This is a genomic window from Methylotenera sp., from assembly GCF_036401095.1.
Taxonomy (GTDB): Bacteria; Pseudomonadota; Gammaproteobacteria; order Burkholderiales; family Methylophilaceae; genus Methylotenera.
Genome location: NZ_DASWWA010000003.1, coordinates 403,700 through 519,042, shown reverse-complemented (window position 1 = coordinate 519,042; position 115,343 = coordinate 403,700). Strand labels below are relative to the sequence as shown.

Genomic DNA, 115,343 nt, shown 5'->3' with positions numbered 1-115,343 from the left:
TCAATGTAGGTGAGGGGAGTGCGCTAAAGATTGAGCATTTCGCCATTATTCCGTCTTTAACTACAATGTTTTCTGCAACCAAAGTGGTTGATATTAGTATTACTAAGCCTATCGTTAAAAAATCTGCACTAAATATTATGTTGGCATTAGCTGACAAAAAGCCTAACTCGAACAATGAGCCTAATATGGTTAATGTCAGGCGCGTTAATGTAAATGCATTGCAGTTTGATTGGCCAAACCTGAAGTTGCCAGCGCTCAATGCTGAAATCAGCTTCTTGCATGATCAACAACTAAGTGCCGCAACCCTTGAGTCTGTCGATGGTGCTTTAAGCGCTAAGGTGACGCCTGAGCAAGGCGAGTATTTGATCTCTATTGATGCTGAAAAGTGGACATTGCCAGTAGGTTTGCCGTTGTTGATTGATAAAGCTACCTTAGACGCACGCTTAAAAGCGGATCGGTTAGATGTGTCGCGTATCGAGATGGAGCTATATGGTGGTAAGGTCAATGCTAATCTCAATATGTCGTGGCAAAAAGGTTGGCGTAGTAACGGTAAAGTGAAAGTTGAGGGGCTTGCCGTTAAAGAGCCGAGTAGGTTAATCAGTAAGACTGTTTACTTGAGTGGTCAGTTGTCGGGTAATGGCCTTTTTTCAAGCGCAGCAAAAGATGCCGATAGGTTAATGGATAACATCAATGCAGAATTTACATTTAAAGTGCATGACGGTGTATTGCATGGTCTGGATTTAATTAAGGTAGCGAGCTTATTAACCAAGCAGACGGCTGGTGGTGAAACATCTTTTGATGATTTTTCTGGCATGGCTAATTTGAAAGGTCACCAATATCATTTAAATAACCTTAAACTCAGCTCAGGTTTGCTCTCAGGTAGCGGGCAGGTTGTGATTGCGGAAAATAAAACGCTGGATGGCACAGCTGAGGTGGAGATTAAGCGCAGCGTGAGTTTGGTTGCGGTGCCGCTGGATATATCCGGCACGGTAGATAATCCCGTGGTTTTGCCTTCTAAGGCGGCGCTTGCTGGCGCTGTTGCCGGCACAGCAATTCTAGGTCCCGGACTAGGTACCAGTGTGGGGATTAAAGCTGCTGGTGCTATAGATAAGCTTAAAGGCCTATTTAAGAACGATTAACCGTTTTAAATAAGCCTTTATTTGTATTGGGCAACATGGTGTAAGCCATGTTGCTAATCAATTGCTACCTTATTGCAGTGCCTTTTCAATGCGATCCAACGCATTGCGCAGATTATCCATTGACGTTGCAAACGAAATTCTAAAGTAACCTTCTGCGCCAAATGCTGAGCCTGGCACAACAGCAACATCAAACTCTTCAAGCAGATATTCAGCTAACGCCATATCAGTAGCAGCTTTGATTTTTCCAGCCTTAAATAAGGTGTCAATTGCGCCGCGAGCGTCAGGGAACGCATAGAATGCGCCTCCAGCCATCAGGCAGCTTAATCCCGGCATGCTATTAAAGCGATTAACGACATAAGTATGGCGCTCTTTAAATGCGGTCACCATAGGCACGATACATTCTTGAGAACCCTCAAGTGCAGCTTGCGCCGCTACTTGTGAGATTGAGGCCGGGTTGCTGGTGGATTGTGACTGTAAAATTTCCATCGCTTTAATGATGTAAGCAGGGCCTGCTGCATAACCAATACGCCAGCCGGTCATTGAGTAAGCTTTTGAAACACCATTAAGCACAATGCAGCGGTCTTTTAAAGCTGGTGTAGCGTTTAAAATGTTGTAGAACTTGTTGCCGGTTAGGTTTACGTGCTCATACATATCATCTGTTGCCACTAAAACATGTGGGTGTTTAAGTAAAACTTCACCTAATGCTTGTAGTTCAGCTAGTGTGTACACTGCGCCCGTCGGGTTTGACGGTGAGTTAATCATAAACAATTTGGTTTTAGGAGTGATGGCAGCTTCTAGTTGTGCTGCTGTCAGTTTAAACCCTTGTTCAATACCGCATTCAATAATCACTGGTGTGGCTTCTGCTACCAATGCGATATCTGCATACGATACCCAGTATGGTGCAGGAACAATCACTTCGTCGCCTTTGTTCAGTACAGCCAGGCACAGATTGAAAATAGTTTGTTTACCACCTACGCCTACAATCACTTCATTCAGTGCGTAGTCAAAACCATTTTCATTTTTGAATTTTGCAACAATTGCTTTTTTCAACCCAGGAATACCAGCAACTGGGGTGTATTTTGTAAAGCCGGCGTCAATCGCTGCTTTGGCCGCATCTTTAATATGTTGAGGCGTATCAAAGTCTGGCTCACCAGCCGCTAAGCCGATAATGTCTCGACCTTCAGCTTTGTATTTACCTGCCTTAGCTGTAATGGCTAAAGTTGGCGATTCTTTGATTGATAAAACGCGTTGGGATAATACGGAGTGTGACAAGGTCTGTTCCTTAAGACAAATTTGTATGTAACCGGTTGAATTGCCGCCATTTTACGCACAAATATGTGGATTAGGAATAGCACAGAGTCTAAAAAGTGCAAGAAGACGGCATGCAAATGTATGCCGTCTTGAATTGATTGGTTAGCGTTGAAGTTATGCTAAGTTAGCAGTGGATGTTGCAACCTAGCATTTCACTAAATTCTTTGGCTAGATTTTCATCAATTTTGGCAATCGTGGAGTTGATGGACGACATGCTACTTTTATCACCTTGAGATTGTGCAATAACCCCAAGCCTGAAAAGTGCACTAGTGTTATTGGCATCAATCGCTACAGACTTTAAATATGATTGTTTTGCTTCATCCAGTTTATTAAGTTTCTCTTGCGCTACGCCCAGTTCAAACCATGCCTCGGTGTCTTTAGGATAGGTTTCGGTCCATCTGCTTGCAATTTGTTCTAGCTTAGGCCAGTCTTGGTTGATTTCTGGAATGGCCATTTGCATGAAAAATGGCTTTTTATCGTCATCGTCCTCCCAAAAAGCTTTGCCAGTGATTGGGAATTTAGTTTCCGCCGGCAATTTCTTTAAATTTGCCAGCCACTCAATAGGAAGCGAGTAAAAGTAAGCAGGGCGCCCGGGTGTTTTAAATGTATTGATACCAAGTAAATTGCCATCCGTATCAAATATGCCGCTGCCGCTTGCGCCCATTAAAAACTTTGCGCTACTGCGGATCACTTTACCACCATCAAAGTTGTAGGTTGTTTTAATCACCCCTGAAGATGTGATTGGGACAAGTACACCGTTAGAGTGTCCAATTGATAATATTTCCTGCTCTCTTTTGATATTGTCACTGCTGCCAATAGGCGCTGGTGTAAACGGCATTTTTGCTGTGACCAGACATAAGTCATGCCAGCGGTCTGCCTGTACAGATTCAATTTCATAAGTGTCTTCGCCACGCGTCACCCACGGTGCGCTGGTGCTGCGAAAAATGTGGCAGTTGGTAATTGCTTTGTTTTCTTCCACAACAACACCGGAGCCGTATGCTAAACCTCCGCTGCTGTTATAACCCCGTATCATGACTACTGATTGTAACGATTTAAGTACTTTTGCCTGATCTAAAGCTAAAGACGTTTGTGCAAAACTCATTAATGCGGCAAGCAGGATAAATCCACGCATAAACTACTCCAAAAGTTAATTGCTGCATATTTTTAGATAAACCCAGAGGAGCGGGTAATCAATGGCAGCTTGATGATTGATGGTTGTTGTGAATTTTTACACTTATTATTTTGTTAAATGACCGCCTATTTTTGGCAAAGTTCGCATTAATCCAGTCTGAGGATGTTGGTGGGTGAGATTGTTGAGGGTTGTTGTATAAATTTCTGTTAAAATTTAAGTGTTTATATCTATATAAAGCATAACGTGTTCGTTACATTTCCTAATAGTAAATATCAATTGCATCAGCCTTTTCCTCCTGCTGGTGACCAGCCTCAGGCTATCGAGAAGCTAACACAAGGTGTGAATGACGGGCTGAAGTTTCAAACCTTACTTGGGGTAACGGGGTCGGGCAAAACTTACACCATGGCTAACGTTATTGCACGTACCGGTAGGCCTGCGATTGTGATGGCGCCAAATAAAACATTGGCAGCGCAGCTATATAGTGAGTTTCGAGAGTTTTTCCCCAATAACTCTGTTGAGTATTTCGTAAGTTATTACGATTACTATCAACCAGAAGCGTATGTCCCATCGCGTGATTTGTTTATTGAAAAAGACTCCAGTATCAATGAGCATATTGAGCAGATGCGGCTTTCTGCTACTAAAGCGCTACTTGAGCGTGAAGATAGTATTATCGTTGCAACGGTGTCTGCTATTTATGGTATTGGCGACCCGACTGATTACCATGGCATGGTGCTGCATGTGCAGGTGGGTGAGAAAATAGCGCAGCGCGATATGATTCAGCGCTTGGTAGGCATGCAGTATGACCGCAATGAATTTGATTTTTCACGCGGTACTTTTCGTGTGCGCGGTGATGTGATTGATGTTTTCCCGGCCGAAAATAATGAAACCGCGGTACGCATTTCAATGTTTGATGATGAAATTGAATCAATCACTTTGTTTGACCCGTTGACCGGCCAAGTTTTTAATAAAATTCCGCGCTATACCGTTTATCCATCTAGCCACTACGTTACACCGCGCGAGACCACAATACGCGCGATGGAAAAGATTAAGCATGAGCTTAAAGATCGCGTAAGTGTTTATCTTAAAGATAATAAATTGGTAGAGGCTGCCAGAATTGAACAGCGCACTCGCTTTGACCTTGAGATGCTTAACGAAATTGGTTTTTGTAAAGGCATTGAAAACTATTCGCGTCATTTATCTGGACGTAACCCGGGTGATCCGCCACCAACACTGATTGATTACTTGCCGGATAACGCTTTAATGATTATCGATGAAAGTCACGTGACCGTGCCCCAAATCGGCGCGATGTATAAAGGTGACCGCTCGCGTAAGGAAAACTTGGTGGATTATGGTTGGCGCTTGCCATCTGCGCTGGATAATCGGCCGTTAAAATTTGAAGAGTTTGAGCGCATCATGCGCCAAAGTGTGTTCGTTTCTGCCACCCCAGCGGAGTATGAAAAAAATCATCAGCAGCAAGTGGTGGAGATGATTGCGCGCCCAACCGGTTTGATTGACCCTGAAATCATCGTCAAGCCAGCAGATACACAGGTGGATGATCTGCTTGGTGAAATCAAAAAACGTGTTGATGTTGGTGAGCGGGTATTGGCGACAACCCTTACCAAGCGCATGTCTGAAGACTTAACAGATTATTTAAGTGAACATGGCGTAAAAACACGCTATTTACATAGTGATATTGATACCGTAGAACGTGTGGAAATTATTCGAGACTTGCGCTTGGGTGAGTTTGATGTGCTGGTTGGAATTAACTTGCTGCGAGAAGGTCTGGATATCCCTGAGGTGTCTCTGGTGGCGGTGTTGGATGCAGATAAGGAAGGTTTCCTTCGTTCTGAGCGTAGCTTGATTCAAACAGCAGGGCGTGCCGCACGTAATTTGAATGGGCAGGTCATTTTTTACGCCAATAAAATCACGCGCAGCATGAAGTTGGCGATGGATGAAACCGAGCGCAGGCGTGGCGTGCAAATGGCGTTCAATAAAGCGCATGGTATTACTCCTAAGGGAGTTAGTAAGCACATTAAAGATATTATTGATGGTGTTTATGATAAAGATGAAGCCTTACGTGAGCGTAAGGCGTTGCAAGACCAAGCGAATTACGAATCTTTAAGCGAAAAACAAATCACTAAAGAAATGAAGCGTTTGGAAAAAGCCATGCACGATGCCGCCAAAAACTTGGAGTTTGAAAAGGCCGCGGACTTTAGGGATCAACTTAAAAAGCTCAGAATTAAATTTTATGGTGCAGAAATGCCAGACCTTGTTTAGCAATGTTTTAAGTTTAAATGCTTGAATGCTGGTATTAAAGTGCAAAACGATTGATTTTATTAAATATAATTTGATTAGTCTTGTGCTTTTGTCTATAATCCTGCGCTTGCTTGGTAGTGATATCGAGTAGTTTTTGTTTTTTTACCTTGTCACACTGCATAAAGTAGGTGGCTTTTATCCAAAAGGAGTGTCTATGAGACATTATGAAGTAGTATTTATCGTCCATCCGGACCAAAGCGAGCAAGTGCCAGCGATGATTGAGCGTTACCGCGCACTTATCACTACTAACGGTGGTGCAATTCACCGTTTAGAAGACTGGGGCCGTCGTCAATTGGCTTATCCAATCCAAAAAATTCACAAAGCACACTACGTGTTAATGAACATTGAATGTAACCAAACAGTGTTAGAAGAATTAGAGCATGGGTTTAAATTCAACGATGCAGTATTGCGTCACCTAACAATGGCTACAAAAACTGCTGTTACTGCACCATCACCAATGATGAAAGAAGAGAAATCTAAATCAGTGTTGAGTAAAGATGCGGCTCCAGCTGCACCAACAGAGGCAGCTGCTGCTTAATTGAATAAATTGGTGATACAAGCTGAGGTGGTGCAAATTGAACCGCTTCGCTACACACCAGCAGGCATACCGTTGTTAAGTGTTGTATTGCGCCATGTTTCAGAGCAAATTGAAGCTGGCATGAAGCGTAAAGTAGAGTGTGAAATTAATGCAGTGGTCTTGGGTGACTTGGCATTAACAGGTTTAAAGCAAGGCGTTCAAATAGTGGCGCAAGGCTTTTTAGCTAAACGCAGTCTTAAAAGCACACAATTGGTTATGCATATTAATGACATAAAGACTATGTAAGCAGTGCTTACATAAATTAAAGAATTTAGGAGTTTAAGATGGCAAGAGATATGTACAAACGCCGCCGTTACTGCCGTTTTTCAGCAGAAGGCATCAAAGAAGTAGATTACAAAGATGTTGATCTTTTAAAAGATTTCATCTCTGAAAATGCAAAAATCATCCCAGCACGTATGACGGGCACTAAAGCTCGCTATCAACGTCAATTAACATCAGCGGTTAAACGCGCTCGTTTCTTGGCATTGTTACCATACACTGACAAACACCCAGGCTAAGGAGATATAAGCATGCAAGTAATTTTATTAGAAAAAGTAGCTAACCTTGGTGTGTTAGGTGATGTTGTTAAAGTTAAAGACGGTTTCGGTCGTAACTTTTTGATCCCACAAGGTAAAGCTAAACGTGCAACTGAAGCTAACAAAGCTGAATTTGCGGCACGCCGTGCTGAATTAGAAAAACAACAAGCTGCAATTTTAGCTGGTGCACAAGCACGTGGCGAGAAATTAGCTGGTTTCGTTGTATCAATCACACAAAAAGCTGGTGTTGATGGTCGTCTGTTTGGTTCAGTAACCAACGGTGACATCGCTGAAGCTTTGGTTGCTCAAGGTCATGAAGTTGCTAAATCATTGGTTCGTTTACCAAACGGCCCATTGAAAACAATCGGTGATCACGCAGTAACTGTAGCGTTGCATCATGATGTTGTTGTTGACATTACTGTAACAGTGGTTGCAGAAGCGTAAGCTTTTACTGTTTTAAAAGAAAGCCGACCTCATGGTCGGCTTTTTTGTTATCTAGGCCTCATGCTCATGCAGGGTTTGTCCTCACTCCATATCTTTACTTGCCATAGCACAATATATAAACATTCAACGCGACTGCCGCAGCAGTCCTTAATAATTAATTTTAGATGGCATAAATTCTTAGCGAGTTAATCGTGCACTGATATAATCACGACTATGGCTGACGAACAATTAGATACATTTAAAGTACCTCCACATTCTGTAGAAGCAGAGCAATCCGTTATTGGCGGGCTGCTGCTTGAAAATGAAGCTCTAGATAAGGTTGCGGACATTCTCCGTGCTAAAGACTTTTATCGCTATGACCACAAGCTTATTTTTGAGCACATTTCCAAACTGATTGAACACAATAAACCCGCTGATATCGTGACAGTGGCAGAATCGCTAGAAAATGCGGCTGAGTTATCTGGGGTAGGTGGCATTGCGTACCTAGGTTTGTTGGCGCAAAACACACCAACTGCTGCCAATATCCGCCGCTATGCAGAAATTGTGCATGAGCGTGCGGTGATGCGTCAGCTGGTTGTGGTAGGTTCTGGTATTGCAGAAAGCGCTTATTTACCAAATGGACGTGACGCGCAACAATTATTGGATGAAGCTGAAGCTAAAATCTTTCAAATTGCTGAAGGCGGCAAGCGCAGCAGTGAAGGTTTTATTGATATTAAAGTCTTATTACCGCAAGTGGCTGATCGTATTGATCAACTGTTCTCACGCGACAATCAGTCAGACGTTACTGGTATCCCAACTGGCTTTGCTGACTTGGACTCCATGACATCCGGCCTGCAGGGCGGCGACTTGATTATTGTCGCTGGGCGTCCTTCTATGGGTAAAACGGCTTTCTCACTGAACATCGCAGAGAATGTAGCACTAGATACTGGATTACCAGTCGCAGTGTTCTCAATGGAGATGGGCGGCGCGCAGCTAGCAATGCGTATGATCGGCTCAGTAGGGCGCTTAGATCAACACCGCATGCGTACCGGTAAATTAGAAGATGAAGACTGGGAAAAGCTCACCACTGCATTGGGTAAGCTAAACGAAGCGCCTATCTTTATTGATGAGGGGGCGGGTCTAAGCAGCTTTGATGTACGCGCAAGGGCACGTAGATTACACCGTCAAACCGGTAAGCTAGGCTTAATTGTTATCGACTACTTACAGTTGATGGCTGCACCGGCAGGTAAGCAGGGTGAGAACCGTGCAACGGAAATTTCTGAAATATCACGGTCTTTAAAAGCTTTGGCGAAAGAGCTTGATGTGCCTGTAATTGCATTGTCTCAGCTTAATCGTGGTTTGGAGCAACGCCCAGACAAACGTCCGGTGATGAGTGACTTGCGTGAGTCTGGTGCGATTGAGCAGGATGCGGACGTAATCTTGTTTATTTACCGTGATGAGGTTTACAACCCAGACTCGGCAGATAAAGGCACGGCTGAGATTATTATCGGTAAACAGCGTAACGGCCCAATTGGTCGAGTTCGCTTGACCTTCCTTGGTCAACACACGCGCTTTGAGAACTTTGCAGGTAGCGCACACATGGCAGACGAGTACTAGAGCTGAAGCATGCGTCCTATTCTTGCCACCGTTTCCCTTAATGCGTTACGGCACAATCTAGCTGCTGTAAGTAAGTTCGCACCACATTCAAAAACCATGGCAGTGGTAAAGGCCAATGGCTATGGGCATGGTTTAATCAACGTAGCTCATGGATTAAGTGCGGCGGATGGTTTTGCCGTACTCGGTATCAATGAAGCCATAGATTTGCGCGATGCAGGGTTCCAGCAAACCATTTTGTTGTTAGAGGGTGTGTTTGGCGCGCAAGAGCTTAATGTTGCATCTAATTTAGGCCTGAATGTCGTAATTCATTCGCAGCTGCAATTAGAAATGCTGGAGTTAGCACATCTAGTTAAGCCCATGCATGTGCACCTTAAAATGAACAGCGGTATGAATCGCCTAGGGTTCCAGCCTGACGCCTTTATGCAGGCTCTAGAGCGCTTAAAGGCTTGCAAAAATGTTGCTGACATTACGCTGATGACACATTTTGCAACCGCAGATGATGAGACCGGGATTGAAAAGCCATTAAGCCTATTTAAAACTATTACTCAAGGGCTCAACCTGCCCGTGTCTTTAGCCAACTCCGCTACGATTCTACGCCATCCAAATGCACATACTGATTGGGTGCGCCCCGGCATTATGCTGTATGGCGCCAGCCCAGTCGGTGATGCGGCAGCTGCTGCATATGGGTTGATGCCGGCAATGCAGTTCACCTCTGAAGTTATTGGGGTGCAGGAAGTTAAAGCAGGCGAAACTGTAGGTTATGGTAATCGCTTTACTGCAACGCAGCACACTCGTGTAGGCATTGTGGCTTGCGGTTATGCCGACGGCTACCCAAGACACGCAGGTTTGGTGAGTAACTATCAGGGCGGTGCGCCAATTGCTGTGGCAGGTAAATTAACCACTACATTAGGCCGCGTTTCTATGGATATGTTGTTTTGTGATTTAACCAATATACCCGAGGCTGATATAGGTGCATCTGTAGAGCTTTGGGGTAATCAAGTGCCTGTAGATGCCGTAGCTGCAGCTTCGGATACTGTAGGCTATGAGTTGCTTTGTGCAGTTGCACCACGCGTGCCAATGAAGGTGGTTGACTGATGGCTAAAGCCAAAACCATTTACACCTGCACTGAATGCGGTGCAAGTGAGCCCAAATGGCAGGGGCAATGCCCAAGCTGTCATGCCTGGAACACTCTAGTTGAATCCATCGCTGAAACAACCAGTGCCAGTCGTTTTGCACCGCTAGCAGAAACCGCTGGCTTGCAAAAACTTGCAGAAGTAGAAGCCGCAGAAGTGTCGCGTCAACCTACAGGTGTGAGCGAGTTTGACCGCGTGCTAGGTGGTGGATTGGTACCAGGCGGCGTAGTGTTAATCGGCGGCGACCCTGGTATCGGAAAGTCTACACTGTTGTTGCAAACCCTGTGTCATATCGGCACTGCACGCAAAGCTATTTACGTGAGCGGTGAGGAGTCTCCACAACAAATAGCCATGCGTGCTAAACGGCTGGGGTTGGATGCAAGCCCGATATCATTACTTGCAGAGATTAATCTAGAAAAAATCATCGGCATGCTGCAAAAACATAAGCCTGATATTGCAGTGATAGACTCTATTCAAACTGTCTATTCTGAGGCTTTACAATCAGCGCCAGGCTCTGTGGCACAAGTGCGTGAATGCTCTGCACAATTAACACGCCTAGCAAAGCAGGCCGGTATTACTGTGATATTGGTCGGCCATGTCACTAAAGAAGGCGCCTTGGCCGGCCCGCGTGTGCTTGAGCACATTGTAGATACCGTATTGTATTTCGAAGGTGATCAGAGCTCTAGCTTCCGCTTGATTCGCGCATTTAAAAACAGGTTTGGCGCGGTGAATGAGCTTGGCGTTTTTGCGATGACTGAAAAAGGATTGCGGGAAGTTACCAATCCTTCTGCATTGTTTTTATCGCATCACAGTGAGCAAGTGGCTGGTTCCTGCATCACCGTGACAATGGAGGGTACGCGCCCACTGTTAATTGAAATACAAGCATTGGTGGATGAAGCGCATGCCCCTAATCCTAAGCGTCTGTGCGTGGGCTTAGAGCAGAATCGTCTGGCAATGCTATTAGCGGTATTGCACCGTCATGCCGGCGTAGCTTGTTTTGATCAAGATGTGTTTATTAATGCAGTAGGTGGCGTTAAGATTTCAGAGCCAGCAGTGGATTTGGCTGTGCTGCTATCCATTACTTCCTCTCTGAAAAACAAACCATTGGATAATAAACTTATCGTGTTTGGTGAAGTTGGTTTGGCGGGGGAGGTAAGGCCTGTGCAACGCGGACAAGACCGCTTGAAAGAGGCTGCTAAACTTGGCTTTACAAAAGCAATTGTACCCAAGGCCAATGCGCCTAAGCAGCGTATAGATGGTATTGAAGTAGTTGCAGTGGAGCGTTTGGAGCAAGCGCTTAACTATGTGAAGAACTACTGAGTTAACTGTACTTAGCTTTACGATGCGTTTGTAATCAGATTCGCACAATAAATACCGCTTCTGACTGCGCCTTCAATTGTGGCCGGGTAACTAGCATAGGTGTAGTCTCCTGCCAGATAAAGGTTGCTCTGTGCAGTTCTATTGGTGGGCCGGGTCAGATCAGGCGCGCATGAAAATGTAGCGCGCTTTTCAGCAATAACTTTATGCCATAAGGGTTTTGGCAGTTGCGGAAAAGCCTGCTGTAACTCTTTTGCTACAAGTAAAGCCAGCGCATCTTGTGTCAGCTTTTGGTGCGCTCCTTCAGCACTTACAATAACCGCTAGTAAGCCTTTTTCTCCGCATAACTCGCCTCTATCAAACACCCATTGACTTGTGGTATTAGCCAAACCTGTCATCACTTGTGGTAGTTTAATTTCAGCTGTATATTGTAAGTACACAGTGTAAATGGGCTGGTACTGATAATGCTGCGTTTTATCTTGGCTAGCCTTGAGTTTAGGGAGTTGTGCCAATAGCTTGTCTGTTCTTGCTGGTGAAGTGGCCACAATCACATGGCTAAAGTGTAGCGTGCCTTGTTTCGTTTCCAAATGAAAGCCATTATCCACCTCAACCAATGAGCGTATCCGATGGTTTAATTTGATGGTGCCACCTTTAGCTTGTATGTAGTGCGCTACAGGTTGCGATATTATTTTTGACAACTCCAGTTTAGGGATTAATAAATCGCTATTTTTTTTATGCCCGCTAAATGTATCTCGTAATATGTTTAAAAATATGCGGCTGCTCGCTTTTTTTAGCGGTGTATTCAATGCAGCCAGGCACAAAGGCTCCCATAGCATTTGGATTAAGTTTTTTGTTTGCTTATGTTCTTTTAAATATTTAGCTAACACTAGGTCCGTGTAAAGTTCATAGTTTGAAGCTTGCAGATGTTGCATGAACTTGAGTGCAGCGACTCGCTCACCAAAGGTCAGGCCTTTGCAAAACAAGAATCCAGCTAGCATGTTGAGCGGTGCGGGCAAGAAATTTGCGGACTTTAGTGAAAATACTGACTTACCCGCACTAGACTGCATATTGAGTTGTAATGGTAGTCGTAAAAAAGCTTCATCTTCTTTTACGCCAGCTTTTTCCAGTAGAGATAGCGTTGCGTTGTAAGCACCTAACAGAATATGCTGGCCATTATCTAGCAATTGCAGCAAGTCTTTGTTTTCTACCACCACACTGCGTGCCCGCCCGCCAAGTTGCGAGCTAGCTTCAAACAGGGTGACAGCGTAGCCACGCTCGGTTAAGGCTGCCGCCGCACTTAAGCCTGCACAGCCACCGCCTATGATTGCAATATGCTGATGTGTGTTCACACGTATTCTCTGTAGTTGTTATTAAGTGTTTAAACTAAATGCTTAGCCCAGGTGCTGACGGCAATCCATAGCTTGCGCAGTGTACCCAGTGATATACGCGCATTCAGTACTTTTTCAGCGCCATCTACTTTTATTTCTCGCAGCAATGTGCGGTAAATCGCAGTCATGATTAAGCCTACGCGCTGACTCTTTTTATCTTCAACAGGTAGCTCGTTGAGTGCTTTGTCGTAATAAGTTTCAGCACGTTCAATTTGGCTTTCTAGCAGCTTTTTTACAGCGTCGGATTCACGGCTTCTTAAAATATCTTCTTCCGTGACATTGAACTTTGCTAGCTCGTCTAATGGAAGGTAAATGCGGTTGCGACGTGCATCTTCACCTACATCTCTGATAATGTTAGTGAGTTGGAACGCCATGCCGAGGTCATGGGCGAATTTAAGGGTTTTTCTATTCTTAAAGCCAAAAATTTGGGCAGAAAGTATGCCTACAACGCTGGCAACCCGGTAGCAATAAAGTTGCAGCTGTTTAAAGTCTTCATAGCGATTGAAATTTAAATCCATCTCCATGCCATCAATAATTTCATGAAAGTGTTCTTCATCTAACTGAAATTGCTTGATGACCGGCTGCAGTGCTTTGGTGACTGGATGTATGGGTTTGTTTAGATATAAGTTGCGAACTTCATCTTTCCACCAAGCAAGCTTTACTTGAGCCATTTTTAACTCAGTGCACTCATCGACAACATCATCCACTTCGCGGCAAAAGGCATATAGCGCGGTAATGGCCCCACGCTTATGTTTTGGTAAGAACATAAAACTGTAATAAAAACTGGAGCCGCTTTTTGCTGCTTTTTCTTGGCAATATTGCTTTGGAGTCATTTTGAGATTATTGAAACTAAGTGATTAATATTTATAGCTTAAACAGTGCTTTAAAAAATACGATAGCCCAATCCCAGTAGTTGAGTTTAGGTCTACAGTTAAATACATCGCCATGGACGGCGCTGATTTTATGGATGATGCGCTCACCGCCAGCAATAATCATACGCATTTCAAAACCAATACGCCCCTTTAATATGTTGCCTAGAGGCTTGCCGGCATTAAGCAATGCATGTGTGCGGCGCAGGTTAAAATGCATAAACTGCTGCCAATAGTCATCAATAGGCTGCGTTGCATTTACGTAAGCTCTAATTGTTTGCTCGCTGATGCCAAAAGCCGCTAACTCATCCTGGCATAGGTAAATGCGCTGTTTACCTTCATTTTTCTTAAAGTCGATGGCAATGTCTTGCAGAAAGTTAATTAGCTGCAATGCAGAGCAAATCTGGTTTGAATATGTAATATTTTGCGGGGTTGCTTGTTGATATAAGTGCAACAAAAGGCTGCCAATAGGGTTTGCAGAACGTGTGCAGTAATCGAGTACATCCTCATAATCCGCATAGCGGGTTTTAGTCACATCTTGGCTGAAGGCGTCTAATAAATCATAAAATGGGGCGAAGGGTAATTTTCTCTCGCGAATCATTTGACCTAATGCCATAAAGAAAGCGGACTTTGGCTTGATGTAGGCTTGTAGCAAATCAAGCTCATCACGAAAACTACTAAGTAAATTCAGTCGCTGTTCAATAGTCAGATCACCTTCATCAGCGAAGTCATCAGCCTGCCGTGCAAAGCTGTAAATCAAAGCAATAGGTTGCCGTAAATATTCAGGCAAAAAGCATGAAGCTACAGGGAAGTTTTCATAATGGCGGCTGGCTAAGTCGAGGCTTTGTTGAGCCACTGCTACTGACGAATCGCTAGACGTTGAGCAAATATTTACCATGGCGTGAGTATGCCACAAAATTAAATCATTTTTGGTGGCAAAGCCTGCTATTTGTGATTAACATTTGTTTTTCTAAGATGGTAAAATTTTTAAGGAAATAATTAAAGCTTTGTTAGAATAAAAACGTACTCATTTAGAAAGCGATTATGTTAGCAATTATTGGTGGCACAGGTCTGACACAACTAGACAACTTAAATATTACTAGACGTTTAATTGTAAGAACTCCTTACGGTGAGCCATCGCAACCACTTATTTTTGGTGAGATTTCTGGGCGTGAAGTTATTTTCTTAGCGCGTCATGGTAACGGGCACACGATTCCACCGCATGAAGTTAACTATCGTGCCAATATCGCTGCCTTGCATCTACAAGGTGTGACGGAGATCGCTGCAATTGCGACAGTAGGGGGAATTCATCCGGACTTGTCAGCAGGGAAAATAGTAATTCCGCATCAGATTATTGATTATACCTATGGTAGAAAAACAACTTTTCATGATGGGATTAGCAACCCAGTGAAACATATTGACTTTACAGAACCATACAGCCAAACCTTACGTGAAAAGTGGAAAAGAGCAGCCATCGCGGTAGGTGAAGAGGTTGTTGATCATGGTGTATATGCTGCTACACAAGGCCCTAGGCTGGAGACGGCAGCTGAAATTAATCGCCTGGAGCGTGATGGGGCAACCATAGTAGGTATGACAGGTATGCCAGAAGCTGCGCTTGCACGTGAGTTGGGCATAGCCTATGCAACGATTTGCCCAGTGGCAAATTATGCTGCTGGTCGGGGTGATAATTTACATGAAATTAAATATGAGGAAGTTATCTCTAATTTAAATCTCACCATGGCACGTGTGCGTAACATTATTGCGCAGCTGGTTAAGCAAAATGGACATCACTAAGAACCTCACGCTATCTTAAATTTAGGTAGCGCTTAAATCTGACTAAGGCTTAAGGTAAAAAATGGCAATTAAAGCTGTATTAAGAATGGGCGAGCCATGCTTGCTAGCAAAAGCTGAACCTGTGACGGAGTTCAATACAGCAGCATTGCATGAATTAATCCAAGATTTAGAAGATACCATGCAGCATATGAATGGTGCTGGTATCGCTGCTCCGCAAATTGGCGTTAGCTTGAGAGTTGTTATTTTTGGGCAAAAGGAGTCTACAGCTGTCAATCCTCGTTATCCAGATGCAGATGCGGTACCTTACACCGTGCTAATTAACCCTGAATTGACATTTATTGGCGATAAAGTTGAAAATGATTGGGAAGGGTGCTTGTCAGTTCCCGGAATGCGAGGTATAGTGCCGCGTCATCTGAAATTGCACTACACAGGGTTTGATCAGTACGGCAATAAAGTTGATAGATTGGTCAGTGGCTTTCATGCGCGAGTCGTTCAGCATGAATGTGATCACTTGGATGGTGTTTTATATCCGATGCGGATAACAAATTTAAAAGATTTTGGATATTCTGATGTTTTTTTTCCAAATCAGGATTTTCAAGATGATTAATTTGTTGTTATAATGTTGACCTCGTAACGCAAGTAACGATTTAGATGGAAGAGTGGCAGAGCGGTTTAATGCTACAGTCTTGAAAACTGTCGTGGGTTCACGCCCACCGTGAGTTCGAATCTCACCTCTTCCGCCAAGAATTTTAAGCCGCTTAACTTTACAATTAAGCGGCTTTGTTTTTTAACGTTAGTATCATCAAACATTACCCTAGGAATTAACATGACTCAAATCATCGTAGATCACAACCCATCAGAAGAGAAATTGAAACAATTAGGCGTATCAAGCTGGTCTATCTGGGATTGCGCACCTTCTAAATTCCCACTTAACTTTGATTCAGCAACTGAAAGTGCATACGTACTTGAAGGTGAAATCCATGTGACTCCACAAGGTGGCGAAACTGTTGTAATTAAAGCAGGTGACTTCGTTGTGTTCCCTAAAGGTTTGAAATCTAACTGGGAAGTAACAAAACAATTGAAAAAACACTACAAGCACTCATAATTGCAATTTAGTGAATAAAGCTTAAAATAAAGCCTCGATTCGTCGGGGCTTTTTTTATTGCTAAGGAGTTTGGAATGAGTAAAATCATCGTAGAAAAACCTAGTGCAGAGCAACTGGCTTCCTTAGGAGTAAAAGGCTGGCCAACTTGGTCTAAAGAGGTGTCACAGTTTCCGTGGCGTTTTAGTACGCAGGAAATTGCTTACATTCTGGAAGGTGAAGTGACAGTGCAGCCGGCAGAGGGCGAGGCTGTGAGCTTTACTGTAGGTGATTTAGTGACATTCCCTGCCGGATTGTCTTGTGTTTGGCACGTGAAGAAGCCGCTCAAAAAACATTATCAGCTTGGCTAGAGTTAATCAGCATCTTGCTTTAGATTTCATCCAGCAAGGCCATTTGCAATGCATTCGCCCGGTTAAAATCAAGGCACTCGCCATTTTGATCTGAAATTAAGAACGTATCTTCTGCGCGATTGCCTAGTGTGTTGATTTTTGCATTGTGCAACTTAATGTTGTACTTTAAAAATTGTTGCGCTAGCGTGGCGAGTAGGCCTGGCCTGTCATTGGCAATAATTTCTAATCTGTGATTGTTATTTTCAGCCTCTTTGGTTATGGTAATCTGTGCTTGAATCGGCATGTGTTTCACTTGGCGACTTACCCGACCTTTAAGTGGTGACTCCAACTGATAAAGGTCATCAAGTTGGTTGGCCAGCTCAAGCTCAATAAACTTCAGTAAGCCACTGTAGCTGACTGACTTGCCTGACTGATCTAGAATAATAAAGCTATTTAATGCGTAATCATGTTGCGTAGTAAAGATTTTTGCTTCAACAATGCCATAACCCATGCGGTCGAAAAAGTTGCAAATCCTCGCAAATAAATCACTCTTATCTTTAATGTAAATCATGACCTGGATGCCATCACCGTGCGGGCTAAGTCTTGCGCGGACGATAGGCGTTTCACTATAGAGGTGTGGGGTCAGTAAGCGACTGTGCCAAGCAATTTCATCGCTCTCATGGCGAACGAAATAGTGCTCGCCAAACTGCACCCACAGCGGCTCGTATGCGTGGCTGCTTAAGCCAAACCTGATCAGCTTGTCTGATGCTTCTTTAATGCGCCGCTGTATGGTTTGTTTTGCATGAAAACCTGGGTCTGACAGTGCATGATTGGTGGCTGAGTATAAGTTTTCCAGCAATCTGGCTTTCCATGCGTTCCATACCACAGGACTTGTGCCGCGAATGTCTGCAACAGTGAGTAAATATAATGCGTTTAATCTGCGTTTGTTTTCAACAAAGCCCGCAAATGATTCAATTACGCTAGGGTCAGATAAATCAGTTTTTTGTGCCACAGACGACATTTTTAAATGCGCTTCTACTAGCCATGACACTAACGTGCAGTCTGCTTTAGGTAGGTGATGTAACTTGCAAAATTTAAATGCATCTACAGTGCCTAGGGTAGAGTGATCTCCACCGCGACCTTTGGCTATGTCGTGAAATAGTGCGGCAAGATAGAGTAAATGCGGTGCATCAAACTCCGCAAAAATCTGGCTACATAGGGGGAACTCATGCTTGAGCTCAGGCTTGGCGAAGCGTCGCAAATTCGCCAGCACATTCAAAATATGCTCATCTACAGTATATACATGAAATAAATCATGCTGCATCTGCCCAACAATTTTGCCAAATGCTGGAATATAGCTGCCCAGTATTCCATATCGATTCATTGCGCGTAGCGCACGATTAACGCCACTAGGTTGTGACAGGATATCAATAAAAGTTTTTTTATTGATAGCATTGTGCCTAAAGTCTTTATTCACTAATGGTCTTACGCGCTGCAGTGTGCGTAGCAGTGTAGCTCCCATCCCGGATAATTCAGGATGTTGCTGTAGCAATAAAAACGCTTCAAAAATAGCAGACGGGTTTTGCTGCAGAAGGTTTGCAGTTCTGGCTTCCAGTAAGTCGTTGCGCGCTTCAAACTTATCGTTGATGACGCGAATTGCAGGCGGTGTTGCAACAATAATTTCCTCTAGCAGCTTTAGTACAATTTCGTTCATCAGTTCGATAAATTTAACGCTTCGGTAGTAGCTTTGCATAAGCTGCTCACTTGCGCGTCTGCGTGAGGTGTTGGTGTAACCTAGCGTCGCTGCGAGATCATTCTGAAAGTCAAATAATAAGCGGTCTTCGCGCCGGCTGCTTAAAAAATGCAAATGCGTGCGTAATAGCTGTAGCTTTTTTTCGTGGTGGCGAATGCGCCTGGATTCCGCCACAGAGATAATTTGATCTTTTGCCAGCGCAGTCCAAACATTACTAGTTGCGTATTGCTTATTTTTAACTTGCAGACTACGTGCTATCCAAATAATCATGTGCAAATCGCGCAGGCCACCCGGGCTTTCTTTGAGATTTGGCTCCAGGTTGTATGCGGTATCGTTAAATTTTGAGTGGCGCAGTTCCTGCTCGGTTAGTTTTGCTTTTAAAAAGTCAATTGGGCTTAGGTTCTTGGAAATGTTTGCCAGAAAGTCCTGATACATGGCGACATTGCCAGATAGTAGGCGTGACTCAAGCACATTAGTTTGCACGGTGATATCTTTTTGCGCTTCACTGATGCATTCATCCAAGTTGCGTACGCTATGACCGATATTCAGCCCCAAATCCCACATTAGCCCGATCAGGTTTTCAATACTTTGGTTGAGTGCGCGATTTTCTTGAGGTTTAGTCGGTATTAAAACCAGCAGATCAATGTCAGAGTAGGGGAATAATTCACCGCGACCATATCCGCCAACGGCAATCAGGCAGCAGGCTGGATCAATTTGTAAATCTGACCATAACTCCACGAGCAGTTGGTCAATAAATTTACAATGCTGCTTAAACAGGCGGCTAGTGTTGGGTTGGCGGTTAAAGTCTTCTTTTAATGCTAAGAATTGATTTTTTAAGGTGGTGCGTAAAAAAGCAATTCTATCTTTTGAAATTTCGATGGATTCTGTATTGTTATCTAATTGCATGCTGCACCATCGTTCATTTGTTAATTTGGCATTAAGTGCTTGTTGGGTTGGTAATGAAAGCTGGAGGAGGTGGGGAGCCTGCAGATAGCGTCATTACTTCATAGCCTGTATCTGTCACTAAAATAGTGTGTTCCCATTGTGCAGATAAACTTCGGTCTTTGGTCACAATAGTCCAACCGTCCGGCATTTGCTTGATATCACGCTTTCCTGCATTAATCATTGGTTCGATCGTAAACATCATACCTGCCTGTAGCTTAAGTCCCGCCCCAGGTCGGCCGTAATGCAGCACTTGAGGCTCTTCATGAAACACGGTGCCTATGCCATGACCGCAAAATTCACGTACAACAGTGTAGCCGCTCTTTTCGGCAAACGTTTGTATGGCAAAACCTATATCACCTAATGTTGCGCCAGGTTTTACTTTGTTTATGCCTAACCACATTGCCTGATAGGTGATTTCACACAAACGTTTTGCTTGTATTGATGCTTCACCTACATAAAACATGCGGCTAGTATCGCCGTGGTAACCATCTTTGATCACGGTAATATCAATATTGACGATATCGCCATTTTTTAGGACTTTATCGCTAGGAACACCATGGCAAATCTGCTGATTAATAGAAGTGCAAATGGATTTTGGATATGGTTTGTGACCATCCGGTGCGTAATTTAACGGTGCGGGAATTGCTTTCTGTACATCAACGATATAGTCATGGCAGAGTTTATCCAGCGCCTCAGTTGTTACACCATGCACTACATAAGGTGTAATGAAGTCTAGCACTTCAGATGCTAATCGGCCTGCGATACGCATTTTTTCGATATCGTGTTGGTTTTTAATTGAGATTGCCATGAGTTTTATTGAAGATTACTAATATGTCATTTTATCATAGCATATCCATCTGTTTTTGAGGCGCCACCTACAATTTTGCTTGGTATACCATACTAAGCATAACTCATTGTGTTGATGGATTAATCGATGGTGGATTGATTATAGAGGTCTTTATTTTTATAGATTTTGTTTCAGATTAAAAATGTAAGATGTAATATAGTCAACAAAAAAGGAGATTGGTACATGGTGGCGATACCCGTAGACTTGGCAGCAAGAGATTTAAATGCATGGGTAACTTTCTTGAAAGCTGCAGAAATCCCTGTCCTTAAGCAAACAGCGCGTGAGATTGGACGTCTGCAAGAAGATGAAGACAACCTAAGTGCCCGCGCAATCACCAATGTCGTGCTTAATGATCCGATGATGGTTTTTAAGGTGCTTAGTTACGCTCAAAAGCATAAATCTCGCAGCCAGTTGCAGGACCTAGCTCAAGTAGAGCAAGCTATTATGATGATGGGTACCGGTACTTTTTTTAGAAACATTCCACCAGTGCCGCTGGTCGAAGATGCACTAAAAGCCAACTTAACGGCGTTAATGCAGTTGCTTAAGCTGATTAAGCGAGCGCATCGGGCCGCCAATTTTGCAGTTGAGTGGGCTGCGCACTTAAATGATTTGCATGCGGAAGAGGTGCTGATTGCAGCGCTGCTGCATGACTTATCTGAAATGCTGATGTGGTGTTATGCACCAGAAAAAATGAATCTTATTCATAGCATGCAAGCAGCAGACAAAGCTTTACGTAGCAAAGTAGTGCAGCAGGAAGTGTTGGGTTTTATACTGCATGATTTACAAGTTCAGTTGGTTGAGATCTTTCAGTTGCCACCGCTGCTTGGCAGGCTAATGCAGGATGGCGCATCTGCTGAGCAACGCGTCAGAAATGTTGCGCTTGCAGTAAACTTGGCTAGACACTCGGCCAATGGCTGGGATGATGCAGCGCTGCCAGATGATTATCGAGACATATCTGAACTACTGCGCTTGGATGTAGATAAGGTAATGCGTGTGGTCGGCGTGCCTGATGCACAGCAATCTTAAAATATGTGCAGTAAAGCCTAGCAAACTCAGTCACTTGGTGTTATTATCCCGCCTTTGCATTTTCTTGCAAAAACATTCGTCATTAATTTGGTGAGTGGCTAATTTACATACAACCCATTCTAGGGTGCTTGGATTTGTATCTGGGTGTTTCTGGTGTTGTGTGAATTGATAACCCTTTAGAAGAGAGATTTAACATGTCTGTAACCATGCGTCAAATGCTGGAAGCTGGAGTTCACTTCGGCCATCAAACTCGTTACTGGAACCCAAAAATGGCACCGTTCATTTTCGGTGACCGCAACAAAATTCATATCGTAAACCTTGAAAAAACATTACCAATGTTTGAAGATGCACTTAAACATGTGCGCACATTGGCTGCTAACAAGGGTCGTATTTTATTCGTAGGTACTAAACGCCAAGCTCGTGATATTGTTAAAGAAGAAGCGACACGTGCAGGTTGTGCTTACGTAAATCACCGTTGGTTAGGCGGTATGCTAACTAACTTTAAAACAGTTAAACAATCTATCAAACGCCTGCAAGATTTTGAAGTAATGTTGCAAGACGGTAGCTTGGAAAAATTCGGTAAAAAAGAAGCATTAGGCTACAAACGCGAAGTTGAAAAACTTGAGCGTTCTATCGGCGGCATTAAAGAAATGGGCGGCTTACCTGACGCTATTTTCATTATTGACGTTGGTCACGAAAGTGGTGCGATTACTGAAGCTGCTAAATTAGGCATTCCAGTGATTGGTGTTGTTGATACAAACAACTCACCTGACGGTGTTGCTTACGTAATTCCTGGTAACGATGACTCTAGCCGTGCAATTCGTTTGTACGCTCGCGGTATCGCTGATGCGGTATTGGAAGGTCGTAGCTCAGTAATTACTGAGATTGTTAAATCAGCTAGTGAAGAAGTAGCTGAGTCAGCTGCAGAATAATTAACTCTGCTTAAAAAAGGGGCTTAAGGCCCCTTTTTGATTTTGATAATTTAGATATAAAAATATAATTAAATCAAACTGTTAATTTGCATTTTTAATGCAATATGTGAATATTAAGGAGTTTAAAATGGCTGAAATTACCGCAGGTATGGTAAAAGAATTACGTGAGCGCACAGATGCGCCAATGATGGACTGTAAAAAAGCATTAACTGAAGCTGAAGGCGACATGACACGTGCAGAAGAAATCTTGCGCGTACGTTTTGGTAACAAAGCTAGCAAGGCTGCTGGCCGTGTTGCTGCTGAAGGTACTGTTGGTATTAGCATTAGCGCTGATGGTAAATCTGGCGCGATGGTTGAAGTTAACTCTGAAACAGACTTCTGTGCTAAAAATGAAGACTTCTTGAAATATGTAAATGAATTAGCTGGCGTGATTGCTGCTAGCTCTGCAACTGATATCGCTGAAGTTGGTGCACTGGCTATGGCTGCTTCAACTGCAGAAGAGACTCGCGCACAATTGGTAGGTAAAATTGGTGAGAACATCACGCCACGTCGCTTTGTACGCCCAGCAGTACAAGGTAAACTTACAAGCTACGTGCACGGTAGCCGTATTGGTGTTTTAGTAGACATCGTTGGTGGTGATGATACTTTAGCTAAAGATGTTGCGATGCATATTGCTGCAGCAAAACCAAAATCATTAGACGCTTCTGGCATTGATGCAAGCTTGATTGAAGCTGAGCGTCGTGTTGCTATCGAAAAAGCTAAAGAAGCTGGTAAGCCAGAAGCAATGTTGGAAAAAATTGCAGACGGTACTGTGCAAAAATTCCTGAAAGAAGTAACACTGTTAAGTCAAGTTTTTGTTAAAGATGACAAATTCACGATTGAGCAACTGCTTAAATCTAAAGGTGCAACAATTGCTTCATTCACAATGTACACAGTTGGTGAAGGCATTGAGAAAGCTGTTGTTGATTACGCAGCAGAGGTTGCAGCAGCAGCTAAAGTGTAATTAACGATAAAGGTTAATTGCCTTTAAAAAATAAAATGGATTAAGCAAGCTGCTTAGTCCATTTTTTTTAATAAAAAATAAGCATTCAATTTGCGTTTCCGTGGCTTATTTTTGTGCCTAAGTGCGTTATTTTATGCTTAAATAAGCAAACTTAAAATTTGAGGAGTCCTCGTGTCTGCACCAGCTTATAAGCGCATTTTACTTAAACTTTCTGGCGAGGCCTTAATGGGCGATGATGCTTATGGCATTAACCGCGCAACCATCACCAGAATTGTAAGTGAAGTCAAAGAAGTAGTTGATTTAGGCGTGCAAGTTGCAGTCGTCATTGGTGGTGGTAATATCTTTCGTGGCGTAGCGCCAGCTGCAGAAGGCATGGATAGAGCAACCGCCGATTACATGGGTATGTTAGCAACTGTCATGAACGCGATGGCATTACAAGATGCAATGAAAAATATAGGCCTCAATGCACGCGTGCAATCCGCATTGAGCATTGAGCAAGTAGCTGAGCCGTATATTCGTGGTAAAGCGATTCGCTATCTAGAAGAGGGGCGCGTCGTGATTTTTGGCGCAGGTACCGGCAACCCATTCTTCACTACAGATACAGCGGCGGCACTACGCGGTATGGAGATTAACGCTGAAATCGTAATTAAGGCAACGAAGGTTGATGGCGTCTACACCGACGATCCTAAAACTAATCCAGAAGCGATGCGCTACAAAACCATTAGCTTTGATGAAGCAATTTCCAAAAATCTAAAAGTGATGGATGCAACAGCATTGACTTTATGTCGTGATCAGAAATTACCTATTTCTGTATTTAGCATCTTCAAACAGGGTGCTTTGAAAAAAGTGGTAATGGGTGAAGACGAAGGTACAATGGTCTTACCATAATTGTTTGCCATATGCAGCTGCAGTAAGGCTTTGATGAATGTAGATGATACATTCTGGAGTTAGAGTAAAGTTAACAAATAAATCAGTTTGTAGCGTGAAAACTGAGTTGGAGAAATAAATGTTAGAAGATGTGAAAAAGAATGCCGATTTAAGAATGCAGAAGTCATTAGAGGCATTAAAGAATGACTTAGCTAAAGTTCGTACTGGACGTGCGCATGTTGGTTTATTGGACCACGTGATGGTTGAGTATTACGGCTCAATGGTTGCAGTTAACCAAGTTGCCAACGTTAACTTAGGTGATGCGCGTACTATTAATGTACAGCCATATGAAAAAAACATGATCGCTAAAGTAGAAAAGGCGATTCGTGACAGTGACTTAGGTTTAAATCCAGCAACTAACGGTGATTTAATTCGTGTACCAATGCCAATGCTGACTGAAGAGCGTCGTCGTGATCTAACAAAGATCGTACGTACAGAAGGTGAGGGCGCGAAAGTAGCCATACGTAACGTACGCCGTGATGCAAACGATGCACTTAAGAAGTTGGTGAAAGATAAAGCCATTTCTGAAGATGATGAGCGCCGTGCACAGGATGAAGTGCAAAAATCAACAGATAAAGCGGTTGCCGAAGTCGATAAGATGCTTCAGGTAAAAGAAGCAGATTTAATGGCTGTGTAATTATAAAAATGGTGAATGCGGTGACACATTTTAATTGCAATTTCTTTACGCATTTAGTCTTGGGGTATTAATTGGCTTTATTCTCAAGTGCTACGCAGCGTGTGCCTCCAGTTTCTGAGGTGCCTAAGCACGTCGCAGTCATTATGGATGGTAACGGACGTTGGGCAAGAAAGCGTTTTTTACCACGTATTGCGGGCCATAAGCGTGGTGTAGAAACCGTGCGGGACATCGTGAAGCAATGTATAGAGCTTAAAGTGGGATACCTCACTTTGTTTGCCTTTAGCAGTGAAAATTGGCGTCGCCCACCAGAAGAAGTTTCTTTTCTAATGTCTTTGTTTATGGAGGCGCTTAAACGTGAGGTGAGTAAGCTACACCAAAACAATATTAAGCTCATCATGATCGGAGACCGTAGCCGTTTTGATGCCAGTCTTATTGAAAAAATCGAAGCGTCAGAGCAGTTAACTGCAAACAATACAGGGCTGGTATTAACTATTGCAGCTAATTACGGTGGTCGCTGGGATATATTGCAAGCAGTGACTAAAATGCAAAAGGCCGAGCCTGAACTGGCTGGTGCTTACGATGAGACCCACCTAACGCCTTATCTTTCAATGAGCTATGCGCCTGAGCCGGACTTATTCATACGCACTGGCGGTGAAAAGCGTATTAGCAATTTCCTATTGTGGCAATTGGCTTACACCGAGCTCTACTTCACAGATACATTGTGGCCAGACTTTAATGAATCTGCATTTAACGCAGCAATTCAATCCTATCAGCAGCGTGAGCGTCGCTTTGGGCGCACTAGCGAGCAACTTTCAGAGTCTCCACGTTAAAGCTCGTTCAAACTCTAATTAATATAATGATATAAAAATGCTAAGAACCCGAGTAATTACCGCAATATTGTTGGTTACAGGCCTGTTATTGACTGTATTTTTAGCATCAAAACAGGTATGGGCGATAGTAACGCTTGGGATATCGCTACTTGCTGTCAATGAGTGGGCGCAGCTAATTAAGCTTAGCCGCCCACAGTCTATTGCCTACGTTGTCATTACGGCTATCATTAGTATTTGCTTGCTGTCACTAGAGCATACTGCACTTGCACCATATCAGGCCTATATTGAGCTAAGCTTACTGAGCCTTTCTGCATTGTTTTGGATTGCAATTGCACCTTTATGGCTAGGCCAGCGCAAAGCGTGCCAACAACGCTTCATGATGAGCATTTTAGGGATTTTACTTATTAGCGCTACATGGGTCGCGCTCGAGGGGTTGCATGAAATTAACCCATGGCTGTTAATTGGCGTAATAGCAACTGTAAGCTTGGCAGACAGTGCCGCATACTTTGCTGGAAAGCGCTTTGGCCGTCATAAACTAGCACCTAACATCAGCCCAGGTAAGACATGGGAAGGGGTATTAGGGGCGCTGGCTGCGGTAACTGTTTACGGTGGTTTACTTTGTTACTACCACCAATATAGCCTTTGGCTAGTCTTCGCCTTGTGGCTAGTGGTTTTATTTAGCATTATGGGCGATCTTGTTGAGTCATTAATGAAACGCCAAGCCGGATTAAAAGATAGTGGTCAGTTATTACCAGGTCATGGCGGTATTTTAGACAGGATTGATGGATTTATTCCAACGTTACCAATGATCTTACTTTCTATTTCTCTTTTACATTTCTCAGGGTTTAATCTGCATGGTTAGTGTGTCGTCAGTTGATAATGTGGGTTTAAACACACAAGGCAAGATACAGCAAGTAACGATACTAGGCGCAACTGGCACAATCGGAACACAAACTTTAGATGTGATTAGTCAACATCCTGATCGTTTTGGTGTATTTGCGTTAACAGCCAGCACCAGCGTGCAGGGTCTGTTTGATTTATGTGTTAAGTATAAACCTCTCTATGCTGTCATGTTGTCTCCAACCGCGGCTTCAGCCTTGGAGGCACAGCTTAAAAATGCCGGAATAGCAACAACAGTGCTGCAGGGTGAGGATGCACTCAGTCAGGTTGCATCGCATCCGGATGTTGATGTAGTTATGGCAGCAATTGTTGGCGCAGCTGGCCTGCACCCTGCGATGGCTGCGGCAAAAACCGGTAAACGTATTTTATTGGCCAATAAAGAAACATTGGTGATGGCAGGCAGCTTGTTTATGCAGGCCGTGATAGACGGTGGCGCAACCTTGCTGCCTATTGATAGCGAGCATAATGCGATTTTTCAAGTCATGCCATATCAGCGTACGCGCATATTAGCTGACATGGGCGTGAAGCGCATTTTGCTCACGGCATCAGGTGGCCCATTCCGTAACGCCACTATAGAACAGTTGCGTAACGTAACGCGTGCGCAAGCCTTAAACCACCCAAACTGGGTGATGGGCCCCAAAATCACCATCGACTCTGCCACTATGATGAATAAAGGGCTGGAGGTAATTGAGGCGCATTGGTTGTTCAATGCAACTTCATCACAAATCGAAGTGGTAGTACATCCGCAAAGCGTTATACATTCAATGGTTGAGTACAACGACGGTAGTGTATTAGCGCAGTTAGGTAACCCAGATATGCGCACGCCCATAGCTTATGGCTTAGGCTACCCAGATCGCTTGGTGAGTGGTGTTAGTAGTTTAGATTTGTTAAAAATAGGGCGTTTAGATTTTTGTGCGCCAGACCAGAACATGTTTCCTTGTTTGCGCCTTGCTTATGAAGCCTTGGATGCAGGTGGTACTGCACCTGCCATCCTCAATGCTGCAAATGAGGTTGCAGTTGAGGCATTTCTTGCTGACCAAATTAAATTTATGCAAATACCAGCGCTTATTGAGTCAGTACTAAGCACATCCGATATCGAAGCGGTGACCTCAATACCTCAACTGGTTGATGTGGATGCTGTGGCTAGACGCGTAGCAAGAGACTGGTTAACCGCATCGATAGACACTCATTAAGTACATGCCACATTTCAATCTACATAAACTTACCCCATGCTAACAACATTCGCTTTTATAATAACTATAGGCATAGTGGTCACCGTGCATGAATATGGTCATTTTCAGGTTGCCAGGTGGTGCGGTGTTAAGGTGTTGAAGTTTTCTATTGGCTTTGGTCAGCCGCTCTGGAGTAAAAAATTTGGTAAAGACCAAACTGAATATGTAATTGCAGCGATTCCACTAGGTGGCTACGTGAAAATGCTCGGGGAAGAGCCTCTCTCTGATGCACCGCAGGCTGCTGATCAAGACTTGTCACGCTCACTCAATAGGCAAAGCTTGGGTAAACGGATGGCTATCGTATTAGCGGGGCCATTCGCCAACTTGTTACTTGCCATTTTTCTGTACTGGGTTTTATTCATGGCTGGCGTTGTTGGACTGAAACCAGTCGTCGGTAAACTGGTGGAAAATAGCCCAGCAGCCCAACAAAATCTACAAGCTGGAGAAGTTATTCAAAGCATCAATCATCAAGGCGTAGTGAGTTGGCAAGATGCGCGTTGGCTTTTATTAAAAGAGTCACTCAAAAAGACTGCTATTGATGTACAGACCATTAACCCGCAACAAGAAGTCAAGACTTATCACCTTAATGTATCCAGCATTAACCTAGAAGATGAAAAACAAGACGTATTGGAAAAAATTGGGTTTGTAGTTGCAATGCCTGCTCTCCCAGCTGAGATCGGGGAGGTGATAAAGGGCAGCCCGGCAGAGCAAGGTGGATTGAAAACTAAAGATTTAGTACTAGAGCTCAACCAAGTAAAAGTAAGTGATTGGGATGCTTTTGTTAAGGAAATTAGAGCACACCCTGAAATGCCAATGACATTGCTGGCACAACGTAATGGTCAGACAATTAAACTCAATATCACGCCAGAGGCAGTGGTAGAAAAAGGTGAAAAAATAGGCCGCATCGGCGCTGGCTTTAATATGCCGCAAAACGAGTTAGATAAACTGTTCATTACTACGCATTATTCAGGTGCCGGTGCATTGTTAAAAGCTGTAGAGAAAACATGGGGCACCGCTACATTCAGTTTGAAGATGCTAGGTAACATGGTGTTGGGTAATGTGTCTTGGAAGGGTATGAGTGGCCCGGTGACTATTGCCAGTTATGCGGGGCAGAGTGCAAATATGGGGTTAAAAGCCTTTATCGGCTTCCTTGCGCTAATCAGTATTAGTATTGGCGTGCTCAATCTATTACCGATTCCCATATTAGATGGTGGGCATTTCATGTATTATATGGTTGAATTTTTTACAGGGCGCCCTGTATCTGAAGCCGTTATGAATATAGGGCAAAGAATAGGCGTGCTGATTCTCGCATTTATGATGGTTTTGGCGTTTTATAACGATATAAATAGATTGATAACAGGCTGATTGAATGGCAATTCAAAATTTGAAACACCCTAAATTAAAACTTAAATCTATGTTATTGCTTGTCTCTAGCTTATATGCTGGCTCAGTGATGGCACTTGAACCATTTCAAGTTAAAGATATTAGAGTAGAAGGCATTCAGAGAACAGAAGCTGGTACTGTGTTTAGTCACTTGCCTGTTAAAGTCGGTGAAATTATGGACGATGATCTCGCATCGCAAGCGATTAAGTCTCTATATAGCACTGGTTTTTTCAAGGATGTACGAATTGAAGCCGAAAATAATGTGCTAATTGTCACAGTGCAGGAGCGTGCCGCCATTGCACAAATCGAGTTCAGTGGTAACAAGTCATTTCCAACAGACAAAATGAAAGAAGGCTTAAAACAAGTTGGTATTGCGGAAAGTCAAATTTTTGATAAGTCACAATTGGACCGTGCAGAACAGGAAATTAAGCGCCAATACCTATCTCAAGGTAAATATGGTGCTACGGTAAAAACTGTAGTAACCCCACTAGAGCGCAATCGCGTAGCTGTGCGCTTTGATATCGAAGAAGGTGCTGTTTCTAAGATTCGCGATATTAATATCGTTGGTAACAAGGCATACACAATTGAAGATCTTCGTGCACAGTTTTTGCTGACCACACCTAACTGGATGAGCTGGTGGAATAAAGATGACCAGTATTCCAAGCAAAAATTAAATGCCGATTTAGAAACCTTGCGCTCGTTTTACATGAACCAGGGCTATCTTGAGTTTAATATTGACTCAACACAGGTTTCAATTACCCCAGATAAAAAAGACATCTACATCACCATCAATATTACTGAAGGCGAAAAATATACTATTTCAGAAGTGAAATTGGCTGGTGAAACATTAGTGCCTGAAGATGAACTGCGCCAATTGATTCAAGTGCAGGCTGGCGACACCTTTAGCCGTGAAAAAGTGACACAAACGAGCAAAGCGATTAGTGATAGGCTAAGTAACGATGGTTATGCATTCTCGAATGTGAACCCAGTGCCTGATATCAACAAAGAAAAACACACTGCTGCATTTACCTTTTTTGTGGATCCAGGCAAACGTGTATATGTAAGACGTATCAATGTGGTAGGTAATACACGTACCCGCGATGAAGTAATTCGCCGTGAGGTGCGTCAGCTAGAGTCTGCTTGGTATGCGTCTAATAAAATTAACCGCTCAAAAGAGCGAATTACACGTACTGACTTTTTCTCTGACGTTAATGTGGAAACTCCTGCAGTAGCAGGTACTGCTGATCAGGTTGATTTGAATATCAGCGTGACAGAAAAATCTACAGGTAGCGTACAGTTTGGTGCAGGTTTATCTAGTAACGAGGGCGTGGTTTTCGGTATTACCGTCAATCAAAACAATTTCCTTGGTACCGGTAATCGTGTCAGCGCACAGGTAAATACTGGTAAAGTTAATACCACTTACTCACTGTCTTACACTGATCCTTATTTCACACCTGATGGCGTAAGCCGCGGTATTGATGTGTATCGCCGTGATGTTAATACCAGTTCGCTAAATATTGGTACTTATAACACCTCATCATATGGTGGTGGTGTTAGGTTTGGCATCCCATTAAATGAGCGTGATGGCATTAACTTTGGCCTTGCTGCTGACTTCACCTCAGTGGATTTGACATCTCAAAGCCCGCAACAATATAAAGACTTCTGCGAAAAAGCGAGTGGTTGTACCAGCAACTCTATTGTAGCAAGCGCAGGCTGGACGCATGACTCTAGAGATAGCATCATGTTTACCACCAAAGGTGTGTTGCAAAGATTGTCTGGCGAGGTTTCTATACCTGTACTCGATTTAGAGTACTACAAAATTGACTATAAACATGCATGGTTTAAAGAGCTATTTACTGGCTACACCTTGATGTTAAACGGTGAGATTGGGTATGCTGACTCTTATGGCAATAAAAATTATCCATTCTTTAAAAACTTTTACATGGGTGGCGTAAACTCTGTAAGAGGCTATACCAATGGTTCATTGGGGCCACGTGGTATCGACTCTACAACCGGCAACGATTTTGCTTTAGGCGGTACAAAACGTATGTTGGGTAATGCTGAATTGTATATTCCAATTCCAGGCTTAAAAGACTCTAAACAATTCAGAATGAGTGCATTTGCGGATGCAGGTAATGTCTTTGGTGTTAACGACTCTTATGATTTTGGTGAGTTGCGCTATTCTACTGGTTTAGGTTTAAGCTGGGTATCACCGTTTGGACCATTGAAATTAGTGTTTGCTAAGCCATTAAATAGTAAATCTGGCGATAATACGCAGACAATTCAGTTCCAGCTTGGTCAACAGTTCTAGAGAGATTTATACATAATTGTATCGAATAAGGGCACTAGCCGCTTATTCGATTAGTTGTCTTATGGCATAATGATGCACACATGTGCAGTACAGCGTTAGGAGAAATTAATTGAGTCAGTTTTTAAAAAGTTTATTAGTTGCAAGTTTAATCACATTCGCTGCAAGTGCTCAATCAGCAGAATTAAAAGTTGGTTATGTACAAGTGGATAAAATCTTGCAGGATGCACCTCAAACAGCTGAGAGTGGTAAAAAATTAGAAAAAGAATTTAGCCCACGTTCACAAGAGCTTGAGCGCATGGCCAAGCAAATTAAAGATATTGAAACAGTACTAGATAAAGAAGGTTTAACGCTTTCTGAATCTGAACGCCGCACTAAAGAGCGTGATGCACAAAATATTAAAATTGAATTCCAACGTAAACAACGTGAGTTACGTGAAGATATCAATTTACGTAAAAATGAAGAGCTAGGGTCTTTACAGGATCGTATCAACAAAGCTGTTCAATCAGTATCTGAAGCAGAAGGTTATGATTTAGTAGTGTATAGCGGCGTTGCTTACGCAAGTAAAAAAATTGACATTACAGACAAAGTATTAAAATTGCTTGGTAAGAAATAAGCAGTTTGTTTGATAACGTTACTTTTTCGAGCTAAGTATGGGTCAGCAATATTCACTTAACGATATTGTTAGTGCGCTAGGTGGTCATGTTGTAGGTGATGGCGGTGTTTTAATCAGTAGAGTATCTTCTATTGCCAATGCTCAAGCAGGCTCCATTAGCTTCTTTAATGATAGCAAGTATCAAAAAGCACTGGCTGCAAGTAATGCTAGTGCTTTTATCATGAAAGAAGCGCACGCAAGCCTCACAACACAACCAAAGATTATCGTTGATAATCCTTACGCCTACTTTGCAAAGCTATCAGCCTTTCTAAACCCGTTAGCTGTCGTGCCAACTGGTGTTCATGAAACTGCCGTTATCCACGCGTCAGCTGATATTCCAGCATCTTGTAGCATTGGCCCACTAGTTGTTATTGGGGAAAATGTGTCATTAGGCGAGCATGTGGTTATTACTAGTGGTTGCGTGATTGAAAATGATGTAAAGATTGCCGCAAGAACGCGCTTGGAACCAAATGTCGTCATTAAGCACCATTGTGAAATTGGTGAGAATTGCCATATCTTTTCAGGTGTGATTATAGGCTCAGATGGTTTTGGCTATGCTGAAGAAGCCGGCAAGTGGCTTAAGATACCTCAAGTCGGTCGGGTGGTGATTCATGCCAATGTGGACATTGGTGCCAACACTACGGTTGATCGCGGTGCTATTGATGACACCATTATCGAGGAGGGTGTTAAGCTCGATAACTTAATTCAGATTGGCCACAACTGTGTAATTGGGGCGCATACCGTAATTGCAGGCTGTGTAGGTGTAGCAGGCAGCGCGCGGATTGGCAAACACTGTAAAATAGGCGGTGCAGCGATGATATTGGGGCACTTGGAAATAGCCGATCATGTCACAGTTTCACCAGGTAGTATGATTACGCGATCATTGATGACTGCGGACACCTATACCGCACTCATGCCTTTTCAAACACACAAGGCATGGCTAAACACAGCGGCAAAGATTCGTCATTTGGATGACTTTGCAGCAAAAATTAAACAGCTTGAAAATGAAATTGCTTTGTTAAAAGAAAAGTAATCTTCATATTCAAAGCTTAACGATAAAACTCTTTAAAAGAAGTAAACCGAGATTAATATGACTAATAATGCAACCACTACGACTAGTATGGATATTCATGAAATTTTAGAGCATTTGCCGCATCGTTATCCATTTGTATTGGTTGATCGCGTGCTGTCTTTAGAGCTGGGTAAGGAAATCACTGCAATTAAAAACGTGAGCGTTAATGAGCCGTACTTTCCAGGACACTTTCCATATCACCCAGTAATGCCTGGTGTTTTGATTGTTGAGGCGATGGCACAAGCCGCTGCCATATTGTCTTTCAAGACGATGGACACTAAACCTACGGATGATTCTGTTTATTACTTTGCTGGCATTGATAGTGCTCGCTTTAAAAAACCGGTATCTCCTGGAGATCAGATCGTATTAAATGTAAAAATTGACCGAATTCTAAAGGGTATTTGGAAATACTCTGGCGTCGCTACAGTTGATGGGACCATTGTCGCTGAAGCACAAATGATGTGCATACTAAAAGCCATTGAGAAATAAGATATTAATTAGCGCTACATCGCATACAAAGAATAAGTGAAGTCAAAATGCATACTGCAAAAATTCATCCAACCGCAATCATAGATGCTTCAGCAGAGCTAGACTCCAGCGTTGAAGTAGGCGCATATTCTGTGATAGGGCCGCATGTAAAGATTGATGCAGGCACACGTGTTGCTAGCCATGTTGCGATTAATGGGCCAACGACTATTGGTAAAAACAATCAGATTTTTCAGTACTCATCACTAGGTGAGGCACCGCAGGACAAAAAATACAAAGGCGAGCCGACTTTACTTGAGATTGGCGATAATAATACCATTCGCGAGTTCTGCACTTTTAATCGCGGCACCGTGCAAGATAAAGGCACCACTAAAATAGGTAACGATAACTGGATTATGGCATACGTGCATATTGCACATGACTGCCAAGTTGGTAACCATACCATTTTAGCTAACAATTCATCACTTGCTGGTCACGTCGATATGGATGACTATGCAATTTTAGGTGGATTCACGCTGGTGCATCAGTTCTGCAAAATTGGCTCACATGTGATTACTGCAGTAGGCTCTGTGGTGTTTAAAGACATTCCACCCTATGTGACGGCGGCCGGTTATGATGCCAAGCCACATGGCATTAACTCTGAAGGTTTAAAGCGCCGTGGTTTTTCACCTGAGAGTATCTTGCAAATCAAACGTGCCTATAAAGCACTCTATCGCAAAGGTTTAACTTTAGAAGAAGCTAAAGTTGAACTAGAAGCCATGTTATCAAAAACACCAGAAATCGGGCTGTTAACTGATTTTCTGAACGTATCTACTCGCGGCATCGTCCGTTAATCCCACATTATGGTTAGAATTGGCATTGTGGCTGGAGAAGCCTCAGGTGATTTACTTGGTAGTCACCTGATACAAGCACTTAAACAAAAACGTCCAGATATTGAATTTATCGGTATTGCTGGGCCTAAAATGATTAGCGAAGGCGCTAAATCACTTTACCCAATTGAGCGGCTTTCGGTACGTGGTTACCTTGAGGTAATTAAGCATTTATGGGGCTTACTAAAGCTACGTCGTGAACTACTTAATCATTATTTAAGCGATCCTCCAGACTTATTTATTGGCATCGATGCGCCTGATTTTAATTTTTGGCTAGAGCGAAAACTTAAAAATAAAGGGGTTAAAACGATTCACTATGTGAGCCCATCTATCTGGGCTTGGCGTAAGAATCGCATCAATAAGATTAAGAAAGCCGTCAACTTAGTGTTGGCACTGTTTCCTTTCGAGCCTGCTTTATTTAAAGAAAAGGGCGTGCCTGTCGCTTATGTCGGTCATCCATTAGCGGATATGCTACCAATTGAGCCTGACGTAGCTGGTGCACGCGAGATTTTAAAACTAGATGCCAGTGCATTGATTGTAGCCATGCTGCCGGGTAGCCGTCAAAGTGAAGTGCAACAGCATGCGAACCTGTTTGTGCAGACTGCAAAGCAAATTTACGCGCAGCAACCTAATGCCATATTTTTGGTGCCATTGATTACACGTGAAACACGACGTATTTTTGAGTTGGCTATTTTTAATGAGCCTGAAGCACTGCCGATTCAGTTGCTGTTTGGACATGCACATGATGCAATGGAGGCGTCTAATGTAGTCATCGTTGCCTCTGGTACCGCAACACTTGAGGCTGCATTACTCAAAAAGCCGATGGTGATTACTTATCGAATGTCTAACCTAAGCTGGCAACTACTCAAGCGCATGCGCTTACAGCCATATGTAGGTTTACCTAATATACTGGCAGAGAAGTTTGTCGTACCTGAGTTATTGCAAGATGACGCAACTGCTGAAAAAATTGCTCAAGCAGCGCTGGAATTGGTTAACGATAAAGAAAAACTTGCCACCATTAAAAGTGAATTTACTGACATTCATTATCAATTGAAACAAAATACGGCTGAAAAAGCAGCAATTGCTGTGCTCTCACATTTGAAATGAATCAATTTCAGTTAATTTGTGGCGTTGACGAGGCAGGGCGCGGCCCACTAGCTGGTGCTGTATATGCTGCCGCAGTGATACTTGATCCAGAAAAGCCAATTCAAGGCTTAGCTGACTCAAAAAAACTAAGTGAAAAAATGCGCGATGCGCTGGCGCTCGAAATTAAAGCGCACGCTTTAGCTTGGAGCATTGCATATAGTACGGTAGAGGAAATTGACGAAATCAATATCTTGCAAGCCAGTTTGTTGGCAATGAAGCGTGCTATTGAAGCAATAGAAGCGAGTGAATCTGTACAGGCTAGGTTAGCAGGTATGCAATCAATTCAGTTACTAGTGCAGGTGGATGGCAACCAACGCCCTAAAATCAGCTTACCGTGTGAGGCTATCGTTAAAGGTGATAGCAAAGTACAAGCGATTTCTGCAGCATCCATTTTGGCCAAAACCGCGCGTGATGCTGCATTGTATGAGTTAGATCAGCAATACCCTATGTATGGTTTTGCGCAGCACAAGGGCTATCCCACAGCCGCACATATAGCATTGTTACGCCAACATGGCGTGTCACCTGTACACAGGCGCAGCTATGCACCTGTGCGAGCGCTGATTGAAGCTAACTAAGCCAATAGCAAAAACACAGTCGGTTTTTTATGTAAATCTGGCAGGACTGCTGTTTTCCATTCTTTTACACGTTTTGTGATAATTAGCTCATCACTGCAGCTAATATTGCAGGCAATACATACTCTGGTTTCACCATTACAGGTGTTAAGTATATCTTCAAGCATATGCTGATTACGGTAAGGTGTTTCGATAAATATCTGTGTTTCTTGCAGTTTTGAGCGCTTTTCAATTTCCTTCAATTGAATAACGCGCGCGGCTTTATCGCTAGGTAAGTAACCTAAAAAAGTGAAACGCTGCCCATTCAAGCCGCTTGCCATTAAACTGAGCAGAATAGAGGAGGGACCGACAAGCGGAGTAACGCGAATCCCTTTTTGGTGAGCAAGTGCAGCTAGTTTTGCGCCAGGATCTGCGATACCCGGGCATCCAGCCTCACTCATTAAGCCAACGTCTTTACCTGCTATCAGTGAGCTTAATAATGCCGGTAGTTCTTTATCGCTTGTGTGCTCATTTAATGGTTTAAGCAAAAGCTCACGTATCGGTTTGCTATGCTTAATGGTACTTAAGAAATGACGCGCGGTTTTCTCATTCTCCACAATAAACTCATCTAATTGCTGCGCAATGCTCACCACTTCTGCTGGCAAAACCTTGGTGATATTGTCTTCACCTAAGGTGACCGGAATAAAGTAGAGGGTTCCTGTTTTTTGATTAATCATTAATATTTCACTTGTACTCGATAACTTAATGTAGCCTTACCTTCTGCAGGCACATCAATTTTCCACATTGCAGTATTGCTAGTGACTTTTTGACTAGGATGACTTTCTTTTGTTATTTTCCAATCGGCTGGAATCGGTTCTTGCACGCTAACAGTAACACGTTCTTTTTTTGCATTTTTGATAACAATCTCATATGCGCTCTCAAACATACTGGTGCCCTTGGTCGGGCGTGGTAATGTTTTGAAGTCAGATTGCTTTTTGTCTGCGGTTACATCAAATGCCTCGCCAAGCTTAAGCCGTACTGTTTCATTTTTAGGTGTATGGTCGATACGGTCTTCACCTACAAATTGAGCATTACCTAAGCTATCCTTTTTATAGACGCGCATCACCCCTTTAGGTAATGGCACCCCTAATTTTGCAGCTTCTTTGTTATCAAAATCTACAAATACACCAACTTTTAACTTTTGACCCAAATCGCCATAGCTTGCGTTGTAATAATAGTCAGCACCACGCAACACTAGCTCTTTACGTGCCGGCACCTGTGCCGCTGAGAGCAGGGCAACTTGCTTGGTTTGATTTTCCGCAATCGTGGTTGGGCGATCCAAGCTGTATAAATGGTACTCGAGCAACGACTCTTCAGCCATAGGTGCTGCAGCATCAGCCGCCATCTCCAGACTTTTTCTCATGCTCATCGCACGAGGGTGGTTCTCTTGTACGCGGTTAACATCACCGGCCACTAATTGCAATTTCGCATTTTGATAACTGGTGCCACTGGTGTTGGTCAAAGTAACCCAGCCAGACAAATCGAGGCTGTCTTCTTTAGCACTTAGCTCTGCAACGTAATCAGCTTTCCAGTCTAAACCGCCAGTTAAATAGCTTAGCTCAACAGATTGCTCGCCAGCTGTTTTATTATTTAGCTTGGTAATCAGGGTAGGACGATCACGTAAATTGACAGGTACATTGTCATACACAATGCGGCCCGGCATGCCGGTTTCAATACGATTGCCGATTTTCATCACGACGCCGTTGTTTGCTGATAATACAGAAGCTTGCTCGCTGTTTTCTACACCTGTAGCAGGGTTCGTGCTAATGACTCGTACTATTTTCCCTACATACTTTTCTAGTAGTTTTTGTGGTGTAAGTAAGTCAAAATCAAAATTCTGCTCTAACGTATCTAAGCTGCCCTTATGGCTAATACTGCGCAATAAGGCGGTTTCCGGCCTGATTTGTGCACTTACGTCACGTAGTGCCAGATTGTTTAAGCCGCTGTTTAATTTAACTTTGCGTTGATCTTTAACTAACGCCAGATTGCCATTGTAGATAGTGACTGCAACAGACTGCTGATCATTTAAGCTACTGGTGACCTCATCTGCATCAGTAGCCATAACATTGCTTGATAAAACGGAAAGTACGCAAAGTACGATCAATTTATATTGATTGGGCATTACAAACTCCTTCTTGGTGAGAGTGGGTAAATGTGGCAATAATTAATAGCATTTAGTTCATTTATATCACGGACACTTGTTCATGATTCAGCATGTTAATCAAAGCAATCAGTGGTAAGCCAATCAGTGCGTTAGGGTCTTCACCAGTCATTCTTTCGATAATTGCAATGCCTAATCCTTCTGATTTAGCGCTGCCTGCACAATGATAAGGCTGCTCTTTTAGCAAATAACTTTCAATTTGTGCATCCGTTAGATTTCTAAACTGCACAACATAAGGTACAACCGCCGCTTGCATATGCTTGGTTTTTGCGTTGTATAAGCATAATGCACTATGAAAAATAACTTCTCTACCTCGCATCATACGCAGCTGTTTAGTCGCATTGTCGTGATTTAACGGTTTACCTAGTTGTATGTTATCTAGCGTAGCGACCTGGTCGCACCCGATGACTAGCGCATCAGTATGCGTAGTACCAATTTTGATGGCTTTATCTTGAGCTAATCTTAAAGCTGTTTCTTGAGGTAACTCATTATCTAGCGGCGTTTCATCTACGTCTGGAGAAATGCAGCTAAAAGGAATCTGTAAACGTGTTAGTAGCTCGCGTCGGTAAATTGAGGATGAAGCAAGGATTAAGTTATTGTGCATGATTATTGTAGTAATAAAAAAGCCGACAGTACGTATCCGTCGGCTTAGTCTGTTAATTAAACATCTCTTATTCAGGTTGAATTTCAAGTAGAGATTCGTCTGGAGTCACGGTATCACCTTTAGCTGCGTGGATAGCAACTACAACACCTGTGGTTGAAGCTTGGATTTCATTTTCCATTTTCATCGCTTCAATCACCAATACGCCATCACCAGCCTTTACTTTATCGCCAACATTTACCTTAATGGCAACGATAGTACCTGGCATAGAGGTCGTTACATGACCTGGGTGAGACGGACGAGGGCGACCGCTACTTGTGTTGCTAGCTACTTTTCTTTTGCCGCCGCTACTTGCATTGCCCCCATTAGAAATCTCGATTTCACTTAAGGTTTCAACGATTACTTCTTCAGCAATGCCATCAATCGACACAAAGTAAGGGCGTTGCTCTTCACCTGCGTGGCCACTGCCAGTCACATTTATATGGAATGTTTCGCCATGCAGGGTCACTTTAAATTCATTTGGCGCAAATCTTGGGCCGCTAGATTTAATTGCGTTTTTATCCAGCAACACTTCAGGCACTAATGAACCAGCATTACGCTCTTGCAAATAAGTCTGACCAATATCCGGGAACATTGCATAAGTCAGCACATCTTCTTCAGACTTAGCAAAGCGTTCAGCTTCACTGCTTAATCTTGCCATTTCTGGTTTGAGTAAATCAGCAGGTCTGCAGCTAACCACTTCAGCATCACCAACCGCTTGTTGCTTGATTGTCTCGTTAACTGTAGCAGGTGCTTTACCGTATTGACCTAAGAAGTAGTTTTTAACTTCGTTAGTGATTGATTTATAACGTGCGCCAGTCATTACGTTAAGCACAGCTTGTGTACCTACGATTTGCGATGTTGGTGTCACTAAAGGAGGGTAGCCCAGATCTTCACGTACTCTAGGAATCTCTTGCAACACTTCATCCATGCGATTAAGTGCACCTTGCTCTTTTAACTGGTTAGACAAGTTTGAGATCATGCCGCCAGGAATCTGGTTAACAAGAACTCTGGTATCAACGCCCGTAAATTCACTCTCAAACTGCCAGTATTTCTTACGCACATCTCTAAAGTAAGCAGTGATTTCTTGTAATGCAGCTAAATCTAAACCTGTGTCGTATTCAGTACCTTGTAATGCAGCCACTAAACTTTCAGTAGATGAATGGCTCGCACCTTCACCAAAAGATGAGTTACAGGTATCAATAATGCTCGCACCAGCCTCAATGCCTTTAAGTAAGCTCATTGCAGACAAGCCTGAAGTCGCATGGCTATGCAATTGAATTGGCAAGTTCACCGCGCTACGCAATGCCTTAACCAATTCACCAGTACCTTGAGGTGTGAGTAAACCTGCCATATCTTTAATTGCGATCGTGTCGCAACCCATGGCTTCCAATTCTTTTGCCAACTGCACGAAGTAGTTAACATCATGTACCGGGCTTGTAGTGTAAGCAATCGCGCCTTCAGCATGTTTGCCTAGCTTTTTAACAGCTTCAACGGAAGTTTGAATGTTACGCAAATCGTTCATTGCGTCAAAAATACGGAAAACGTCTACACCGTTATCGGCTGACTTTTGTACGAAAGCACGTACCACATCATCAGAATAGTGGCGGTAACCTAACAAGTTTTGACCGCGCAGCAACATTTTAATGCGGCTATTAGGTAACGCTTTACGCAACTTAGCTAAACGTCCCCATGGGTCTTCTTTAAGAAAACGTACACATGCATCGAATGTTGCACCGCCCCAAGCTTCAAGCGACCAAAAGCCAATAGCATCAAGCTTTGCACAAATTGGTAGCATATCATCAGTGCGCATGCGGGTTGCTATAAGCGATTGGTGACCATCGCGTAAAACTAGTTCAGTAACAGATACTTTTGCCATATTTTTAATCTATCAATCTAAGGTTAAAATTAATTTTAAATACTTGAAAATCTTGTTAAATACCTTCGTGCGCCGCAATTACCGCTGAAATCGCTGCTGCGATTAGCTCTGGCGGAATTTCATTAGCGTAGTTTGCTAACTCCGGATGCATTTCTACAAAACTGGTATTAAACTCAGCATCCCTAAATTCCTGGTGCTTAAGAATTTCTTGGTAATAAGGGATGGTCGTTTTCACACCGTAAATAATCATGTCGTCTAATGCTCGACGACCGCGTTCAATCACGCCTTCCCATGTCAGCGCCCAAACGGTTAGCTTGGCGCACATAGAGTCATAGTAGGGCGGGATTTCATAACCGCTAAATATAGCTGCATCCATACGCACACCTGGGCCACCAGGCGCGTAATAACGTGTAATTTTACCAAAACTTGGCAAGAATCCATTTTTAGGATCTTCCGCATTAATACGGAACTCCATTGCGTAACCTCTAAAGGACACGTCTTTTTGTTTGTACTGTAAAGGCAAGCCATAAGCTACGCGGATTTGTTCCTGCACAATATCAATACCTGTGATCGTTTCTGTCACAGTATGTTCCACTTGCAAGCGTGTATTCATTTCCATGAAGTAGAACGTATTGTCAGAATCCAGCAAGAACTCAACCGTGCCCGCGTTTTCATAGCCAACCGCTTTGGCAGCTTTTACTGCCAACCCACCAATATACTCGCGCTGCGCTTGTGAAAGCTGTGGTGATGGTGCAATTTCAATTAACTTTTGGTTACGGCGTTGTATTGAACAGTCACGCTCAAATAAGTGGATAGCATTACCTTGAGAGTCAGCCAACACTTGCACTTCAATATGACGCGGCGACACAACACATTTTTCAATAAACACTTCAGGTTTACCGAAAGCCTTGCTTGCCTCACTAATCACGCGATCATAGTTGCCTAGCAATTCTTTTTCATTATCACAGCGACGAATGCCGCGACCGCCACCACCATTAGTTGCCTTGAGCATAACAGGGTAGCCAATCTTGCTAGCAAGCGCTACGGCTTCTTCTAAGTTCTTTAAGTTACCGTTACTGCCTGGTGTACACGGAATGCCTGCTTTAGTCATTGCATTACGTGCTTGAATCTTGTCGCCCATTTGGCGAATGACATCAGCCTTAGGGCCGATAAACTTAACACCGCGACGTTCGCAAATCTCAGCTAATTCTGGATTTTCAGACAAAAAGCCATAGCCAGGATGCAGTGCATCACAACCAGCAGCCACTGCCAAATTAACAATGTTATGCGCATTTAAATAGCCGGCAACAGGGTCCGCACCGATATGATAAGCTTCATCTGCTTTTTTAACATGTAAAGCCTGACGGTCTGCATCTGTATAAATCGCCACAGATTTGATGCCCATCTCAGAGCATGCGCGCACAATACGTACTGCAATTTCACCGCGGTTAGCAACTAGAATTTTTTTGAACACGTAGGTAAGCCTTAATTTTATTAAATATCGTTACAAAAACAGCGCAATTGTAACATGGGAGCCTTGATTGCTGAATCCCCAGTGCGAATTTAAGCGCTAAATTTGGTATGAAAAGTGATTTTGGCCACCCAAATTAAGTGCCAAATAACCGTGGTGATACCCATGCATCTGATTGATTGGCTAAAGACTTTGTATTTATGCTGGGATTTTTTAACCTGTGCTGCCCATTATCTAGGATAATTTCACCCAACTTAATTCAATTTAATTTAAAGCATAAAAAATGACTAATCAAAATTTCTTAATAGACAATCTGGCCTTTGCAGCTCGTGGTGAGCGCCTGCAAGCCAAGCTTCCGCTTTCTGATTTCCCTAGGTTAAGCGAGCTGATTGCTTCGCAGCAAACAAAAGCCACCATGCAGGCTGGCGAGATTGAGTTTGTGTTGGAGGGTGAGAAGAATGTGCTTGGGCAATGTTTTTTGCATTTGGCGCTAAATGCCAGCCTAGCAACATCCTGTCAGCGCTGCCTGGCTGACATGCCTTTAGCTTTGGCGCTGAATTTTCACTACTTAATTAGCAATGTAGATGCGGACACGCTAGATGATGTTGAAGCGGAAGCCGGTGATGATTTTGACATTCAAGAGGTTAGTCAGGCAATGGATGTTAAGTTGCTTATTGAAGATGAGGTTATAATTGCGCTACCAATTGCGCCAGTGCATGAGGATGATTGCGCGCCAGTTACAATGCAAAGTGGTGAGAAGTCCAACCCGTTTGCTGCATTAAAAGGATTAATTAAATCTTAAAATATATAGTATTGGCTGACAAAACTAATGTTTTGTATTATTATTACGGGTTAGTTATTTAGTGTAATCTTAAATTAGTGATGCGTTATTCATTTATATGCATCGATTTACAAGTAATTGAGATGATGTTTTAATCATTTTATTGGAGTTTATTATGGCAGTTCAGCAAAACAAAAAGACACCTTCAAAGCGCGGTATGCACCGTTCGCACGACTTTTTGACAAATCCACCATTAGCAGTTGAGCCAACTACTGGCGAAACGCACTTGCGTCACCATATTAGTCCTAATGGCTACTACCGTGGCCGTAAAGTATTGCCATCAAAAGGCGAGTAAATCTACTCGGCGAACAATCTCAATAACAACTTTGGTGTAGATTGAATTGTTTGGCAGTACAGGAAACATAACGCCGCTCCATTAGCTTGGAGCGGCGTTATGTTTTAATGGTGCACCTAATTAATCATGTTGCTAGCTGATGGCAGCGATGTTCCGATTAAACTCTTACTATTCAGATTGAGTATAAAGTAATGGATATTACAATTGCAATCGACGCAATGGGTGGCGATCACGGCCCCCACGTAACAGTGCCGGCGGCATTAAAAGCATTAAGTTCAGATTCTGAGTTAAATATTGTTTTAGTGGGCTTGAGTGATGTCATAGAGGCAGAACTTAAGGCGCACAAAGCAACAGTTAGTCCGCGCCTGCGCATTCACCATGCCACTGAAGTGGTCACCATGGACGAGTCGCCGCAAAGCGCCCTGAAGAATAAAAAAGACTCCTCCATGCGCGTTGCCATTAATTTGGTTAAGAGCGGTGAAGCTAACGCCTGTGTCAGTGCGGGTAATACCGGCGCACTCATGGCAACAGCACGATTTGTGTTAAAAACTTTGCCTGGCATTGATCGCCCGGCAATCGCATCTGCCTTACCTAGTGAAAAAGGTAACACCTACATGCTGGATTTAGGTGCAAATGCCGACTGCACGCCTGAGCACCTGTATCAATTTGCCATCATGGGCGCTATGCTGGTGAGCTGTGTAGAACATAAAGAGCGCCCAACAGTGGGCTTGCTAAACATTGGCTCGGAAGATATTAAAGGCAATGAAGTAGTCAAACAGGCTGGTGAATTACTTAAAGCCAGCCATTTAAACTTTTATGGTAATGTTGAAGGTGACGACATCTTTAAAGGAACCACCGATTTAGTTGTTTGTGATGGCTTTGTGGGTAATGTCTCGCTGAAAACCACAGAGGGTTTGGCGCATATGATGGGTAAGTTCTTAACCCAAGAATTCAAAAAAAGCTGGTTAACCAAACTCATGGCACTTTGTGCGATGCCGGTACTCAAAGCTTTTAAAAATCGCTTAGACCCACGCCGTTACAATGGTGCAAGCTTCTTAGGTTTGCGTGGCATTGTAGTTAAAAGTCACGGCGGTGCAGATCGCGTAGCTTTTTACTCTGCGATTCATGTGGCAATAGAAGAAGCGCGCAGCGGAGTGCTGCGTCGTATTACCGAGCAGCTGGAAATTGAACATTTACAACCGAGTTCGGCTGTAAAAAACTCTCAGGATATGCAATGATATTTTCTCGTATAGCAGGTACCGGTAGCTATTTACCAAGCAAAATACTTACCAATGCTGATTTAGAGCATATGGTAGATACTACCGATGAATGGATTTTTACACGCACCGGAATACGCGAACGCCACATTGCAGGCGAAGGCGAATTTACAAGCGACTTAGCTTTTCAAGCTGCTAAAAGTGCAATTGCAAGTGCAGGTGTGACGCCAAATGATATTGATTTAATTATTGTTGCGACCACTACACCAGATAAAGTGTTTCCTAGCGTGGCAACAATGGTGCAAAAGAAACTGGATATATCAGGCTGTCCAGCATTCGACATACAAGCAGTTTGCAGTGGCTTTGTTTATGCGTTGACTACAGCGGATAACTTTATTAAAGCTGGCGGTGCTAAATGTGCGTTAGTCATCGGCGCTGAGACATTCTCGCGCATCACTGATTACACCGACCGCGGCAACTGTATCCTTTGGGGAGACGGTGCTGGTGCAGTTATCCTGCAAGCATCAAGTGAGCAGGGTGTTATTTCCACCCACCTGCATGCTGATGGTCGTTATGAAAACATGCTACATGTACCGCGTAATGCTGACAAGCCTGATACCGTTGTAATGGAAGGCAATGCTGTATTTAAAATGGCGGTCAACACATTGGATCAGATTGTTGATGAGACGCTTGCTGCCAATAATATGCAGAAATCAGATATTGACTGGCTGGTGCCACATCAAGCGAATATCCGCATACTGCAGGCTACTGCCAAAAAGTTAGAGATGAGCATGGATAAAGTGGTGGTAACTGTAGATAGGCATGGCAACACTTCTGCAGCATCCATTCCTTTAGCATTAGATACAGCAGTAAAGGACGGTCGCATTAAACGTGGCGACGTGATATTAATGGAAGCTTTTGGTGGCGGGTTCACTTGGGGCTCTGCATTAATTAAGTATTAATATTCAATTAACTATATAGATGATATAAAGTAATTTATGAAAAAAACAGCATTCTTTTTTCCAGGTCAAGGTTCACAATCAGTAGGAATGATGAGCGGTTTTGGAGACAATAAAATCATCCGTGATACATTCCAGGAAGCATCTGATGTTTTAGGTGTGGACTTTTGGGCAATGGCAACTGAAGCCAACGAACTGATTAACGAAACTACTAATACTCAGCCTATTATGCTAACAGCAGGCGTAGCCGCTTGGCGCGCATGGCAGGCTGTATCCGATCAAATGCCAATAGTGGTGGCAGGACATAGCTTGGGTGAGTACTCAGCATTAGTAGCCGCTGGTGCATTGTCATTTAAAGATGCATTGCCGCTAGTAAGATATCGCGCAGAAGTAATGCAAAGCGCAGTGCCTGCGGGCGTGGGTGCAATGGCTGCAATTTTAGGGTTGGATGATGATGCGGTGCGCGCCGTCTGTACTGAAGCTGCGGAAGGCGAGGTGCTGGAGGCCGTTAACTTAAACTCACCAGGACAAGTCGTCATTGCAGGTAATAAAGCTGCGGTAGAGCGTGGTATGGAAGCTGCAAAAGCCAAAGGCGCCAAGCGTGCGTTAGCTTTACCAGTAAGTGTACCGTCTCACTGTGCGCTAATGCGTCCAGCTGCACTAAAACTTGCAGACTATTTAGCAAGCGTGACCATTAATACGCCATTAATTCCTGTAGTACACAATGCTGATGTAGTGGCTTACAATGACGGCGATAAAATAAAAGACGCGTTAGTACGCCAGTTATATAGCCCAGTACGCTGGGTTGAAACTGTGCAGTATATTGCCACGCAAGGGGTTACACAATCTGCAGAGAGCGGCCCTGGTAAAGTATTAGCCGGGCTGACGAAACGTATAGTTGCGGAATTGCCATGCGTTGCTTTAACAAGTAATGACGCATTACTTGAGCTTAAAAATACACTTTAGAAAATATACTTTAAAAATTATAAGAGGTCGCTTATGTTAGCTGGTCAAATTGCATTAATCACAGGCGCAAGCCGCGGCATTGGTGCTGCTATTGCTTTAGAATTGGGTAAGCAAGGGGCAATCGTTATTGGCACTGCAACTTCTGACAAAGGCGCAGCAGCCATCAGTGAGACATTAGCCGCTGCAGGTATTCAAGGCGAGGGCATGTCTCTAGATGTGAATGATGCGGCACAAGTGGAGGCCACGCTTAAAGCGATTGGCGAAAAATACGGTGATGTCAGCGTACTTGTTAACAATGCCGGTATCACGCGCGACACCTTACTTATGCGCATGAAGGATGATGACTGGGATGCCGTTATCAGCACCAATTTAACTTCAGTGTTCCGCATGAGTCAAGCCGTGTTGCGCCCGATGATGAAGGCGCGCGCAGGGCGCATTATTAGTATTTCATCTGTGGTTGGTCATATGGGTAATGCAGGCCAAACCAACTATGCCGCAGCTAAAGCTGGCATGACTGGGTTCACAAAATCATTAGCTGCAGAGGTTGGAAGCCGCGGAATTACTGTAAACTGTGTAGCTCCAGGTTTTATTGAAACCGATATGACAGCGGAGCTGTCTGAAGACATTACCAATAAAATGCTGGCTCGTATTCCGGTAGGGCGCTTAGGGTCGGTTAAAGAGATTGCAGCCACTGTTGCGTTCTTAGCTTCACCTAATGCTGCTTATATCACTGGTGAAACCATCCACGTAAATGGCGGAATGTTGATGGTTTAATAGTCTTTTTGTATCAAGACACCATTAGATTCGCTATCAATTGATTAAGTTTTTTGTATTATTGTTGAGTTTTGGTAGAATGTTGCCTTAGCTGACTATTTTTTATATTTAAGCTATTTTTTATATTAAGGGGTATTTAGATGTCTGACATCGAACAACGTGTTAAAAAAATTGTTGCTGAACAACTAGGTGCAAATGAAGCTGATGTTAAAAATGCATCATCATTTGTAGATGATTTAGGTGCTGATTCACTAGACACAGTAGAGTTAGTAATGGCGCTAGAAGAAGAATTTGACTGTGAAATCCCTGATGAAGAAGCAGAAAAAATCACTACAGTTCAATTAGCGATTGATTACATCAATACTAACCTCAAATAAATTCACAATTAGGCAGTTTGCTCGTTCAGGGCTTACTGCCTTTTGCCTTTTTGTTTCCTAATCCCAGTCTACCTGTGTTTTTAGAGATGACTCTAGATTCCACTGGATAACTTTTACCTTAAGACCTAGGGAAGACGGAAACCGAGATAGTCCTGTTGTACATTGCTAGTTGTACAGTTTAAGTTGCGAGCAGTTTGCTGTAGCTTAATGCACATAGTAAAGAATTCTTAGAGGTATCCTGTATGTCTAAACGTAGAGTGGTTGTTACTGGTCTTGGCGTTGTATCACCTGTAGGTATTGGTGTTAAAACTGCTTGGGATAATCTTATTGCTGGTAAATCCGGCATTACACAAATTACTAAATTTGACACGAGCGCATTTGCATCGACCATTGCGGGCGAGGTTAAAGATTTTAATCCTGAAGATTTCATCACTGCTAAAGACGCTAGACGTATGGATACGTTTATTCAATACGGCTTAGCTGCCGCGATTGAAGCAGTAAAAGACTCAGGCATTGTTGCCACTGAAGAAAATGCAGAGCGTATCGGCGTTTCTATTGGTTCAGGTATCGGCGGCATGCAACTGATTGAGGACACAGATATTCTGTATAAAGAGTCTGGTCCACGCAAAATATCTCCATTTTTCATTCCTGGCACCATCATTAATATGATCTCAGGCAATTTAAGCATTATGTTTGGCTTTAAAGGCCCGAATGTTTCTATTGTTACTGCATGTACAACTGGCACGCACTCCATTGGTGATGCTTCACGTATGATTGAATACGGTGACGCAGATGTGATGATTGCCGGTGGCGCAGAAGCTGCGATTACACGCTTAAGCGTAGGTGGCTTTGCTGCGGCGCGAGCACTTTCAACACGCAATGACGACCCCGCAACCGCTAGTCGCCCATGGGATAAAGACCGTGACGGCTTTGTTATTGGTGAAGGCGCTGGTGTGATGGTGCTTGAAGAGTACGAACACGCCAAAAAACGTGGCGCAAAGATATATGCAGAATTAAGTGGCTACGGCATGAGTGCTGACGCTTACCATATGACCGCGCCAAACATGGATGGCCCACGTCGCTCTATGCGCAATGCAATGCAAAATGCTGGCATTAACCCAGATGCAGTGCAGTACGTTAATGCGCACGGTACATCAACACCACTTGGTGATACCAATGAAACCAATGCGATTAAAGCTGCATTTGGTGAGCATGCTTACAAATTAGTAGTTAACTCAACTAAATCAATGACTGGCCATTTACTTGGTGGTGCAGGTGGTTTGGAATCAGTGTTTACCGTACTGGCAATTCATAACCAAGTGTCACCTCCTACCATTAACATCTTTAACCAAGATCCTGAGTGTGATTTGGATTACTGTGCAAATACTGCACGTGATATGAAAATTGAGTACGCACTGAAAAACAACTTTGGTTTTGGCGGTACAAACGGCAGTTTGGTGTTTAAAAAAGTCTAACTAGCTTTTAAACTGAAGTAATCTGAGCCCGCATTGGTAGCCAATCGCGGGCTTTTTATTGGCCATTTTATGCTGTATTTTAAGTAGTGTATTTATGGCGTGTATGGTTTAATTACGTCTTATGGCTTCCCATCACACATCTTTAATCAATGGCAGCTTTGATCAAACCATTTCAGCCGTAGACCGTGGTTTTACTTACGGAGATGGTGTATTCCGCACCATGAAAATTAAGGATGGACAGCCAGTCAGTTGGCCCTTCCATTACCAAAAGTTAGTTGCAGATTGTGCCGCGATTGGCATAGTCTGCCCGAGTGCGGAGCTGTTAATGTGTGACATTCAGCTACTGTTTCCAATTGATGAGTTTGACAATGGGCAAATGCAGGTAGTTAAAATCATTATTACCAGAGGCGAGGGTGAGCGTGGTTATGCACCACCTGCAGTGACAATTCCGACACGCGTGTTAATTAAGTCAGCCATGCCCACGTATGCTGGGGCGCATTATACGCAAGGTGTAAAATTGCATTTGTGTGACACACGCTTGGCACTACAGCCCAAGCTAGCAGGTATTAAACACTTAAATCGCCTTGAAAACGTACTGGCGCGTATGGAGTGGCGTGATGAGTCAACATTTGACGGGTTGATGCTGGACCAAGATAGCAATGTCATTGAATGTACCATGAGTAACATTTTTGCACGGGTGGGCAAGCAGTTATTCACCCCGGATTTAAGTCAGTGCGGCGTGGCTGGCATCACTAGGCAGCGCATCCTTGGTTCAGAAGCATTGCTCGGTTTAACCACTCACGTTACAACACTTTCTTTGCTAGCGCTGTTAAAGGCAGATGAAGTGATCATTTGTAATAGTTTATATGGCGCTTTTCAGGTAACCGCCATAGGCGATCAAACATGGGGACAACAGACGTTGGCTTCTACAATTAGAAATATACTGACTCATGGTTAAACGTATTAAAAGATGGCTGTTTATCTGCCTAATTTCAATAGTATTAATAACAGCCTGGCTGGCGTATTACGCTATTTCTCCGCTCAGGTTACAACCTAGCAGCCAGGAGGTAGTGATTGCGCCAAATAGCGGGCTGCGTAGCATTGCAAATCAATTAGTTGCACAGGGCGTGTTACGTGAGCCATGGCGTTTTATTTTACTCGCCAAGCTTTTAAATAAAGAGCAGTACTTACAGGCTGGTAGTTACACTTTAAACAAAAATATTTCCCCTTATCAGCTATTGCTATCGCTCAACTATGGTAAAGCAACACAAGGCAGTGTCACCTTTATTGAAGGGCGCACCTTTGCACAAATGCGTGAAAAGCTCGCTAAAAATGATGCTGTGAAACAGACCACAACTACATTATCAGACCGTGAGATTATGCAGTTATTAGGCTCTAAATACACAACGCCTGAAGGTTTGTTTTTTCCTGACACGTTTTACTTTAATCGCCACACACCAGATATCGCACTGTTAAAAATCAGCTACGATGCAATGCAGGCTAAGCTGAATAAAGCATGGCAAACTCGTGACCCTAACTTACCTTATAAAGATAGTTATGAAGCGTTGATTATGGCTTCAATAATTGAAAAGGAAACAGGCAAACCTAGTGAGCGCCCAATGATTGCAGGTGTTTTTGTTAACAGGATGCGGTTTGGCATGCGCTTACAAACCGACCCTACTGTGATTTATGGCATGGGCTTAAAGTATGACGGAAATATCCGCAAAAAAGACTTGCTCACAGATACCCCTTACAACACCTATACCCGAAGCGGTTTGCCGCCAACGCCAATTGCGATGCCAGGCATGGCCTCTATTGAAGCTGCATTACACCCAGCCGACACTAAGGCGCTATATTTTGTAGGTAAGGGCGATGGTAGCCACGCTTTTTCTAATAATTTAAATGAGCATAACCGTGCGGTAGTGCTTTATCAGTTGAAGAAATAAAATATGACAGCAAAGTTTATTACTTTAGAAGGCATGGATGGAGCGGGCAAAAGTACCCATATCGCTGACATCATTAAAGCGCTTAGCGCACGTGGTGTAGAAGTGGTTTCCACCCGTGAACCGGGCGGCACTGAGTTAGGTGAGCGCCTGCGTGAGCTGCTGTTGCATGAAGCAATGCACCCGGAAACCGAAACCCTGCTGATGTTCGCGGCTAGACGTGAGCATATTGCCAACGTGATTGTGCCCGCATTAGCACGTGGCGCTTATGTGCTATCTGATCGCTTTACAGATGCAACTTATGCTTACCAATGCGGGGCTAAGGGCGTATTAGCATCAAAAATAGAGCAGCTTGAGTTATGGGTGCAAGAAAGCCTGCAACCAGACTTAACCTTGCTTTTTGATGTGCCGGTTGAGGTTAGTATGCAGCGTTTATCAGCCGCGCGCACCCCGGATAAATTTGAAAGAGAATCTGCCGACTTCTTCACACGCATTCGCAACGCCTATCTGCAGCGCGCACAACAGAACCCGGCAAGATTTAAAGTGATTGATAGTAACCGCCCTTTAGATGAAGTTGCCCAATCTGTAATGCAGGCAATAGCATCGCTGTGACTGATATGAGCAGTGTTACTGATATTTACCCGTGGCAAACCCAGATATGGGAGCGTTTAGCGCAGGGCGGCCAACGCCTGCCGCATGCAATCTTACTGCATGGTAGGGCAGGTATTGGCAAGTACGACTTTGCACGTAGTTTTAGCCAATCACTGCTGTGCTTGAATAGAAAGCCCGATGGAAGCGCATGTAAAGCATGCCCAAGCTGCAACTGGTTTAATGATGAAAGCCACCCGGATTTTCGTCTCTTGAGCCCAGAGCAGGAAGCGGAAGCTGACGATGCTGTGCCCAGCAAAAAAACTAAGAAAAAAACACAGATATCTGTTGCTCAGATTCGCGACTTAAGTGATTTTTTAAGTTTATCCAGCCATCAAAGTAGTGGCGTACGCATCGTATTACTGCACCCCGCTGAAACCTTAAATATTGCTTCTGCCAATGCGTTGCTCAAAATGCTGGAAGAACCAGCGCCCGGGGTAATTTTCATTTTGGTTGCACATCAATTACAGCGTTTACTGCCAACCATCATAAGCCGCTGCCAAAAAATCAACATGCCAGTACCTAGTGAGCCGCAAGCGCTTTCTTGGCTTGAGCAGCAGGGGGTTAAAAATGCGAAGCAACAACTAGCCTATTTAGAAGGCTCACCAATCAAGGTGTTTGCTGAGCAAGTACAATTTGACCAGTTATCTGAAATTTGGCGTCACTTAGCGCTGGGTGCAAAGTTAGAACCTTATGTACTTGCACCTTTGTTAATTGCCAATTCAGCCGAAGCCGGCGTGATTGCTGTCCAAAAGTGGCTATATGATATGGTAGCTGTAAAATTAGGGCAGCAGGCACGCTATCACTTACAGCACATCGGTGCTTTGCAAGCGCTGGCGGACAGAGTAAACTTAAGTCGGTTACTCGATATGCATAAAAAACTGAACGAGTTAAGAAAACTAGCCTCGCATCCGCTCAACCATGATCTGCAGATGGAAGGATTATTACTTGATTACACTAAGCTTTTTAGTGCCACGTGATTTGCCGCATTCTATAAAACACAGTAATTTTAATTTCGACATTCTTTGTTAACTTAACAGATACAACACATTAAGTAGAACCCCAATAGAGTTTAATTATGGCTGAAGATACACAAGACGAAATTAAAAACCCTAATACCATTGCACCTAAGCCCGGCGTACTATCACTGGCCATTAAAGAAAAAGCCGCTCTATATGCGGCATATATGCCATTTTTAGTGGGCGGTGGCTTGTTTATCCCGACAACAAAATCATTTCAGATAGGTGAAGAAGTATTTATGCTACTGAGCCTGATTGATGACCCAGTTAAGTTGAAAGTGGTAGGTAATGTTGTCTGGATTACTCCAAACACACAAGGTAATAAACCACAGGGCATTGGTGTTCAATTTAATGAAAAAAGTGGCGGCTTAGAAGCCCGCACCAAAATTGAAGGGCTGCTAGGTAACGCCTTGAAATCACTACGTGCTACCCATACTATTTAGTTGAAACCATTTAATTAAACACCATGCTTGTTGATTCTCATTGCCATCTTAATTTTCCAGAGCTATTAGCTAACCTACCCGCAATTAAACAATCCATGCAGGATAACGAGGTTAGCCATGCACTATGTATTTCTGTCACATTGCCGGACTTTCCCCAAGTGCTGGCACTCGCTGAGGAAAATGAAAACTTTTACGCCTCTGTGGGCGTGCATCCTGATTATGAGGATATTCAAGAACCTACTGTAGAAGAACTAATTAATCTTGCCAATCATCCCAAAGTGATTGCGATTGGCGAAACTGGACTGGACTATTTTAGGCTAACCGGTGATTTAGAATGGCAGCGCAAGCGCTTTCGTACACATATTCGCGCCGCAATCGCCACAGGCAAGCCACTGGTGATTCATACGCGCAACTCGCCTGAAGATACCTTGCGCATTATGCACGAGGAGAATGCACAGCAAGTTGGCGGTGTAATGCATTGTTTTACCGAGAGTTTAGATGTTGCGCTGGAAGCAATTGCGCTAGGTTTTTATATTTCTTTCTCTGGAATTATTACCTTTAAGAATGCGCATAGCATTAAAGAGGTGGCGAAGCATATTCCGCTAGATAGGATTTTAGTGGAAACGGACTCTCCTTATTTAGCACCTACGCCTTATCGTGGCAAAACAAACCAGCCTAGTTATGTGAAGCACGTAGCGGAGGAGGTGGCTAATTTACGCGGTATTCACTTTGATACATTAGCTACAGCAACCACTGAAAATTTCTTCAGGTTATTTAAACACGCTAAGCGCTAAAGACAAAGGCAGTCAATGCAATTAACCATGTTAGGCGTAGGCTCCAGTGCTGGCACACCAATGATAGGTTGCCAATGCAGCACATGTATCTCTACCGACAAGCGCAATCATAGAACCCGTTGCTCAAGTGCAATCACCCTGGATAATGGCAAGGTTATCTTGATTGATACTGGGCCGGATTTACGCCAGCAAGCCTTAAGAGAAGGGCTGATGAACGTAGATGCGGTGCTTTATACGCATACCCATGCAGACCATCTACATGGAATTGATGATTTACGTGCCTATTGTCAGCGGCAGCGTTGCCAGATTCCGCTATACGGCAGCCCAGATGCAATGCGCCACATTGCCGATAAGTTTGGCTACACCCTACGTGAGGCTGGTGACTTTTGGGACTTACCCATTTTAAAAGTAAATCCCGTTATTTCATCGTTTAGCTTGTTTGAACAGACGATCACCCCCATACCTATTAAGCATGGGCACAGTGATATATATGGTTACCGAATTGGAAACTTAGTATATTTGACCGATGTATCCGCAATACCAGACAGCTCAATGGAGTTTTTAAACGATGTAGATGTGCTGCTATTGGATTGCTTACGCATCACACCGCATTACACGCACGTTAACTTGGAACAAAGCCTTGCTTTAGCTAGTCAGATAGGAGCCAAAGCCACTTATTTAATCCATATGACGCATGATTTGGAGTACGCAACACTCAGTGCACAACTGCCGGCGAATGTGTTTGTTGGCTACGACGGATTAAAAATTAAAATTTAGCAGTAAACCGATTGCTCAGTGTATCGTTTGTTAATGCACGGTTCAATGAGATAATTCAGTGAGATAATAAAGCGTTAATTTTGGAGATAGATATGCAATTTAGTTTTAAGAAAGCCTTAACAACAGTAGCAATGGCCTCATTCTTAGTGGCTTCCATTTCAGTGACGCATGCTGCTCCTCCTAAAACTTATACTGAAAATGAGTTTTTAAGTACTTTTAGCGGAAAAAATAAAAAAGTAATCACTGATAAATTAGGCGCACCGTTTAAAAAGGAAATGTCAGTAAAGCCAACTGGCGCTAATACCGTGATGCTTAAAGCTGGTGCAGATGAAAGCAAATCCAAGCCAGTTAAAGTGGAGATGTGGTATTACAAAAATATCGTGAAATATGATCCAAAACGCACTTATAAAGAAACTGAAATTACGTTTGTAAATGATAAAGCAATGAATATTGCCTTCTTTAACAATCGCTAACTGATCGTCACACCCAAGCGCTTAAAGCGCAGCTTTGCCAGCTCAATTACTGGCGTCACCAAGTTGTGCTTTAAGCCCCACGACATATACAACTCCACTAAACTCGAGCCCAAGCATCACTTGCACGTGCTAATCGCCAAGCTCGAAGGCCGTTTGCCATATGGATTAAATGTGGTTTAAACTAAGCTATATCCAAGCGCTCTTACTGTTATATAAACTAAAAATATTATTTGCTCACCTGGTTTGGAGGCTATGCCAAATATGAACAATCAAGCACCCAAAGGCATATTGTTTGATTTAGATGGCGTACTTTACACTGGCGCCAACCCTATTGCAGGGGCAATTAATGCAGTAAATAGCATCCGAGCCAGCGGCATGCCATGTCGCTTTGTGACCAACACCAGCACTTTATCGTTAGCATCCTTAAACAACAAACTCACGGCATTAGGTTTTTCTATACCCAGCGGTGAGATTATCAGCGCCCCTCAAGCCACTTTACTGTACTTAAAACAGCAACCCCATGCTACCTGTCGCTTACTGTTAGCTGATGACGTTAAAAAAGACTTTGATACATTGCCTCAATCAGCAACTAATCCAGACTACATCGTGGTAGGGGATATAGGTAATGCCTGGACTTACGCATTGCTCAATGATGTGTTTAACGCATTGATGAATGGCGCAAAGATAATCACTATCCATAAGAACAAGTTCTGGCAAACCGAGCAGGGCTTGCAAATGGATATTGGCGGCTTTGTAGAGGCTTTGGAATATGCCAGTGGCGTTAAAGCCATGGTGATCGGCAAGCCATCCCCTGAGTTTTTTAAAATCGCACTGGATGACTTAGGGCTGGCACCTGCAGAAGCCATGATGGTGGGTGATGATATTGATGTAGATGTGGGAGGCGGGCAGCAAGTAGGGTTGACTGGGGTGTTGGTTAAAACTGGCAAGTATCGCCAGCACTACGCCGAAGCCTCGGCGATTAGGCCTGATGTCCTGATTGATTCAGTAGCAGATTTACCGCAAGTACTAGGGCTGTGAACTAAGTAATATCAAATAGCCATGATTGTTGTTAAACGGTGAAGAATGGAGTCTGGTATGAATAACGAAACTTTCAATATGAGCATTCGTAAGTTTTTAAAAATGGCCGGCATTAGTTCCCAGCGGGAGATTGAACAAGCTGTGGCACGGGCCAGCGCAAACAATACGCTCAAGGGAAATGAGCATTTACCCGTTAAAATGACGCTCACAATAGGCGCATTAAACCTGAATGTCAGCTTTGATGGGACTATTGACCTTGGTTAATATAATCAGTAACTTATAAAATTAAGTTACTTTAAAAGCTTAATATTTTTTGCGCTAAGTTTTGCCTCATGCTTAGGCATTATTGCCTGCCAGCATATTTACTTTAGTTGCCATGATGAAGTCATTCTCATGCAAGCCGTTGATTTTGTGTGTTTGAAAAACAACGCTACAGTAACCCCAGCCTATCGTGATATCTGGATGGTGCTCCTCTTGTTCGCACAACAGGCCAACACGCTGCGCCAGTGCTAATGCCTCCATAAAGTTCTTAAGCTTAAATGTACGTTTAATTTTGGTTGCATCGTCGCGTAACTCCCATCCTGGCGCCAGCGCTAGGTACTGATTAGCGACTTCACAGGTCATAGGTGGAATACCGCCTTGGCAAGGCGTACACTGTTTGGTGGTCAGGTCTATATTGTTCATGAAAGCTCTCCTTAATGATTGATAGAGATACATGACTTCTGACATATTTTTAATATATTAGTTGTTTTTCAAGCACTTTTTTGCAGGAGGCGTATCATGGAACTTATAAACAGGCCATAAGTCCCATTTATGGCACAGGGCGCGTGGTGTTGGTGCTACCAGTAATGGCGCTATTATTGGGTTAAGCCAATACCGTGGAAAGTGCCGAATATGTTGCGCTAGAAGTTCATAGCGAATGTGGTGGGCATGATGACTACTACGAAACAATTAGATGAGTTAATTAACCGTGAATATCAGCATGGTTTCTATACGCAGCTAGAAGCTGACACCATCCCGCTTGGCCTAAGTGAGAGCACCGTCAGTCTAATTTCCGCCAAGAAAAATGAGCCTGCATTCATGCTGGACTGGCGCTTAAAGGCTTACCAACACTGGTTAACGCTTTCTGAGCCCACATGGCCGAACCTGCATTACCCTCCAATTGACTATCAGCACGCTTATTATTACTCTGCGCCCAAATCAGAAAAAACCGGGCCGCGTGATTTATCAGAAATTGACCCTGAGCTACTGCGCACCTACGAGAAGCTAGGCATTCCACTCAAAGAGCAGCAGATATTAGCTGGCGTAGCGGTAGATGCAGTATTTGATAGCGTATCGGTAGCCACCACCTTTAAACAAAAGCTATCTACGCTCGGTATTATTTTCTGTCCATTCTCTGAGGCCGTGCAGAAACACCCTGAATTGGTGCAGCAATACCTTGGCTCAGTTGTGCCTTATACCGATAATTTTTTTGCAAGCCTGAATGCGGCCGTGTTTAGCGACGGCTCGTTCTGCTACATTCCGCCCGGTGTTAGATGCCCGATGGAGCTTTCAACTTACTTCCGCATAAACGCTAAGAATACCGGTCAATTTGAGCGTACGCTGATTATTGCTGACAAAGATTCCTATGTGAGCTACTTGGAAGGCTGCACGGCACCGATGCGAGATGAAAACCAACTGCACGCTGCCGTGGTAGAGCTGATTGCGCTAGAAGGTGCGCGAATCAAATATGCTACAGTGCAAAACTGGTACCCCGGAGATAAAAACGGCAAAGGGGGCATTTATAACTTCGTCACCAAACGCGGGGATTGCCGTGGCGATAGGTCTCATATCTCATGGACGCAGGTAGAAACGGGGTCTGCCATTACCTGGAAGTACCCAAGTGTGATTTTGCGTGGCAATAGCTCTGTGGGTGAGTTTTATTCAGTTGCGCTGACGAACCACTACCAGCAAGCCGACACGGGCACTAAAATGATTCATATCGGCAGAGACACCAAGAGCACGGTGCTTTCTAAGGGAATTAGCGCAGGCCATGGTCAAAACACATATCGTGGACTTATTAAGGTGCTGTCTGGCGCAGAAAATGCACGTAACTATACCCAGTGTGACTCATTGCTACTGGGCTCTAAATGCGGTGCACATACGTTTCCATACATTGAGGTTAAAAACCACAGCGCAAAAGTGGAGCACGAAGCCTCAACCTCCCGCATCGGTGAAGACCAATTATTTTACTGCACCCAACGCGGCATCCCTCCTGAAGATGCCGTATCAATGATCGTTAGCGGCTTCTGCAAAGCAGTGTTTCAGGAGCTGCCTATGGAGTTTGCAGTTGAAGCACAGAAATTACTAGGCGTAAGCCTAGAAGGCGGTACTGGATAGGAGAGGTAACATGCTATCTATTAAAAACCTGCACGCATCGATTGATGGAAAAGAAATATTGCGCGGCATTGACCTTGAAGTAAAGGCGGGAGAGGTGCATGCCATCATGGGGCCGAATGCTTCTGGAAAAACTACGCTAGCCCAGCTACTGGCCGGCCGAGCAATTTACACTGTCACTGCAGGCATTGTGCAGTATCTAGGCCGCGACTTACTCAGCATGACACCAGAGCAACGTGCTTGTGAAGGCGTGTTTCTAGCGTTTCAATACCCAGTTGAAATTCCCGGTATCAGTAATGCGTTATTTCTAAAAACAGCGCTTAACGCCGTACGTAAATATCACCTGCTGCCGGAGTTGGACGCGATGGACTTTTTGAGTCTGGTGCGTGAACGTATGAAACGGGTGGGGATGGATGATGCCATGCTGTTACGTGCGGTGAATGAAGGGTTTTCTGGCGGGGAGAAAAAGCGTAATGAGATTTTGCAACTGAGTGTACTGCAGCCACGATTAGCCATACTTGATGAAACGGATTCTGGCCTTGATATTGATGCACTCAAACTGATTGCGGATGGCATCAACGATATGCGTGACCCTGCACGCGCCATTATTCTGGTGACGCACTACCAGCGTCTTTTGGACTACGTAGTACCAGATTTTGTGCATGTGCTGTCACAAGGACGTATTGTTAAATCAGGTGGAGCAGATTTGGCTAAAAACCTTGAGCGGCATGGTTATAGCTGGGTTGACACTGATGCCATCGCTAGCCTAGCCACTCAAGCTAATCAGGCAACACAAGCGCCTCAGGCACATTAGGAGCTCAATCATGCATGTGCAACCACAATCTTGGCAAAATGTAGCGTTAGCGCTAGTGCCATATGAGTTGGCAGGTAGCGGCACGCCTTGGGTGTTGGCAACTAGAAAAGCTGCATTCAAACGTTTTGAAGCACATGGCTTTCCGACCAAACGCGAAGAGGAGTGGAAATACACCGACGTGTCATTGATTAGCAAGCGCGGAACGCTAGCGCCTGACAACATCCCTCCGGAAGCGTCATCTGAAGCAAAGTTGTTCGCTTGGACTTTACCTAGTGAGGGCATGCACCTGATGGTATTTGTGAATGGGCATTTTGATTCAGGCTTATCTACCATTGATGATTTGCCTGCAGGTGTACAGATAGGCAGCCTGGCAGACATGCTAGATGAAGGTGCGGAACTACCAAAAGACCTGTTTAAGCAACAGCATGAACACACTGTTTTTTCTGCGTTAAACAATGCGTTTGTAACTGACGGTGCAGTATTGAATATTGCTCCGGGTACAGTGGTAGACAAACCAATTTATATTTTATTTATTGCCAGCGGGCACGGCACTGCCATTTACCCGCGCATGATTGTCATGGCTGGTGCTGGCGCACATGCCACCATCATTGAGCACTATATGGGCACTTTAGATGCGCATAACTTTACCAACGCGACAACCCAAATTAACTTAGGTGCCGGCGCCACCATTGAGCATTGCAAGCTGACGCAAGAAGGCCCAGCAGCGGTACACATTGCCGGCGTCCACGCGCAACAGGCGGAGGGCAGCCACTTCACTTCTAAATCATTTGTATTTGGTGGGCGCTTAGTGCGTAACGATATTACCGTTAGCCTAAATGATCCTAACTGCACATGCACCTTAGATGGCTTATATCTGTTAAATGATAAGCAGCATGTTGACCACCATACGCGTATTGACCACATGGCAGCCTCATGTACTAGCAGCGAATATTACCGAGGCGTGTTAGATGGTGAGTCACGCGGCGTGTTTAACGGCAAAGTCATTGTGCACCCTGGCGCTAACAAAACTGATGCGAATCAGACCAACCATAACCTGCTGTTATCACGGCAAGCTGAAATTGATACTAAGCCGCAGCTGGAGATTTTTGCAGATGATGTCAAATGCACGCATGGGGCTACCGTTGGGCAATTAAGCGATGAAAGCTTGTTTTACTTACGCTCACGCGGCTTAGATGAAGTAGTAGCACGCTCAATGCTGATTTATGGATTTGCTAATGACATCATCCGTGGCGTAGATGTGCCTTATTTACGCACACGCCTAGAGCATCTTTTGTTAGATCGTTTGCCTCAAGGGGAGATGGTCAAGGAGCTGCTATGAAAATGGGTGAATTCAATATGAACAAGCAGGGTGGTACAAGTGATGCAAGCACGGTTGAATCCGAGATTAAAACCCACCTGCTGGTACAACATTGGCGAAAAGACTTCCCCATACTGCACACCAGCTTGTACGGTAAGCCGCTAGTTTATTTTGATAATGCCGCCACCACACAAAAACCATCGATAGTCATCGAGGCAGAGAATCACTATTACCGTCATATCAACGCTAATGTGCATCGCGGCATTCACACCTTAAGCCAGCAAGCAACAGAAGCTTTTGAAGCCACCAGAAACAAGATACGGCAATTTATTAATGCGCGATACGAGCATGAAATAATATTTGTACGCGGCACCACAGAAGCCATTAATTTAGTCGCACAGAGCTTCGGGCGCAGCAGATTCAAGGCTGGTGATGAAATTATTATCAGTGCCATGGAGCACCATTCCAATATTGTGCCCTGGCAAATACTGTGTCAGCAAACCGGTGCCGCACTACGCATAGTGCCGGTGAGTGACGATGGCGAGCTGGATATCAATGCCTATCAGGCTTTACTCAAGCCTAAGACCAAACTGGTTGCCATCACACATGTATCCAACACTTTAGGCAGCATTAACCCTGTTAAAACCATCATCAAGCACGCACATGAGCTACATGTGCCGGTGTTGCTGGATGGCGCACAGGCGATTGCTCATATTCCTGCTGATGTGCAGGATTTAGACTGTGACTTCTATGCTTTTTCCAGCCACAAACTATATGGGCCAACAGGGATTGGCGTGCTTTATGGCAAAGCAGAGTTGTTAGACGAGATGCCCCCATACCAAGGGGGAGGGGATATGATTAGCTCAGTGAGTTTTGAGGGCACAACTTACAACAAACTGCCTTATAAGTTTGAAGCGGGCACCCCCAACATTGCCGGTGCAGTTGGCCTTGGCGCCGCTGTAGACTACCTCACAGCGATTGGGCTGGATGCCATTGTAAAACATGAGCAATCGCTATTAAGTTATGCAACTGAGCTGATTGCAAACATCCCCGAGCTACGCATCATTGGCAACGCTACGCAGAAAACCGGCATCATTTCATGGGTAATGGCTGGTGTGCATCCGCATGATATCGGTACCTTTTTAGACCGGCAAGCTATTGCCGTCCGCACCGGGCACCACTGCACCATGCCATTGATGGAGCGCTTCGGAGTGCCGGCAACGGTGCGTGCCTCATTTGCGCTATACAACACAAAAAATGAGGTAGATAAGCTGGTGAGTGCGATTTACCAAGCTAGGGAGTTATTTAAATGAACGACCTGCGCGATCTCTATCAGGACATGATTTTTGACCATTACCGCCAGCCAAGAAACTATGGTCGGTTAGAACATGCTAACCATAAAGCAGAGGGCTACAACCCATTATGTGGGGATAAAGTAACCTTAACGCTAATACTCAAAGATGGTGTCATTCACGACCTAAAGTTTGAAGGTGCCGGCTGTGCAATTTCAACGGCATCCGCCTCGCTGATGACTGAGTCACTGAAAGGTAAAACTGTAGAAGAAGCACTCAGCATGCTAGAAGACTTTAAAGCATTGGTGACCGGTGCCAGTGTAGCTAAGGATATGGGTAAGCTCTCAGTATTGGCTGGCGTACAGGCTTTTCCACAGCGGGTTAAATGCGCCACGCTGGCATGGCACACATTGCAGGCAGCATTAAATAGCAGCACAGAACCAGTGACCACGGAGTGAGTAATATATGATGTTTGATTGGAAAAAATTTGCAGATGAGCAGCAAGCCCCAGCACCGGGCAAAGAGGCGCTTTTACTGCGCGTGAAAGAGATGTTGCGGTCAATATACGACCCCGAACTACCAGTCAACATATACGACCTTGGCTTGGTTTACCAATTAGAGGCAACAGAATCCGGGCATATCAATGTCACCATGACACTCACCACGCCTAATTGCCCAGTGGCGCAAACTTTCCCCGACACAGTACGAGAAAAACTGCTGTGTGTGCCAGGCGTTAACGGCGTAGATGTAACCTTAGTATGGGACCCACCTTGGGGCCGCGACAGCATGAGTGAAGCGGCTAAATTGCAACTTGGCATGTTATAAGGAGCGCAATCATGAGTAACTGGATGGATGTGGTGGCAATAGACGACTTTAGATCTGGCACTTGCCGCGTGGTAAAGACAGATGAGGTAGAGATTGCGGTATTTAATATTGATGGTCGCTATTATGCGATTGATAACCTATGCAGCCACGAAGAGGCAGAACTATCGACCGGAAAACTTGAGCGTGATGAAATCATTTGCCCGCTGCATGGTGCGCACTTTTCTTTAGTAACAGGAGAGGCACTCACGGCACCTGCCTATGAAAATATACGAACCTATCCCGTAAGAATTAATAATGGATGGCTGGAAGTGGACAGTGAGCTACAGTGGGATGTTGCCTAGTAAGAGACTTATCGCGATGATTTAACAGCCTATTTTAGCTAATTGTAATGAAATGTAATGTATTAATACATAAATAGTTCTACAATGAATACAGTAGTCAAGTAAAAAATAAAGTCGAATAAAGATAAGGTTAAGTAAACACAAGATTTAGATATAACGATACATAAGCTAATAACCAATTTTTTGGGAGGGTAGTTTCATGAGTCTTTTAAATTTATTCTGGTTGTTTTTTGTACCAACAAAAGGATGGCGACATCTCGTACAGCGAAAGTTGTCCATGCACAGGCTTTATTTGCTGCATGTAGTTCCAATGTCATTGATACCCCCGTTGTTCATTTACTGTGCAGCTGGGAAATACGCTGGGGATTTACTCCCGGTTTTATCTAATCAAAAATTATTACTAGTCGCTGTAATTCTGTTCGTTGTTGAGTTGGCATCGGTTCCGGTTATGGGCCTTATTATCCGTCAATTAGGGGAGGTTGCAGAAATTCACCCCACCTACCATCAGGCGTTTACACTTGCATCTGTAGCACCCACTCCTTTATGGCTAGCGCCTATCGTGCTTTTAGTCCCAGATATGACGTTTAACCTAGTTGTGCTCACTATGGCATTAATGGCCACGGTAGGATTCATCTATTACGGGGTTCCAGCGGTGTTTCACATAAAAGAGCGCGGCCATGCGATTTTGATGTTTGGCGCAGTATTAACCGCCGGTGTGATTGGCTGGGCGCTACTGATGATTGTTACGCTAGTGGTGCTAGGTAGCGTGCAGAACTTATAATTGCGGTAGTATAGGTTACACACCATCAAGAGGCTCTAGAGCCTCTTGATGCATTTCTAATCGCTAATAAATGAGTTAAAAAAGGGTAATAACTAGATGTTGTGGCGTAATAATAAAAACCTGAATCTTTATAAAATCTTACATCGCGCTACAGACTGCACCAACAGCCGAGATGGCGCAAAAATGGTGGTGTATTCTCCGGTTGAACGGCCAGAACAAGTGTTCGTTAGAGACGAAGCTGAGTTTATGGTGAAGTTTACACAAGTCGACTAAATCTCTTAACAGGTACTCAACCCACTCAGCTTGAGTACCGCGTGCCACACTAATTGTGTGGGATTTCACCACCCAGTGCATTGGTTAAATCAACCAGCATCTTTGCCAGTTCTCCTGTCATCAAAGTAAAGTCCAGCGCAAATATCTCATCAGCATCTTCCGCTAACGTTGTTGAATCCTCTTTAATAATATCCAGAAACTCCAAGCGTTTAATTTGCATTTGCTCGGTGAGTACAAAAGATATTCTGTCATTCCAAGTCATGCCTAAACGCGTTACTCGCTTACCTGCGGCTATGTGCTTCAGTATTTCATCGCCTTCTAGCGCATGGTTCGCATAACGAATAGTGGCTTTGCTTTCACCGGCGGCACGCAGTTCTAACTCACGGTCTATCGTGAAACCTGATGGTGCATTACCACTTGCCAGCCAATCAGTCATGGCGCTGACAGCAGATACATTAGTATGCAACTGTTTAAACGGCACACCTTCAATCGACTTATTAAAAAACTCTAATAGCTCTTCCGCTTTAGATGATGAGGCCGCATCAATCACTAAATACCCATTCACAGGGTCTAGCCATGCGTAAGTAGTGCGCTGCAGTGCAAAAGCCCTAGGCAGCAGTTCTTCGGTAACTGCCTCTTTGAGTTCTTTTTTCTCTTTTCTGCCAACTTTATAGCCTTGCTGTGCCTCAATCTCCGTCACACGTTCTTTTAAAAAGCGATTAATGATGGTGGCTGGCAAGAGCTTTTGCTCTACGCCTAACGCAAAAAGCAGTTGGTTATTTGCATGGTGTACCAGTTTGTCTCCGTAGCATGCAACCCAACCACGGCTTTGCTTATCAAGGCCACTGCATGGTAGCAGGGGCTTGAGTGATAGCTTTTCAAGCAACTGATCGTGAGTAATAGTGCTATCTGTTGCCAGACGATAGATAAAGGTATTTTTAAACCACATGAGAAGGGCGCTCAGAAAAAAGCGCCGATTATACTGAACTTAGGCTGTTATAGATGCCATCTGTATTTAAATAAAAATGGCCCTCACCAGATACCCATTAATTTTCTATCTAGTCAAACTCTCTTACCTCAAACGCTTCTCTTAATCTTGCATTGATGGCATCAATATCATCATCCAGTGACTGATTGGCCGCTGGCGCCTGCTTGCTAGCTGGGGCAGGGGTGTTTACTGGTGCGGCTGGCGCTCCAGTTGTAAACCACTTTGCAAAGGGTTCTGCGTTCACGCCCTGTGGTACGTACCAGTGTTTTGATTCCGCATTCCACTTGGCGCCAAGTGCTTTAGCTTGGTCTTTTTCATTAAATGGTACTTTAAGTGCGATATTTGTTGCTGTCATGCTTATCCTGATTTCTATTGCCAGTTGAACTGATTTGCCTATTGAACGTAGGCTAGGTTGATTTGAAAATTAGATATGATTGATGGTTGCTGTTTATGCACTCTCTTAATCTAGTCGAGATAATACCAATATCCAATGAGTTTATACAGGGTAAATACAGGCTCCTATTACACTGAGAATAGAACTTCGCCATCTGCTTGCAATAGGCTGCTTCTTGCTTTGCCAGCCTGCATCAGTATTTCTGCCAAGCGCTTAACCCCTGGCCCTGCAAAATCTGGTCTGGCGTATATTAGGTAAAGTGGTAAGGTGCGCACACCACCTTCACGCAGTGGCAGCGCTTTTAACTGGCCAGATTGCAATTGCTCTTTGATGTGCGCAGCCGGCAACCAGGCAAACCCAAACCCCATGGTTAAAGCCTCAATCGAGGTTGCAATATTACTTACCGTCCAACGTTGGTTGACGTCAATGGTAGCGGTGCTCTTGTCGCGCTTGGCACCTGAGTCGCGCACCACAACATGGCGGTGTGATTGTAGATCTCTGTAGGTTAACACGCGATTCAACTGATGCAGCGGATGGTCTCGTTGCGCAACTGCAGCCAGCTGAATTGTCATGATTTGGTCCCCTAAAAAACCTGACGGTATATTAGGAGAAATTGCCAAATCAGCTTCGCCTTTATATAGCGCATCTGAAGTGCCGCCTAATACCGACTCAATCAACTCCACTCGCGTATGCGGGCTTTCCAGCCCGAATTGATTGAGACAATCTAGCAACAATCGGGTAGGGAATAGAATTTCAGCCGCGATGTGAATAACTGGCTCCCAGCCGGCTGATAGTCGGTTAGCAGCAGCTTCCAGGTCGTTAGCTTCATTCACTAACGCCAGTGCACGCCGATACAGCATTTGCCCGGTTGGGGTTAGCACCGCTTTGCGGCCTTGAATCTCAAATGCTTTTAATGCCAATAAAGATTCAATCTTTTGCACCGCATAGGTAACGGCTGATTGGCTTTTATAAAGTTTCTCTGCGGCTTGCGCGTATCCACCAGTTTCCACTACGGTAATTAGGGAACGCCACTGTTCAAGAGAGATATTAGGCATGGTATCAATCTAATTTTTAGATAATTAATAGCGAAATATTATACTTTTTTATCTGATAAATAAAATGTTTAATAGCATCCTATCAACTTAACTACAAATAACTGCTATGCAAAAAGCTCGCTACACATTGACAGCTATCGCTATCCATTGGGGAATGGCACTATTATTAATCACGCTATTTGTCGTTGGTTTGTATATGCACGAGCTTAAGTTCTCACCATTCAAGCTGCAAGTTTACGCATGGCATAAATGGGCTGGCGTAACAGCATTTATCTTAGTGATGTTGCGCCTCGCATGGCGACTCAAGCATCGTCCGCCAGCATTGCCGTGGACCATGTCTAAAATGACTAAACTTGGTGCGCAAATTGGGCATGGCATGCTGTATTTTTTAATGATTGCCATTCCATTATCTGGATGGTTAATGAGCTCAGCCAAAGGTTTTCAAACCGTTTATTTTGGCGTACTGCCAATCCCTGATTTGTTATCTAAAGACAAGGCGCTAGGCGATCTATTAGAAACTACGCATATGGTTTTAAATTACAGCATGGCGGCTATCCTAGTTGGGCATATCGGTGCTGCAATCAAACACCATCTAGTAGATAAAGATGATGTGTTGCGTCGCATGCTGCCATGGCGTGCCCGTTAAGTTAAGTGAAAGGTCTGCAAAATGAATATTAAAGTATGGTCGAGTGTAATCGGTGGTTTGATGCTAGCTGCTGGAGCACAGGCTGCTGAGTACACCAGCATTCAAAGTGACAAAAGCTCACTGCATTTTGTGTATAAACAAATGGGCGTGCCTGTAGATGGCAGCTTTAAAAAGTTTAATACTCAGTTAGCATTTGACCCAGCCAAGCTCGCCAATGCAAAAGTAGATTTTGAGCTTAATTTAGCAAGTATCGACGCCGGCTCTGATGAAGCCAATGATGAAGTCGCTAGCAAAAGTTGGTTTAACACCAAGGTATACCCAAAGGCGACATTTGCATCTACTGCAGTCAAGCAATTGGCAGCCAACCGCTATGAAGTCAGCGGCAAGATGACGATTAAAGGCCACACGCAAACGATTACAGCACCATTCACATTTACCCCGCAGGGCAATTCTGCAAAGGTTGACGGTAGCTTTGTACTCAAACGCTCTGAATTTGCAATCGGCGAGGGTGTGTGGGCAGACTTTGGCACCGTTGCTAATGAAATACAAATTAACTTTCACTTTCTGGCCAATGCCAGCAAATAACTTTTTTAAATCACCACAATCAGGAGTAACACTATGAAACGTATCGCACTTTTAGCTATTGCAGCTGGCTTTTCAACCGCAGCATTGGCAGCACCAGAAACTTATGTGATTGATAACACACATACATTCCCACGCTTCTCATACAGCCATTTTGGATACTCAACACAATTGAGCCATTTTGACAAAACAACAGGGAAAATCACGATAGACCGTGCAACAAAAACTGGCTCTATGGATATCGCTATCGACACAACCTCTGTAAATACTGGTTACCCACTGTTTAATGAGCATATTCAAGGCGAAGATTTCTTAAATACTGAGAAATTCCCAGTTGCTAACTTCACTTCAAAAAAATTGAACTTCAATGGCGATAAGTTAGCCTCTGTAGATGGCACACTGACACTTAAAGGCGTAAGCAAGCCAGTAACGCTAACAGTCACATCATTTATGTGCATGCCACACCCAATGCTGAAAAAAGACGCTTGCGGTGCCAACGCAACAGCAACAGTAAAACGCTCTGATTTCAACATGAGCAAGTATGTGCCATACGTTGGCGATGAAGTTACTATTACCTTACCAGTTGAGGCTGTTAAACAATAAGTAAGGTTAGTGCCACTGTAGAGACTTGCCGTGGCACTGATTATTGGCAGTGCCGCTTGTACAGGCGCGTTAGTGCCTAAAAGGAAGTTCTGATGAAAACACGCTCATTGCAGCAATCGATTACGCCTATCCCCACCACGGATGGCGCAGGGGTGAGGTTGAGCCGCAGCATCGGCAAGACGCAAGCTTTTCGCCTTGACCCATTCCTGATGCTGGATGAGTTTTCATCAAGCAATCCTGATGACTATATTGCCGGCTTTCCAGACCATCCGCACCGTGGGTTTGAAACAGTCACCTATATGCTTGATGGCAACATGCTGCATCGTGACCACCTTGGCAACCAAGGTGAGCTAAAAGGCGGTGGTGCACAGTGGATGACAGCAGGGCGCGGCATTATTCATTCGGAGATTCCGCAACAAGAAAGCGGCCGTATGCGCGGCTTTCAGCTATGGCTAAACCTGCCAGCCAAAGAAAAAATGAAACCAGCGGCGTACAGAGATATACGTCCGGAAGAAATCCCTGAAATGGATTTATCAAATGACGGAAAAATCAGAGTGGTTGCCGGTAACGCCGAGATAGAAGGTCAGGTATTATCTGGCCCGATTCAAGGCGGCACAACAGCGCCACTGTTTTGGGATATCCGCTTGCCTGCCGGAGCGAGATTCGCACATGCGGTACCACTAGGACACACCGCCTTTATCTATGCGTACGAGGGCAGAGTGAACGTAGAGGACGGCACAGCTCAAGGCCGACTCATGCCCCAAGTGGCTGGAGCACTTTCTGATGGGGATTACGTAGCAATTAGCACACTTGATCAGCCTGCCGCCTTTTTACTGGTTGCAGCAAAACCATTACATGAGCCGGTTGTGCAATACGGTCCGTTTGTTATGAACACGCAAGATGAAATTGCACAAGCCATTGTCGATTACCAAACAGGTCAGCTCACGAGCCCTGCGCCGCGGCCATGATCCACTTATGCCATCAGTAACATCAGTCAACAACGAACGTAGCGTATTACTGACGCTCGCCGGAATCCAGTTTAGCCATATTCTGGACTTCATGATCATGATGCCTTTAGGCCCCATGTTGATGCAAGAATTTAGCATCAATACGCACGAATTTGGCTTATTAGTCGCCGCTTACAGCTTTAGCTCAGCATTCTCTGGGCTACTAGGCGCAGCGTTTATTGATCGATTTGAGCGCAAACAGTTGCTGATTGTAATGTCGATTTGCTTTGGCATCGCTACAATGGCCTGCGGATTGGCAACGAGCTACGCGGCCTTGCTCGTGTTCCGCGGATTATCTGGGGTATTTGGTGGCATCATGGGAGCCATGGTACAAACCATGGTGGCCGATATCATACCGTTTATGCGCCGTGGTAAAGCGAATGGAATAATTTCAACCGCATTCTCCATCTCTACGGTAGCAGGCGTTCCGCTTTCACTCTGGATTGCCACGCATTACGTTTGGCGTGCACCATTTTTCTTGATTGCAGTTGTGACAGCTGTGTTTTTATTCACAGCCAACCGACTCCTACCAACCATAGACCAGCATTTAAGCATCAAGCGCAGCCACCCATTTGCGCCTATGCTTGCCGTGTTGCGTGATACAAACCATATCAAGGCACTCATTTTTTCTGCGCTGATTATTTTCTCCAGCTTTACCGTGATTCCTTATTTGACAGTTTATGCCGTCAATAACGTAGATATCTCGCAGCATGATATTCCACTAGTCTATCTGGCCGGCGGAGCCGCCACCCTTATTACAGCACGCTTGATTGGCCGATGGGCCGACCACGCGGGGAAAGTTCTGGTGTATAGATTGGTAGGATTGGCAGCAACTTTCCCCATCCTATTAATTACACAATCAGGGCCAGTGTCTTTGTGGGTTTGGCTGCTATATACCACGGCTTTTTTCGTTTTAGTCTCTGGTCGTATGATTCCAGGGATGACGGTGGTTATTTCAGCCGCACAGCCAAAACTGCGTGGCACCTTTATGTCACTTAACTCTACGGTACAGTCGTTAGCAATGGGCTTATCTACCACGCTGGGCGGCTTTATTGTCACGCAGAACGCAAGCGGCGTATTTACCGGATATGAATATGCAGGCTATATTGCGGTTTTGTTGAATGTATTAGCGATTATATTTGTATCGAAAATTGTCATGCATGACCGTGCAGCAGTTGCAGCAACCACATACAGCGAGTCATAATCCAGACTGCATAAAGATAGGCAGCCGTACTAGCTTGACTCGCCATCTGTAGGTTTATGAACGGCAAACCCTGATTCAATCCACGCATCAATGCCACCGGCAAGTGGCCTCACATTGAAGTAACCATGATTCATAAACGCTTTAGCCACTTTGGCTGCGGTAACTTCATTGGGGCATGCACAATACAATACGATATCTTCGCTGATATCTATCTCAGGCAGAATGTCCGCAACTTGTTCCGTAGAGACGAATCTAGCGCTCGGAATCCATCCATCTTCTATTAACTTTGGCGGTCTAGTATCAATAATCACCGGCTGCTTGCCGCTCACCAGCATCTCATTCAATGCCCCTACGCTAATACGCGCCATCCTTAACGCCTTAAGAAAACGATAGCGCTCCCACCATTTGTTAGCAATAAATAAAACAAACGCTAACGCAATGACTAAAGCACCCCATTTACCCATTTCCACCAGCGTTAGCAGGAGCTGGTCAATAGAGGCGCTAAACATTGAACCTAGCAAGATAGCTGAGCCTACCCACACCGCAGCACCTATGCCATCAAGCACGATAAACGTGAATGATTTAGTACCTAGCGCGCCAGCAAGCGCACTAGAAATAGAAGCAAAACCAGGAACAAATTTACAGAACAGCAGGGCAGACGGCCCAATTTTTAGATACATAGATTCCGTTTGCTTCACGCATGAATCTGGAGACAGGGAGATTTTACAAAGTTTACTCATCACTTTTTTGCCATAACGACGGCCAGCAAAATACCAGAACATATCTGCCAGCAATGCACCGACAACAGCCACCAGCATCAGGCTCGCCAGTGAAGTTTGGTGATTAACACTGATAGCACTTGCCACCAGTATCGTAGGGTAAGCAGGTAAAGGCAGGCCAATCTGCTCTAGAAATACATTAATGAATACGATCAGCAAACCATACTGATGCAATAAGTTAAGCAGTAAATCCATGTGTTTGGTTTCTTGTTAGTCGCTAAATGTGGAGGATGGTCAGATGCCATCAATTATTGCATCACTAATTAGTGCTGGCAAAAGTTAGTTGAATGTTAATTGCTATTAGGAGATGTTTTAAGCCAACGTTGCCTGCTATATTTTTGGCAATAAGCAACTTAAGAACAAAGGTGCGGTTATTTATTTTTAAGAGACACCCACAGCATAGAACATGTGCGCTGTGGGGTTTTTAAGCATGGGCTTAACTAATACAACCTACTTTTTGTAGGTAGGTTAATTAGTTAACTTTATCTTTAAGTGTTTTACCAGCTTTAAATACAGGCGCATTGCGTGCAGCAATTTGAATGGTTGCACCAGTAGAAGGGTTACGGCCAGAACGAGCTGCTTTTTTTGTTACTTGGAATGTACCAAAGCCAACAAGTGCTACGTTGTCTCCAGCTTTTAATGCTTCACCAACCGTATTGATGATGGCATCTAATACGCGATTTGTGTCAGCTTGCGTTACGCCAGCTTCAGCCGCTACTTTTGCGACCAATTCAGATTTGTTCATATAAATTCCTATAATATGGTTAATATCGCTCCAAAGCCAGGTTTTATAAGGCTTGCAGAGAATTTACATCCTAGCACACATTCTTAAGCCATCAATCATAGTTATCTGCATAAATGCACAATTCTAGCCATCTAGGCATAAAAAACCTGCTAAAAAGCCTAGAGCATGTGCCCAAAGTACTGGTAGCTAGACTTTAATATCGTCAATTTAGAGGGAGTGGAGCAGTTACACTGAGCTATTAATCAGTGCAATTGCAGCGCTTTTGGCTCTACTGGCAGCACCTGAGCCGGGGTTTAATCTTTCAACCAACGCAGCACCTTCAAAGATGATAGTTAATTGCTGACCAAGTGCAACAGCATCACGCGCGCCCGCAGTTTGGGCGATTTTAGATAGGTAGTCTTGCAGCTCTGCCGCCAGCACCGCTGAGTATTGGTTGATTGGATGCTCAGGGCTAGGGAACTCAACAGAAGCAATATGGAAAGGTAAGCCATGAAACTCAGGGGTTGTAATCCAGGTTTCAACCAGTTCGCAAAGCGACACTAGAATATCGATGGAATTAGCCTTTTTAGAAACAAGACGCGAGTTTAGCCACTCGTAAAATTTATCTGATTTACTTCTGAGATAAGCCATTACCAAGTGATTTTTACTTGGAAAATGCTTATACAGTGTAGCTTTTGCTACCCCAGATTCGGCAATGATCGTATCAACACCTGAAGCCTGTATGCCTCTACTATCAAACAGCATAGTGGCTACGGTTAATATTTTTTCATTGGTTTTCATATCGTTCCTTTATCAAAACTCATTAAAAGTTTTGTTATTACAATTCATTAACTTACAACGCTGTTGTCAGTGGGCGCATTAACTCTTGCGGATATAAACAGCTGACATATCCAAATGCCTGCCTAAGGTTTTCCACATTATTTACATCGATTGTTCCCTGGTTAACAAAGGCTAAAAATGCCTGCCTCTGACGCTCTGGCAGCATGGCAGCTTGTGGCAGCTGGCAAGTACCACTTTTCATTTTGTTGTAAGCTAGCTGCAGCATGCTAATCGTCACCGGGTCTGCTGTGCTGGTCGATGCCTCAATAAACACGCCTTGCGATTCCACAGGGCTAACTTTGCCTTGCTTATGGGTCATTTGCATAGCACTCATGCCTACCATCAACGCAGTTACCAATACACCGACCAGTAGCAGTTGACGGTCATTTTTTGGCTTTAAGTGCGTTTCAATAGTTTTATTAAGCAGCTTCCAGGCATCGTTGGAGTGCGTCTGCGATTCAATTTGTATAGCACCAATCGTCAAAAAGAACAGCTGGTCAGTAAATACAGTGTGATTTTTAATCGTCGACTTACTAATTGCATCTTCAATTAATTTCCTCACCGCATTGATTTCATCCAGAGATAAGCTCGCCTTGCCCGCATTATTGGCACGTTTTGAAACGCGTTCATAGTTCCACGCACTTAATGTTTTAGGCAACCGAACAATGGCAGCATTAGCACCACGCATATTCTGAACCCGGCTTTTAATCGCCGAGTAAGAGAGTAGTCCACGGAAGCTCCAAGCGTCCGGGTTACTCGTATATAAATTACGCAATTGGCTCAAAATTAAAGCACCTCAAAAAAATGTCTTGCGTTTTTTAGAAATCTTAAAGTAGACTATAAAAAAGTGAACAGACCTGTCTTTATATTAACTCAACGTATCACTAAATGCAATACCGAGCTCCACCTAAAACATTATTTTACATAGGATTATTATGCAGATTACAAATTTTGACACAAATTTAGCAGATTGGCGCGCTCATGCATTAAAACTAGAGAGCGAGGTAAAAAAGGTAATTGTTGGGCAAGATAAAGCCATTCATTTGATGAATATAGCCATTTTTGCGCGTGGTCACGTTTTGCTAGAGGGCGGTGTAGGTGTTGGCAAAACCACGCTGCTACAATCTATCGCCAGATGTATTGGCGGTGATTACGAGCGTATAGAAGGCACTGTAGACTTAATGCCTAACGATCTGATTTACCACACTTACCTTGGTGAAGACGGTAAACCAAAAATTGATGAAGGCCCGCTGTTAAAAGCCGGTGAAAACTTATCTGTCTTCTTCTTTAACGAAATAAACCGCGCCAGACCACAGGTGCATGCCTTGATGCTGCGCGTCATGGCAGAGCGACACATCACTGCATTCAAACAAGAATACCGTTTGCCACATATGGTGGTATTTGCAGATAGAAACCAAGTTGAGAAAAACGAAACGTTTGAAATTCCATCTGCAGCCAGAGACCGCTTTATGATGGAAATCCCCATCAACATTCCTGATGACAGAGAGTTACGTAAAGCATTAATGTTCGATGTGAAGTTCCAGCATGCTGAGAGCCTAACCAAACAAGTAGAACCTAATGTACTCAAGTTTGACCAGCTCAATGCCTTCTCTGATGTACTGCAAAGCCATATCAAATCTAGCAATGTATTAGAAGAATACGCGCTGGATTTATGGGAATCTACACAGAACCCAGAAAAGTTTGGCATCAAACTTGATAGCGTGGACGTGAACAGATTAATCCACACTGGTGCAAGCCCACGCGGCATGGGAATGCTGCTGAAAGCTGCGCGTGTTAACGCATGGTTAATGAACAGGGATAGCCTGTACCCTGAAGATATCCATGCGGTGTTTCATGAGTTAATTGCTCATCGCCTGGTGTTCAACACCATGTATGAAAACCGTAGAACGGTGCTTGCGCGTGAATTAACCTCACAAATATTGGCAACGGTTGCCGTGCCATCTCAGGCAAAAGCTGCATGATTCCCGCATACGCAAAACCATTCCACTACCAGATTCCGTGGAAGTCCAACAGCATTCATTATGGCGGACATAGGGGTACGCAACGTGGCTTAGGGTTTGAGTTCAAGGGTAATGTACCGTTAGTAGATTACCCTGACCCTAGGCGCATGGACATGCGCCAAACCCTGAGGGATCCTTACGAACAAGTGCAGGTAAGGGTGTTCAATCAGGACAATACCACCCCTATATTTGCCATCTGTGACGTTTCAAGCTCTATGCAATTTAAAGGCACGGTGCGCAAGCTGGATGTCGCCAAAGAAATTGCTGCCTCAATTGCTTACTCAGCACATGAAGCAGGGGATTTATTTAGCTTGATTTGCTACAACCAAATGGTGATAGAGGATATTTCACACAACCTCAACCATAACGTGCAGCAATCGTTTGAAACCATAGAGCAATTATCAAACATCAGCACCATGCGAGTTGGATGCGAAGGTATTTTGGAAGTGCCGCAATACTTAAGCCAGCATAAAGGATTGGTATTCTGGATTTCTGATTTTCATATGCCATTAGAAATGGTGGAGCAAACGCTTAGCGCCATGTCTATACACCATATCGTGCCGATAGTGCTGTGGGACGCACGCGAATACCAAAAGCTACCAAAATTTGGATTTGGCAACATGATAGACCCGGAAACCGGTTTACAAAAAACCATATTCTTCCGCGAGTCGATTAGAGATCAATTTATCGCTGCATTTGAAATGCGCAAACAGGCGCTTGAAACCTTATTTTCAAGGTTTGACTATCAGGCGATTTACTTAAGTGACAAGTTTGAACCGGACTTATTGTCACGATATTTTGAACAATTATCGAGTTAGAAAATTAAGTCATTATGAAAACATTCATCATTAAATTCCTCTTGTTACTCGGTGTTGTGTCCTACGCATCTTATATACCTATCGCATCCGCTCAGAACCCGAATGTTAAGTTTCTTAACATTCAAAATCCACAATTCAACAGTGGCGTGCAGATAGGTGATGTACTGCAACGCCACATAGAGTTGGAAATCAATCAACCTTATACGTTAGCCAAAACTGACTTGCCGGCAAAAGGTAGAAGCGCTGATGGCATTGAATTAAAAGACATCACACTGGTAGCCACTAAAGCTGGCGATAAAAACAGGTACTCCATCAACCTTACCTACCAAGTTTTCGCCGCAGCTAGCAAGCCAGCACGCATGCAATTTCCAAAAGAAACTTTGAAATTTAACGCAAACGCCAACCATTTGGCGGCTGAAATTCCAGCTTGGCCGTTCTGGTACGCGGCCTTAGTGCCAGAAAATGTAGAAAATGCAAAAAAACTGATGTATCCACAACATCAACCTGAAGTTTTAAATATCAGCTCACACCAAACCAGGCTAGGTGCGTTTTTAGCGATGCTGGCATTGGGCCTGTTAGGTCTTTTCTATATCAATGCAGATGGTCACTGGCTGCCATTAATGAATGGTGCATTTGCTCAAGCCCATCGCCGCATCAGAAAAGCGCCTAAGTCATTAGATGGTTTAAAAGAGGCTTCTATTTACATTCATCAAGCATTCAACAAAAAGCACGGTACCAATCTCTTTGCTGATGATATAGGGTCATTTATCCACAAAAACCCTAATTTTTCTAAATTAAAAGATGAGATTTACGCCTTTTTTGAGCAATCAAACTCACTATTATTTGCAAACAGCGCTATGTATTCAGAGCAGCACTTTGGCAATTTACTTAAATTAAGTAAACGCTTAAGGGATTGTGAGAGAGGCGCATAGATGACTTTACTACAACCATGGGCCTTGCTGTTGCTACCGTTGGCAGCTATTCCATTTATTTTAAAAAGTCACCAAGGTCAATTTTACTCATGGATTGAGATTGTTCCTGCAGACAAATACTCTGAGATTGCCAATCTCATTCTTAAATCAATGGTTTCATTATTGATAATCTGCATTGTATTGGCGTTATCGTCGCCACAAGGAGAGAGTAAACAGGAACAAAAAATAGGCAAGGGTGCACAAACCGTGCTAGTGATTGATAGAAGCGTGAGCATGGACCACCCCTTTGCTGGTCAGGCATCAGGTGGCAGAGCCGCTGAAATAAAATCCATGGCGGCTAGGCGCTTAATTACTGAGTTTATTGACTCACGTCCTGACGACATGATGGGCGTTGTTGGCTTCACAAATTCCGCGTTATACGGCATGAAAATCACGGCTAATCGTGATGCGATACATGGCGCAATTAAAGCAGCAACAGGGCCGGCTTTGAACCAAACCAATATTGGTGCAGGTATTACACAAGGCGTCACTTTATTCGACAACATCCAAAGTTCAGGTTCACGTGCGGTGATTTTGCTTTCAGATGGCGCAGGTAAATTAAGCCCTAGGGTTAAATACAAAATTTCCCAGCAATTGATAGGCAAGAAAATAAACCTGTATTGGATTGTGCTGCGTGAACCAGATGACATCAGCATTTTTAATGATGCAAACTACAGCGACGAGCAAGCACCAGATGCTATCAATCTTGATCGTTTTTTTAAGTCTCTTAAAATTAAATATAAAGCATTCGAGGCAGACAACCCAACAACGCTAGAGTCTGCACTGCGTGAAATTAATGCAAAAGAAAAAAACATCATCCAGTACAGCGTTATTATTCCAGGCCATGATTATGCTAACAACCTGATTGCAATAGCCATGGTACTGAGCCTTTTAATTTTATTGATTAAAAACCTTAGGATACATTAATGGCAAAAAACATTAAAAATCGTAATCTAGCACTCGCTATATTAGTGCTGATAGGTCTAACCGGGGCAAGCTATGAGGCCTATCAGTGCCATATTATCTCTGGCATAAATAAGAAAATTACTGCAGGGAAGGTCATTACTGATGATAGTTACCCTTACTTGCAAAAATATACCGCAGCTTATGACCAGGGTAATAAATCTGATTATAAACATGCGATACAGACTTATAGCCAGTTATTAGATCAATCGCCGTCTTTAGCTAATCAGGCCAAGATTCATTTTAATATTGGTAACAATCTGTTCATTTTTGGGCTAATCCGCCGCATTAATGAAGATGGCACCTTTCAAGATGAAGCAAGGCACGCTTACATGCAAGCAAAGATAGCCTATGAGCAGTCGCTACGAATTGAGCCAACCGATGTAGCATCCAAGTTTAATTTAAGCCTACTCAATTCAGTCATGGCAAAAAACATGCATTCAGCACCCAAGGAACAATCAACGATGGAATTGAGTAACTTACCGATAGGTCTGCCATGAATAAATCTATTTTGAATAAATCAGTTTTATTGATTAAAAGCCACTACGAAACGTTGCTCTACGTATTAGCCATCGTGTTTATGGCGTTGGCGCTATTCATGCCAACCATCCAATTAAAACAGAAGGTGCATAATTACCTACTGGTGGCAGATGTGTCGCAAAGCATGAATGCTGAAGATGAGAAAATTAATAATCAAGCGGCAAGCCGGTTGGAATATACGCGCTATTTGATGAAAAATATCGTTAAAACATCACCCTGCGGCACTTACTTTAGTATTGGTATCTTTGCATCTGACAATGTTGCATTGCTACTAAACCCGTTGGAAGTATGTAAAAACCTAGACGTCATTACCGATTCAATTGATCATCTTGAATGGCGAATGGCGTGGAAAGGCAATAGTCGATTAAGCTTTGGTGTACGCGCTGCAGCCAATGTATTTGATTCGCTCAACGTACCTGCGCAAATGCTGTTTTTTACAGACGGTGACGAAGCGCCTAGAGTCAATGTAACAATTCAACAAGATTTAAGTGGAATACAAATAGGTAAAAACCTAGCGTTTATTGGCGTAGGTTCAACCACAAAAGTGGGTGTTCCAAGGTTTAACTCAAATAACAAAAGAGTAGGGTATTGGCCAATCAGTGAAAATAACAACTCGGGCGCAGTCAGTGTTACATATTCTGACCCTAGTCAAGATGAGCCTGACCCACCAGTTGCATTTGCCGAGTACGATAGATTTTTATCTCAATTAGAAGACGAATATCTAAAAAAACTATCTGGTGATATCAATGCCAGCTATGTAAAAGGTGCAGACACCCCAGAATTTTATGAGTTTATTCAGGGGCAAAAACCAGCAGCAAGTTTTGTTAGTGATTATAAAATACGGTGGCTTTTCCTATGCCTAGGCTTGCTAACGCTACTTGCTACTTATATCCCTAATTTAATTTCACTTAACTATATTGCCAATAGGTTCAAGCACTAGAGCTTACAACAATTAAAATTATGGCTAAGTAAGCAAATTAACTGTCCTTTATCTTCATATTATGGTGATTCCTTCTGCTGTTTGGAATCACCAATTTAAATTCTCAACATTTCTCAAAATTAGTATTAAAAACTGTATATTTTAGTTGCAATAAGACAGACCTGTCTGTATTATTAATTTGCAGTTTAATATTAATTTAGGAGAATAAAATGGAAGTATTACTAATAGGGGCCGTAGCTTGTATCACTGCATTAATCACATCCGCATGGCTGATGACGTTTGCAAAATGGTTTCCAATTAAAAGAGTGGATGCATTTGTAGTGGACTACAAAACACTCATAAGAGCGCACGTTGATTATGCATTAATGGCGCTATTTGGCTTAGGCTTCTATGGTGCAGGAGTAGAACTTCCTGTAATTGCTTGTTGGTGCATCGCTATTGGTGGTTTTACCAACCCTACAATCTTTACAATTGCCGCATTTGATACTAACTTTTGGGATAAAACCAAGTGGAAGATTTTTAGCGCAGTTAGCTTTTTAATTACTTCTGTTGGTTTTATGTGGATTGCGTATAGTCTACTTAAATATGCAATGGACAAGCTCTAATAGATATAACACTAAGAACATTTAAAAAGATAAACTTAATATCAGATTAATCACTAAGCCTTAGGAGAATCTCATATGTTAGAAAATAACTTTTTGTGCAGAAATAGTATTCTAGGGCTTTATAAAAAAATCACGCCAATAGTCTCCCAAAAGATTTCCTGGGTTTTAGACGCATATATTTCAATATACGAATATTAGTAGTCTTAATGATGGACAGCATTAAATCGCTAATGCTGTCCATCATTTATTAAGTTAAAGCTGTCCGACTTTATATTAGAAGGTATAGGGCATAAGTACGTTTACCCAGTTTTTATCACATCTCAATCAGCCGTCGAGGCTCATCCAATCGAGATCAAAGCTAGGCATACTAATCAAATAAGCTAACTGAAATCCTCGCCTGCGACTACAGAAACTCAACATACAAATAAAAGTCGCTCTCCAAAGAGCAAAGTTAGTTTCAATACAGAGTAGGGTAGAGCCTCTAAGCCAAAATTATCTGTTTACTATGCAACACAACGCTTCTTGCATCTGCGATTTTAAATCTAAGCAAACCTTATTTTAAAACCGCCCACTATTACGCTTTCAATTTGTAACTTACGCACTTATACATCCATAACTTGATGTTGTAGTTGCCAAATCTAATAATGTAATATACATTACATTATTAGTGTATTTATATAACCCAAGTTACATTATTTGCAATTAACTGTTTTAAAAGGAGTTTCTATGTCATCCGCAGGTCGCCCAAGAACTTTTGATAGAGATGTTGCGCTAAATAAAGCGATGTTGATTTTCTGGGAAAAAGGCTACGAAGGCACAACAATGACGGACATAATTAGCGCAATTGGCACTAAAGCACCGAGCGTATATGCTGCATTTGGAAATAAAGACAAACTCTTTAATGAGGTAGTAAATCTGTATGCAGAGACCCTGAAAGCTGGCCCACTAAAAGCCTTAAACGACCATCCATCTATTTACGACGCAATCAGAAGCTCGCTATATAGCAACGTTGATATATTCACGAGCCAAAACAATCCATGCAGCTGTCTAATAATGACTGCAGCCATCAATTGCTCCCCAGAGCATATAGAGCACATGAATAGACTGAAAAACCTCAGGTCAGGCTATAAGCGCGTATTAGAAGAAAGATTTAAACAAGCTGTATCAGATGGTCAGTTAATCAGCACAGCCAACCCACAAACATTGGCCGAGTTCTATATGACTTTTGTACATGGGCTAGCATTACGTGCAAAAGATGGGGTTAGCAAATCAGAGTTGCAAACATCTACGGACTACGCATTAGTCACGGTTAAATTGATGCTGAAATAAACGCAGTAACAGCAGGCAATCGTTCTGACCTTAAAGTTAGCTATTGTTAACAATCAAGGTAGCGATAATAAAAACATAGCTAAACCACATTAATGCACAAAGCTCTTTGTTTCTTATTGTTAACATCTTAGCAATACACTGCCATTTCAAAAAATCTCATGAATTAGAGCGCCAATCAATTATTAGCTGCATGTGTTTCACTTCATTTTTATGCTGATTTTCTGCAATGATGATTGTTAATTACGCAATACTTTATGCCTGTAAATTTTCTTCCAAACTATACCTTCTACTACTAAATATAAATTTAATTTACAAATTATGATGATTGTCATATATGATGACCATCATGAAACAAGTTGCAAACAAACAAAAAGCTTCAAATCGTAAAGAAATTACGCATACGCGCATTGTAGAAACTGCTGCCAGAGCAATTCGTAGAAGCGGTTATGATGGAACTGGTGTAGCTGACATCATGAAAGAAGCTGGTCTCACGCATGGCGGCTTTTACGCACATTTTGCATCTCGTGATGCAATGCTGGCGGAAGCCGCTGATCGAGCAGGGGAGGAGACAATAGCTATTGCCAAAAGAATATTCGCTGAAATACCCGGTGAGCAGGCATTACAAGCCTTAATGCAGATTTATTTATCAAATGAGCATATAGATAACATTGAGTCAGGTTGCTCTTTAGCTGCCTTAGGTTCTGAAATGCCGCGCCAAGCGCCAGAGGTAAGGAAAGCCTCAACTTGCCGTATCAAAGAAATGATAGCGCTTATTAAAAGTAGGCTATCAGGCCAACAAACCAATTCAGATGAAAAGGCGCTAGTAATGATGTCCACTATGGTAGGAACATTATTATTAGCCCGCGCGGTAGATGATACTGAGCTTAGTAAAGCTTTACGCCAAGCGACTTTAAAACACTTTGATGCCAAAGTATGATTAATTTCCCATTAAGCACTTTGGCTTTTTTTTGACATTAAATATGATGATTATCATATTTTTAAAATGCTTTATTTAATTTGAATGTAAAAAAGGAGATATATATGAAAAGCAAGATCGCAATTGTGACAGGTGCTTCAACAGGAATCGGTGAAGCTACTGCAGAGTTACTCGCAAATTCTGGCTACAAGGTTTACGGAACTAGCCGTAAGGTAGCTCAAACCTCTAAACGCTCATACAAGATGATTGCGTTGGATGTAAATAGTGAAGAATCTATTGAGGCTGCATTAAAAGAAGTTGTGCAAATTGAGGGCAGAATTGATCTATTGGTTAATAACGCAGGCTTTGGTATAGCTCCAGCTGGAGCTGAAGAAAGCTCAATTGAACAAACCAAAATGATTTTCGATACCAATTTTTTTGGCATAGTCCGCATGACAGGTGCTGTTGTGCCATACATGAGGAAACAAGGCGAAGGCCGCATTATTAATATCGGTTCTATTCTTGGCCTGATACCGGCTCCATACATGGCAAGCTATGCTGCTACCAAACATGCAGTAGAAGGCTATTCAGAATCACTAGACCATGAGTTGCGAACTCGAGGAATCCGTATTTCAGTGATTGAACCAGGCTATACCAATACGCATTTTGAAGCTAATACCCTAGAAGCAGATGCTAAATTGGATGAATACTCAATTGCACGGAAAGCGCTCGCTAAATTGATGAAGATAGCTGTGGCTGGTGGTGACAATCCAAAAGTAGTTGCTAATGTTGTTTTGAAAGCTGCTAATGCTAAATATCCTAAGCTACGTTACGCTGCTGGAAAACTATCCTGTCGCTTGAGTTTTCTTAGAAGGTTTGCACCTGCTGCATTAGTTGATATGGGAATTCGAAAAGAGTTAAAGCTTGATTCACTGGAACAAATAGCTAGCCAACCATAGGAAACCATCATGAAGCTATTATCATTCTATCGTCTTTCAGTGCTGACCTCCTTCTTATTCGTAGCGTTAGCCTTCATCTTAATGTTTGCACCAGCGTTGATGCTAGAAGGCTGGGGAGTTGAATTAACAAACGAAGTAGGGTTACTGGGAAGACGAATAGCTGCACTGTATATCGGTCTAGCTGTAATGTTTTTCATGGTAAAAAGGGCTGATCACTCGAAAACCCGCACAGCACTCATCGCAGGGACTATAACAGGATGCATGCTGCTGGCAATTCTCGGTGTTTATGAGTTTTCTACAGGACATGCAGCTAGCGGTATTTTGGGAGCCGTTTTTATTGAATTGGCACTTGTGCTGGCTTTTCTGTATGTCGGCATACACAAGAAGTAAGCACACCATTAACAAGAAACCGGGAATGAAATGATGAAAGCATTTATCTTGAAACGATATGGAAAGACCAATCAGTTCGAGTTTGCAGACATTAATAAGCCTGTAATCAAGGCTAATGAAATTCTAGTCCAAGTCCACGCTGTCGGTCTTAATCCGATCGACTACATGATTGCTAAAGGTGCATTCAAGCCCATCATTAAGCTTCAACTACCAGCGACAATCGGTAGTGATCTGTCAGGCATCGTAGTAGAGGTGGGAAATCTCGTTAAACGCTTCAAACCGGGCGATGCAGTTTTCGCCAGTATCTTTGACCAAGGCACGGGAGCGCTTGCTGAGTTTGCTGTTGTTGCGGAGAGTGCAGCTGCGTTAAAACCTGTAAATCTTGACTTCGCAGAAGCAGCCTCAATTCCCATGGTAGGTCTCACGTCGTGGCAGGCACTTAAAGAGCGTGCATATCTTAAGCCTGGCCAGAAAGTATTCATACCTGCTGGATCTGGAGGTATAGGTACGTTCGCAATCCAACTCGCAAAATACATGGGTGCAACGGTTGGAACCACCACCAGTTCAGCTAACGTAAGCCTAGTTGAACGCCTAGGAGCCGATGAGGTGATTGATTACAAGAGGCAGGAGTTCGAGAATGTGTTGCAGGGCTATGATGTAGTGCTGGGTACCATCAGGGGTGATGGAATCGAGAAATCTCTTCGGATTTTGAAACCCAAGAGCCGAGTTGTGTCACTTATTGGGCCACCAGACGCTGCTTTCGCTCGAGCCAGAGGCATGAACTTTGTCATGAGGTTAGTGTTTGGTTTAATTAGCAGCAAGATCATACAGCAGGCCAAAAAGCTGGACATAGAGTATTCATTCCTGTTCGTACATCCCGATGGTCAACAACTCGCAGAGATTGGTAAACTCCTTGATGCAGGGAAAATAATTCCGGTGATAGACAAGGTCTTTCCATTCGACCAAACCAAAGAAGCACTTATCTACCTTGAAGAAGGCCGCGCTAAGGGCAAAGTAGTTGTAACGATTCACAATAGCGCGGCACTATAAAGGTTGCTGCATTGCCAATTCAAACTGTTTTAATTATTTCGTATAATGTATATTATGTTAAATAACATTTTTACACGTTATTAAAATAAAGTGCCTATATACTAATCTTCTACTAACTCTATTCTATAAGTGCTGAGATATTAAGTCTGCAAAGACATGCATCACTGAGATGTCGCGCTCATTGAGTGTTTGATCCGGCGTATAACTAAAGCAACAGAAGGTGCCATAAATTTTACCGTCACTTAGCTTAATAGGCACACTCATATGCGCACGAACCGGAACCAACGCGGTAACTTCCATACTCATAGCTTCTGGCAGTTCGAAAGCATCATTAATGATTTCAGGTAAGCGTCCATCTATCACTCTTTGGCAGTAGCTGTCCTCTAATGATCCACTACCGCCCACGGCAATTGGCGGATTCATATCCTTGGAGTCAACAAACATAAACTCACGAAGACCATCATGAAAGTGAGAAATAAATGCTACGTCCATATCAAGATGACGCCTTAAGGCCGATAAGGTATTTTGCAAAAAATTACCCCCAGCTTTTTGCTGAACACTCAATAGGTTTTGGGTAATCGAGATGCTTGCTGCAGCTCTAGGGCGAGATTTTTCTTCAATTGAGGCTTCTATATCCTCAAATCTCAATATTTTGAAATTATTACGGCCTGAATGTTTTGCCATATACATGGCTTTATCGGCGAGTGCCACCAGCTTATCTGCATCAATCAAACGGCCATCATAGATGGCAATACCAATACTTGAGGTAATTTTAAGGTTAGCTCCACCTAACCAATTGCCCTGATTTAGCTCCTGAATAATATTAGAGGCTACTTTACTTGCGTCATCTTCAGTATCAACGCCCTCAATAATTACGGCAAACTCATCACCGCCTAAACGAGAGACAATATCAGCTTCACGCAATTTAGCTTTAAGCCTGCTTGCAAACTCTTTTAAAAGCGAATCCCCTGCTTCGTGCCCTAAAGAATCATTGATAGATTTAAAATGATCGATGTCCAGATACATCAACGCTAGACTTTTACCAGTACGCCTACTCCTTGCCATTGCTTCCGGCAAGTTGGTATTAAAATACGAACGATTTCTCACCCCAGTGAGCGGGTCGTTAGATGCCAAAAAGCGAAGCTTTTGCTCTTCAACTTTGCGGCTTGAAATATCCTGTATAAATGCATAAAACTCATGAGCATCTGCATTCAAAATATAAGTAATCGCCATTTCAATCGGGAACTCTTCCCCGTTTTTTCTTCTAGCCTCTAGTTGAATACGGCGATTTAGCATCTCAGTGTGACCACTTTGCAGAAAACGCTGCATTCCTTGCTGATGCGCTTCCCTTAATCTCTGCGGAATAATGATTTCAGCCATATTTTGGCCTATAGCTTCATCATGGCTCCAACCAAATATATTGGCGGCTTGTTGATTCCATTCAGTGACAAGTCCATTGTGATCAACCCCAACAAAAGCATCTAAACTGTTAAAAAGAATGTTTCTGAGGCGCTGGTCTTGATTTTGATCGTTCATGGTGAATTGGTAGACTTTATAAACGGAGAGTAAAGTATCAAAATTTTTATGTAGTGTCTATTAATCAAAGAATTAACAGCCCATATAAATTAACTAGATGTGAAACCAATAAGACACATACTAAAGAACTAGTTCATTTAGCTAAGTGCTTATTTATTGAGTTTAACAAAGGAATGAACTTAGTTGAACAGCTATCAAACCCATTGCTGATACCAAGCCTCAAAGTCAGATGCAGGAATTGGCCTAGACATATAATAACCCTGACCATAATCACATCCCATCTCTTGTAACGACTTCCATACCTCAATATTTTCCACACCTTCCGCAACCACATGCAAGCCCATGTTGTGCGCTAGCTCAATAGTTGAATTAACGATAATTCTATCATTCTGATTTTGTTCAACATGCATAACAAATGACTTGTCAATTTTCAGCTCGCTGACAGGTAGCTCTTTTAAATATGACAAAGATGAGTAGCCTGTACCAAAATCATCAATCGCTAGCTTAATACCCATTTGAGATAAATGCAGCAAGGTCTGCTTTGCACGATGTGGGTCATCCATGATGCTACTCTCCGTCACCTCTAGTGAAATGAGCGATGTGTTTGAGCCCGTAGATTTTAGTATTTCAGCAACTTTGTTTGGAAAGTCAGAATCAATCAAATCTCTTGCCGAGATATTCACTGCAATTGGAATGGATATACCCTTCTCCAGCCAAACTGCGCTAAGTTTAGAAGCCTCCGCTATCATCCAGAGCGTAATATCTCTAATTAACCCGGTTTGCTCTGCAAACGGAATAAACTGGTCAGGAAAAATCATTCCTCTAGTTGGATGCTTCCATCTAATTAATGCCTCAACCGAGGTCACCACTCTACTTTTGAGATTAACTTTAGGTTGAACAAAAATCGACAACTCATTGTTATGTATTGACTTTTTAAGCTCAGAGACTAGAGTAAGATTTACATTGCTTCCTACATCAAAGCTTGGCTGAAATACCACTGGCCCAGATTTTTGTGCTTTTGAAACCTGCATAGCAACCTCTGCAAAACTCAAAAGTTGCTCTATTTGGTTACTATGAACTGGATAACTTGCAATACCAATGCCCGCAGTGATATCAACAAAGTTATCGTCTAACTCAACCGGCTTCTCAAAAGCCTGCAAAAGCTTTTGTGCAATATTCACTGCTACATTTGCATCAGTCGCCGGCAACAGCACAGCAAACTCATCGCCGGAGATTCTTGCAACTAGATCATTATCTTTACGAAACACCTGCGAAATACGAATAGATACCGCATGCAATAACTGATTACCGAAATCGTACCCGAGCACGTTGTTAATTTGTTTGAATCGATCCAGATTCATAACCAACACAGAAAGTGGCTCACGACTGACGTCTGACTTATTGATGGCACTATTAAGCTCCTTCATGAACGATGCACGGTTTGGTAAGCCCGTCATTTCATCCCAATAAGCTAATTTAGTAATGCTTTTTTCCCTATCGGCAATCGCGGTACGCATGCTACTGAAAGCGCTACTTAGCTTACCTAACTCATCTTTTCTGGAAGTATCAACATTGAAGGTGTAATCGCCCTCCTCCAGCTTCCTAGCTGTATTTGCCAACTCGACAATTGGCTGCGCCACTATGCGCGAAATATACAAAATACTCACGATAAAAATGAGCATACCGACAATACTTAAAATCAGAAAATTAAGTAATAACACCTGAAAAGGCGCGGTCGCTTCATCAATAGACCGTTGTAAAACCACATAGAGTGATTCATTAATATTTTTAAATATAGAAACATACCTAGTACCAAAAGCAACATCGCCGATGGTCAGCTCTAAATTACTGGGGGTATTGAAAGCTTGCTGATCTGTTGTATATTTCACAATCTGCTCAGTAGCACCTACGCTCATAGTACTTGCGGTCGAGTGCCAAGGACTTTTTCCAGCCTGACTTATAAAAGTTACTTCCAGATTACTAAGTTTGTGCAGTGTATTTGCCAAGCTGTTGTTGATTTTAAACCCCATCACGACCCAGCCGATTGTAAGCGGGGCTTTCACCGGCACAGCAACTAGTTGATATGGCTGATTTTTAAAAATTGTGAAGTTGTTTTTTTGTGAGTCACTTTTCGCCTTGTAAATAACTTCGGCTATCTTCTCACTCACCTCAGTTTCTGACAGGTTTTCAGAAATCACTAAACTATTTTGATTAGCAGAGTAAAAAATTGCGATATCTGCATTGATTCTTGATTGGTGGTTAACCAGTGCAGAGAGGATGGTTTCGTGATCATTACTCGCAATTGCGGCTTTAAAGCCAAAGTCGGCAGCCAATATACGGGCACCTACACTTAAGCTCTCACCATTATTTTGCAGTAGGTTTAAAAATACACGCTCACCTACTTCCAGCTGTTGATTGACTGAACGCCGTGCGTTTTTATCAATGCTTAATTTAATAGCAATTGAGCTTAAAACCTGAATCACCAAGATCAGCGATAAAAATATAACGGAGATTCGACTTTTTAAACTTTTGAATTGCATGTTTTAGTTATGAGCGTAATGAGTTAGTTGTGGGTTTCAAGCTTTAGTGAAACCGTTTCGTTGTTTTTGATGGCTATTTTCTGCTCAGTAATAAAGTTTTCTTTAACTGTAGCGTAATACCAGGCTTTCAGCGTATGTTGACCGCTAGGTAAATCTGTCAGTTTTACGATGCCATTCACATCACTTTTGCCAAAATATGGCGTATCAACAATATGTATATAGGCCAGCATATTGTCATGAATATTACATCCAAGGATTACCGTACCAGGCTTATCAAAAACAACAGGCTTTGCCGGAACACCCGAGTAGAGTTTTAATTCAAAAACTTTAGCTGGTGAAAATGAGTAAACATGATGACGGACTGAGTCTTTATTGGGGAAGTTAACACTGGTGCCAACTTGTATTACGCTTACAAACGGCCAGAACTGCTTATTCTTTTGATCAACATTTGCTTCAGCCAACGCACTACGGTTAGGTTTGGCATCGGTCTCTAAATAAACAACAGCGTTACTTAGCGGATTACCTGCTTGGTCATTCACTTGCACCGTAAGCTCTGCTGCGTGTAATTGAAAGGATGTTGCTAGTAGAAATAAGCTAAGGGCAGCATGCTTCATAGATTGGCTCTGTAAGAATTAATCATTAATCGGTAACAATATCACGCTTCATCGGAGCTAGTATCTTTAATAGCTCATTTTTCTCCTTAGTCGCAACATGCTTATTGAGGGCAGTTCTGAATGTTTCTACAAACAACTCAAACTCGGCACTGGTCACTTTAAGATCACGATGAGAGTTTTTCATCGTTTCCCCTTCATAGACACAATTTCCGCCAGTCAGCACACATAACTGGTCAACAACACTTTGCTTTAAGGTACTTAATTTGACGCCATCGAACGAACGCTTAATTTTAGGATCAGACGCAGACATATCGATAGTTTCAGACACCACTAGCGTTAACACTGGCAGACCGCCAATGCGCTCAAATAAAGTTGGGCTCTCAGACTGATGGCTTGAAGATTGTATTTGTGCACAAGATGAAAGCACTAGCATTAAAATCATTAAGAAATTATTACGCATCAATTTAAGTCTCGGTTTTTATGTATCATTACTTTAATATAACCACTGTGATTAATCTATGTAATTACCTTGTTTATTATTTTTCGAAATAACGCCAGGAAAGGCAAATGTGCTGTTAACACGCAATCCAAAAAAACAACTTCTAGCATGGTCGTTGAATATTTTTGCAATCTCCGCATTAAGCCATGCTAATACCTTATTTGCAGGTGACCGCTTGTTAGCAACAGGCGGTGTAATGCAAATAGAGGGCGCTGGTGGCGGTGGGTTAACTCCTTGGGCTTTAATCTCAGGCTACGGCACTGACAAACAGATTGGTAGTTCCGCCTTTTATACCGAAGCAAAAACTAATGGTGACTTTGAAATAAGCTCAGGCGGTGTGAGTGTTGGTTTATATAATCGCCTAGAAATTTCGTTAAGCCAGCAAAAGTTAGGCTTGAGTGACACCGTCCCGGGCGAAAGCATTCGCATGGATACATTGGGCGTAAAAGTACGCTTGTTTGGCGATGCTATCTACGACCAAGACACATGGCTACCGCAAGTGGCGATTGGCGCGCAAATCAAACACAATGAAGACTTTGATAACGTACCCAAAGCCTTGGGTGCCAAGCATCAAACCGGGGTAGACCTATATTTAGCAGCAACCAAGCTATATTTAGGCGCAGCATTTGGCAGGAACCTACTGCTAAATGGCACACTACAGGCAACCAAAGCCAATCAGTTTGGTTTTTTAGGTTTTGGTGGTGACAATCACGACCATTATCAAATACAACCCGCAGCATCGGTTGCTGTGATGCTCACAGACCAATTACTGCTGGGCACTGAATATCGATATAAACCAGATAATTTAAGCGTATTTAAAGAACAAAATGCACATGATGTATTTTTAGCCTGGTTTCCTGTTAAAAACATATCACTGACTGCTGCCTACTTAGATTTAGGCAACATTGCAAATAAAGCCAATCAATCCGGTTGGTATTTATCTGGGCAAATCTCTTATTAAACTGGATTGATGATTTTATTTGCATTGCTTCAGGTGCGCCCTAACCTCAGGGCTATCGATTAAGCCATTTCTGTTTAATCAAATAATCTACACTTAACTTGCCTGCGCCGCCAAATAGTAATGGCGAGAACATCACCACATAAATCAAAGGTAATTTATAGTTACCAAAACCATCGCCAGCTTCATCGACAATACGGTAGCCTGCCCATAAATCATTTAAACTCATCCATTGTGCAGGCCAGTGTACCGTGGCGATCGCGACGATAGTAAGAATAATGAGTGAGATTGAAAAAAATCTTGTCGCGACACCTAGTAACAGCGCTATCGCGCCTAATAATTCAAAATAAGTTGCTATTTGCCAATTGATTTCTGGCGGTATCAAGCTAAATGGAAAAGGAAACGTAACATCTACAAACCAATTCGTGCCATGAAGTTTTTCAAACCCTGCCTCACCAAACTCATAGGCAAGGACTAAGCGTAAAAATAAAGATGGGATGCTCTCAGAAAGCTGATTGAGGTAGCCAATTGTGCTTGCATAAAGCCTGTAGATGCCATTAGTTAGGTTGTTGTTATACATGGGGTTTATCCTCGAAATTATTGGTATGGCTTAGTCGGGACAAACCGTAAAAACTTACAGTGATTTTTTAAGTGTTTTCTTAAATTAAGGCAGAAAGCTTCATTTTCCGTGCCTTATCTACTTTTACTTTCATCTGACGTAACTTGTAGTACAAGCGCACACCAAGCAAAAGCGCTAGTACAACGGCATAAAACAATGGCTCACGAATATCTTTTTTAACCAGCCACCAGAAATGCACTATGCCTAGCGTAGCGATTAAATAAACACTCAGGTGTAACTGTTTCCAATGCTGGCGCAATACCTGCATCATGTATTGATTAGAGGTAACCGCCAAAGGCACCGTTAGCAGATACGCTGCTGCCCCAACCAACACATAGGGATGCTTGATGATATCTTTTACGATATCAGACCAATCAAAGCCATAATCTAGCCAGAGATAAGTGGTGATATGCAGGCTGGCATAAAAGAACATCATTAACCCGACCATACGCCTAAACTGCAATTGCCAACTGATGCCCCATAGTAAGCGCACTGGGGTAAGGCTCAATGTGGCGAGCAGGATCACTAAGGCCCAAAACCCAGTTGACCTTTCAACAAACTCAACCGGGTTGGCACCCAAACCATCATTAACGCCCAGCCAAACTAAACGTACAAGTGGTACCAAACAGAGTAGGAATATCGCGGATTTAATCCAGCTCATTTGCTTTTTACTTGGTACGCGTCTAGGAAGTTGGATACTAGCCATACTGATCCACCTGCAATTTAAAAGTTTTTACGTAAATCTAAACCTGCATACATTTGCCCCACCTGCTCAGCGTACCCATTAAACATTTGCGTTTTAATGCGCCCTGCAAATAAACCTGCACCTATTCTTTTTTCTGAAGACTGCGTCCAGCGCGGATGATCCACCTGCGGGTTTACATTCGCATAAAACCCATACTCTCTAGGCCCTGCTTTCATCCAAGTGGTCATCGGCATTTTTTCTGTGAAACGAATTTTCACGATAGACTTTGCCCCCTTAAAACCGTATTTCCAAGGCACAACTAAGCGCATTGGTGCACCGTTTTGGTTAGGCAGTTTTTCACCATATAAGCCTACGGCCATGAGCGTGAGCGGGTTCATGGCCTCATCCATACGCAAGCCCTCAACATAAGGCCAGTCTAGTATTGGCAAATTCACCCCTGGCATTTGTTGTGAGTCAGCAAGGGATGTAAACTCAACATATTTAGCATTAGCATTTGGCTCAGCCCATTTGATTAACTGCGCAAGCGGAAAACCAAGCCAGGGAATCACCATAGACCAACCCTCAACACAGCGCATACGATAAATACGCTCTTCTAGCGGGGATAACTTTAAAATCTCATCTATGCCGATAACTTTGTTTTTCTTAACTTCACCTTCAATACTTACCGTCCACGGATATGGCTTAAATAATTTTGAATTAACTGCTGGTTCGTTTTTACTGGTTCCAAACTCATAAAAATTGTTATAGGTGGTGATATCTTCGTATGAGGTGAGCTTTTCATCCTTACCATAAGCGGTTTTAGTGAAGTTTGGTAGCGTTGGTAGTAATTTGGATGGGTGGCCGACAGGAGTAGTTTGGTGGGTTGCATTGGCTGCTAATAAAAAATTGCTGTGCGCTAAAGCCGAGGTAGCAAGCAAGCCTAAACCCGCTTGCTTGATAAAGCGGCGTCTATCTTCAAAAACCTCTTTGGGTGTTATTTCCGAAGGTGAAACATCGGCTTTTTGTAGAATAATCATAAGGATACCCAGTACTAAATGTATGTTTTAGAAACATTAAACCAGCATGAATGACGTTAAGCTGGATTGCATAGCTGTGACCGTCTAATTCATCATGAGTTTAACTAACTTACTTTAGTCTTAGCTGAATGAATATCCTTACAAAAAATCAGTATCTACAAAAATTACGAGGTCTGATTAAATCAAACCTTTAGTTTCTTTTTCTATCTCATCTGCAAGCGCTTGATCATGCGAATTTTTTGCGATTGATTTAGCTTGGTCAACCAGCGTTTTTGCCGTTGCACTGTCGCCGGTTGCCGCCTTTACTTGTGCCAATATGCAATAACCATAGGCCTCGTAATAAGCACCACCCTGCTCTTTCGCAAATTTAATAATTTTATTCAGAGTACGCTCTGCACGCTCATAGTTCTTAGCGGCAGAGTAATATCGGCCTAACTCAATACTGGCATGTGCGTATTGGTCCAACGTACCTGATTTTTCATGCATCATAAAGGCTTTGATTTGGAACTCAAGCGCTGCATCATGCTGGTTTAACTTATGGTGAGCTAGCGCAATGGATTCAAAACTCTCACCACGTTCATTATCATTTGCGGTCAGCGCGCTGCCAGCAAGATACGAATCTAAAGCCTGCTGATACTTGCCGGAATTTAGATATACGTTACCCTCACTTTGATACGCCACACGCTCAAACGCCTTGCTTTTTATGCTTTTAGCTTGCTGCAGGCTTTGCTCATAACTAACAATCGCTTGTTCGTACAAACCCGCGTCTTTGTACGCATGCCCGCTAACCAGGGCGATAATCATTTTATCAAAGCCGTCAGTCGCCTGCTTTTCTGCTAAGTTAAACGATTTGAGTGCATCGTCTAGCTTACCCTGTCCACTGTAAACACGCCCCTGACATATCAACGCTTCTTTGTCATTTTTGTTTGTATCAAGCGCTTTGTTCGCAAAGCTTAATGCTGCAGGAAAATCCGTTTGTTCATAAGCTTTATTGCATGCAGATGCATTATCACTTGCAGCATAAATAGTATTAAAAAACAGAGAGGTAGCTATTACAGTTAAAGTTTTATGTAGCTTCATTTTTGCTCGATGCGGTTAGATGAAATAAGTAACGATTATAAAAAAGTTGCCCACTGCTGAGACTTATCAGCAGTTGCAAAAAAATGCGGATTTAATAGCGAAGGCTTGGCGTTATAACTTAGCGCTACTGCTTGCATGTCTACAATATCACCGCCAGCTTCTTGTAGCACGCAATGTCCAGCTGCAGTATCCCATTCGTATGTAGGCCCTAATCGCGGGTACACATCCGCTTTACCTTCGGCAACCAAGCAGATTTTTAGAGAGCTACCCAAGCTGATAAGTTCAGGTTTAGCTAGGGTGGCCGTTTCTACGCCATGCAAAAACTTTTGGAATCGTTCATCAGAGTGTGATCTGCTACCAGCAACGGTAACCTGTGCCAGATTTAGTGTCTTTGCGTAAATTCGCTCTGCAGGCGCTGCCCCTTGCTGTTTATAGGCGCCATGCCCTTTACTGGCATAGTAAGTTAAACCAGTAACTGGGGCATACACAACCCCCATAATCGATTGATGCTGGCTAATTAGGGCAATGTTAACCGTAAACTCTCCATTACGCTTAAGAAACTCGCGCGTGCCGTCTAATGGGTCAATTAACCAATAGGTTTGCCAGTTTAACCTTGAGCCGATGTCGATTTCATCAGATTCTTCAGATAATACTGGGATGTCGGGCGTAAGCTGACTCAGCCTTGCTACGATAATATCGTGTGCAGCAATATCCGCCTCAGTCAGTGGCGAGTTATCTGACTTCATTTCAAAGCCAAAATCAGTCGAATAAATTTGCATAATCGCCTCACCGGCGTCTTTAGCAATTGCAATTACATCCGCTTGAAATTGATGGCCTTCATTGGTCATGATGGTTCACCTTCCGCTAATACTGCTAATAGGCCTGCCTCATCAAGAATCGCAATGCCCAATAATTGTGCTTTTTCCAACTTGCTCCCTGCATCAGCACCTGCCACCACAAAGTCTGTTTTCTTTGAAACACTACCTGCTACTTTTCCACCAGCTGCCTCTATCAATGCTTTGGCATCATCGCGCGACAGGCTTGGCAAGGTGCCTGTTAACACGAAGGTTTTACCAACAAGCTTACCAGTTGCCTGCTGCCTGCCTTCTGTTTCTACCCAATGTATTCCAGCATTTAACAATGCATCAATGACACTTTTATTATGCTCTTCAGTAAAGAAGTTCCTAATTGACTCAGCAACAATTGGGCCAACATCATTCACCTCTAGCAAATCTTCAACACTTGCAGCCATTAAGGCTTTTAAGTTGCCGAAATGTTTGGCTAAATCTTTTGCAGTGGCTTCGCCTACATTGCGCATGCCTAGTGCATAAATAAAGCGCGCTAGCGTGGTGTTTTTGCTGGTACTCAATGCATCTAAAATATTTCGAGCAGATTTTTCAGCCATTCGCTCAAGATTACTGAGCGTATGTAGATCTAGGCTGTAAATATCCGCCAGCGTATGCACCAAATTAGCCTCAACCAACTGGTCTACTAGCTTTTCACCTAACCCCTCAATATCCATGGCACGGCGTGAAGCGTAATGCGTAATTGCCTGCTTACGCTGTGCAGGGCAAAACAAGCCACCAGTGCAACGCGCAACGGCTTCATCTTCCTGCTTGAGAATGTGCGAGCCACACTCCGGGCACACAGTCGGCATTTCAAAACGGCGTGCATGTGGCGGCCGATTGGCAAGCACTACACTCACCACTTCTGGAATCACATCCCCGGCCCTGCGCACACTGACCGTATCGCCAATTAAAATATCCTTGCGGCGAATCTCATCTTCATTATGTAGCGTGGCGTTGGTCACGGTCACACCACCCACAAACACAGGTTTTAAGCGCGCAACTGGGGTTATTGCCCCAGTCCTGCCGACCTGCACGGTGATATCTTCCACCAGCGTGAGAGCCTCTTGTGCAGGAAACTTATGCGCGACCGCCCAACGTGGGGCACGTGAGACAAAGCCCAATTCAGCTTGCTGATTAAATTGATTGACCTTATAGACTACGCCATCAATATCAAAAGGTAGTTGCGGGCGCTGCTGGCCTATTTTTTCATAATACTCACTCAGCCCTAGCACGCCATGCACCACATCACGCACGCTGCTGACAGGAAAATGCAAGCTTGCCAAGTAATCCATGGCTACGCCATGGCTAGTCAGTACAGGAATCCCCTCAGCCACACCTAGACCATAAGCAAAAAATGTGAGTGGGCGCGTAGCAGTAACCTTTGCATCTAACTGGCGCAGGCTACCTGCGGCCGCATTGCGCGGATTTGCAAACAACTTTTCGCCTTTTGCCAGCTGCGCTTGGTTAAGTTTATCGAAGTCACGTTTCAACATAAGCACCTCACCACGCACTTCCAACAACTCTGGTGGGTTTTCACAATTTAAGCGCATTGGTATGGCACGTAATGTTCGCAGATTATGTGTTACGTCTTCGCCGGTGTAGCCGTCGCCGCGTGTAGCGCCTTGCGTAAAAACACCGTGTTCGTAAGTTAAAGTGATTGCTAGACCATCAAACTTTGGCTCAACCGCATACTCGACTTGTGTAACACCCAATGCATCACGGATGCGTTTATCAAAAGCCTCTAACTCACTCTGCTCAAACGCATTATTAAGGGAGAGCATGGCTTGACGATGAGTAATACTGTTAAACGCATTGCTAGCTGCACCACTTACACGTTGCGTTGGCGAATCTGGCACCACTAAGCTTGGGTATTGATGCTCCAAGGCTTGGAGTTCACGATAAGTTTTATCGTACTCACTATCAGGAATAGAAGGAGCATCAAGCGCGTAATACTCGTAGTCGTAACGCGCGATTAACTCACGCAACTCTAAAACACGCTGCTCAGCGTCGCTTAACTTCGGATCTGACATTAAACCTAACCTTGAAACTTATGAGAATAATCTACGCGCACTATCTGAACCAGGCACGATGCCCCGCACTAACATAGTGGCGTAAATTACTTTGAGTTGCTGCCGAATTTTTTCAATCTGCATATCGCCTAGTGGCCTGTTGTTATCATCGACCAACACTGCATTTAAGCCTGTTTCCATATTGCGGGCTATTTGAACCATGTGATTAAACGCCTCAGTACAATGCATCACATGCGGGATATCTAGCTGAAAAGTAACTGCTTTCACTACGCTGGTTCTTAACATTTCAGGGTTAAATGGATAATTGTCTCGATTAAACATCACAAATGAAACAGGCGCTGGCTTGGTATTGACTTGCGATGCTTCACTTTGATCATAATACTTAAATGCACCATCAGCCTCTAGCACCATGCCCTGCGCCTCACTGAGGCCTCTTAATTTAGTGCCAGTGAAAGCGCCATGATCACCATGCACCAAGTGAAAGCCCATGGTTTTATCCACTTCGATGCAAAAAGCATCTAGCGCCGAGGCAGCTAATAATGAGTCACCATTGCTTTGCCATTCAACGTGACCATCAATATCTAACCCCAAGGTTTCTACAGCTAACTGGAATCGATTCAAAACACTGCGAGTCACTGCACCGGCACGATCGGCAAGCTGCAAACTGCAAGTGATTTTTGTGGTAATGTCATGAGCAATTTCTGGCTGCACCGCTAATGCAGTTAACGGTACCCAATCCGTTTCACGAATTAATGCATGTAGATGAATCGGCTTATCGTAATCTTCAAAAAAACCACCAATACTCGCCGTAATGTTAGCAATGCTGGTTTCATTGGCCAAATAGATCACTGCAATTAAGTCCATCTGTGATTGCAGCATGGCTGGCAAACTGGATTTATTCACATCAGTTGCAACAGCAGCCTTAGGCGGTGTTGCTGCTGTTAGTTTAGGTAGTGCCGCAGGCTCGGCAGTTACATCACTAGTTGCATCATCTGACAGAGCGCTGGCTGCCGGGGTGGAGTTGATTTGATTAAACGCATCATTGAAAATTGCTTTGATTTCTTCATGCTGGGCTGGCTTGACATCGGCGGCACTACTGCTGAGTTCTTCAACCACCTCATTCAAATCCGCTTCCGGCGCATGGTAATGCTCATGGCCCTGCCTAGCGACTAACTCTGAATAGGTCTCATCAATATCATCCAAGGCATCCGCGTCGTTTTCTGCGTTCGCGCTATTAAGGCCGGCAAATCTAGCGTCTTGATCAAATCGTTCTTTCAAACGCTCGGTATCAATAGAAAAATTATCTTCGGAAAATTCATTAACCGCATCAGCACTGATAGCATCACCGCTAGCACCATCATTTAACAACGCATCGTTTTGTAATTGAGAGAAACTGCTTTCCACTTGCTGGTTGAACTTACGCTCCTGCCACCAGTTAAACAAAAGTACGGCAGCAATGATTAAAGCACCAATAATGATTAATATGATTTGCAAATCGTTCATTTACATTAAACTCTCAACTAAATGACAGTCGCCATTTAAGACACTGCCTCAACCATTTTCACAGCCGCTTCCATATCTACGTCCACAATGCGTGAAACACCTGATTCCTGCATAGTAACACCGATTAATTGCTGCGCCATTTCCATCGTAATTTTATTATGACTCACATATAAAAACTGTGTTTTCTCAGACATTTTTTGCACCATGGCACAAAATCTCTCAGTATTACTGTCATCCAACGGCGCATCCACTTCATCCATTAAACAAAATGGTGCTGGATTAAGCCTAAATAAAGCAAAAACCAAGGCTAGCGCAGTTAGCGCTTTTTCACCACCTGACAACAAATGAATCGTACTGTTCTTTTTACCCGGCGGTTGGGCAAACACCTGCATACCTGTATCTAAAATCTCATCGCCTAACATCTCTAACTTAGCCTGTCCGCCACCAAACAAGGTGGTAAACAACTCATTAAAATGTTTATTGGCTTCATCAAATGTGTGCTGCAAACGGCTACGCGTTTCACGGTCAATTTTATAGATTGCATCCTCTAGGGTTCTGCTTGCCTCATTCAAGTCTTGGCATTGGCTGTCAATATACTGCTTGCGCGACTGCTCAGAGGCTAACTCTTCTATAGCAGCTAAGTTCACGGCCCCCAGAGCTTCAATGTCTGACATGAGCTTAGTCTTCTTCCTTTCAAGGTCCGTCACTTTAAGTTCTGCGCCAGCACCTTGCTTAAAGTGGCTTTCAAGCACAGCCTCTTCAATATTGGATGCTTCAAGCCCAGCCTGGCATTGCTCAAAATGAATACGCGCTTCTTGCTCACTTAAACGGCTAGCTTCTAACTTATCACGCAAGGGATGCAATTGCTGCTCTTGCTGTAAACGTTCGCGCTCCTGCTGCTGCAAAATAGTTTCGTTATCACTCAACGCATTACGCAAGTTCACTAACGACAATTCACGATGCTGCTTAGTGTTTAACGCTGCCTCCAGATTGGCTCTTAAAGTATCCATTTTAGTGGCGGCCAAGGTTGTATCAACCTCGGAACACCGCAACCTCAGCGAAGCGTTCTCTTCTTGTATAGATTTAACTTTTGATTCTAATTCATTGATATTGTTTGCGATTAGTTTTACATTAAAACTTTTTTCTTGATGAATACGCTCAGCCACCTGCAGTTGTGACCTAGCCTCGTTTAATAGCTGTTCGGCAGACTGTTTCTTTGATTCCAGCGACAGCTTTTCATGCTGCAGCACTGTAAGGCTTTCTGTGATTGTATTGAGTAAGGCCTGCTTTTGTGCACTTTCCATTTGTAGCTTATGCAGTTTCTCTTCAGCAAGATGACAATCTGCTTGCAACACAGCTTGCCGCTGTATTACATTTGCCTGCTGCTGTTTAAGTTGCTGCAAATGCAAATTCAACTGATGCGCCTGCTGTGTAACATGCTTCAGTTGTTGCTGATGGGTATGCTGTGTAGCACGCAACTGTTGCATATCGTGTTCTAGCTGTAACAGCTGCTCATTTTGTAGTTTTAGCTGCGCTTGTGCTTCGGGCAGTTGGCTCTGCAAGGCAACCAGGCGTGCTTGGCGCTCCAGCACGCCATGCAGCCCAGACTGTTCCCCAAAGTAAGTCACACTTTGCTGTGTATAAATATCCCCGTGTTGATTCACCAAACATTCGCCACGCTGTAATAAGCCAACAGCCTGTGCAACATCAGCATCACTATCTAATACATACACACCTGCTAGCCAGTCTTGCAATACCGCCTGATAGCTAGGCCCCACATGCTCAACTAACGACAACATGGTGACATAGGGACGATCTTTATCGCTAGCAACATGACCTGCGACAGAGGCAGCAGCCAAAGTTACAGCAACCGGAGGCCTATCTGCCATACCAACTTCAATCAACGATTGATCACATGCAATCGCATTAAGTTTTGCGCCAAGAAAAGCCTCAAAAGCTGACTCCCAACCAGACTTAATACGAACCAACTGCCACAGCCTTACATTTTGCTCCTGCTGGTGATTTAAACCCACGCCAGTTAACCACGCACTTAATGCAGACGTATCATCCACCTTGCGCATAGACTGCTGCAGCTTAGCTAATGAGTTAATTTCAGCCTCTAGTACATGTAGCGTACGTTGATGCTGATGTACAGAATCTCTATGGTTTTTAATTTCCACATGCAAAGCCTGCTCCTGCTGAGCAGCCTGAGTGCTTTGCTGTTCCAGTTCAGCAACATGCAAGTTCAATGCATTAAGTTCAGCCTGCTGCTCAGCAATCAGGCTATCTTCTGGCATCTGCAATGAAGCATAGCTTTGCTGCAAACGCTTAAGCTGCTCATTAGTTTCTGCAATTGAGCGAGACAAATGTGTCATATTTGTCTGCTCTAAGCGTAAGCGCTGCTCTGTATTTAGCCAAACCGATTGGCTGGCATTAAAAGTTGCTAGCGCTGTCTGATAAGCCTGCAATTGCAATGGCACAGCCGCACGCGCAACATTCACACTCTCCTCGGCATGCATACAATCGGCACTCGCCTGCGCAAGCTCTGCCTGTGCTAAACCATGTGCGCTCTCAACTTGGCTGTGCTGTTGCGTGTTTTTCTCCAATTGCACAGATAGCTGATGCAACTGTATCTGAAGGCGCTCACGCGCGTCTGCGGTGTTTTTTACCTGATTCTCAAGGTTAGACACCTCTGCATTGGCTTCGTAATAGGCAGCCTGCGCCACGTTAACCGCCTCGCTCGAGGCAACATGCTGCTGCCTGAGCGTTTCAAGCGTATTTTCACTATGCCGCAAGCTCGCCATTTGCGCTTCCAGCTCATTGACCAGCTGCTCAACAGCGCGTTGTGACTTTTCCCACTGTGCACTTGCATCACGCTTTTTTAATAACCAAATCTGTGCCTTGGTGATATTTAAAGCTTGCTGCATTTGATTGTACTGCGCGGCTACGGCGGCCTGTGATTGCAAGCGCACGATTTGCGTATCCAACTCACTCAGAATATCCTCTACGCGCAACAGATTTTCACGTGTATCACGTAAGCGCTGCTCAGTTTCTTTGCGCCGCTCTTTATACTTACTAACCCCAGCAGCCTCTTCAAGGAACACGCGCATCTCTTCAGGGCGCGCCTCCACAATACGGCTGATGGTATTTTGGCCGATAATCGCATAGGCTCTGCCGCCTAAACCCGTGCCCAAAAACAAATCTGCTACGTCACGACGACGCACCACACTATTATTAATGTAGTAAGTAGACCCCTTATCACGCTCAATCACCCGTTTTACCGAGATTTCCGCATACTGAGACCACTCACCCGCCGCACTGCCCAAGCTATTATCAAACACCAACTCCACACTGGCTCTAGATATAGGCTTGCGGTTACCTGAGCCATTAAAGATGACAGCATCCATGGCATCTGCACGCATTTCTTTGGCAGATGACTCCCCCAAAACCCAGCGCACAGACTCCATGACATTGGATTTACCGCAACCATTAGGGCCAACCACACCTACACGTTGCCCGTGGATATGCAGCGTTGTCGGGTCAACAAATGATTTGAAACCTGAGAGTTTGAGATGGGTTAAACGCAAAATGAACTTTTACTAAATAGGTTTGGATTAGGTTTTGATTAGATTTGGCTTTAGGGCGTTATAATAACGTTTTTTAAGCCAAAAGCTCTACTATCTATCATGACCGATCTATCACTAGGTGCAAAACCAACCGCACAGCCCTCTAAAACTTTAGAGACATTTGAAAGCCCAATAACTACACGTGACTTTCATATCCACATGGAAATCCCAGAGTTCACATGCCTATGCCCTAAAACTGGCCAGCCTGATTTTGCTGTGATTTATTTAGATTACATTCCTGATCTGTTATGTGTAGAGCTTAAAAGCCTAAAACTTTACATGTGGTCATTCCGCGACGAAGGCTGCTTCCATGAAGCCGTGACTAATCGCATATTGGATGATTTAGTTGCAGCGACACAGCCTAAATTTATGCGCGTAACTGCTAAGTTTTATGTCAGGGGTGGCGTATTTACCAACGTGATTGCCGAGCATCGCAAAGCAGGCTGGCAGCCACAACCCCGTGTTGAATTAACACAATTTGAAAGCCAATCTAACATCCGCGGCTAAGCACAAATATCAATAGAGATGGCGGCGGCTTGATTAGCGTGGAAATTCTTTTAGAATTTACACAAATTAGAAGGAAAGTGATTGACAAGCCCCGCGCCCATCTTTATTATGGCGCCTCGCTAACATTGCAACAGCTTAGAACAATATGTTGTAGGTTTTGGGGGTATAGCTCAGCTGGGAGAGCGCTTGCATGGCATGCAAGAGGTCAGCGGTTCGATCCCGCTTACCTCCACCAAAAAGACTTACAAATCACTTCGGTTTATAAGCAAATTGTTGTAAAATACTGCACTTGTTAGTTTAGCGGTAAATTCTTAGGTCCCCATCGTCTAGAGGCCTAGGACACCTCCCTTTCACGGAGGCGACCGGGGTTCGAATCCCCGTGGGGACGCCAAAAGTTTTAATTAGCTCTTGGCAAATTTAAAGCAGAGCATTAGTTTCAAATAGTAGTAAATTCTTAGGTCCCCATCGTCTAGAGGCCTAGGACACCTCCCTTTCACGGAGGCGACCGGGGTTCGAATCCCCGTGGGGACGCCAATAAGTTGGCAGTATCAAACACAACAGATTCAATAAACGTAACCAGCACATGTTAATAATGTTCTGGTTTTTTCGTTTTTAACGCCCTCTACCACTCTGGCCAGAACTATCTTTTAAAGCAACTAGTTTAATAGCCACTCCAAAATCCTTAATTTACGCCTGAGTAACTGCTTTAAACAAGAAGCCGCCAGTCAACACCCTGAGTTCAATATTTAGCATCTGGCACATAAGCAAAAAACCATCCCTCATAGGCTGGTTGATTTTCAAAATGTCGATAAGCTGGCCTGAAATTTTTAGTTTTGAATGGCCTTAATGGCGATTTACTGTAAACACCCAGCACACCGCCACTAGGTGCCTGCAATATGCCCCAATCTGGCAACTGTGTAATAGGGTCCGCATAAATTTTTCTTAAATAACGCCGCGGCACAGGGAATCGGTCATCTTTTAACAGCGCCTCTAAATTTGGCGGGTACTGTTTAACTACGCCTGGCGTTTGGTTGTAATAACTACCGATTGCTTTCCTGATGGTATCCCCTACTTTAAGTAACTCCTGCTCCCTTTCACGCTTTCTGGCTTCACTCCATTTAACCCCAGCTGCAGCCAACACCAAACCTGCAATCATAACAAGTACGAGCAAACCAATTAAAATAAAACCACTCTGTTGTTTATTACCAGTCTGCATAATTAGTACCGTCAGAGGCAACCATATCAGCCCCACTGTGAATATCGTAAATGGCGCCTTTGGCTTCGACATCAAGCGGCGGTGAAAAGACCCAAGTCACGATGCTTTGAGTAATAGGGTCTTCAGGTACAGACCGTAAATACTTGTACTGCACTAGCTCTTCCAGCGTTTCCGGGTAAGTATTTTTGTCGCTATAAAATTTATCGATGGCGTCTCGCATGATGATAAGGTCATGTTTTAAAATAGTTTCTTTGGACCGATCAATCGAATTAAAATATCTAGGGGTGACCAAGCTTAGCAACGTAGCGATAATCGCTAGCACTACTAATATTTCTATCAGTGTAAATCCTTGGTTATTATCTTTCACGCGCATCACCACTCACTATAAGGTTGTTGATTAATGCCAATTTCATTAGAAAGTGAATGCACATCATAAACATCATCGCCTGCCTCCGGTGCTTGGAATGAGCTGGTATAGCTACGCTTACCCCATGTTTCGTCTGCGCTCACCGATGTATCAGTTGCAAATGGGTCGCGAGGTATATTACGCATAAAGTAAATCTTACGTTTTTTTGGATCTTGGGTATTTTCCACCCCTGCAACTAAGGCTTTGAGCGATGGTGGATAGCCTGATTGATCAATAGACTTTTTAATCAGGCCATCATCTACAGCTTGTTTGTAGTGATCAATAGCATCACGGATTTGCCATAGCGCTTTTTTTAGCTCCTGCTCCTTAGTACGCTTGGCTGATAGCTGCATCATTGGCGCAGCAGAACTCACCAGTAATGCAAGCAGTACTAGAGATACCAGCAACTCAATCAGCGTGAAGCCTTTGTGCTTTATAAATAACTTAGTCATAAGCAGTTATCTCACAGCATTAGCGCCACCATTTGATGCGCCATTTTCTTCCGCGGCTGGCTGCAACAATTGGCTAGCAAAGTTCTGGTCAACCTGTGCCCTACCAGCCTGAATGGATTGCGGTGTTGGAACTGGTGCAGATTGAGACTCTGCTGCCACGACAGCCGGCTCTGCGACTCTCGCACCTTTGTTACTTGCCGCATGATTCACACCAGATGGGAACATGGTGTACACCGCATTGGCAGGCGCAATGTTATGCAAGATACGCGGCGTAATCAGCAGCACAATTTCATTCTTACGCTTGTCATTATTCTTATCCGTAAACAGTCTGCCGATGAATGGCAGGCTTGATAACCCAGGGACTTTATTAGAAATATTCTGCCCGTCATCCCTAAATAAGCCAGCTAGGATTTGTGTCTCGCCATTTTTCAATTGCAAAGTGGTATTCGCATTACGGCTACCAATGGTATAAGCCAACACGCCTGTATCAGTTTTTACTTGGTCTGTAATATTGCTGACTTCCAGCCCGACTTTGATATTGACTTGGTCTTGTAACAGAATCGTAGGCTCTACATCCAACTTGATACCTACTTCAAGGTAGTTAACCGTTTGTGAAACAAAACCTGTGGAGTTCGCTACGCTAGTAAATACCGGTATTTTGTCACCTACGTGAATTTTGGCTTTTTCACGATTTTTGACGCGGATTTGCGGGTTAGCCAAAAGATTAGTATCAGTATCCTGATGTAGCAGATTTAACGCCAACACAGGGTCACTAATCGTAAAAACACCTAGCCCGGAATTGAAATTTTTAAGCTCAGCCAATGACAATCGGCTAGGAGTGTTAGTCGTTACGCCATTACTACTTGTTTTGCCTTGCACACCAACGCTTACTTGCGAAGGGTAGCGTACACCGATGTTCTCCAAGCTTCTACGATTAATTTCCATCACTTCTACTTCTAGCATCACCTCAGGCTCAATCAGGTCTTGCGAGGCAATCAGCTTTTCTGCGATTTGTATCGCTTCAGCATTGTCTCGCATGACTAAAGTATTAAGCTTCTCATCTATGTAAACATCTTTAGATTTGAGCACGGTTTTAATCAAGTTCATGGCGCGCTTGGCATCAATGCTATTCAAATAAAAGCTTCGCACATACAGCTCTTGATACTCTTGGCTACGGCTCACGGGATAAATCAGTAAGGTATTGTCATTCAATACTTTTTTTGCGAGCTGATTGGTCGTCAGAATAACCTGTATCGCGTCTTCAATTGTAGTATCACGTACAAAGATACTGGTGCGTTGATTATCTCGTAGCTCTTGATCATAAGAAAAATTGATATTGGCAGCCTTACCGATAAACTCAAAAATAGACTTCACAGAAACATTTTTAAATTCCAATGTAATGGGCTTTTTAAACGCAGACTGAATCTGCGGAATTGCCGTTATTTTCCCTATACGCTTACTCTCCATGCTCTCAAACAATAAGCGTGCACCTTCATGCTTGCTATCTTCTGCAAGGATGGCTCTAGTGAGGTTCTGGGCCGAGTCAACATCATCTTTATCAAAATAACTTTGCGCATTTGCCAGCATCATGTCATGGTTCTGTGCCAAGCCTAGCTTTAAAGACCCTTCTTGCGCCCTTTGGTTATTAGGGTCCAGCATCAACACTTTTTTGTAGTTTGACTCGGCATCGGCAAACAAACCTTGCTGGGCTTGGTTATCTGCCAGCTTTAATAAGGTGGATAGTTGCAACTCTTGCTGCATTTTCAACATGCTGCGGTATTGAGGGTTATCTGGATACAGGCTAACCAATTGCTTTAATTTTGCTACACCAGTATCTACATCGCCGCTATTGATCAACTGCTTAGCAGATTCATATGCTTGATTATCGTCAGCTGGTTTACCCTTAAGGTGATTAAGCCCTGTACAACTGGTTGCAAAGGTCATTACTAAAAAATAGGCCGTCAGTTTTTTTATACTCATATGCAATCTTTGCGCTGTGATTAACTTAATAAAAGTCTGGGAAAGTGATAATTTCAACTTACTGCTCCAATTTGCATCTGCATCTCAATATTTAAAGGAATATATTTAATTGTCATTAACGGTGGCGTAATGGCTTTAATTTCCCAACTACCCTCAAGCACATCACCCACTTTTACTGAATAATTATTAGCTCCATCCATCAGAAAGACCACGATTTCACCGTCATCAATCAACTTCCCAGCAAACTTAAATGGATTATCTGGCGGCGGCTCTATTTCTTGTTCTACCGACTGCTGGTTTAAATCAGCTTGAGAGACAAACATCGTAAATATGTTTTCAGGTTCATCCACTATCTGCGGCCTGCTAAACGCTGCGCTGTCCGTATTAACCGGCAATAAGTTATTGGAATATAGCTGTGTACCCTGTTTAGCTAGAGTTTCTTTGCGAGGCTTGGCTGTAACCTCCAACTCATCGTCAGCAGGCTCGTCTTGAGCCTCTACCAAATAACAAGCAATCACCGTCAACACTAAAACCAACCAAACTGCGTATTTATTCACCATGACCATCAATCTATTCGTGCCTTTTTCGTAAATACATAGTGAATTGGATATTGGCTTCAATTAAATCCGAGCCAATATTCTCTCGTTTCATGCTGATATCATTAAGTGCCACTGTAGGTAAGCTATTCAGCACTGTATTGATGAATTGGCGAATCTGCACATAACCGCCCTGTACCGGAAGCCTAATTTGGTTCTTGATTAAGGTAGCGGAGAGAGATTGAGAGGAGTATTCAACTTTGTTGGTGGCAATACCTGCATTAGTTGCAGCATGTAATATTTCAGCAACCTTGTTATTAGCTTCACTTTCTTGAGGCAACAACGCATAAAACCTCTGCTCAATATCAAACTGATTGTCAGCTTTAATTTCGAGCTTGTTGATATTAGGGTTGGTTTTAAGCTCATTAATATCAGCCGTTAGCGTCTTTAGCTTACTAATTTGAGGACGTACTAACACAAGCGTTAATAACAAGCTAACCAGCAATAGCAACAAACCTAGCCAACCCGGCCAACCAAGCTGCCGTAATTTATATTGCAGCAACTCACGAGATAAAAATCTTGTATTTACCATGCTGTCTCCACCACAAAATGTACTGCTGACTGGCCGTTAACTTCAGCCGACTCTTGCGAAACTAAAGCTACATTCTTAAGCATTTTTTGCTGTATTAAGCTATCCACATAAGCCATCATGCTATCTATATCCAAAGCCAAAGCAGATATGCGTAGCGTTTGTTTCTTTATATTAGGCTCCACGGCTAGTAGTTTCACAGCATCATTATTTGTCGCCTCCAGCATCTTAAATATAGCTGTCCACGGTAAAACTATCTCAGCGATTGCTGCATTGACAGCAGCAACATCATGAGTCTTTTGCGCGTTTTGATTGACATTAGCCTTAGGCAAATGACGCACAGACTTTGCACGACTAAGTGCATCGATGTTGGCTTCTAACTTACGTGTATCACTTAATAAAAATTGGTAATAATTAATTGTCAGGCCACTAACTAGCACACCTGCCACCAATAGTACCAACGCCGTTAAGTTGATTCTTTTTATTGACAAGGCATGATTCAAACTAATACTGCTCATACCGGCACCCAGTTTTTCAAACGCTTTTCAAGCTGTTGGTTGAGTAATTCAAAATGATGTAAGTTGATTTTGATATGACGGCTATCCGCTTTAAGCGCAGTGCTAGACCCGGGTGTTTTTCCATACCAAAATATTGGCAGCTGAGTATTGGCATTACTAATTACGGCCTCACGCTGAATAAGATCATCTACCTGTTTAGCAACATCTTCACCTGTTGCAATGCTTCTAATAAAACGCCACTCACTATTTTCTATTAAAGATACGCAAGCACGCCCAGATTCGATGACGACAAACCAAAAGTGCTTTTGATTTTTTTTCTTTTTAATATGCTGGAGCATCTGATTGCTAGCCAGCATCAAATGCGGATGTATTGCATTAACATCAATACCTTGCTGTTCAAATACCTGATGCAGTTCTTTGAGCAATGCAGCACATACACCACTGGCAATCGATGCCTGACCAAAATCTGGTTCACTCATACATAAATCCCAAGCCTTGGAAGGCTCGCCATATGCAATCTTGAAGCGGTGCTGCATGTACGCCTGACGCTCACTTTTAATAGAAAGCGCTATACTCCACGGAATCACTGTGTATTTAATCAAATGATTTGAAATGATCACTTTTGCATACGCACCACTTTTTGCAAGCTCTTGCCAATGCGAAGTCTGTAACACCTGTTGCAATGTTGATACAAGGCCATCCCACTGCGCTGTTTCATTGCCATTTGTTTCGGTTTTCTGCGGTAAATCAACAAACTGCTGGTGTACCAACGTTTGTTTAAAACCATTTTTAAAAGTTCTTTTTAAATGCAGTAGCAATATGCGCTGTGGATATATAAACACGCGCAGCTCATCTTTAAATAAAGTGTTAAACCAGCGATGTAACACGATTAATCTCCTCTAATGTCGTTTCACCCCGTTTTACCAGCTCTAGCGCTGCTTCACGCATAGTTAAAGTACCGTTGGCACGTGCTGCTTCTTTCACTTTACGCACTGGCTCTCTAGTAACAATTAGCTCTCTAATTTCATCGTTAAAACACAATAGTTCTGCAATGGCCTTACGCCCTTTGTAACCCGTGCCATGGCATTGGCCACAGCCCTGGCCTTTTCTAAAGTTAAAGCTCTTCGACTGCTCAGTAGTTAAGCCAGATTTATTGATGAGTGCCGCATCAGGCGTATCTGCAACGGTGCAATGCGGGCAGCTAATACGCACCAAACGCTGTGCCATAATGCCGTTGATAGCAGATACAAAGCTGTATGGGTCTACATTCATGTTGGTAAAGCGGCCAATCACATCAAACACGTTATTGGCATGCACGGTGGTCAGCACCAAATGCCCTGTGAGTGCTGATTGCACGGCGATTTGTGCTGTTTCCGAATCTCTAATCTCACCCACCATGATTTTGTCTGGGTCATGGCGCAAAATTGAGCGTAATCCTCTAGCAAAGGTCAGCCCTTTTTTCTCATTAACGGGGATTTGCAGCACACCTGGTAATTGATACTCAACCGGGTCTTCAATGGTGACAATCTTGTCTTGCCCATGATTGATTTCTGAAATAATGCCGTATAGCGTGGTAGTTTTGCCGCTACCGGTAGGGCCGGTAACTAACAACATGCCATAGGGTTCTTCCGCTAATAATCTGAAGCGCGCCATGATGGACTCTTCAAATCCCAAGGTTTCTAGGCTCAGCCCTTTAGTTTCATCACTCAATGCTTTACGGTCTAGAATACGTAGCACGGCATCTTCGCCAAACACGCTAGGCATAATAGATACACGCATATCTACCTCACGTGCTTTACCATCTCCACTGGTTACCAGCACTTTGAAGCGCCCATCTTGCGGAACCCTACGCTCTGCAATATCCAGCTCAGACATGACCTTAATGCGCGAAATAGCTTGCTCCGCCTGTGCTAAGCCCTGAATTCCACCCTCTTGACTCAGCACCCCATCAATACGGTATTTCACTTTTAACCCCGTTGGGTCTGTTTCCATATGTATATCACTAGCACCGGCTTTTAGTGCATCGTAAAGCGTGGAGCGCACAAACTTCACTACCGGGCTGGTATCTTCACTAATTGAACGTAGGGAAATATCTTCAATACCTTGATGCTCGGCGTGATGCTCAATTTGATTAGCATTTAATCCATCCATAGCACGCATGCTTTGCTCATGGTGGCTGAGATACGCTGTTAAATCCTTATGATGAGCAAGACTCCAAACCGCAACTTCCGCATAACCATATTTAGAGATGATTAAATCTATTTTTGGCTGTAAATGCGTGTCAAACGGGTTAGAAAATACCAGTTGCAATTGCCCGTCATCATTGCGTAGCGCTATACAGCCAAGCTTGCCAGCTTCAGCAAACGGCAGCAATGTAAAGTCTGGGTGTAATGAATAAAGCTGCAGTATGTTCAGCACTGGGTAGCGCATCATCTGCCCCAGCGCTAACACAAAATGATCTGCGCTTAAGCCGGATTCACTCTCAAGCACATCCAGCAAGTCTTGCTTGGTATTGTTAGCAATTAGTCTGGCTTGATTTAACAGTTCAAGCGTTAGCTTAGGCTCAATACCAGCGTCTTTATTAATGGCATGAATATCCAAGCCCATATTATCCAGTGGCATATTCATTGAATATTCCCCGCCAGCTCAAAAATAGGCATATACATCAGCACCACAACCAGCCCCACTACCAAACCAATCACTATCATCAACAATGGTTCCAAAAGCTTGGTCAACCACTCTACCTTTCTACCTATTTCTTCATCATAAAACGCACCGATGCGCTCCATCATTTCACCCATTTGCCCGGTACGTTCACCTACACGCAACATGCGGATAGAGATAGAGGTTGTCATACCATGTTGCTCCATGGCGGCCGACATGGGCTTACCCTCGCGCACATCAAAAGACACTTTATCTAAGCTAGCGCGCAGTAATGGCTGTAATAAAGAAGACACCATATGCATTGCCGTTACCAGCGGAATGCCGCCGCGCAACAACATGCCCAGTGTTCGGTAAAATCTAGCCAATTGGTAGATACGCATGGTTTCGCCAAGTGCAGGAATCTGCCAAACCTTTGCCATGATTGCGGCGCGAACAACTGGCCTGCTCAATATCAAACCCAGCATCACCACACTAGAAACAAAAGCTGCAAATACTTCGCCCCCATGCTCCTGCAGTAAGCGACCCCAGCTTAATAATAGCTGTGACATCCAAGGCAAATCTGTACCGGAACTTTCATAAATGGTGCTAAATTTTGGCACTACATACCCTAATAAAAACAGCACGACTAAGCCACCCACAATAATCAGCAGCACTGGGTAAATAGAGGCCGTGATGATTTTTTTACGCACTGCATCAATTTGAGTTTGGTAGGCCACATGTCTTGCCAGTGCTTGCACCATGTCACCAGTGCGCTCACTCGCCCGAATCAGGGCTATATATAGCGGAGTGAAAACTTGAGGTGCTCTTTCTAAAGCTGTAGATAAAGGCAAGCCTTCAAATAAAGCGTCCATTACTTGATTAAGTATCGCCTTAGATTCAGCCTGCTGTTCCTTTTCTGCTAAAGCCTCAATAGCCTCTACCAAACTTAACCCTGATTCCAGCAATGCTAATAACTCTTGGCAAAACAGCATCAAGTTAAATTTTGGCGATGATGACTTCATGGTGAACAAAACAATCCCCGCGTTTTTTACATTCAACACACTCAAGCCTTGAGACTCAGCTATAGCCCGTGCTTGCACAGCGTTGCTTGCTTCCAAAGCGAGCAATCTCACCTCTTCACCCTGGGCTACTTTTAACTCAAACTTCATATGAATTGCCTATTCCCAATTCACTACGTCAGCAGCTTCAGCAGCTCCACCACTCATACCATCGCTGCCCAATGACCATAAATCATACTCCCCATGCTCACCAGGCATCTTGTACTGGTAAGGCTTACCCCATGGGTCGTTAGGTACCTTTTTCTTTAGGTATGGCCCCTGCCATTTAGCCTCGTTTGCTGGGGCAGCATTAAGCGCGGCCAAACCGTTATCTATGCTCGGGTAGTGGCCGTTATCTAAACGGTATTGATCAAGGGCTTTTTCTAGTGAGTCAATCTGCGCTTTAGCGGTTTTAACTTCAGATTTACCAATCTGAGCAAAGTATTTAGGCCCTACATAACCTGCCAACAAGCCAATAATCACCATGACTACTAATAGCTCCAGCAAGGTAAAACCATGTTGTTTTGATTGTGTTTGTTTCATATATCCCTCAATACTTTTCAATCGTTGCACCAAATGGCACCAAGCCTGGAACATCAATCTCTAACCATTCCTGCCCATTACCCCCGGTGGTACGTAGGCGAATGGCACCGTCTTTTTCTTCTGGCTGACGCTGATCGCAAGTTGTTTTGATGTACAACATAGACGTCATTTTTCTTGTTACGCCATCAGCATCGTCAAAACTAATGTCGGTAGTAAAATCTACCCAGTTATCATTCACAGCCGCTGATTGATTTTTGCTGATTGCTTTTGTAGTGGCAGGCGCACCTTGTAAGGCTGGCAAGCTCAACCCAGTTTTGTCATACGGCACGGAGGTATAAGTTCTGCCGGCACGAAACAGAGCCTCAGGCATGCCGTAATCTTTGTTAGGTTTTGGTTTCATAAAGTAAGCAATAGCAACTGGGCGGCCTGAAAAACCACCACGTGTGATATCGTTAATTTCCCAGCGCTTACCGTTGGCTAAAGTTTGGTCTTTCATCAAAATATGGGTGCCAAAAATACATTCTTTGGTATCGTTGTTATGCCAAACGGTATCGGTCAAGGTAGCAAACTCCTCACCGCCGGCTGCTGCATAAGGCTCAGGGATAGGCACACCACGGGAAATAATACCCACTAGCGTAAACCCATCTAAAGGCGCATTCATTGGGCTATCGGCAAGCTTATCGTCACTCACTGCGCACTGTCCTACTGAGCTTTGGTTGCTATTACTGGCGTTTTTTTCACTCAATCCAAAGTTTGTGCTTGTGTCACACAAAACATAGGCTGAGTTTGTATTGCCTGTAGCTGGTAAGTTCACAAAACCACTTTGGCTGGCGTTGGTAACATCAGCACTTGCTGATAAATGGTGCATACAAAGCACTAAACCAAATAGGTAACAACTTATTTTCATTTTTATCATCCAGGTCGTTTATAAGGCTGGCAGAGCAAAGCCCTGCCGGCTTTTATTTAGCTAGTTCAAACCAAAATACAATTAGAAGTTAGCGTTAGCACCACTACGAGCTAAGCCTGAAGCCAAGATAGTGACCCATGGCTGTGACTCTTGACCTGTTTGGCGGATACGCACACTGTTTGCCAGTGATGCTGGTGCAGTAGAAGTACAAGCAGCTCGTACGTACATCATTGGCGCATCTTGCTCAGTACCACCGTCCTCATCTACACCACCGGTAACATCAACAGTAAAATCTACCCAGTTAGTACGGATTTCACTCGTTTGTTGTGCTGCAGTTGGCGCTGTTGCACCAGGACTAGCAGTTTGACCAACACCATTGATCTCAGTACCTGATGCTGGTACAGATGGGCCATTGATTGGGCGATGTACGAAGCCTGAAGCTACTAAAGTTTCATCAAATGGATCAGCCTGCATTTGTACTGATGTGAATGCACGGCCTACACGATACACTGATGAATCAGACACCCCAGGACGGTAGTAATAGCCTGCTGAAACATCCGTAGTAGCGCTAAACCCACCAAAAGCAAAGTCATTTACTTCCAGATACTGTTGACCTGCTAAGCTATTGTTATAGTCAAAAGTAGTGCTGGTATCCATGGATATTTGTTTGCCGTAGATACACTCAGTATTTGCCGTGTTGCGGAAAGTACGTGATGTCATATAAGCAATATTTTCACCATTGGCAGTAATCGCCACACTTGTTAGGTCACTTAAGGTAATTCTGCTAAAGCCTGAAACAGGGCTGGTATTGATATTTGCAGGGAACACTGCGCAATCATTATTTGCACTTGTTGTTGGCGCAGTAGAGCTACCTGCACCGTAGTTACCAGTTGCGTTACATGTAACCCATGCAGTTGTACCTGCTGGCTGATTAGTACCTGCTGAAACAGACAAACCTGCCGCTGGCAATGAAACCAAGCCAGTTGCAAATGCTTGGCTAGACGTGCCTAGAACTGCGATTACTGCTAATTTAAGTAATTGACTCTTCATTACTTTATCTCCTAAAACAGTTACAATAAGCAGGCATTTGTGGCTGCCTACAACACCAATTCACCCCAATCAGCTAAAGGCCCTTGTAAGTTCTTAGGTTGATTCGAGTTGAATGCTCAAGTGGGCAGTTCGCAAATGCCCTTTCTTATTATTTATTTCGCTAACTTATTTCCCTATATCAAAGTCATACGTCAATGTGAAGTAGGCTGAGCGTGGTGCGCCCGTCGCCAAGAAGGTGTTGTTTGTCCAATCTCTTGAGTTGTAATTAAAACCACTTATCGGAT

At 43.5% G+C, this 115,343-nt stretch carries 121 protein-coding genes and 4 tRNA genes (2 of these 125 running past the window's edge); 79 read left to right on the top strand and 46 right to left on the bottom strand.

The features are described 5' to 3' along the window. Nucleotides 1–1,139 carry the 3' portion of an AsmA-like C-terminal region-containing protein gene (locus tag VGD82_RS04245; RefSeq protein WP_331019204.1) on the top strand. Its footprint begins 196 nt before the window's first position, so the window shows 1,139 of its 1,335 coding nt (coding positions 197–1,335); its start codon lies beyond the left edge, outside the window; its stop codon occupies nt 1,137–1,139. Between the two features lie 69 nt (nt 1,140–1,208). Here VGD82_RS04245 and VGD82_RS04240 read toward each other — a convergent pair whose 3' ends face one another. Both VGD82_RS04240 and VGD82_RS04235 read right to left on the bottom strand, forming a co-directional pair. After that, nucleotides 1,209–2,411, bottom strand: coding sequence for a pyridoxal phosphate-dependent aminotransferase (locus VGD82_RS04240; RefSeq protein WP_331019203.1), 1,203 nt, complete (start codon nt 2,409–2,411; stop codon nt 1,209–1,211). Nucleotides 2,412–2,574: 163 nt separating this feature from the next. After that, the gene (locus tag VGD82_RS04235; RefSeq protein WP_331019202.1) at nt 2,575–3,582 is read right to left on the bottom strand and encodes a trypsin-like peptidase domain-containing protein; all 1,008 of its coding nucleotides are present in this window, start codon (nt 3,580–3,582) and stop codon (nt 2,575–2,577) included. Nucleotides 3,583–3,825: 243 nt separating this feature from the next. Here VGD82_RS04235 and uvrB point away from each other — a divergent pair, with 243 nt between their 5' ends. From uvrB to radA, 8 genes are all read left to right on the top strand, one after another. Beyond that, a complete protein-coding gene (gene uvrB, locus VGD82_RS04230; protein WP_331019201.1) occupies nt 3,826–5,859 on the top strand; it encodes an excinuclease ABC subunit UvrB in 2,034 nt (677 codons plus the stop codon). 193 nt (nt 5,860–6,052) lie between these two features. Next, nucleotides 6,053–6,436 carry a 30S ribosomal protein S6 gene (gene rpsF, locus VGD82_RS04225; RefSeq protein ID WP_019898377.1) on the top strand — a complete coding sequence of 128 codons (384 nt, stop codon included), beginning with the start codon at nt 6,053–6,055 and terminating at the stop codon, nt 6,434–6,436. Continuing rightward, a complete protein-coding gene (gene priB / locus VGD82_RS04220; RefSeq protein WP_331019200.1) occupies nt 6,437–6,721 on the top strand; it encodes a primosomal replication protein N in 285 nt (94 codons plus the stop codon). It begins immediately after the preceding gene. Nucleotides 6,722–6,759: 38 nt separating this feature from the next. Beyond that, nucleotides 6,760–6,993, top strand: coding sequence for a 30S ribosomal protein S18 (gene rpsR, locus VGD82_RS04215; protein ID WP_015832124.1), 234 nt, complete (start codon nt 6,760–6,762; stop codon nt 6,991–6,993). A 12-nt stretch (nt 6,994–7,005) separates the two neighbouring features. Next, nucleotides 7,006–7,455, top strand: coding sequence for a 50S ribosomal protein L9 (rplI, locus tag VGD82_RS04210; protein ID WP_331019199.1), 450 nt, complete (start codon nt 7,006–7,008; stop codon nt 7,453–7,455). 213 nt (nt 7,456–7,668) lie between these two features. Then, nucleotides 7,669–9,051: a replicative DNA helicase gene (dnaB, locus tag VGD82_RS04205; RefSeq protein ID WP_331019198.1), complete on the top strand. Its 1,383-nt coding sequence runs from the start codon at nt 7,669–7,671 to the stop codon at nt 9,049–9,051. Between the two features lie 9 nt (nt 9,052–9,060). Next, on the top strand, nt 9,061–10,146 hold the full coding sequence (gene alr / locus VGD82_RS04200; protein WP_331019197.1) for an alanine racemase: 1,086 nt from the start codon (nt 9,061–9,063) through the stop codon (nt 10,144–10,146). Beyond that, nucleotides 10,146–11,504 carry a DNA repair protein RadA gene (gene radA / locus VGD82_RS04195; RefSeq protein WP_331019196.1) on the top strand — a complete coding sequence of 453 codons (1,359 nt, stop codon included), beginning with the start codon at nt 10,146–10,148 and terminating at the stop codon, nt 11,502–11,504. The genes alr and radA overlap by 1 nt, the downstream gene beginning before the upstream one ends. 17 nt (nt 11,505–11,521) lie before the next feature. On the opposite strand, the gene hpnE is transcribed toward radA, so the two are convergent. From hpnE to hpnC, 3 genes are read right to left on the bottom strand one after another with little or no spacing between them, the layout of a single operon-like run. Beyond that, nucleotides 11,522–12,850 (bottom strand): hydroxysqualene dehydroxylase HpnE, encoded by a 1,329-nt coding sequence (gene hpnE, locus VGD82_RS04190; protein ID WP_331019195.1) that lies wholly within the window; start codon nt 12,848–12,850, stop codon nt 11,522–11,524. Nucleotides 12,851–12,879: 29 nt separating this feature from the next. Continuing rightward, nucleotides 12,880–13,722: a presqualene diphosphate synthase HpnD gene (gene hpnD, locus VGD82_RS04185; protein ID WP_331019194.1), complete on the bottom strand. Its 843-nt coding sequence runs from the start codon at nt 13,720–13,722 to the stop codon at nt 12,880–12,882. Between the two features lie 31 nt (nt 13,723–13,753). Next, the gene (hpnC, locus tag VGD82_RS04180; protein ID WP_331019283.1) at nt 13,754–14,656 is read right to left on the bottom strand and encodes a squalene synthase HpnC; all 903 of its coding nucleotides are present in this window, start codon (nt 14,654–14,656) and stop codon (nt 13,754–13,756) included. 146 nt (nt 14,657–14,802) lie between these two features. Here hpnC and VGD82_RS04175 point away from each other — a divergent pair, with 146 nt between their 5' ends. The 5 genes from VGD82_RS04175 to VGD82_RS04155 all read left to right on the top strand — a co-directional run bounded on the left by VGD82_RS04175 (nt 14,803) and on the right by VGD82_RS04155 (nt 17,004). Continuing rightward, the gene (locus VGD82_RS04175; RefSeq protein ID WP_331019193.1) at nt 14,803–15,552 is read left to right on the top strand and encodes an S-methyl-5'-thioinosine phosphorylase; all 750 of its coding nucleotides are present in this window, start codon (nt 14,803–14,805) and stop codon (nt 15,550–15,552) included. 61 nt (nt 15,553–15,613) lie between these two features. Beyond that, nucleotides 15,614–16,159, top strand: a complete 546-nt coding sequence (gene def / locus VGD82_RS04170; RefSeq protein WP_331019192.1) for a peptide deformylase — start codon at nt 15,614–15,616, stop codon at nt 16,157–16,159. A 46-nt stretch (nt 16,160–16,205) separates the two neighbouring features. After that, nucleotides 16,206–16,295: transfer RNA gene (locus VGD82_RS04165), tRNA-Ser, on the top strand. Nucleotides 16,296–16,378: 83 nt separating this feature from the next. Next, entirely contained in the window at nt 16,379–16,657 is a 279-nt protein-coding gene (locus tag VGD82_RS04160) for a cupin domain-containing protein (RefSeq protein WP_015832114.1), read from the top strand. A gap of 74 nt (nt 16,658–16,731) precedes the next feature. Beyond that, nucleotides 16,732–17,004 (top strand): cupin domain-containing protein, encoded by a 273-nt coding sequence (locus tag VGD82_RS04155; protein WP_331019191.1) that lies wholly within the window; start codon nt 16,732–16,734, stop codon nt 17,002–17,004. Nucleotides 17,005–17,023: 19 nt separating this feature from the next. Here VGD82_RS04155 and VGD82_RS04150 read toward each other — a convergent pair whose 3' ends face one another. Continuing rightward, nucleotides 17,024–19,642, bottom strand: coding sequence for a [protein-PII] uridylyltransferase (locus VGD82_RS04150; RefSeq protein ID WP_331019190.1), 2,619 nt, complete (start codon nt 19,640–19,642; stop codon nt 17,024–17,026). 31 nt (nt 19,643–19,673) lie between these two features. Continuing rightward, nucleotides 19,674–20,489: a type I methionyl aminopeptidase gene (gene map, locus VGD82_RS04145; protein WP_331019189.1), complete on the bottom strand. Its 816-nt coding sequence runs from the start codon at nt 20,487–20,489 to the stop codon at nt 19,674–19,676. A gap of 222 nt (nt 20,490–20,711) precedes the next feature. On the opposite strand from map, the gene VGD82_RS04140 reads away from it, so the two are divergent. From VGD82_RS04140 to rnhB, 16 genes are all read left to right on the top strand, one after another. Continuing rightward, nucleotides 20,712–21,554: an HDOD domain-containing protein gene (locus VGD82_RS04140; protein ID WP_331019188.1), complete on the top strand. Its 843-nt coding sequence runs from the start codon at nt 20,712–20,714 to the stop codon at nt 21,552–21,554. A 194-nt stretch (nt 21,555–21,748) separates the two neighbouring features. Next, complete coding sequence (gene rpsB / locus VGD82_RS04135; protein ID WP_135277078.1) at nt 21,749–22,486, top strand: 30S ribosomal protein S2; 738 nt, start codon at nt 21,749–21,751, stop codon at nt 22,484–22,486. Between the two features lie 127 nt (nt 22,487–22,613). Beyond that, nucleotides 22,614–23,489 carry a translation elongation factor Ts gene (tsf, locus tag VGD82_RS04130; protein WP_331019187.1) on the top strand — a complete coding sequence of 292 codons (876 nt, stop codon included), beginning with the start codon at nt 22,614–22,616 and terminating at the stop codon, nt 23,487–23,489. A 171-nt stretch (nt 23,490–23,660) separates the two neighbouring features. Beyond that, nucleotides 23,661–24,377, top strand: coding sequence for a UMP kinase (pyrH, locus tag VGD82_RS04125; RefSeq protein WP_135277080.1), 717 nt, complete (start codon nt 23,661–23,663; stop codon nt 24,375–24,377). 118 nt (nt 24,378–24,495) lie between these two features. Next, nucleotides 24,496–25,053, top strand: a complete 558-nt coding sequence (gene frr, locus VGD82_RS04120) for a ribosome recycling factor (protein ID WP_331019186.1) — start codon at nt 24,496–24,498, stop codon at nt 25,051–25,053. Between the two features lie 71 nt (nt 25,054–25,124). Further along, on the top strand, nt 25,125–25,883 hold the full coding sequence (locus VGD82_RS04115; RefSeq protein WP_331019185.1) for an isoprenyl transferase: 759 nt from the start codon (nt 25,125–25,127) through the stop codon (nt 25,881–25,883). A gap of 37 nt (nt 25,884–25,920) precedes the next feature. After that, a complete protein-coding gene (locus tag VGD82_RS04110) occupies nt 25,921–26,745 on the top strand; it encodes a phosphatidate cytidylyltransferase (protein ID WP_331019184.1) in 825 nt (274 codons plus the stop codon). Next, nucleotides 26,738–27,976, top strand: a complete 1,239-nt coding sequence (gene ispC / locus VGD82_RS04105) for a 1-deoxy-D-xylulose-5-phosphate reductoisomerase (RefSeq protein WP_331019183.1) — start codon at nt 26,738–26,740, stop codon at nt 27,974–27,976. Before VGD82_RS04110 ends, ispC begins: the two co-directional genes overlap by 8 nt. 36 nt (nt 27,977–28,012) lie before the next feature. Next, nucleotides 28,013–29,380 (top strand): RIP metalloprotease RseP, encoded by a 1,368-nt coding sequence (gene rseP, locus VGD82_RS04100; protein ID WP_331019182.1) that lies wholly within the window; start codon nt 28,013–28,015, stop codon nt 29,378–29,380. Between the two features lie 4 nt (nt 29,381–29,384). Then, entirely contained in the window at nt 29,385–31,709 is a 2,325-nt protein-coding gene (gene bamA / locus VGD82_RS04095) for an outer membrane protein assembly factor BamA (protein ID WP_331019181.1), read from the top strand. A 109-nt stretch (nt 31,710–31,818) separates the two neighbouring features. Continuing rightward, nucleotides 31,819–32,322 carry an OmpH family outer membrane protein gene (locus VGD82_RS04090; protein ID WP_331019180.1) on the top strand — a complete coding sequence of 168 codons (504 nt, stop codon included), beginning with the start codon at nt 31,819–31,821 and terminating at the stop codon, nt 32,320–32,322. A gap of 37 nt (nt 32,323–32,359) precedes the next feature. Then, nucleotides 32,360–33,394 (top strand): UDP-3-O-(3-hydroxymyristoyl)glucosamine N-acyltransferase, encoded by a 1,035-nt coding sequence (gene lpxD / locus VGD82_RS04085; RefSeq protein WP_331019179.1) that lies wholly within the window; start codon nt 32,360–32,362, stop codon nt 33,392–33,394. Nucleotides 33,395–33,451: 57 nt separating this feature from the next. Then, nucleotides 33,452–33,922: a 3-hydroxyacyl-ACP dehydratase FabZ gene (gene fabZ / locus VGD82_RS04080; protein ID WP_331019178.1), complete on the top strand. Its 471-nt coding sequence runs from the start codon at nt 33,452–33,454 to the stop codon at nt 33,920–33,922. A 47-nt stretch (nt 33,923–33,969) separates the two neighbouring features. Continuing rightward, nucleotides 33,970–34,752 (top strand): acyl-ACP--UDP-N-acetylglucosamine O-acyltransferase, encoded by a 783-nt coding sequence (gene lpxA / locus VGD82_RS04075; protein WP_331019177.1) that lies wholly within the window; start codon nt 33,970–33,972, stop codon nt 34,750–34,752. Nucleotides 34,753–34,761: 9 nt separating this feature from the next. After that, on the top strand, nt 34,762–35,895 hold the full coding sequence (lpxB, locus tag VGD82_RS04070; protein WP_331019176.1) for a lipid-A-disaccharide synthase: 1,134 nt from the start codon (nt 34,762–34,764) through the stop codon (nt 35,893–35,895). Continuing rightward, nucleotides 35,892–36,509: a ribonuclease HII gene (gene rnhB, locus VGD82_RS04065; protein WP_331019175.1), complete on the top strand. Its 618-nt coding sequence runs from the start codon at nt 35,892–35,894 to the stop codon at nt 36,507–36,509. The genes lpxB and rnhB overlap by 4 nt, the downstream gene beginning before the upstream one ends. On the opposite strand, the gene VGD82_RS04060 is transcribed toward rnhB, so the two are convergent. From VGD82_RS04060 to VGD82_RS04040, 5 genes are all read right to left on the bottom strand, one after another. Next, complete coding sequence (locus tag VGD82_RS04060) at nt 36,506–37,222, bottom strand: SAM-dependent methyltransferase (protein WP_331019174.1); 717 nt, start codon at nt 37,220–37,222, stop codon at nt 36,506–36,508. The genes rnhB and VGD82_RS04060 overlap by 4 nt on opposite strands. Next, nucleotides 37,222–38,667 carry a DUF4139 domain-containing protein gene (locus VGD82_RS04055; RefSeq protein ID WP_331019173.1) on the bottom strand — a complete coding sequence of 482 codons (1,446 nt, stop codon included), beginning with the start codon at nt 38,665–38,667 and terminating at the stop codon, nt 37,222–37,224. Before VGD82_RS04055 ends, VGD82_RS04060 begins: the two co-directional genes overlap by 1 nt. Before the next feature lie 61 nt (nt 38,668–38,728). Then, complete coding sequence (locus VGD82_RS04050) at nt 38,729–39,310, bottom strand: Maf family nucleotide pyrophosphatase (protein WP_331019172.1); 582 nt, start codon at nt 39,308–39,310, stop codon at nt 38,729–38,731. 67 nt (nt 39,311–39,377) lie between these two features. Continuing rightward, on the bottom strand, nt 39,378–41,225 hold the full coding sequence (oadA, locus tag VGD82_RS04045) for a sodium-extruding oxaloacetate decarboxylase subunit alpha (RefSeq protein ID WP_331019171.1): 1,848 nt from the start codon (nt 41,223–41,225) through the stop codon (nt 39,378–39,380). 55 nt (nt 41,226–41,280) lie between these two features. Then, nucleotides 41,281–42,699 carry an acetyl-CoA carboxylase biotin carboxylase subunit gene (locus tag VGD82_RS04040; protein WP_331019170.1) on the bottom strand — a complete coding sequence of 473 codons (1,419 nt, stop codon included), beginning with the start codon at nt 42,697–42,699 and terminating at the stop codon, nt 41,281–41,283. A gap of 280 nt (nt 42,700–42,979) precedes the next feature. Between VGD82_RS04040 and VGD82_RS04035 the strand changes: the two genes are divergently transcribed. From VGD82_RS04035 to VGD82_RS03950, 18 genes are all read left to right on the top strand, one after another. Further along, nucleotides 42,980–43,498: a YceD family protein gene (locus VGD82_RS04035; RefSeq protein ID WP_331019169.1), complete on the top strand. Its 519-nt coding sequence runs from the start codon at nt 42,980–42,982 to the stop codon at nt 43,496–43,498. A 154-nt stretch (nt 43,499–43,652) separates the two neighbouring features. Then, nucleotides 43,653–43,832, top strand: coding sequence for a 50S ribosomal protein L32 (gene rpmF, locus VGD82_RS04030; protein ID WP_015832088.1), 180 nt, complete (start codon nt 43,653–43,655; stop codon nt 43,830–43,832). A gap of 191 nt (nt 43,833–44,023) precedes the next feature. Further along, a complete protein-coding gene (gene plsX, locus VGD82_RS04025) occupies nt 44,024–45,070 on the top strand; it encodes a phosphate acyltransferase PlsX (RefSeq protein ID WP_331019168.1) in 1,047 nt (348 codons plus the stop codon). Continuing rightward, nucleotides 45,067–46,011 (top strand): beta-ketoacyl-ACP synthase III, encoded by a 945-nt coding sequence (locus VGD82_RS04020; protein WP_331019167.1) that lies wholly within the window; start codon nt 45,067–45,069, stop codon nt 46,009–46,011. Before plsX ends, VGD82_RS04020 begins: the two co-directional genes overlap by 4 nt. Before the next feature lie 36 nt (nt 46,012–46,047). Further along, on the top strand, nt 46,048–46,974 hold the full coding sequence (gene fabD / locus VGD82_RS04015) for an ACP S-malonyltransferase (protein WP_331019166.1): 927 nt from the start codon (nt 46,048–46,050) through the stop codon (nt 46,972–46,974). A gap of 33 nt (nt 46,975–47,007) precedes the next feature. Further along, the gene (gene fabG, locus VGD82_RS04010; protein WP_331019165.1) at nt 47,008–47,748 is read left to right on the top strand and encodes a 3-oxoacyl-ACP reductase FabG; all 741 of its coding nucleotides are present in this window, start codon (nt 47,008–47,010) and stop codon (nt 47,746–47,748) included. A 140-nt stretch (nt 47,749–47,888) separates the two neighbouring features. Continuing rightward, nucleotides 47,889–48,125, top strand: a complete 237-nt coding sequence (acpP, locus tag VGD82_RS04005; RefSeq protein WP_015832083.1) for an acyl carrier protein — start codon at nt 47,889–47,891, stop codon at nt 48,123–48,125. A gap of 242 nt (nt 48,126–48,367) precedes the next feature. Beyond that, nucleotides 48,368–49,600: a beta-ketoacyl-ACP synthase II gene (gene fabF / locus VGD82_RS04000; protein ID WP_331019164.1), complete on the top strand. Its 1,233-nt coding sequence runs from the start codon at nt 48,368–48,370 to the stop codon at nt 49,598–49,600. A gap of 121 nt (nt 49,601–49,721) precedes the next feature. Next, nucleotides 49,722–50,558: an aminodeoxychorismate lyase gene (pabC, locus tag VGD82_RS03995; RefSeq protein WP_331019163.1), complete on the top strand. Its 837-nt coding sequence runs from the start codon at nt 49,722–49,724 to the stop codon at nt 50,556–50,558. Beyond that, entirely contained in the window at nt 50,551–51,546 is a 996-nt protein-coding gene (mltG, locus tag VGD82_RS03990) for an endolytic transglycosylase MltG (protein ID WP_331019162.1), read from the top strand. The genes pabC and mltG overlap by 8 nt, the downstream gene beginning before the upstream one ends. A gap of 3 nt (nt 51,547–51,549) precedes the next feature. Then, complete coding sequence (tmk, locus tag VGD82_RS03985; RefSeq protein WP_331019161.1) at nt 51,550–52,155, top strand: dTMP kinase; 606 nt, start codon at nt 51,550–51,552, stop codon at nt 52,153–52,155. A 5-nt stretch (nt 52,156–52,160) separates the two neighbouring features. Beyond that, nucleotides 52,161–53,171 (top strand): DNA polymerase III subunit delta', encoded by a 1,011-nt coding sequence (holB, locus tag VGD82_RS03980; protein WP_331019160.1) that lies wholly within the window; start codon nt 52,161–52,163, stop codon nt 53,169–53,171. Nucleotides 53,172–53,269: 98 nt separating this feature from the next. Next, nucleotides 53,270–53,653: a PilZ domain-containing protein gene (locus VGD82_RS03975; protein WP_331019159.1), complete on the top strand. Its 384-nt coding sequence runs from the start codon at nt 53,270–53,272 to the stop codon at nt 53,651–53,653. 23 nt (nt 53,654–53,676) lie between these two features. Then, entirely contained in the window at nt 53,677–54,447 is a 771-nt protein-coding gene (locus tag VGD82_RS03970) for a TatD family hydrolase (RefSeq protein WP_331019158.1), read from the top strand. Nucleotides 54,448–54,462: 15 nt separating this feature from the next. Then, complete coding sequence (locus VGD82_RS03965; protein WP_331019157.1) at nt 54,463–55,224, top strand: MBL fold metallo-hydrolase; 762 nt, start codon at nt 54,463–54,465, stop codon at nt 55,222–55,224. Nucleotides 55,225–55,316: 92 nt separating this feature from the next. Then, nucleotides 55,317–55,697: a hypothetical protein gene (locus VGD82_RS03960; RefSeq protein WP_331019156.1), complete on the top strand. Its 381-nt coding sequence runs from the start codon at nt 55,317–55,319 to the stop codon at nt 55,695–55,697. Nucleotides 55,698–55,958: 261 nt separating this feature from the next. Then, entirely contained in the window at nt 55,959–56,735 is a 777-nt protein-coding gene (locus tag VGD82_RS03955; RefSeq protein WP_331019155.1) for a TIGR01458 family HAD-type hydrolase, read from the top strand. Between the two features lie 57 nt (nt 56,736–56,792). Next, nucleotides 56,793–56,999, top strand: a complete 207-nt coding sequence (locus VGD82_RS03950; protein ID WP_331019154.1) for a DUF6494 family protein — start codon at nt 56,793–56,795, stop codon at nt 56,997–56,999. Between the two features lie 72 nt (nt 57,000–57,071). On the opposite strand, the gene VGD82_RS03945 is transcribed toward VGD82_RS03950, so the two are convergent. Further along, nucleotides 57,072–57,419 carry a 4a-hydroxytetrahydrobiopterin dehydratase gene (locus VGD82_RS03945; RefSeq protein ID WP_331019153.1) on the bottom strand — a complete coding sequence of 116 codons (348 nt, stop codon included), beginning with the start codon at nt 57,417–57,419 and terminating at the stop codon, nt 57,072–57,074. Between the two features lie 249 nt (nt 57,420–57,668). Between VGD82_RS03945 and sufB the strand changes: the two genes are divergently transcribed. The 9 genes from sufB (at nt 57,669) to VGD82_RS03900 (ending at nt 64,755) form a co-directional block, all read left to right on the top strand. After that, nucleotides 57,669–59,114 carry a Fe-S cluster assembly protein SufB gene (sufB, locus tag VGD82_RS03940; protein ID WP_331019282.1) on the top strand — a complete coding sequence of 482 codons (1,446 nt, stop codon included), beginning with the start codon at nt 57,669–57,671 and terminating at the stop codon, nt 59,112–59,114. Between the two features lie 10 nt (nt 59,115–59,124). Then, on the top strand, nt 59,125–59,925 hold the full coding sequence (gene sufC / locus VGD82_RS03935; RefSeq protein ID WP_331019152.1) for a Fe-S cluster assembly ATPase SufC: 801 nt from the start codon (nt 59,125–59,127) through the stop codon (nt 59,923–59,925). Nucleotides 59,926–59,935: 10 nt separating this feature from the next. Beyond that, nucleotides 59,936–61,264, top strand: a complete 1,329-nt coding sequence (sufD, locus tag VGD82_RS03930; RefSeq protein WP_331019151.1) for a Fe-S cluster assembly protein SufD — start codon at nt 59,936–59,938, stop codon at nt 61,262–61,264. Then, nucleotides 61,261–62,556: a cysteine desulfurase gene (locus VGD82_RS03925; protein WP_331019150.1), complete on the top strand. Its 1,296-nt coding sequence runs from the start codon at nt 61,261–61,263 to the stop codon at nt 62,554–62,556. Before sufD ends, VGD82_RS03925 begins: the two co-directional genes overlap by 4 nt. Beyond that, nucleotides 62,553–62,993 carry a Fe-S cluster assembly sulfur transfer protein SufU gene (gene sufU / locus VGD82_RS03920; protein WP_331019149.1) on the top strand — a complete coding sequence of 147 codons (441 nt, stop codon included), beginning with the start codon at nt 62,553–62,555 and terminating at the stop codon, nt 62,991–62,993. The genes VGD82_RS03925 and sufU overlap by 4 nt, the downstream gene beginning before the upstream one ends. A 7-nt stretch (nt 62,994–63,000) precedes the next feature. Next, nucleotides 63,001–63,360 carry an iron-sulfur cluster assembly protein gene (locus VGD82_RS03915; protein WP_331019148.1) on the top strand — a complete coding sequence of 120 codons (360 nt, stop codon included), beginning with the start codon at nt 63,001–63,003 and terminating at the stop codon, nt 63,358–63,360. 11 nt (nt 63,361–63,371) lie between these two features. Beyond that, complete coding sequence (locus VGD82_RS03910) at nt 63,372–63,701, top strand: non-heme iron oxygenase ferredoxin subunit (RefSeq protein ID WP_331019147.1); 330 nt, start codon at nt 63,372–63,374, stop codon at nt 63,699–63,701. A 199-nt stretch (nt 63,702–63,900) separates the two neighbouring features. Further along, entirely contained in the window at nt 63,901–64,482 is a 582-nt protein-coding gene (locus tag VGD82_RS03905) for a Yip1 family protein (protein WP_331019146.1), read from the top strand. Between the two features lie 96 nt (nt 64,483–64,578). Further along, on the top strand, nt 64,579–64,755 hold the full coding sequence (locus tag VGD82_RS03900) for a hypothetical protein (RefSeq protein ID WP_331019145.1): 177 nt from the start codon (nt 64,579–64,581) through the stop codon (nt 64,753–64,755). A 49-nt stretch (nt 64,756–64,804) separates the two neighbouring features. On the opposite strand, the gene VGD82_RS03895 is transcribed toward VGD82_RS03900, so the two are convergent. From VGD82_RS03895 to VGD82_RS03885, 3 genes are all read right to left on the bottom strand, one after another. After that, on the bottom strand, nt 64,805–65,704 hold the full coding sequence (locus VGD82_RS03895) for a recombination-associated protein RdgC (protein ID WP_331019144.1): 900 nt from the start codon (nt 65,702–65,704) through the stop codon (nt 64,805–64,807). A gap of 109 nt (nt 65,705–65,813) precedes the next feature. Continuing rightward, on the bottom strand, nt 65,814–66,098 hold the full coding sequence (locus VGD82_RS03890; protein ID WP_331019143.1) for a DUF5710 domain-containing protein: 285 nt from the start codon (nt 66,096–66,098) through the stop codon (nt 65,814–65,816). 167 nt (nt 66,099–66,265) lie between these two features. Continuing rightward, on the bottom strand, nt 66,266–67,192 hold the full coding sequence (locus VGD82_RS03885; RefSeq protein WP_331019142.1) for a LysR family transcriptional regulator: 927 nt from the start codon (nt 67,190–67,192) through the stop codon (nt 66,266–66,268). 106 nt (nt 67,193–67,298) lie between these two features. Here VGD82_RS03885 and VGD82_RS03880 point away from each other — a divergent pair, with 106 nt between their 5' ends. From VGD82_RS03880 to VGD82_RS03860, 5 genes are all read left to right on the top strand, one after another. Further along, nucleotides 67,299–67,838, top strand: coding sequence for a cytochrome b (locus VGD82_RS03880; protein WP_331019141.1), 540 nt, complete (start codon nt 67,299–67,301; stop codon nt 67,836–67,838). A 21-nt stretch (nt 67,839–67,859) separates the two neighbouring features. Continuing rightward, nucleotides 67,860–68,423 carry a YceI family protein gene (locus VGD82_RS03875; RefSeq protein WP_331019140.1) on the top strand — a complete coding sequence of 188 codons (564 nt, stop codon included), beginning with the start codon at nt 67,860–67,862 and terminating at the stop codon, nt 68,421–68,423. Between the two features lie 33 nt (nt 68,424–68,456). After that, on the top strand, nt 68,457–69,023 hold the full coding sequence (locus VGD82_RS03870; RefSeq protein WP_331019139.1) for a YceI family protein: 567 nt from the start codon (nt 68,457–68,459) through the stop codon (nt 69,021–69,023). A 92-nt stretch (nt 69,024–69,115) separates the two neighbouring features. Continuing rightward, nucleotides 69,116–69,991, top strand: coding sequence for a pirin family protein (locus tag VGD82_RS03865; RefSeq protein ID WP_331019138.1), 876 nt, complete (start codon nt 69,116–69,118; stop codon nt 69,989–69,991). Continuing rightward, entirely contained in the window at nt 69,924–71,234 is a 1,311-nt protein-coding gene (locus VGD82_RS03860) for an MFS transporter (RefSeq protein ID WP_331019137.1), read from the top strand. Before VGD82_RS03865 ends, VGD82_RS03860 begins: the two co-directional genes overlap by 68 nt. Nucleotides 71,235–71,263: 29 nt before the next feature. On the opposite strand, the gene VGD82_RS03855 is transcribed toward VGD82_RS03860, so the two are convergent. From VGD82_RS03855 to VGD82_RS03840, 4 genes are all read right to left on the bottom strand, one after another. Then, nucleotides 71,264–72,208, bottom strand: a complete 945-nt coding sequence (locus VGD82_RS03855) for a DedA family protein/thiosulfate sulfurtransferase GlpE (RefSeq protein ID WP_331019136.1) — start codon at nt 72,206–72,208, stop codon at nt 71,264–71,266. Nucleotides 72,209–72,485: 277 nt separating this feature from the next. Further along, nucleotides 72,486–72,758 (bottom strand): HU family DNA-binding protein, encoded by a 273-nt coding sequence (locus VGD82_RS03850; RefSeq protein WP_015832053.1) that lies wholly within the window; start codon nt 72,756–72,758, stop codon nt 72,486–72,488. 225 nt (nt 72,759–72,983) lie between these two features. After that, nucleotides 72,984–73,538, bottom strand: coding sequence for a TetR/AcrR family transcriptional regulator (locus tag VGD82_RS03845; protein WP_331019135.1), 555 nt, complete (start codon nt 73,536–73,538; stop codon nt 72,984–72,986). Nucleotides 73,539–73,590: 52 nt separating this feature from the next. Beyond that, a complete protein-coding gene (locus VGD82_RS03840; protein WP_331019134.1) occupies nt 73,591–74,361 on the bottom strand; it encodes a hypothetical protein in 771 nt (256 codons plus the stop codon). 151 nt (nt 74,362–74,512) lie between these two features. Here VGD82_RS03840 and VGD82_RS03835 point away from each other — a divergent pair, with 151 nt between their 5' ends. From VGD82_RS03835 to VGD82_RS03780, 12 genes are all read left to right on the top strand, one after another. Continuing rightward, nucleotides 74,513–75,559, top strand: coding sequence for a MoxR family ATPase (locus tag VGD82_RS03835; RefSeq protein ID WP_331019133.1), 1,047 nt, complete (start codon nt 74,513–74,515; stop codon nt 75,557–75,559). After that, entirely contained in the window at nt 75,556–76,416 is an 861-nt protein-coding gene (locus tag VGD82_RS03830; RefSeq protein ID WP_331019132.1) for a DUF58 domain-containing protein, read from the top strand. Before VGD82_RS03835 ends, VGD82_RS03830 begins: the two co-directional genes overlap by 4 nt. 14 nt (nt 76,417–76,430) lie before the next feature. Next, nucleotides 76,431–77,348, top strand: coding sequence for a nonribosomal peptide synthetase MxaA (locus VGD82_RS03825; RefSeq protein ID WP_331019131.1), 918 nt, complete (start codon nt 76,431–76,433; stop codon nt 77,346–77,348). Next, nucleotides 77,349–78,314, top strand: a complete 966-nt coding sequence (locus VGD82_RS03820; RefSeq protein WP_331019130.1) for a vWA domain-containing protein — start codon at nt 77,349–77,351, stop codon at nt 78,312–78,314. Beyond that, entirely contained in the window at nt 78,314–78,850 is a 537-nt protein-coding gene (locus VGD82_RS03815) for a hypothetical protein (RefSeq protein WP_331019129.1), read from the top strand. The genes VGD82_RS03820 and VGD82_RS03815 overlap by 1 nt, the downstream gene beginning before the upstream one ends. After that, the gene (locus VGD82_RS03810; RefSeq protein WP_331019128.1) at nt 78,847–79,830 is read left to right on the top strand and encodes a VWA domain-containing protein; all 984 of its coding nucleotides are present in this window, start codon (nt 78,847–78,849) and stop codon (nt 79,828–79,830) included. The genes VGD82_RS03815 and VGD82_RS03810 overlap by 4 nt, the downstream gene beginning before the upstream one ends. 209 nt (nt 79,831–80,039) lie before the next feature. Next, a complete protein-coding gene (locus VGD82_RS03805) occupies nt 80,040–80,435 on the top strand; it encodes a hypothetical protein (protein ID WP_331019127.1) in 396 nt (131 codons plus the stop codon). A gap of 726 nt (nt 80,436–81,161) precedes the next feature. Continuing rightward, on the top strand, nt 81,162–81,764 hold the full coding sequence (locus VGD82_RS03800; RefSeq protein WP_331019126.1) for a TetR/AcrR family transcriptional regulator: 603 nt from the start codon (nt 81,162–81,164) through the stop codon (nt 81,762–81,764). A 346-nt stretch (nt 81,765–82,110) separates the two neighbouring features. Further along, entirely contained in the window at nt 82,111–82,701 is a 591-nt protein-coding gene (locus tag VGD82_RS03795; protein WP_331019125.1) for a TetR/AcrR family transcriptional regulator, read from the top strand. Nucleotides 82,702–82,805: 104 nt separating this feature from the next. Next, complete coding sequence (locus VGD82_RS03790; RefSeq protein ID WP_331019124.1) at nt 82,806–83,639, top strand: oxidoreductase; 834 nt, start codon at nt 82,806–82,808, stop codon at nt 83,637–83,639. Nucleotides 83,640–83,648: 9 nt separating this feature from the next. After that, a complete protein-coding gene (locus VGD82_RS03785; RefSeq protein WP_331019123.1) occupies nt 83,649–84,029 on the top strand; it encodes a hypothetical protein in 381 nt (126 codons plus the stop codon). Nucleotides 84,030–84,059: 30 nt separating this feature from the next. Further along, nucleotides 84,060–85,079 carry an NADP-dependent oxidoreductase gene (locus VGD82_RS03780; protein ID WP_331019122.1) on the top strand — a complete coding sequence of 340 codons (1,020 nt, stop codon included), beginning with the start codon at nt 84,060–84,062 and terminating at the stop codon, nt 85,077–85,079. A gap of 123 nt (nt 85,080–85,202) precedes the next feature. Here the strand turns inward: VGD82_RS03780 and VGD82_RS03775 are convergent, their stop codons facing one another. From VGD82_RS03775 to VGD82_RS03760, 4 genes are all read right to left on the bottom strand, one after another. Next, on the bottom strand, nt 85,203–86,615 hold the full coding sequence (locus tag VGD82_RS03775) for a sensor domain-containing protein (RefSeq protein ID WP_331019121.1): 1,413 nt from the start codon (nt 86,613–86,615) through the stop codon (nt 85,203–85,205). Between the two features lie 194 nt (nt 86,616–86,809). Next, entirely contained in the window at nt 86,810–89,155 is a 2,346-nt protein-coding gene (locus VGD82_RS03770; RefSeq protein ID WP_331019120.1) for a bifunctional diguanylate cyclase/phosphodiesterase, read from the bottom strand. 23 nt (nt 89,156–89,178) lie between these two features. Next, nucleotides 89,179–89,769 carry a methylamine utilization protein gene (locus tag VGD82_RS03765; RefSeq protein WP_331019119.1) on the bottom strand — a complete coding sequence of 197 codons (591 nt, stop codon included), beginning with the start codon at nt 89,767–89,769 and terminating at the stop codon, nt 89,179–89,181. A gap of 25 nt (nt 89,770–89,794) precedes the next feature. Beyond that, nucleotides 89,795–90,229 carry a group 1 truncated hemoglobin gene (locus VGD82_RS03760; protein ID WP_331019281.1) on the bottom strand — a complete coding sequence of 145 codons (435 nt, stop codon included), beginning with the start codon at nt 90,227–90,229 and terminating at the stop codon, nt 89,795–89,797. A 160-nt stretch (nt 90,230–90,389) separates the two neighbouring features. On the opposite strand from VGD82_RS03760, the gene VGD82_RS03755 reads away from it, so the two are divergent. Next, nucleotides 90,390–91,229, top strand: coding sequence for a DUF3034 family protein (locus VGD82_RS03755; protein ID WP_414684457.1), 840 nt, complete (start codon nt 90,390–90,392; stop codon nt 91,227–91,229). Nucleotides 91,230–91,281: 52 nt separating this feature from the next. On the opposite strand, the gene VGD82_RS03750 is transcribed toward VGD82_RS03755, so the two are convergent. From VGD82_RS03750 to smc, 8 genes are all read right to left on the bottom strand, one after another. Beyond that, nucleotides 91,282–91,806: a DoxX family protein gene (locus VGD82_RS03750; protein ID WP_331019118.1), complete on the bottom strand. Its 525-nt coding sequence runs from the start codon at nt 91,804–91,806 to the stop codon at nt 91,282–91,284. Between the two features lie 79 nt (nt 91,807–91,885). Further along, nucleotides 91,886–92,551: a protein-methionine-sulfoxide reductase heme-binding subunit MsrQ gene (locus tag VGD82_RS03745; protein ID WP_331019117.1), complete on the bottom strand. Its 666-nt coding sequence runs from the start codon at nt 92,549–92,551 to the stop codon at nt 91,886–91,888. A gap of 17 nt (nt 92,552–92,568) precedes the next feature. After that, nucleotides 92,569–93,567 (bottom strand): protein-methionine-sulfoxide reductase catalytic subunit MsrP, encoded by a 999-nt coding sequence (gene msrP, locus VGD82_RS03740; RefSeq protein WP_331019116.1) that lies wholly within the window; start codon nt 93,565–93,567, stop codon nt 92,569–92,571. 177 nt (nt 93,568–93,744) lie between these two features. After that, nucleotides 93,745–94,647 (bottom strand): tetratricopeptide repeat protein, encoded by a 903-nt coding sequence (locus tag VGD82_RS03735; RefSeq protein WP_331019115.1) that lies wholly within the window; start codon nt 94,645–94,647, stop codon nt 93,745–93,747. Nucleotides 94,648–94,682: 35 nt separating this feature from the next. Next, on the bottom strand, nt 94,683–95,495 hold the full coding sequence (gene cysQ / locus VGD82_RS03730) for a 3'(2'),5'-bisphosphate nucleotidase CysQ (protein ID WP_331019114.1): 813 nt from the start codon (nt 95,493–95,495) through the stop codon (nt 94,683–94,685). Continuing rightward, entirely contained in the window at nt 95,492–97,525 is a 2,034-nt protein-coding gene (ligA, locus tag VGD82_RS03725) for an NAD-dependent DNA ligase LigA (protein ID WP_331019113.1), read from the bottom strand. The genes cysQ and ligA overlap by 4 nt, the downstream gene beginning before the upstream one ends. Nucleotides 97,526–97,543: 18 nt before the next feature. Further along, nucleotides 97,544–99,028: a cell division protein ZipA C-terminal FtsZ-binding domain-containing protein gene (locus tag VGD82_RS03720; protein ID WP_331019112.1), complete on the bottom strand. Its 1,485-nt coding sequence runs from the start codon at nt 99,026–99,028 to the stop codon at nt 97,544–97,546. Between the two features lie 35 nt (nt 99,029–99,063). Continuing rightward, nucleotides 99,064–102,615, bottom strand: a complete 3,552-nt coding sequence (gene smc / locus VGD82_RS03715) for a chromosome segregation protein SMC (protein WP_331019111.1) — start codon at nt 102,613–102,615, stop codon at nt 99,064–99,066. Nucleotides 102,616–102,714: 99 nt separating this feature from the next. Here smc and queF point away from each other — a divergent pair, with 99 nt between their 5' ends. From queF to VGD82_RS03695, 4 genes are all read left to right on the top strand, one after another. Next, nucleotides 102,715–103,161: a preQ(1) synthase gene (gene queF, locus VGD82_RS03710; RefSeq protein WP_331019110.1), complete on the top strand. Its 447-nt coding sequence runs from the start codon at nt 102,715–102,717 to the stop codon at nt 103,159–103,161. 159 nt (nt 103,162–103,320) lie between these two features. Further along, nucleotides 103,321–103,396 (top strand) — tRNA-Ala (locus tag VGD82_RS03705). Nucleotides 103,397–103,476: 80 nt separating this feature from the next. Beyond that, nucleotides 103,477–103,552 (top strand) — tRNA-Glu (locus VGD82_RS03700). A 67-nt stretch (nt 103,553–103,619) separates the two neighbouring features. Next, nucleotides 103,620–103,695 (top strand) — tRNA-Glu (locus tag VGD82_RS03695). A 205-nt stretch (nt 103,696–103,900) separates the two neighbouring features. Here VGD82_RS03695 and VGD82_RS03690 read toward each other — a convergent pair. The 14 genes from VGD82_RS03690 to VGD82_RS03625 all read right to left on the bottom strand — a co-directional run. Beyond that, a complete protein-coding gene (locus tag VGD82_RS03690) occupies nt 103,901–104,377 on the bottom strand; it encodes a type II secretion system protein (protein ID WP_331019109.1) in 477 nt (158 codons plus the stop codon). Further along, nucleotides 104,364–104,750, bottom strand: a complete 387-nt coding sequence (locus VGD82_RS03685) for a type II secretion system protein (protein WP_331019108.1) — start codon at nt 104,748–104,750, stop codon at nt 104,364–104,366. Before VGD82_RS03685 ends, VGD82_RS03690 begins: the two co-directional genes overlap by 14 nt. After that, nucleotides 104,750–105,235 carry a type II secretion system protein gene (locus VGD82_RS03680; RefSeq protein WP_331019107.1) on the bottom strand — a complete coding sequence of 162 codons (486 nt, stop codon included), beginning with the start codon at nt 105,233–105,235 and terminating at the stop codon, nt 104,750–104,752. The genes VGD82_RS03685 and VGD82_RS03680 overlap by 1 nt, the downstream gene beginning before the upstream one ends. Before the next feature lie 6 nt (nt 105,236–105,241). Further along, nucleotides 105,242–107,215, bottom strand: a complete 1,974-nt coding sequence (locus VGD82_RS03675) for a secretin and TonB N-terminal domain-containing protein (protein WP_331019106.1) — start codon at nt 107,213–107,215, stop codon at nt 105,242–105,244. Between the two features lie 53 nt (nt 107,216–107,268). Beyond that, entirely contained in the window at nt 107,269–107,775 is a 507-nt protein-coding gene (locus VGD82_RS03670) for a hypothetical protein (RefSeq protein ID WP_331019105.1), read from the bottom strand. Nucleotides 107,776–107,785: 10 nt separating this feature from the next. Next, nucleotides 107,786–108,343: a type 4a pilus biogenesis protein PilO gene (gene pilO / locus VGD82_RS03665; RefSeq protein WP_331019104.1), complete on the bottom strand. Its 558-nt coding sequence runs from the start codon at nt 108,341–108,343 to the stop codon at nt 107,786–107,788. After that, nucleotides 108,337–108,858 (bottom strand): PilN domain-containing protein, encoded by a 522-nt coding sequence (locus VGD82_RS03660; RefSeq protein ID WP_331019103.1) that lies wholly within the window; start codon nt 108,856–108,858, stop codon nt 108,337–108,339. Before VGD82_RS03660 ends, pilO begins: the two co-directional genes overlap by 7 nt. Beyond that, nucleotides 108,855–109,745: a hypothetical protein gene (locus tag VGD82_RS03655; protein WP_331019102.1), complete on the bottom strand. Its 891-nt coding sequence runs from the start codon at nt 109,743–109,745 to the stop codon at nt 108,855–108,857. Before VGD82_RS03655 ends, VGD82_RS03660 begins: the two co-directional genes overlap by 4 nt. Then, on the bottom strand, nt 109,726–111,486 hold the full coding sequence (locus VGD82_RS03650; protein ID WP_414684454.1) for a GspE/PulE family protein: 1,761 nt from the start codon (nt 111,484–111,486) through the stop codon (nt 109,726–109,728). The genes VGD82_RS03655 and VGD82_RS03650 overlap by 20 nt, the downstream gene beginning before the upstream one ends. Next, entirely contained in the window at nt 111,483–112,670 is a 1,188-nt protein-coding gene (locus VGD82_RS03645) for a type II secretion system F family protein (RefSeq protein WP_331019101.1), read from the bottom strand. Before VGD82_RS03645 ends, VGD82_RS03650 begins: the two co-directional genes overlap by 4 nt. 9 nt (nt 112,671–112,679) lie before the next feature. After that, nucleotides 112,680–113,102, bottom strand: coding sequence for a type II secretion system major pseudopilin GspG (gspG, locus tag VGD82_RS03640; RefSeq protein WP_331019100.1), 423 nt, complete (start codon nt 113,100–113,102; stop codon nt 112,680–112,682). Nucleotides 113,103–113,109: 7 nt separating this feature from the next. Then, nucleotides 113,110–114,009, bottom strand: coding sequence for a hypothetical protein (locus VGD82_RS03635; protein ID WP_331019099.1), 900 nt, complete (start codon nt 114,007–114,009; stop codon nt 113,110–113,112). Between the two features lie 81 nt (nt 114,010–114,090). After that, nucleotides 114,091–115,059 carry a hypothetical protein gene (locus VGD82_RS03630; RefSeq protein WP_331019098.1) on the bottom strand — a complete coding sequence of 323 codons (969 nt, stop codon included), beginning with the start codon at nt 115,057–115,059 and terminating at the stop codon, nt 114,091–114,093. A 165-nt stretch (nt 115,060–115,224) separates the two neighbouring features. Continuing rightward, on the bottom strand, nt 115,225–115,343 hold the 3' portion of the coding sequence (locus tag VGD82_RS03625; protein WP_331019097.1) for a TonB-dependent receptor. Its footprint extends 3,565 nt past the window's final position; the window shows 119 of its 3,684 coding nt (coding positions 3,566–3,684); its start codon lies beyond the right edge, outside the window; it ends in the stop codon at nt 115,225–115,227.

What these genes read in the sequence shown, in the direction of transcription:
- VGD82_RS03925 (WP_331019150.1), top strand. Translation starts at nt 61,261, where the DNA reads ATGAAAATGGGTGAATTCAATATGAACAAGCAGGGTGGTACAAGTGAT.
- VGD82_RS03895 (WP_331019144.1), bottom strand. Translation starts at nt 65,704, where the DNA reads ATGTGGTTTAAAAATACCTTTATCTATCGTCTGGCAACAGATAGCACT.
- lpxB (WP_331019176.1), top strand. Translation starts at nt 34,762, where the DNA reads ATGGTTAGAATTGGCATTGTGGCTGGAGAAGCCTCAGGTGATTTACTT.
- tsf (WP_331019187.1), top strand. Translation starts at nt 22,614, where the DNA reads ATGGCTGAAATTACCGCAGGTATGGTAAAAGAATTACGTGAGCGCACA.
- VGD82_RS04150 (WP_331019190.1), bottom strand. Translation starts at nt 19,642, where the DNA reads ATGCAATTAGATAACAATACAGAATCCATCGAAATTTCAAAAGATAGA.
- VGD82_RS03675 (WP_331019106.1), bottom strand. Translation starts at nt 107,215, where the DNA reads ATGAGTATAAAAAAACTGACGGCCTATTTTTTAGTAATGACCTTTGCA.
- VGD82_RS03865 (WP_331019138.1), top strand. Translation starts at nt 69,116, where the DNA reads ATGAAAACACGCTCATTGCAGCAATCGATTACGCCTATCCCCACCACG.
- VGD82_RS03905 (WP_331019146.1), top strand. Translation starts at nt 63,901, where the DNA reads ATGAGTCTTTTAAATTTATTCTGGTTGTTTTTTGTACCAACAAAAGGA.
- VGD82_RS03875 (WP_331019140.1), top strand. Translation starts at nt 67,860, where the DNA reads ATGAATATTAAAGTATGGTCGAGTGTAATCGGTGGTTTGATGCTAGCT.
- mltG (WP_331019162.1), top strand. Translation starts at nt 50,551, where the DNA reads ATGGTTAAACGTATTAAAAGATGGCTGTTTATCTGCCTAATTTCAATA.
- def (WP_331019192.1), top strand. Translation starts at nt 15,614, where the DNA reads ATGGCAATTAAAGCTGTATTAAGAATGGGCGAGCCATGCTTGCTAGCA.
- holB (WP_331019160.1), top strand. Translation starts at nt 52,161, where the DNA reads ATGAGCAGTGTTACTGATATTTACCCGTGGCAAACCCAGATATGGGAG.
- VGD82_RS03805 (WP_331019127.1), top strand. Translation starts at nt 80,040, where the DNA reads ATGGAAGTATTACTAATAGGGGCCGTAGCTTGTATCACTGCATTAATC.
- sufU (WP_331019149.1), top strand. Translation starts at nt 62,553, where the DNA reads ATGAACGACCTGCGCGATCTCTATCAGGACATGATTTTTGACCATTAC.
- VGD82_RS03790 (WP_331019124.1), top strand. Translation starts at nt 82,806, where the DNA reads ATGAAAAGCAAGATCGCAATTGTGACAGGTGCTTCAACAGGAATCGGT.
- VGD82_RS04055 (WP_331019173.1), bottom strand. Translation starts at nt 38,667, where the DNA reads ATGCCCAATCAATATAAATTGATCGTACTTTGCGTACTTTCCGTTTTA.
- VGD82_RS03820 (WP_331019130.1), top strand. Translation starts at nt 77,349, where the DNA reads ATGACTTTACTACAACCATGGGCCTTGCTGTTGCTACCGTTGGCAGCT.
- rpsR (WP_015832124.1), top strand. Translation starts at nt 6,760, where the DNA reads ATGGCAAGAGATATGTACAAACGCCGCCGTTACTGCCGTTTTTCAGCA.
- lpxD (WP_331019179.1), top strand. Translation starts at nt 32,360, where the DNA reads ATGGGTCAGCAATATTCACTTAACGATATTGTTAGTGCGCTAGGTGGT.
- sufC (WP_331019152.1), top strand. Translation starts at nt 59,125, where the DNA reads ATGCTATCTATTAAAAACCTGCACGCATCGATTGATGGAAAAGAAATA.
- VGD82_RS04140 (WP_331019188.1), top strand. Translation starts at nt 20,712, where the DNA reads ATGGTGGCGATACCCGTAGACTTGGCAGCAAGAGATTTAAATGCATGG.
- fabG (WP_331019165.1), top strand. Translation starts at nt 47,008, where the DNA reads ATGTTAGCTGGTCAAATTGCATTAATCACAGGCGCAAGCCGCGGCATT.
- lpxA (WP_331019177.1), top strand. Translation starts at nt 33,970, where the DNA reads ATGCATACTGCAAAAATTCATCCAACCGCAATCATAGATGCTTCAGCA.
- oadA (WP_331019171.1), bottom strand. Translation starts at nt 41,225, where the DNA reads ATGGCAAAAGTATCTGTTACTGAACTAGTTTTACGCGATGGTCACCAA.
- VGD82_RS03775 (WP_331019121.1), bottom strand. Translation starts at nt 86,615, where the DNA reads ATGAACGATCAAAATCAAGACCAGCGCCTCAGAAACATTCTTTTTAAC.
- rpsF (WP_019898377.1), top strand. Translation starts at nt 6,053, where the DNA reads ATGAGACATTATGAAGTAGTATTTATCGTCCATCCGGACCAAAGCGAG.
- VGD82_RS03975 (WP_331019159.1), top strand. Translation starts at nt 53,270, where the DNA reads ATGGCTGAAGATACACAAGACGAAATTAAAAACCCTAATACCATTGCA.
- VGD82_RS03795 (WP_331019125.1), top strand. Translation starts at nt 82,111, where the DNA reads ATGAAACAAGTTGCAAACAAACAAAAAGCTTCAAATCGTAAAGAAATT.
- VGD82_RS04175 (WP_331019193.1), top strand. Translation starts at nt 14,803, where the DNA reads ATGTTAGCAATTATTGGTGGCACAGGTCTGACACAACTAGACAACTTA.
- VGD82_RS03770 (WP_331019120.1), bottom strand. Translation starts at nt 89,155, where the DNA reads ATGCAATTCAAAAGTTTAAAAAGTCGAATCTCCGTTATATTTTTATCG.
- VGD82_RS03965 (WP_331019157.1), top strand. Translation starts at nt 54,463, where the DNA reads ATGCAATTAACCATGTTAGGCGTAGGCTCCAGTGCTGGCACACCAATG.
- VGD82_RS03880 (WP_331019141.1), top strand. Translation starts at nt 67,299, where the DNA reads ATGCAAAAAGCTCGCTACACATTGACAGCTATCGCTATCCATTGGGGA.
- VGD82_RS03785 (WP_331019123.1), top strand. Translation starts at nt 83,649, where the DNA reads ATGAAGCTATTATCATTCTATCGTCTTTCAGTGCTGACCTCCTTCTTA.
- fabD (WP_331019166.1), top strand. Translation starts at nt 46,048, where the DNA reads ATGAAAAAAACAGCATTCTTTTTTCCAGGTCAAGGTTCACAATCAGTA.
- tmk (WP_331019161.1), top strand. Translation starts at nt 51,550, where the DNA reads ATGACAGCAAAGTTTATTACTTTAGAAGGCATGGATGGAGCGGGCAAA.
- VGD82_RS03945 (WP_331019153.1), bottom strand. Translation starts at nt 57,419, where the DNA reads ATGAACAATATAGACCTGACCACCAAACAGTGTACGCCTTGCCAAGGC.
- VGD82_RS03970 (WP_331019158.1), top strand. Translation starts at nt 53,677, where the DNA reads ATGCTTGTTGATTCTCATTGCCATCTTAATTTTCCAGAGCTATTAGCT.
- dnaB (WP_331019198.1), top strand. Translation starts at nt 7,669, where the DNA reads ATGGCTGACGAACAATTAGATACATTTAAAGTACCTCCACATTCTGTA.
- bamA (WP_331019181.1), top strand. Translation starts at nt 29,385, where the DNA reads ATGGCAATTCAAAATTTGAAACACCCTAAATTAAAACTTAAATCTATG.
- VGD82_RS03885 (WP_331019142.1), bottom strand. Translation starts at nt 67,192, where the DNA reads ATGCCTAATATCTCTCTTGAACAGTGGCGTTCCCTAATTACCGTAGTG.
- fabF (WP_331019164.1), top strand. Translation starts at nt 48,368, where the DNA reads ATGTCTAAACGTAGAGTGGTTGTTACTGGTCTTGGCGTTGTATCACCT.
- VGD82_RS04155 (WP_331019191.1), top strand. Translation starts at nt 16,732, where the DNA reads ATGAGTAAAATCATCGTAGAAAAACCTAGTGCAGAGCAACTGGCTTCC.
- VGD82_RS03890 (WP_331019143.1), bottom strand. Translation starts at nt 66,098, where the DNA reads ATGACAGCAACAAATATCGCACTTAAAGTACCATTTAATGAAAAAGAC.
- rplI (WP_331019199.1), top strand. Translation starts at nt 7,006, where the DNA reads ATGCAAGTAATTTTATTAGAAAAAGTAGCTAACCTTGGTGTGTTAGGT.
- VGD82_RS03680 (WP_331019107.1), bottom strand. Translation starts at nt 105,235, where the DNA reads ATGACTAAGTTATTTATAAAGCACAAAGGCTTCACGCTGATTGAGTTG.
- acpP (WP_015832083.1), top strand. Translation starts at nt 47,889, where the DNA reads ATGTCTGACATCGAACAACGTGTTAAAAAAATTGTTGCTGAACAACTA.
- VGD82_RS03915 (WP_331019148.1), top strand. Translation starts at nt 63,001, where the DNA reads ATGATGTTTGATTGGAAAAAATTTGCAGATGAGCAGCAAGCCCCAGCA.
- VGD82_RS03745 (WP_331019117.1), bottom strand. Translation starts at nt 92,551, where the DNA reads ATGGCTAGTATCCAACTTCCTAGACGCGTACCAAGTAAAAAGCAAATG.
- VGD82_RS04050 (WP_331019172.1), bottom strand. Translation starts at nt 39,310, where the DNA reads ATGCACAATAACTTAATCCTTGCTTCATCCTCAATTTACCGACGCGAG.
- VGD82_RS03670 (WP_331019105.1), bottom strand. Translation starts at nt 107,775, where the DNA reads ATGGTGAATAAATACGCAGTTTGGTTGGTTTTAGTGTTGACGGTGATT.
- pilO (WP_331019104.1), bottom strand. Translation starts at nt 108,343, where the DNA reads ATGGTAAATACAAGATTTTTATCTCGTGAGTTGCTGCAATATAAATTA.
- VGD82_RS03720 (WP_331019112.1), bottom strand. Translation starts at nt 99,028, where the DNA reads ATGAACGATTTGCAAATCATATTAATCATTATTGGTGCTTTAATCATT.
- VGD82_RS04160 (WP_015832114.1), top strand. Translation starts at nt 16,379, where the DNA reads ATGACTCAAATCATCGTAGATCACAACCCATCAGAAGAGAAATTGAAA.
- sufB (WP_331019282.1), top strand. Translation starts at nt 57,669, where the DNA reads ATGACTACTACGAAACAATTAGATGAGTTAATTAACCGTGAATATCAG.
- VGD82_RS03690 (WP_331019109.1), bottom strand. Translation starts at nt 104,377, where the DNA reads ATGCAGACTGGTAATAAACAACAGAGTGGTTTTATTTTAATTGGTTTG.
- VGD82_RS04235 (WP_331019202.1), bottom strand. Translation starts at nt 3,582, where the DNA reads ATGCGTGGATTTATCCTGCTTGCCGCATTAATGAGTTTTGCACAAACG.
- VGD82_RS03855 (WP_331019136.1), bottom strand. Translation starts at nt 72,208, where the DNA reads ATGGATTTACTGCTTAACTTATTGCATCAGTATGGTTTGCTGATCGTA.
- gspG (WP_331019100.1), bottom strand. Translation starts at nt 113,102, where the DNA reads ATGAAACAAACACAATCAAAACAACATGGTTTTACCTTGCTGGAGCTA.
- VGD82_RS03635 (WP_331019099.1), bottom strand. Translation starts at nt 114,009, where the DNA reads ATGAAAATAAGTTGTTACCTATTTGGTTTAGTGCTTTGTATGCACCAT.
- VGD82_RS03900 (WP_331019145.1), top strand. Translation starts at nt 64,579, where the DNA reads ATGTTGTGGCGTAATAATAAAAACCTGAATCTTTATAAAATCTTACAT.
- fabZ (WP_331019178.1), top strand. Translation starts at nt 33,452, where the DNA reads ATGACTAATAATGCAACCACTACGACTAGTATGGATATTCATGAAATT.
- VGD82_RS03735 (WP_331019115.1), bottom strand. Translation starts at nt 94,647, where the DNA reads ATGAAGCTACATAAAACTTTAACTGTAATAGCTACCTCTCTGTTTTTT.
- VGD82_RS03955 (WP_331019155.1), top strand. Translation starts at nt 55,959, where the DNA reads ATGAACAATCAAGCACCCAAAGGCATATTGTTTGATTTAGATGGCGTA.
- frr (WP_331019186.1), top strand. Translation starts at nt 24,496, where the DNA reads ATGTTAGAAGATGTGAAAAAGAATGCCGATTTAAGAATGCAGAAGTCA.
- VGD82_RS03765 (WP_331019119.1), bottom strand. Translation starts at nt 89,769, where the DNA reads ATGAAGCATGCTGCCCTTAGCTTATTTCTACTAGCAACATCCTTTCAA.
- rpsB (WP_135277078.1), top strand. Translation starts at nt 21,749, where the DNA reads ATGTCTGTAACCATGCGTCAAATGCTGGAAGCTGGAGTTCACTTCGGC.
- VGD82_RS03800 (WP_331019126.1), top strand. Translation starts at nt 81,162, where the DNA reads ATGTCATCCGCAGGTCGCCCAAGAACTTTTGATAGAGATGTTGCGCTA.
- rnhB (WP_331019175.1), top strand. Translation starts at nt 35,892, where the DNA reads ATGAATCAATTTCAGTTAATTTGTGGCGTTGACGAGGCAGGGCGCGGC.
- VGD82_RS03645 (WP_331019101.1), bottom strand. Translation starts at nt 112,670, where the DNA reads ATGAAGTTTGAGTTAAAAGTAGCCCAGGGTGAAGAGGTGAGATTGCTC.
- map (WP_331019189.1), bottom strand. Translation starts at nt 20,489, where the DNA reads ATGGCAATCTCAATTAAAAACCAACACGATATCGAAAAAATGCGTATC.
- VGD82_RS03650 (WP_414684454.1), bottom strand. Translation starts at nt 111,486, where the DNA reads ATGAATATGCCACTGGATAATATGGGCTTGGATATTCATGCCATTAAT.
- VGD82_RS04060 (WP_331019174.1), bottom strand. Translation starts at nt 37,222, where the DNA reads ATGATTAATCAAAAAACAGGAACCCTCTACTTTATTCCGGTCACCTTA.
- ispC (WP_331019183.1), top strand. Translation starts at nt 26,738, where the DNA reads ATGGTTAGTGTGTCGTCAGTTGATAATGTGGGTTTAAACACACAAGGC.
- VGD82_RS04110 (WP_331019184.1), top strand. Translation starts at nt 25,921, where the DNA reads ATGCTAAGAACCCGAGTAATTACCGCAATATTGTTGGTTACAGGCCTG.
- VGD82_RS03850 (WP_015832053.1), bottom strand. Translation starts at nt 72,758, where the DNA reads ATGAACAAATCTGAATTGGTCGCAAAAGTAGCGGCTGAAGCTGGCGTA.
- rpmF (WP_015832088.1), top strand. Translation starts at nt 43,653, where the DNA reads ATGGCAGTTCAGCAAAACAAAAAGACACCTTCAAAGCGCGGTATGCAC.
- VGD82_RS03825 (WP_331019131.1), top strand. Translation starts at nt 76,431, where the DNA reads ATGAAAACATTCATCATTAAATTCCTCTTGTTACTCGGTGTTGTGTCC.
- VGD82_RS03860 (WP_331019137.1), top strand. Translation starts at nt 69,924, where the DNA reads ATGAAATTGCACAAGCCATTGTCGATTACCAAACAGGTCAGCTCACGA.
- VGD82_RS04035 (WP_331019169.1), top strand. Translation starts at nt 42,980, where the DNA reads ATGACTAATCAAAATTTCTTAATAGACAATCTGGCCTTTGCAGCTCGT.
- alr (WP_331019197.1), top strand. Translation starts at nt 9,061, where the DNA reads ATGCGTCCTATTCTTGCCACCGTTTCCCTTAATGCGTTACGGCACAAT.
- VGD82_RS03845 (WP_331019135.1), bottom strand. Translation starts at nt 73,538, where the DNA reads ATGAAAACCAATGAAAAAATATTAACCGTAGCCACTATGCTGTTTGAT.
- VGD82_RS04020 (WP_331019167.1), top strand. Translation starts at nt 45,067, where the DNA reads ATGATATTTTCTCGTATAGCAGGTACCGGTAGCTATTTACCAAGCAAA.
- pabC (WP_331019163.1), top strand. Translation starts at nt 49,722, where the DNA reads ATGGCTTCCCATCACACATCTTTAATCAATGGCAGCTTTGATCAAACC.
- ligA (WP_331019113.1), bottom strand. Translation starts at nt 97,525, where the DNA reads ATGTCAGATCCGAAGTTAAGCGACGCTGAGCAGCGTGTTTTAGAGTTG.
- cysQ (WP_331019114.1), bottom strand. Translation starts at nt 95,495, where the DNA reads ATGACCAATGAAGGCCATCAATTTCAAGCGGATGTAATTGCAATTGCT.
- VGD82_RS03750 (WP_331019118.1), bottom strand. Translation starts at nt 91,806, where the DNA reads ATGTATAACAACAACCTAACTAATGGCATCTACAGGCTTTATGCAAGC.
- VGD82_RS03830 (WP_331019132.1), top strand. Translation starts at nt 75,556, where the DNA reads ATGATTCCCGCATACGCAAAACCATTCCACTACCAGATTCCGTGGAAG.
- plsX (WP_331019168.1), top strand. Translation starts at nt 44,024, where the DNA reads ATGGATATTACAATTGCAATCGACGCAATGGGTGGCGATCACGGCCCC.
- VGD82_RS03835 (WP_331019133.1), top strand. Translation starts at nt 74,513, where the DNA reads ATGCAGATTACAAATTTTGACACAAATTTAGCAGATTGGCGCGCTCAT.
- radA (WP_331019196.1), top strand. Translation starts at nt 10,146, where the DNA reads ATGGCTAAAGCCAAAACCATTTACACCTGCACTGAATGCGGTGCAAGT.
- msrP (WP_331019116.1), bottom strand. Translation starts at nt 93,567, where the DNA reads ATGATTATTCTACAAAAAGCCGATGTTTCACCTTCGGAAATAACACCC.
- VGD82_RS03910 (WP_331019147.1), top strand. Translation starts at nt 63,372, where the DNA reads ATGAGTAACTGGATGGATGTGGTGGCAATAGACGACTTTAGATCTGGC.
- VGD82_RS03950 (WP_331019154.1), top strand. Translation starts at nt 56,793, where the DNA reads ATGAATAACGAAACTTTCAATATGAGCATTCGTAAGTTTTTAAAAATG.
- hpnC (WP_331019283.1), bottom strand. Translation starts at nt 14,656, where the DNA reads ATGGTAAATATTTGCTCAACGTCTAGCGATTCGTCAGTAGCAGTGGCT.
- rseP (WP_331019182.1), top strand. Translation starts at nt 28,013, where the DNA reads ATGCTAACAACATTCGCTTTTATAATAACTATAGGCATAGTGGTCACC.
- VGD82_RS03760 (WP_331019281.1), bottom strand. Translation starts at nt 90,229, where the DNA reads ATGCGTAATAATTTCTTAATGATTTTAATGCTAGTGCTTTCATCTTGT.
- VGD82_RS03815 (WP_331019129.1), top strand. Translation starts at nt 78,314, where the DNA reads ATGGCAAAAAACATTAAAAATCGTAATCTAGCACTCGCTATATTAGTG.
- hpnD (WP_331019194.1), bottom strand. Translation starts at nt 13,722, where the DNA reads ATGACTCCAAAGCAATATTGCCAAGAAAAAGCAGCAAAAAGCGGCTCC.
- VGD82_RS03960 (WP_331019156.1), top strand. Translation starts at nt 55,317, where the DNA reads ATGCAATTTAGTTTTAAGAAAGCCTTAACAACAGTAGCAATGGCCTCA.
- VGD82_RS03630 (WP_331019098.1), bottom strand. Translation starts at nt 115,059, where the DNA reads ATGAAGAGTCAATTACTTAAATTAGCAGTAATCGCAGTTCTAGGCACG.
- queF (WP_331019110.1), top strand. Translation starts at nt 102,715, where the DNA reads ATGACCGATCTATCACTAGGTGCAAAACCAACCGCACAGCCCTCTAAA.
- VGD82_RS03660 (WP_331019103.1), bottom strand. Translation starts at nt 108,858, where the DNA reads ATGAGCAGTATTAGTTTGAATCATGCCTTGTCAATAAAAAGAATCAAC.
- sufD (WP_331019151.1), top strand. Translation starts at nt 59,936, where the DNA reads ATGCATGTGCAACCACAATCTTGGCAAAATGTAGCGTTAGCGCTAGTG.
- VGD82_RS03810 (WP_331019128.1), top strand. Translation starts at nt 78,847, where the DNA reads ATGAATAAATCTATTTTGAATAAATCAGTTTTATTGATTAAAAGCCAC.
- VGD82_RS03870 (WP_331019139.1), top strand. Translation starts at nt 68,457, where the DNA reads ATGAAACGTATCGCACTTTTAGCTATTGCAGCTGGCTTTTCAACCGCA.
- VGD82_RS03685 (WP_331019108.1), bottom strand. Translation starts at nt 104,750, where the DNA reads ATGCGCGTGAAAGATAATAACCAAGGATTTACACTGATAGAAATATTA.
- VGD82_RS03780 (WP_331019122.1), top strand. Translation starts at nt 84,060, where the DNA reads ATGATGAAAGCATTTATCTTGAAACGATATGGAAAGACCAATCAGTTC.